The organism is Telmatobacter bradus (assembly GCF_048629425.1).
Taxonomy (GTDB): domain Bacteria; phylum Acidobacteriota; class Terriglobia; order Terriglobales; family Acidobacteriaceae; genus Telmatobacter; species Telmatobacter bradus.
Window position 1 is genome coordinate 745,006 of the sequence record NZ_CP184532.1, and the last position, 114,790, is coordinate 859,795.

99 protein-coding genes, 1 tRNA gene and 2 riboswitches (2 of these 102 running past the window's edge) are annotated in these 114,790 nt (G+C 59.1%); of the genes, 47 read left to right on the forward strand and 53 right to left on the reverse strand.

Translation table 11 applies throughout. The features are described 5' to 3' along the window. The 5 genes from mqnE to ACOBR2_RS03180 form a co-directional block, all read right to left on the reverse strand. Positions 1 to 780, reverse strand: the 5' portion of a protein-coding gene (mqnE, locus tag ACOBR2_RS03160) for an aminofutalosine synthase MqnE (protein WP_420239964.1). The gene continues 366 nt to the left of window position 1, outside the view; the window shows 780 of its 1,146 coding nt (coding positions 1–780); it begins with the start codon at positions 778 to 780; its stop codon lies beyond the left edge, outside the window. 215 nt (positions 781 to 995) lie between these two features. After that, positions 996 to 3,005, reverse strand: a complete 2,010-nt coding sequence (locus tag ACOBR2_RS03165; RefSeq protein WP_420238619.1) for a WD40/YVTN/BNR-like repeat-containing protein — start codon at positions 3,003 to 3,005, stop codon at positions 996 to 998. Positions 3,006 to 3,204: 199 nt separating this feature from the next. After that, complete coding sequence (locus ACOBR2_RS03170) at positions 3,205 to 4,905, reverse strand: hypothetical protein (protein ID WP_420238620.1); 1,701 nt, start codon at positions 4,903 to 4,905, stop codon at positions 3,205 to 3,207. 302 nt (positions 4,906 to 5,207) lie between these two features. Next, entirely contained in the window at positions 5,208 to 5,783 is a 576-nt protein-coding gene (locus ACOBR2_RS03175; protein ID WP_420238621.1) for an NADH-quinone oxidoreductase subunit B, read from the reverse strand. Positions 5,784 to 5,936: 153 nt separating this feature from the next. Continuing rightward, positions 5,937 to 6,692 (reverse strand): hypothetical protein, encoded by a 756-nt coding sequence (locus ACOBR2_RS03180; protein WP_420238622.1) that lies wholly within the window; start codon positions 6,690 to 6,692, stop codon positions 5,937 to 5,939. Between the two features lie 429 nt (positions 6,693 to 7,121). On the opposite strand from ACOBR2_RS03180, the gene ACOBR2_RS03185 reads away from it, so the two are divergent. The 3 genes from ACOBR2_RS03185 to ACOBR2_RS03195 all read left to right on the forward strand — a co-directional run bounded on the left by ACOBR2_RS03185 (position 7,122) and on the right by ACOBR2_RS03195 (position 10,632). Then, positions 7,122 to 8,567, forward strand: a complete 1,446-nt coding sequence (locus tag ACOBR2_RS03185; RefSeq protein WP_420238623.1) for an ammonium transporter — start codon at positions 7,122 to 7,124, stop codon at positions 8,565 to 8,567. A gap of 201 nt (positions 8,568 to 8,768) precedes the next feature. Continuing rightward, complete coding sequence (locus tag ACOBR2_RS03190; protein ID WP_420238624.1) at positions 8,769 to 9,107, forward strand: P-II family nitrogen regulator; 339 nt, start codon at positions 8,769 to 8,771, stop codon at positions 9,105 to 9,107. 157 nt (positions 9,108 to 9,264) lie between these two features. Next, on the forward strand, positions 9,265 to 10,632 hold the full coding sequence (locus ACOBR2_RS03195; RefSeq protein ID WP_420238625.1) for a glycoside hydrolase family 28 protein: 1,368 nt from the start codon (positions 9,265 to 9,267) through the stop codon (positions 10,630 to 10,632). Positions 10,633 to 11,054: 422 nt separating this feature from the next. On the opposite strand, the gene ACOBR2_RS03200 is transcribed toward ACOBR2_RS03195, so the two are convergent. From ACOBR2_RS03200 to ACOBR2_RS03210, 3 genes are all read right to left on the reverse strand, one after another. Next, positions 11,055 to 11,879 (reverse strand): ABC transporter ATP-binding protein, encoded by an 825-nt coding sequence (locus ACOBR2_RS03200; protein ID WP_420238626.1) that lies wholly within the window; start codon positions 11,877 to 11,879, stop codon positions 11,055 to 11,057. Next, positions 11,876 to 12,664 (reverse strand): MlaE family ABC transporter permease, encoded by a 789-nt coding sequence (locus ACOBR2_RS03205; RefSeq protein WP_420238627.1) that lies wholly within the window; start codon positions 12,662 to 12,664, stop codon positions 11,876 to 11,878. The genes ACOBR2_RS03200 and ACOBR2_RS03205 overlap by 4 nt, the downstream gene beginning before the upstream one ends. A 165-nt stretch (positions 12,665 to 12,829) precedes the next feature. Continuing rightward, positions 12,830 to 15,454: a hypothetical protein gene (locus ACOBR2_RS03210; RefSeq protein ID WP_420238628.1), complete on the reverse strand. Its 2,625-nt coding sequence runs from the start codon at positions 15,452 to 15,454 to the stop codon at positions 12,830 to 12,832. Between the two features lie 300 nt (positions 15,455 to 15,754). Here ACOBR2_RS03210 and pheS point away from each other — a divergent pair, with 300 nt between their 5' ends. The 8 genes from pheS to ACOBR2_RS03250 all read left to right on the forward strand — a co-directional run bounded on the left by pheS (position 15,755) and on the right by ACOBR2_RS03250 (position 24,939). Next, positions 15,755 to 16,861, forward strand: a complete 1,107-nt coding sequence (pheS, locus tag ACOBR2_RS03215; protein WP_420238629.1) for a phenylalanine--tRNA ligase subunit alpha — start codon at positions 15,755 to 15,757, stop codon at positions 16,859 to 16,861. 170 nt (positions 16,862 to 17,031) lie between these two features. Beyond that, the gene (pheT, locus tag ACOBR2_RS03220; RefSeq protein ID WP_420238630.1) at positions 17,032 to 19,161 is read left to right on the forward strand and encodes a phenylalanine--tRNA ligase subunit beta; all 2,130 of its coding nucleotides are present in this window, start codon (positions 17,032 to 17,034) and stop codon (positions 19,159 to 19,161) included. A 227-nt stretch (positions 19,162 to 19,388) separates the two neighbouring features. Continuing rightward, entirely contained in the window at positions 19,389 to 19,775 is a 387-nt protein-coding gene (locus ACOBR2_RS03225) for a hypothetical protein (protein ID WP_420238631.1), read from the forward strand. A gap of 8 nt (positions 19,776 to 19,783) precedes the next feature. Beyond that, entirely contained in the window at positions 19,784 to 20,125 is a 342-nt protein-coding gene (locus ACOBR2_RS03230) for a cell division protein ZapA (RefSeq protein ID WP_420238632.1), read from the forward strand. Between the two features lie 543 nt (positions 20,126 to 20,668). Next, on the forward strand, positions 20,669 to 21,493 hold the full coding sequence (locus ACOBR2_RS03235) for a prolipoprotein diacylglyceryl transferase (RefSeq protein WP_420238633.1): 825 nt from the start codon (positions 20,669 to 20,671) through the stop codon (positions 21,491 to 21,493). Continuing rightward, positions 21,486 to 22,694: an RluA family pseudouridine synthase gene (locus ACOBR2_RS03240; RefSeq protein ID WP_420238634.1), complete on the forward strand. Its 1,209-nt coding sequence runs from the start codon at positions 21,486 to 21,488 to the stop codon at positions 22,692 to 22,694. Before ACOBR2_RS03235 ends, ACOBR2_RS03240 begins: the two co-directional genes overlap by 8 nt. A 173-nt stretch (positions 22,695 to 22,867) precedes the next feature. Next, positions 22,868 to 23,872 (forward strand): VWA domain-containing protein, encoded by a 1,005-nt coding sequence (locus ACOBR2_RS03245; RefSeq protein ID WP_420238635.1) that lies wholly within the window; start codon positions 22,868 to 22,870, stop codon positions 23,870 to 23,872. A 581-nt stretch (positions 23,873 to 24,453) separates the two neighbouring features. Then, complete coding sequence (locus ACOBR2_RS03250) at positions 24,454 to 24,939, forward strand: hypothetical protein (RefSeq protein ID WP_420238636.1); 486 nt, start codon at positions 24,454 to 24,456, stop codon at positions 24,937 to 24,939. A 392-nt stretch (positions 24,940 to 25,331) separates the two neighbouring features. Here the strand turns inward: ACOBR2_RS03250 and ligA are convergent, their stop codons facing one another. Next, positions 25,332 to 27,413 (reverse strand): NAD-dependent DNA ligase LigA, encoded by a 2,082-nt coding sequence (gene ligA / locus ACOBR2_RS03255; protein ID WP_420238637.1) that lies wholly within the window; start codon positions 27,411 to 27,413, stop codon positions 25,332 to 25,334. 504 nt (positions 27,414 to 27,917) lie between these two features. On the opposite strand from ligA, the gene ACOBR2_RS03260 reads away from it, so the two are divergent. The 3 genes from ACOBR2_RS03260 (at position 27,918) to ACOBR2_RS03270 (ending at position 31,247) form a co-directional block, all read left to right on the forward strand. Continuing rightward, complete coding sequence (locus ACOBR2_RS03260) at positions 27,918 to 29,444, forward strand: family 43 glycosylhydrolase (RefSeq protein WP_420238638.1); 1,527 nt, start codon at positions 27,918 to 27,920, stop codon at positions 29,442 to 29,444. Positions 29,445 to 29,534: 90 nt separating this feature from the next. Next, the gene (gene ruvB / locus ACOBR2_RS03265; protein ID WP_420239965.1) at positions 29,535 to 30,563 is read left to right on the forward strand and encodes a Holliday junction branch migration DNA helicase RuvB; all 1,029 of its coding nucleotides are present in this window, start codon (positions 29,535 to 29,537) and stop codon (positions 30,561 to 30,563) included. Between the two features lie 126 nt (positions 30,564 to 30,689). Further along, entirely contained in the window at positions 30,690 to 31,247 is a 558-nt protein-coding gene (locus tag ACOBR2_RS03270; protein ID WP_420238639.1) for a thioredoxin family protein, read from the forward strand. Positions 31,248 to 31,320: 73 nt separating this feature from the next. On the opposite strand, the gene ACOBR2_RS03275 is transcribed toward ACOBR2_RS03270, so the two are convergent. Both ACOBR2_RS03275 and ACOBR2_RS03280 read right to left on the reverse strand, forming a co-directional pair. Then, the gene (locus ACOBR2_RS03275; protein ID WP_420238640.1) at positions 31,321 to 31,875 is read right to left on the reverse strand and encodes a DUF6580 family putative transport protein; all 555 of its coding nucleotides are present in this window, start codon (positions 31,873 to 31,875) and stop codon (positions 31,321 to 31,323) included. A 176-nt stretch (positions 31,876 to 32,051) separates the two neighbouring features. Continuing rightward, entirely contained in the window at positions 32,052 to 33,152 is a 1,101-nt protein-coding gene (locus tag ACOBR2_RS03280; protein ID WP_420238641.1) for a metal-dependent hydrolase, read from the reverse strand. Positions 33,153 to 33,401: 249 nt separating this feature from the next. On the opposite strand from ACOBR2_RS03280, the gene ACOBR2_RS03285 reads away from it, so the two are divergent. The 4 genes from ACOBR2_RS03285 (at position 33,402) to gyrA (ending at position 38,593) form a co-directional block, all read left to right on the forward strand. Further along, positions 33,402 to 34,613: a hypothetical protein gene (locus tag ACOBR2_RS03285; RefSeq protein WP_420238642.1), complete on the forward strand. Its 1,212-nt coding sequence runs from the start codon at positions 33,402 to 33,404 to the stop codon at positions 34,611 to 34,613. 197 nt (positions 34,614 to 34,810) lie between these two features. Next, positions 34,811 to 35,185 carry a type II toxin-antitoxin system RelE/ParE family toxin gene (locus ACOBR2_RS03290; RefSeq protein ID WP_420238643.1) on the forward strand — a complete coding sequence of 125 codons (375 nt, stop codon included), beginning with the start codon at positions 34,811 to 34,813 and terminating at the stop codon, positions 35,183 to 35,185. Between the two features lie 3 nt (positions 35,186 to 35,188). Beyond that, positions 35,189 to 35,575: a helix-turn-helix domain-containing protein gene (locus ACOBR2_RS03295; protein WP_420238644.1), complete on the forward strand. Its 387-nt coding sequence runs from the start codon at positions 35,189 to 35,191 to the stop codon at positions 35,573 to 35,575. A gap of 180 nt (positions 35,576 to 35,755) precedes the next feature. Next, positions 35,756 to 38,593 (forward strand): DNA gyrase subunit A, encoded by a 2,838-nt coding sequence (gyrA, locus tag ACOBR2_RS03300; RefSeq protein WP_420238645.1) that lies wholly within the window; start codon positions 35,756 to 35,758, stop codon positions 38,591 to 38,593. Between the two features lie 350 nt (positions 38,594 to 38,943). On the opposite strand, the gene ACOBR2_RS03305 is transcribed toward gyrA, so the two are convergent. Then, positions 38,944 to 40,692, reverse strand: coding sequence for a DUF885 domain-containing protein (locus ACOBR2_RS03305; RefSeq protein WP_420238646.1), 1,749 nt, complete (start codon positions 40,690 to 40,692; stop codon positions 38,944 to 38,946). 126 nt (positions 40,693 to 40,818) lie between these two features. Here ACOBR2_RS03305 and ACOBR2_RS03310 point away from each other — a divergent pair, with 126 nt between their 5' ends. Continuing rightward, positions 40,819 to 41,784: a small ribosomal subunit Rsm22 family protein gene (locus tag ACOBR2_RS03310; protein WP_420238647.1), complete on the forward strand. Its 966-nt coding sequence runs from the start codon at positions 40,819 to 40,821 to the stop codon at positions 41,782 to 41,784. 224 nt (positions 41,785 to 42,008) lie between these two features. Here ACOBR2_RS03310 and mfd read toward each other — a convergent pair whose 3' ends face one another. The 3 genes from mfd to ACOBR2_RS03325 form a co-directional block, all read right to left on the reverse strand. After that, positions 42,009 to 45,575: a transcription-repair coupling factor gene (gene mfd, locus ACOBR2_RS03315; protein ID WP_420238648.1), complete on the reverse strand. Its 3,567-nt coding sequence runs from the start codon at positions 45,573 to 45,575 to the stop codon at positions 42,009 to 42,011. Between the two features lie 168 nt (positions 45,576 to 45,743). Then, the gene (locus tag ACOBR2_RS03320; RefSeq protein WP_420238649.1) at positions 45,744 to 46,262 is read right to left on the reverse strand and encodes a hypothetical protein; all 519 of its coding nucleotides are present in this window, start codon (positions 46,260 to 46,262) and stop codon (positions 45,744 to 45,746) included. A 71-nt stretch (positions 46,263 to 46,333) separates the two neighbouring features. Further along, positions 46,334 to 46,942, reverse strand: a complete 609-nt coding sequence (locus tag ACOBR2_RS03325) for a hypothetical protein (RefSeq protein ID WP_420238650.1) — start codon at positions 46,940 to 46,942, stop codon at positions 46,334 to 46,336. Positions 46,943 to 47,182: 240 nt separating this feature from the next. Here ACOBR2_RS03325 and rpmI point away from each other — a divergent pair, with 240 nt between their 5' ends. The 5 genes from rpmI (at position 47,183) to ACOBR2_RS03350 (ending at position 51,351) form a co-directional block, all read left to right on the forward strand. Then, positions 47,183 to 47,380 carry a 50S ribosomal protein L35 gene (rpmI, locus tag ACOBR2_RS03330; RefSeq protein ID WP_420238651.1) on the forward strand — a complete coding sequence of 66 codons (198 nt, stop codon included), beginning with the start codon at positions 47,183 to 47,185 and terminating at the stop codon, positions 47,378 to 47,380. Positions 47,381 to 47,593: 213 nt separating this feature from the next. Then, complete coding sequence (gene rplT / locus ACOBR2_RS03335) at positions 47,594 to 47,953, forward strand: 50S ribosomal protein L20 (RefSeq protein WP_420238652.1); 360 nt, start codon at positions 47,594 to 47,596, stop codon at positions 47,951 to 47,953. Between the two features lie 401 nt (positions 47,954 to 48,354). Continuing rightward, positions 48,355 to 49,530 (forward strand): carbohydrate porin, encoded by a 1,176-nt coding sequence (locus ACOBR2_RS03340; protein ID WP_420238653.1) that lies wholly within the window; start codon positions 48,355 to 48,357, stop codon positions 49,528 to 49,530. A 55-nt stretch (positions 49,531 to 49,585) separates the two neighbouring features. Beyond that, on the forward strand, positions 49,586 to 50,857 hold the full coding sequence (gene larA / locus ACOBR2_RS03345) for a nickel-dependent lactate racemase (RefSeq protein WP_420238654.1): 1,272 nt from the start codon (positions 49,586 to 49,588) through the stop codon (positions 50,855 to 50,857). 179 nt (positions 50,858 to 51,036) lie between these two features. Then, a complete protein-coding gene (locus ACOBR2_RS03350; protein WP_420238655.1) occupies positions 51,037 to 51,351 on the forward strand; it encodes a hypothetical protein in 315 nt (104 codons plus the stop codon). Positions 51,352 to 51,548: 197 nt separating this feature from the next. On the opposite strand, the gene ACOBR2_RS03355 is transcribed toward ACOBR2_RS03350, so the two are convergent. From ACOBR2_RS03355 to ACOBR2_RS03370, 4 genes are all read right to left on the reverse strand, one after another. Then, on the reverse strand, positions 51,549 to 52,049 hold the full coding sequence (locus ACOBR2_RS03355) for a hypothetical protein (protein WP_420238656.1): 501 nt from the start codon (positions 52,047 to 52,049) through the stop codon (positions 51,549 to 51,551). A gap of 15 nt (positions 52,050 to 52,064) precedes the next feature. Further along, positions 52,065 to 52,760, reverse strand: coding sequence for a uracil-DNA glycosylase (locus tag ACOBR2_RS03360; RefSeq protein ID WP_420238657.1), 696 nt, complete (start codon positions 52,758 to 52,760; stop codon positions 52,065 to 52,067). A 28-nt stretch (positions 52,761 to 52,788) separates the two neighbouring features. Then, complete coding sequence (kdsB, locus tag ACOBR2_RS03365; RefSeq protein WP_420238658.1) at positions 52,789 to 53,523, reverse strand: 3-deoxy-manno-octulosonate cytidylyltransferase; 735 nt, start codon at positions 53,521 to 53,523, stop codon at positions 52,789 to 52,791. 334 nt (positions 53,524 to 53,857) lie between these two features. Then, a complete protein-coding gene (locus ACOBR2_RS03370; protein WP_420238659.1) occupies positions 53,858 to 54,475 on the reverse strand; it encodes an FMN-dependent NADH-azoreductase in 618 nt (205 codons plus the stop codon). 247 nt (positions 54,476 to 54,722) lie between these two features. Between ACOBR2_RS03370 and ACOBR2_RS03375 the strand changes: the two genes are divergently transcribed. Beyond that, positions 54,723 to 54,799, forward strand: a tRNA-Met gene (locus ACOBR2_RS03375). 117 nt (positions 54,800 to 54,916) lie between these two features. After that, the gene (locus ACOBR2_RS03380) at positions 54,917 to 56,125 is read left to right on the forward strand and encodes a S41 family peptidase (protein WP_420238660.1); all 1,209 of its coding nucleotides are present in this window, start codon (positions 54,917 to 54,919) and stop codon (positions 56,123 to 56,125) included. Between the two features lie 196 nt (positions 56,126 to 56,321). Here the strand turns inward: ACOBR2_RS03380 and ACOBR2_RS03385 are convergent, their stop codons facing one another. From ACOBR2_RS03385 to mscL, 7 genes are all read right to left on the reverse strand, one after another. Beyond that, positions 56,322 to 56,987, reverse strand: a complete 666-nt coding sequence (locus tag ACOBR2_RS03385; RefSeq protein ID WP_420238661.1) for a heme exporter protein CcmB — start codon at positions 56,985 to 56,987, stop codon at positions 56,322 to 56,324. After that, a complete protein-coding gene (gene ybaK, locus ACOBR2_RS03390; protein ID WP_420238662.1) occupies positions 56,984 to 57,535 on the reverse strand; it encodes a Cys-tRNA(Pro) deacylase in 552 nt (183 codons plus the stop codon). The genes ACOBR2_RS03385 and ybaK overlap by 4 nt, the downstream gene beginning before the upstream one ends. Beyond that, positions 57,532 to 58,209 (reverse strand): heme ABC exporter ATP-binding protein CcmA, encoded by a 678-nt coding sequence (gene ccmA / locus ACOBR2_RS03395; protein ID WP_420238663.1) that lies wholly within the window; start codon positions 58,207 to 58,209, stop codon positions 57,532 to 57,534. The genes ybaK and ccmA overlap by 4 nt, the downstream gene beginning before the upstream one ends. Positions 58,210 to 58,215: 6 nt before the next feature. Beyond that, on the reverse strand, positions 58,216 to 58,683 hold the full coding sequence (locus ACOBR2_RS03400; protein WP_420238664.1) for a cytochrome c maturation protein CcmE: 468 nt from the start codon (positions 58,681 to 58,683) through the stop codon (positions 58,216 to 58,218). A 112-nt stretch (positions 58,684 to 58,795) separates the two neighbouring features. Continuing rightward, entirely contained in the window at positions 58,796 to 58,927 is a 132-nt protein-coding gene (locus ACOBR2_RS03405) for a hypothetical protein (RefSeq protein WP_420238665.1), read from the reverse strand. A 706-nt stretch (positions 58,928 to 59,633) separates the two neighbouring features. Then, a complete protein-coding gene (locus ACOBR2_RS03410) occupies positions 59,634 to 61,787 on the reverse strand; it encodes a M28 family metallopeptidase (protein ID WP_420238666.1) in 2,154 nt (717 codons plus the stop codon). A gap of 96 nt (positions 61,788 to 61,883) precedes the next feature. After that, positions 61,884 to 62,288, reverse strand: a complete 405-nt coding sequence (mscL, locus tag ACOBR2_RS03415) for a large conductance mechanosensitive channel protein MscL (protein ID WP_420238667.1) — start codon at positions 62,286 to 62,288, stop codon at positions 61,884 to 61,886. A 441-nt stretch (positions 62,289 to 62,729) separates the two neighbouring features. Here mscL and ACOBR2_RS03420 point away from each other — a divergent pair, with 441 nt between their 5' ends. The 3 genes from ACOBR2_RS03420 to ahcY all read left to right on the forward strand — a co-directional run bounded on the left by ACOBR2_RS03420 (position 62,730) and on the right by ahcY (position 66,523). Next, entirely contained in the window at positions 62,730 to 63,113 is a 384-nt protein-coding gene (locus ACOBR2_RS03420; protein ID WP_420238668.1) for a BlaI/MecI/CopY family transcriptional regulator, read from the forward strand. Further along, on the forward strand, positions 63,110 to 64,810 hold the full coding sequence (locus ACOBR2_RS03425) for a TonB family protein (RefSeq protein WP_420238669.1): 1,701 nt from the start codon (positions 63,110 to 63,112) through the stop codon (positions 64,808 to 64,810). Before ACOBR2_RS03420 ends, ACOBR2_RS03425 begins: the two co-directional genes overlap by 4 nt. 282 nt (positions 64,811 to 65,092) lie before the next feature. Then, the gene (ahcY, locus tag ACOBR2_RS03430; RefSeq protein ID WP_420238670.1) at positions 65,093 to 66,523 is read left to right on the forward strand and encodes an adenosylhomocysteinase; all 1,431 of its coding nucleotides are present in this window, start codon (positions 65,093 to 65,095) and stop codon (positions 66,521 to 66,523) included. Positions 66,524 to 66,654: 131 nt separating this feature from the next. On the opposite strand, the gene ACOBR2_RS03435 is transcribed toward ahcY, so the two are convergent. The 5 genes from ACOBR2_RS03435 to ACOBR2_RS03455 all read right to left on the reverse strand — a co-directional run bounded on the left by ACOBR2_RS03435 (position 66,655) and on the right by ACOBR2_RS03455 (position 71,370). After that, on the reverse strand, positions 66,655 to 67,260 hold the full coding sequence (locus ACOBR2_RS03435) for a hypothetical protein (RefSeq protein ID WP_420238671.1): 606 nt from the start codon (positions 67,258 to 67,260) through the stop codon (positions 66,655 to 66,657). A gap of 78 nt (positions 67,261 to 67,338) precedes the next feature. Beyond that, positions 67,339 to 68,094: a DUF4397 domain-containing protein gene (locus ACOBR2_RS03440; protein ID WP_420238672.1), complete on the reverse strand. Its 756-nt coding sequence runs from the start codon at positions 68,092 to 68,094 to the stop codon at positions 67,339 to 67,341. 254 nt (positions 68,095 to 68,348) lie between these two features. Continuing rightward, positions 68,349 to 69,656 carry an NCS2 family permease gene (locus tag ACOBR2_RS03445; RefSeq protein ID WP_420238673.1) on the reverse strand — a complete coding sequence of 436 codons (1,308 nt, stop codon included), beginning with the start codon at positions 69,654 to 69,656 and terminating at the stop codon, positions 68,349 to 68,351. A 153-nt stretch (positions 69,657 to 69,809) separates the two neighbouring features. After that, positions 69,810 to 70,796: a porphobilinogen synthase gene (gene hemB / locus ACOBR2_RS03450; RefSeq protein ID WP_420238674.1), complete on the reverse strand. Its 987-nt coding sequence runs from the start codon at positions 70,794 to 70,796 to the stop codon at positions 69,810 to 69,812. Positions 70,797 to 70,872: 76 nt separating this feature from the next. Next, complete coding sequence (locus ACOBR2_RS03455; RefSeq protein WP_420238675.1) at positions 70,873 to 71,370, reverse strand: hypothetical protein; 498 nt, start codon at positions 71,368 to 71,370, stop codon at positions 70,873 to 70,875. Positions 71,371 to 71,563: 193 nt separating this feature from the next. Between ACOBR2_RS03455 and ACOBR2_RS03460 the strand changes: the two genes are divergently transcribed. Further along, positions 71,564 to 72,337, forward strand: a complete 774-nt coding sequence (locus tag ACOBR2_RS03460; RefSeq protein WP_420238676.1) for a hypothetical protein — start codon at positions 71,564 to 71,566, stop codon at positions 72,335 to 72,337. Between the two features lie 122 nt (positions 72,338 to 72,459). On the opposite strand, the gene ACOBR2_RS03465 is transcribed toward ACOBR2_RS03460, so the two are convergent. Continuing rightward, positions 72,460 to 73,440 carry a DUF3034 family protein gene (locus tag ACOBR2_RS03465; RefSeq protein ID WP_420238677.1) on the reverse strand — a complete coding sequence of 327 codons (981 nt, stop codon included), beginning with the start codon at positions 73,438 to 73,440 and terminating at the stop codon, positions 72,460 to 72,462. Positions 73,441 to 73,753: 313 nt separating this feature from the next. Between ACOBR2_RS03465 and tmk the strand changes: the two genes are divergently transcribed. Beyond that, positions 73,754 to 74,446 (forward strand): dTMP kinase, encoded by a 693-nt coding sequence (gene tmk, locus ACOBR2_RS03470; RefSeq protein ID WP_420238678.1) that lies wholly within the window; start codon positions 73,754 to 73,756, stop codon positions 74,444 to 74,446. On the opposite strand, the gene ACOBR2_RS03475 is transcribed toward tmk, so the two are convergent. The 7 genes from ACOBR2_RS03475 to ACOBR2_RS03505 all read right to left on the reverse strand — a co-directional run bounded on the left by ACOBR2_RS03475 (position 74,443) and on the right by ACOBR2_RS03505 (position 82,386). Further along, positions 74,443 to 76,449: a TonB-dependent receptor plug domain-containing protein gene (locus tag ACOBR2_RS03475; protein WP_420238679.1), complete on the reverse strand. Its 2,007-nt coding sequence runs from the start codon at positions 76,447 to 76,449 to the stop codon at positions 74,443 to 74,445. The genes tmk and ACOBR2_RS03475 overlap by 4 nt on opposite strands. 252 nt (positions 76,450 to 76,701) lie before the next feature. Next, the gene (locus ACOBR2_RS03480; protein ID WP_420238680.1) at positions 76,702 to 77,889 is read right to left on the reverse strand and encodes a beta-propeller fold lactonase family protein; all 1,188 of its coding nucleotides are present in this window, start codon (positions 77,887 to 77,889) and stop codon (positions 76,702 to 76,704) included. Between the two features lie 531 nt (positions 77,890 to 78,420). Next, on the reverse strand, positions 78,421 to 78,549 hold the full coding sequence (locus ACOBR2_RS03485; protein ID WP_420238681.1) for a hypothetical protein: 129 nt from the start codon (positions 78,547 to 78,549) through the stop codon (positions 78,421 to 78,423). A 59-nt stretch (positions 78,550 to 78,608) separates the two neighbouring features. Then, on the reverse strand, positions 78,609 to 79,403 hold the full coding sequence (locus ACOBR2_RS03490; protein WP_420239966.1) for a cytochrome c biogenesis protein: 795 nt from the start codon (positions 79,401 to 79,403) through the stop codon (positions 78,609 to 78,611). Positions 79,404 to 79,429: 26 nt separating this feature from the next. Beyond that, positions 79,430 to 80,551, reverse strand: a complete 1,122-nt coding sequence (locus ACOBR2_RS03495) for a bifunctional transcriptional activator/DNA repair enzyme AdaA (protein ID WP_420238682.1) — start codon at positions 80,549 to 80,551, stop codon at positions 79,430 to 79,432. A 33-nt stretch (positions 80,552 to 80,584) separates the two neighbouring features. After that, positions 80,585 to 81,730: a hypothetical protein gene (locus tag ACOBR2_RS03500; RefSeq protein WP_420238683.1), complete on the reverse strand. Its 1,146-nt coding sequence runs from the start codon at positions 81,728 to 81,730 to the stop codon at positions 80,585 to 80,587. Positions 81,731 to 81,906: 176 nt separating this feature from the next. Further along, positions 81,907 to 82,386, reverse strand: a complete 480-nt coding sequence (locus ACOBR2_RS03505) for a nucleoside deaminase (protein ID WP_420238684.1) — start codon at positions 82,384 to 82,386, stop codon at positions 81,907 to 81,909. A gap of 155 nt (positions 82,387 to 82,541) precedes the next feature. Between ACOBR2_RS03505 and ACOBR2_RS03510 the strand changes: the two genes are divergently transcribed. Next, positions 82,542 to 82,982, forward strand: coding sequence for a MerR family transcriptional regulator (locus ACOBR2_RS03510; RefSeq protein ID WP_420238685.1), 441 nt, complete (start codon positions 82,542 to 82,544; stop codon positions 82,980 to 82,982). 293 nt (positions 82,983 to 83,275) lie between these two features. On the opposite strand, the gene ACOBR2_RS03515 is transcribed toward ACOBR2_RS03510, so the two are convergent. From ACOBR2_RS03515 to ACOBR2_RS03525, 3 genes are all read right to left on the reverse strand, one after another. Then, positions 83,276 to 84,292, reverse strand: a complete 1,017-nt coding sequence (locus ACOBR2_RS03515) for a GGDEF domain-containing protein (RefSeq protein WP_420238686.1) — start codon at positions 84,290 to 84,292, stop codon at positions 83,276 to 83,278. Positions 84,293 to 84,484: 192 nt separating this feature from the next. Next, a complete protein-coding gene (locus ACOBR2_RS03520) occupies positions 84,485 to 85,366 on the reverse strand; it encodes an MqnA/MqnD/SBP family protein (RefSeq protein WP_420238687.1) in 882 nt (293 codons plus the stop codon). A 113-nt stretch (positions 85,367 to 85,479) separates the two neighbouring features. Then, positions 85,480 to 85,647: a hypothetical protein gene (locus ACOBR2_RS03525; RefSeq protein ID WP_420240054.1), complete on the reverse strand. Its 168-nt coding sequence runs from the start codon at positions 85,645 to 85,647 to the stop codon at positions 85,480 to 85,482. A gap of 216 nt (positions 85,648 to 85,863) precedes the next feature. Here ACOBR2_RS03525 and ACOBR2_RS03530 point away from each other — a divergent pair, with 216 nt between their 5' ends. The 3 genes from ACOBR2_RS03530 to ACOBR2_RS03540 all read left to right on the forward strand — a co-directional run bounded on the left by ACOBR2_RS03530 (position 85,864) and on the right by ACOBR2_RS03540 (position 90,528). Beyond that, complete coding sequence (locus tag ACOBR2_RS03530) at positions 85,864 to 87,114, forward strand: Nramp family divalent metal transporter (RefSeq protein ID WP_420239967.1); 1,251 nt, start codon at positions 85,864 to 85,866, stop codon at positions 87,112 to 87,114. A gap of 545 nt (positions 87,115 to 87,659) precedes the next feature. Next, positions 87,660 to 89,519, forward strand: a complete 1,860-nt coding sequence (locus ACOBR2_RS03535) for a VWA domain-containing protein (RefSeq protein WP_420238688.1) — start codon at positions 87,660 to 87,662, stop codon at positions 89,517 to 89,519. 184 nt (positions 89,520 to 89,703) lie between these two features. Then, the gene (locus ACOBR2_RS03540) at positions 89,704 to 90,528 is read left to right on the forward strand and encodes an alpha/beta fold hydrolase (protein ID WP_420238689.1); all 825 of its coding nucleotides are present in this window, start codon (positions 89,704 to 89,706) and stop codon (positions 90,526 to 90,528) included. 85 nt (positions 90,529 to 90,613) lie between these two features. Here ACOBR2_RS03540 and ACOBR2_RS03545 read toward each other — a convergent pair whose 3' ends face one another. Further along, positions 90,614 to 91,237 (reverse strand): YqaA family protein, encoded by a 624-nt coding sequence (locus ACOBR2_RS03545; RefSeq protein ID WP_420238690.1) that lies wholly within the window; start codon positions 91,235 to 91,237, stop codon positions 90,614 to 90,616. Between the two features lie 163 nt (positions 91,238 to 91,400). On the opposite strand from ACOBR2_RS03545, the gene ACOBR2_RS03550 reads away from it, so the two are divergent. Then, positions 91,401 to 92,462, forward strand: a complete 1,062-nt coding sequence (locus tag ACOBR2_RS03550; RefSeq protein WP_420238691.1) for an energy transducer TonB family protein — start codon at positions 91,401 to 91,403, stop codon at positions 92,460 to 92,462. Positions 92,463 to 92,484: 22 nt separating this feature from the next. Here ACOBR2_RS03550 and ACOBR2_RS03555 read toward each other — a convergent pair whose 3' ends face one another. After that, a complete protein-coding gene (locus tag ACOBR2_RS03555) occupies positions 92,485 to 92,787 on the reverse strand; it encodes a type II toxin-antitoxin system RelE/ParE family toxin (RefSeq protein WP_420238692.1) in 303 nt (100 codons plus the stop codon). Between the two features lie 2 nt (positions 92,788 to 92,789). Beyond that, on the reverse strand, positions 92,790 to 93,071 hold the full coding sequence (locus ACOBR2_RS03560) for a type II toxin-antitoxin system ParD family antitoxin (RefSeq protein WP_420238693.1): 282 nt from the start codon (positions 93,069 to 93,071) through the stop codon (positions 92,790 to 92,792). 294 nt (positions 93,072 to 93,365) lie between these two features. On the opposite strand from ACOBR2_RS03560, the gene ACOBR2_RS03565 reads away from it, so the two are divergent. From ACOBR2_RS03565 to ACOBR2_RS03585, 5 genes are all read left to right on the forward strand, one after another. Then, complete coding sequence (locus tag ACOBR2_RS03565) at positions 93,366 to 94,175, forward strand: YihY/virulence factor BrkB family protein (RefSeq protein ID WP_420238694.1); 810 nt, start codon at positions 93,366 to 93,368, stop codon at positions 94,173 to 94,175. A 278-nt stretch (positions 94,176 to 94,453) separates the two neighbouring features. Further along, positions 94,454 to 96,091 carry a pyruvate kinase gene (gene pyk / locus ACOBR2_RS03570; RefSeq protein ID WP_420238695.1) on the forward strand — a complete coding sequence of 546 codons (1,638 nt, stop codon included), beginning with the start codon at positions 94,454 to 94,456 and terminating at the stop codon, positions 96,089 to 96,091. 367 nt (positions 96,092 to 96,458) lie between these two features. Further along, positions 96,459 to 97,328 (forward strand): diguanylate cyclase domain-containing protein, encoded by an 870-nt coding sequence (locus tag ACOBR2_RS03575; RefSeq protein WP_420238696.1) that lies wholly within the window; start codon positions 96,459 to 96,461, stop codon positions 97,326 to 97,328. Between the two features lie 11 nt (positions 97,329 to 97,339). Next, positions 97,340 to 98,215 (forward strand): flagellar motor stator protein MotA, encoded by an 876-nt coding sequence (gene motA / locus ACOBR2_RS03580; protein ID WP_420238697.1) that lies wholly within the window; start codon positions 97,340 to 97,342, stop codon positions 98,213 to 98,215. Between the two features lie 154 nt (positions 98,216 to 98,369). Then, positions 98,370 to 99,359 carry a flagellar motor protein MotB gene (locus tag ACOBR2_RS03585; protein ID WP_420238698.1) on the forward strand — a complete coding sequence of 330 codons (990 nt, stop codon included), beginning with the start codon at positions 98,370 to 98,372 and terminating at the stop codon, positions 99,357 to 99,359. A gap of 43 nt (positions 99,360 to 99,402) precedes the next feature. On the opposite strand, the gene ACOBR2_RS03590 is transcribed toward ACOBR2_RS03585, so the two are convergent. Beyond that, complete coding sequence (locus ACOBR2_RS03590; RefSeq protein WP_420238699.1) at positions 99,403 to 100,137, reverse strand: nucleotidyltransferase family protein; 735 nt, start codon at positions 100,135 to 100,137, stop codon at positions 99,403 to 99,405. Next, on the reverse strand, positions 100,134 to 101,567 hold the full coding sequence (locus ACOBR2_RS03595; protein WP_420238700.1) for a RapZ C-terminal domain-containing protein: 1,434 nt from the start codon (positions 101,565 to 101,567) through the stop codon (positions 100,134 to 100,136). Before ACOBR2_RS03595 ends, ACOBR2_RS03590 begins: the two co-directional genes overlap by 4 nt. Positions 101,568 to 101,730: 163 nt before the next feature. On the opposite strand from ACOBR2_RS03595, the gene ACOBR2_RS03600 reads away from it, so the two are divergent. From ACOBR2_RS03600 to ACOBR2_RS03610, 3 genes are all read left to right on the forward strand, one after another. Further along, on the forward strand, positions 101,731 to 102,819 hold the full coding sequence (locus ACOBR2_RS03600; RefSeq protein WP_420238701.1) for a glycoside hydrolase family 88/105 protein: 1,089 nt from the start codon (positions 101,731 to 101,733) through the stop codon (positions 102,817 to 102,819). A 224-nt stretch (positions 102,820 to 103,043) separates the two neighbouring features. Then, positions 103,044 to 104,126: a LacI family DNA-binding transcriptional regulator gene (locus ACOBR2_RS03605; RefSeq protein WP_420238702.1), complete on the forward strand. Its 1,083-nt coding sequence runs from the start codon at positions 103,044 to 103,046 to the stop codon at positions 104,124 to 104,126. 221 nt (positions 104,127 to 104,347) lie between these two features. After that, a complete protein-coding gene (locus tag ACOBR2_RS03610) occupies positions 104,348 to 105,640 on the forward strand; it encodes an EamA family transporter (RefSeq protein ID WP_420238703.1) in 1,293 nt (430 codons plus the stop codon). Positions 105,641 to 105,766: 126 nt separating this feature from the next. Here ACOBR2_RS03610 and ACOBR2_RS03615 read toward each other — a convergent pair whose 3' ends face one another. Beyond that, positions 105,767 to 105,970 (reverse strand): hypothetical protein, encoded by a 204-nt coding sequence (locus ACOBR2_RS03615; protein WP_420238704.1) that lies wholly within the window; start codon positions 105,968 to 105,970, stop codon positions 105,767 to 105,769. Between ACOBR2_RS03615 and ACOBR2_RS03620 the strand changes: the two genes are divergently transcribed. Next, positions 105,963 to 107,627 (forward strand): alpha-keto acid decarboxylase family protein, encoded by a 1,665-nt coding sequence (locus tag ACOBR2_RS03620; protein WP_420238705.1) that lies wholly within the window; start codon positions 105,963 to 105,965, stop codon positions 107,625 to 107,627. The two genes, ACOBR2_RS03615 and ACOBR2_RS03620, sit on opposite strands and share 8 nt — an antisense overlap. 145 nt (positions 107,628 to 107,772) lie before the next feature. On the opposite strand, the gene thiE is transcribed toward ACOBR2_RS03620, so the two are convergent. The 4 genes from thiE to thiS all read right to left on the reverse strand — a co-directional run bounded on the left by thiE (position 107,773) and on the right by thiS (position 110,743). Further along, entirely contained in the window at positions 107,773 to 108,447 is a 675-nt protein-coding gene (thiE, locus tag ACOBR2_RS03625; protein WP_420238706.1) for a thiamine phosphate synthase, read from the reverse strand. After that, complete coding sequence (gene thiH, locus ACOBR2_RS03630; protein WP_420238707.1) at positions 108,434 to 109,591, reverse strand: 2-iminoacetate synthase ThiH; 1,158 nt, start codon at positions 109,589 to 109,591, stop codon at positions 108,434 to 108,436. The genes thiE and thiH overlap by 14 nt, the downstream gene beginning before the upstream one ends. Before the next feature lie 96 nt (positions 109,592 to 109,687). Beyond that, positions 109,688 to 110,461 (reverse strand): thiazole synthase, encoded by a 774-nt coding sequence (locus ACOBR2_RS03635; protein WP_420238708.1) that lies wholly within the window; start codon positions 110,459 to 110,461, stop codon positions 109,688 to 109,690. A gap of 84 nt (positions 110,462 to 110,545) precedes the next feature. After that, on the reverse strand, positions 110,546 to 110,743 hold the full coding sequence (gene thiS, locus ACOBR2_RS03640; protein ID WP_420238709.1) for a sulfur carrier protein ThiS: 198 nt from the start codon (positions 110,741 to 110,743) through the stop codon (positions 110,546 to 110,548). A 199-nt stretch (positions 110,744 to 110,942) separates the two neighbouring features. Then, positions 110,943 to 111,036, reverse strand: a riboswitch (TPP riboswitch). Positions 111,037 to 111,125: 89 nt separating this feature from the next. Next, positions 111,126 to 111,223, forward strand: a riboswitch (TPP riboswitch). 60 nt (positions 111,224 to 111,283) lie between these two features. On the opposite strand from thiS, the gene thiC reads away from it, so the two are divergent. Both thiC and thiD read left to right on the forward strand, forming a co-directional pair. After that, positions 111,284 to 113,068, forward strand: a complete 1,785-nt coding sequence (thiC, locus tag ACOBR2_RS03645) for a phosphomethylpyrimidine synthase ThiC (RefSeq protein ID WP_420238710.1) — start codon at positions 111,284 to 111,286, stop codon at positions 113,066 to 113,068. Continuing rightward, positions 113,065 to 113,910: a bifunctional hydroxymethylpyrimidine kinase/phosphomethylpyrimidine kinase gene (gene thiD, locus ACOBR2_RS03650; protein ID WP_420238711.1), complete on the forward strand. Its 846-nt coding sequence runs from the start codon at positions 113,065 to 113,067 to the stop codon at positions 113,908 to 113,910. Before thiC ends, thiD begins: the two co-directional genes overlap by 4 nt. Before the next feature lie 824 nt (positions 113,911 to 114,734). Here the strand turns inward: thiD and ACOBR2_RS03655 are convergent. Then, on the reverse strand, positions 114,735 to 114,790 hold the final stretch of the coding sequence (locus ACOBR2_RS03655; protein WP_420238712.1) for a class I SAM-dependent methyltransferase. It continues 556 nt past the right edge of the window; only the last 56 of its 612 coding nucleotides appear in the window; the start codon falls outside the window, past its right edge; it ends in the stop codon at positions 114,735 to 114,737.

The following is a 114,790-nucleotide window of genomic DNA, read 5'->3' on the forward strand; positions in this document are numbered from 1 at the left end:
GAAGGCCTGGAAGCCGCCGGTTTCGTCCTGCAGCGCCCGCAGCTTCAGCAGGTGGTCTATGCGGTCCTCTTCGTTCTCCACATGGCCGTAGAGCATGGTGGCGTTCGACTTAAAGCCCATCTGGTGGGCCAGCCGCGCCGTGTCCAGCCACTCTGGGCCGTCGATCTTGTGGTCGCAGATGATGGAGCGGACGCGCTCGGCAAAGATCTCGGCGCCGCCGCCCGGCATGGAGTCCACACCGGCCTCGCGCATGCGCTTGAGCGTCTCTTCAATGGTCAGCTTGGCGCGGCGGGCAAAAAAGGCGATTTCCACCATGGTGAAGGCCTTCACGTGTACCTTCGGGAAGCGCTCCTTGAGGCCGCGCACCAGGTCGAGGAAGTAGTCCAGCGTCAGGTCCGGGTGCAGGCCGCCCACAATGTGGAACTCGGTGACTGCTTCGCTGTAGCCGGAAGCCGCCGTCGCCCAGGCCTGCTCCAGCGTCATCGTGTAGCCGCGCGGATCGCCCTTCTTGCGGCCGAAGGCGCACAGCTTGCAGTTGGCCACGCAGACGTTGGTGGGGTTGATGTGGCGATTGATGTTGAAGTACGTCACATCGCCGTGCAGTTTTTCGCGCACGTAATTGGCCATCCAGCCGACGGCCAGAATGTCGTTCGTGCGGTAGAGAACTAGCCCGTCTTCGTAGCTGAGCCGTTCGCCAGCCATTACCTTGGCGGCAATGGGCTCCAGCAGGGAATCGTGGGTGCGGAAGGCAGCAGGGGAAATCGCCGTTTCAACGCTCATACCGACGATGATACCGGAATTGGGCGGCACCTGCGGGCGGCGAATGGCTTCGCGTGGCACTTGCCTTTGAATTTTGCAGTTCTGTTTTCTTTTCGATTTCGAGGCCGTTCTGGGGGGAGGATAGAGGCATTCATGCCCCTGAATAAGCTTTGCGGGGGGTGCCCCCCCGCCTTCTTCCGTAAAGAGCTTTTCTCCCTGTAAAGGGCCCGATCAAACTACTTCTGCGCATCCAACGTCGGGCCAAGAATCACACCGTCATCTGCCGTAGCGCCGATCAGGCGATTGCCGTCCACTCGTACCAGCGCCACGGGGAAGCCGGTACGCCAGTACTTCCAGGTCATCGTCTTGGGGTCGATGGAGTAGATGCCATCGCTTTGCAGTGAGCTGGCCAGAATGCGGTTGCGGACGGCGTCATAGGCCAGATCGTCCACGTCGCGGAAGGCCAGACGTTCAATCCAGAGCCAGGTTTTGCCGAGGTCGGGGGTGAAGTAAATGCCCTCGCGCGCGCCCACCCAGAGCGTTCCATCGGCCGAGAAAACCACGCGATGAATGCGGGTGAGCGCCTTGGGCATGCCCATCGGCCACCAGCTTTGGCCGGCGTCCCTGGAATAAACCACGCGGTCGCCCCGGGCGGCGGCCATGGTCTGCCCATGAACGCTGACTGAAAGGTAGTCGCCAAAGCCCATTACCGGGCCACCCTGCCAGCTGGCTCCCTGATCGCGGCTGGTCAGCAGGCCGTAGTTGCTGGCCGCCACCCAGACCGGCGTGCTCACGTCCAGATCGTTCACGCGGCTTTGCAACTCGATGGTGGGCGCGGCCACCTGCTTTTCCGTGTTCACATGCGTGCCGCGGACGTTGCTGGTGCTCACCTTGGTCAGGGTGTTGGCGATGGTGTTGCGTGGTTCCCATTTCTGCTTGCCCGCGGGCAGAAGCAGAACGCCGTGGGTGGTTCCGGCCAGCAGTGCGCCGTCGGCGCTCTGGGCCAGCGCGTAAACGTCGCGGCCTTCCAGTCCATCGGCAATCTGCTGCCAGCTTTTGCCGCCGTCGCTGGAGGTGAATGCGCCGCCGAACTCCTTGTCGTTGATGACGCCGGAAAAGAGGCGGTCAGGGTTGGTGCGGTCCACCAGCAGAGCCTGCACGTTGCGGCTGGTCACGCCCGTATTCGACGGCTTGAAGCTTTTGCCGCCGTTCTCACTCGCAAGTACGCCGCCACGATCGGTGGCCAGCAACACGCGGCCGTTGTCGCGTGGGTCCACATAAACGTCGTTGACGATGACGTTGTCGCCGGTCATGGGCTTGAAGCTTTTGCCGCCGTCGATGGTCTTGTACAGGCCCTCGGTGGTTCCGGCAAAGACGGTTTCGTGTTGCGCGGGGTCCATCATGAGCACGCGGGTGCGGCGGGCGTCGCTGGGAATGCCCTGAATCTTGTGAAAGAGCTTGCCGGAGGTTTCGCTCTTGTAAATGCCGCTGCAGGCGCTCAGGTAGACAATGTGCGGGCGGCTGGGGTCAACCAGGATCGAGAAGACGTCGGAGTCTTCAATGATGCCCTGCTTCATGTTGACCCAGTGCTGGCCGCCATCGATGGTCTTCCACGGCAGGTGCCAGGTTCCGGCATAAAGAATCGCGGGATTCCTGGGGTCCACGGCCAGGGATTCGACCTCATGAATTTCGGTGCTGCGCTTGGGGCTGATCAGCTTCCAGCTCTGGCCGCTGTCGCCTGAGCGGAAGATGCCTTCCAGTGTGCCGACGAACAGCGTCTTCGGGTCAGACGGGGCCTGCGCCATGGAGCGGATCGACTGGCCGTGGAGCTGTAGATTCTCGGCCCAGCTCTGGCCGCCATTGTGGCTGATCCAGAGGCCGCCATCGGTGTACTCGCCGCGCCATGCGGCCACGTAGAGGGTTTTTGGATCGGCTGAATCGACCAGAATATTGTCGAGGATCAGGCGGTTGGTATTGTCCAGCCTGGCCAGACGGTGCCAGTTTGCGCCCTCATCGAAGGATTCGTAGAGCCAGCTGGTGGTCGAGCCCAGATACAAGTGGCCTGGCTCACCGGGAACAGAGGCAAAAGCGCGGGCGTCGCCGCCGTTGGGGCCAGAGACTTGCCAGGGGGTCTGCGCCAAGGAGGACGGCACGTTGAGGCAAACAAGACCAACCAAAACGAGAAAAAATGCGCAAGCCGATGTGCGACGCAGGCGGATGGCGCTGCGAAAGAGGCTACGAATCAAAACGGAAGCTCCCTCCGGGGTCAGATTGCAGCAATTCCAAAACATGCTTTAAGCGGCCCGGGTTGATGGCTCGCGGAACGGATGCGGGCTCTATGGAAAGTATGTCAAAAGAGGGTACAAAAACTGAAGGGGCTGACCGGTGTGGTCAGCCCCTTCCATTCCAGGAGGAGTGTTTCTTCCTCCGTCTGCAGGACGCCGATTACTTGGCGGCCTTCTTGTGGTGCTTCTTTTCGCCGAGCGGCTTGCGAACTTCGGCCTTGGTCTTGGAAGCATCCGCCGGAGTGGTGCCCTTGACGTCGTTGTCGAAGCTGGCGCCGGCCGGAACCAGGTAGTTCTCAACCGTCTTGTCGTCGGTGGTGCCGGTGGAGGTGGAGATGCGCGAGGCATCAATGCCCTTGTCGGCTACCAGGTACTGCTTGGTGTTGACGGCACGCTGCGAAGCGAGGTCTTCAACCTTGGCCTTCTTGTGCTTGGTGGCAAAGGCGGCTTCCTTGGCGGTTTTGGCCTTTTCCTTGGCGTCGGCTTCACCAACCACTACAGCCTTGGCATCCGCCGAGCGCTGCAGGTCGAGGGCAACTTCATCCAGGCAAGCCTTGGCTTCGTTGTCCACGCGGGTCGGGCGCTTGGCGTCCTTGGTAAAGCTGATCGAGCACAGGGCCTGGGTCTTGGGCGAAGGCACGACAGGAGCAACGATGGTCACGTCGGTGTTGGCAGAGGTGCTGTGACCCTTGTCATCGGCAACGGTGCAGGTGATGCCGGCAACGCCGGTGGGTGCGCCTGCCGAGGTGTAGGTAGCCGTGGTGCCGCTGCCCGCAATGGAGCCAGCCGTGGCGGAGTAGCTGTAGGTGAGCGGGCGGTTCTGCGGGCTCACTGCAACGGCCGTAATGGTGGCCGTGTCGCCGGGCTTGATGGTGCTGGGAGCAGTCGAGCAGCTGATCGTCGGGGGCTCAAAGGGCTTGACCGTGAAGGTGGTCGTGGCCGTGGCCGACTGGCCGGGCTTCAGGCCTTCCTTGCCGGGCTTGCCTTCCTTGATCTCAGACTTGACGGTGTAGGTGCCCGGAGCCAGCGAAGCGCTGTCAACCGTGGCCGTGGCGCCGTTACCCTTGACGCCGTCACCCGACCAAACGTAAACCGAGTTCAGCTTGGGAAGGACGTTGCCGGGCGTGGCAGTCACAGTGATGGGCTCGCCTGCGTAAACCGAGGTCGGAACCGCAGCCACAGCCAGGGTTACCGGCGGCGGCGGGGTGACGGAACCGATGTGGTAGACGATACCGGTGCTCAGACGGGCAGCGTTGATGTTGGCGCGGCCACCATAGGTCTGGGTCTGCGGACCGAAGTCAGCATGCATGTATTCGTAGTCAAACTGGAAAAGGCGAACGCCAAGACGGCCGCCGAAGAGCGGGGTCTTGTAGTCAAGTCCGCCGCCAACCGTGATGGCCGGACCCCAGGTGTTGGGGTTGTAATAAGGACCACCCACATAAGCGCCGCCCACCAGGGCATGCACGAAGGGGGTGATGTCGCCAGCGGGGAAGCGGGCAATCAGGCCGGCCTGGGCGGTCAGGAAGCCGTCATCGTTGCTGTGGGTGCCGACGTTGGAGTTCGCACGCTGCGTGCCCCACTCGTGTTCACCGAACTCGACCTGTGCGCCTACATACTTATTGAAGAAGTAGGCTCCGCTGAACAGGCCGCCCACGTTGACCGCATCGTAGCTGGCGGTAACGGACGTACCGGCGGGGTTGGTGGTGGTCACTGTGCCCTTCGGTGCCAGGTAGCTGTAACCGGCAAAGATATCCCACTTCGAGGGTGAATCACTGGCCGGGGTCTTGGCCGTACTCTTGGCCTGAGCTGTCAGGGCAACGGGAACCATCGCCACCAACCCCAAGGCAAGAACACGACTCATGCTTTTCAGTTGACGAGCATGCATGCGTTTATCCTCCGCAATTTAGCTGTTGTAACAAATAGAAAAGAACTGCGTGCGAGCCGTAGCTCGTACGTTGCGGCGGGATTTTGATACAGGCTTTTCCCCGCCTCCTTCTGCAGCACTAATAAAAGTACCATAGGTACAAATTCAAACAACACATTTTTCAATGAGTTGCCTTGCTAGTCATTGACTACAGAAGTCGGTATTGGGTTCTTTTCCTACCATCAGACGCACCAGGAATTCCATGCGTCCACTTCGTTGTTTGTTCTTTGCGGCGCCCCTCACCCCAGGTTCAAGGTCTTCCGCAAACTTCCCCGCTCCTGCTGGATCTTTTCCTGCAGCAGCGTAATGGCGTAGATCAATTGTTCCGGGCGCGGCGGGCACCCAGGAACATAGACGTCCACCGGTACAATTTGGTTAACGCCCTGCACGACCGCATAGTTGTTGAAAACTCCGCCCGAAGTCGCACAGGCTCCCATCGAGATGACCCATTTGGGTTCAGGCATCTGGTCGTACAGGCGGCGCAACACGGGAGCCATCTTCTGCGACACGCGACCGGCCACGATCATCAGATCGGATTGCCGCGGCGAAGGCCGGAAGACCTCGGCACCAAAGCGGGCCAAGTCAAAGCGGGCCGCACCGGTGGACATCATCTCAATGGCGCAGCAGGCCAGGCCGAAAGTCATCGGCCAGATTGAGTTTTTGCGGACCCAGTTCACGGCGTAGTCCAGCGAAGTCAGAATTACGCCTTCAGGCTGCTCGAAACCATAGTTGACCTCTTGAAGCCGGGCGCGATTCTTCGCGCTGCTCTCCAGGGCGCCAAACATGTATCTGTCCCGTTGTGCAGTTGCCGTCATGTCTTACACTATACGCCGCATCCGTACCACTGACTCCAGACAAATCTACAGGCGGCATCCAAAAAAGCGTCGTGTTGGTTCTTGTCGTCTGAGACGGTATTTCGTGCTGAACTGTTCAGTATGAGACAGTATTTGCTCTTGTAACTCTGTGAGTTATCGCGCGCAGGCCGAAGGGGCGGTTTGAACGCCGGATGGAGCGCGCCAGTCTGCCGGGAGCCAGAGCGTAACTTCGAAGCGGATCGACTGTAGCGAACCGTGCGGCGTAGCCCCGGCGCTGCCCGCAGGCAGGCTGGTATGCGGCTGATGCCGCGCTTGCTGAGCCCAGTTCTGCGCAAATGGCGCAGGATCGGCAATGCCTTCATTCAGGCGTGCGTCCAAAATGCGCAACTGCCCGCTGGCCGAGTGCTGGGCCAGTTCCATCAGACGCAGGGAGCTGCTGGCGCTGTGGGCGTCAGGTTTGCCAGAAGCCAGGGCGGGTTCCAATAGACGGAACTGCTTTTGGCCCTCGGCAAAGGCGGCGGGATCGACGAGGAAGTGAAAGCTGCGCGGATTCCATCCGATCGCATCCTGGGCGCGCAGGCCGAAGGTGGTGCCAATCTCGCGTTCGCTGATCGAGCCCCAGGGCGGCGTAGCCAGCAGCAGCGCATCAGGAAAGCCGGTGGGCCGGTCGCGGTCCACCACCAGATCCCAGCCGGAATAGCCTTGTTTGCCGGGCACGATGGGCAGCAGGGAAAAGCTCCAGCCCTGGCCGATGGGCTGCGCCCAGCGTTGGCCGGCAGCCACTTCGCCGTTGAGCACCAGTTTGCGGCAGCTCTGCGTGGGGCTTTGCGCTCCTGCAAAAGACGGCAGCAGTAGAAGAAGGCAGGGCAGAATCTTCCGCAGTTTTCGGAGCACATTGTTTTCAGCCAAAAAATCCTCCACGGGGTGGCGCGGTACCTGCACTGAGAGCGCTGGCCGGATGATCCGCCTGCTTTTATTATCCGCGCAGTGCGAGCGGGCGGCTGCAAGCAGAAATTCAGCGGGCGAAGAAACGAACCAATCTTTATGGCGTTTCGCTGAATCCTTATTTCACCATCTATGATTGTGAACTAGAGGATGTAGTGCGAAAAGCATGAAATCTTCATGGGTTTCTTATACAGCGCATGAAATATTTCTCATCATTGAGCCTACAAACAGATATCTCTCGGCATATTCCATAGGGTGAAGCAACCGTAGGTCTGTTTTTGTGGCTGTTGTTCCATGGTCGGCAAACATGGCATTCGCCCGACCCGGGCAGGGACGCCCGCCGTCCATATTCTGCGTTCCACCCATTCTCGTTGTTTCGGAGTTGAACCTCGTATGTCTCGTGGAATCAAGCTGCTCTTTCTTGCCCTCTGTCTTTTCCCGGCCACACTTGGTCTGGCGCAGGCCGCCGCCGCAACACCGGCCGCTCCTGCCGCCGCAAGCGCTTCAACCCAGGCCCAGATCGATGCTTTGCAGCAGGCTCTGAAGGCCACCCAGGCGGCCGCAGCCAGCGCCCAGTCGTCGGGCGACAATGCCTGGATGCTGGTTTCGGCTGCCTTTGTGCTGCTGATGACCGGCCCTGGACTGGCCCTGTTTTACGGCGGTCTGGTCCGCCAGAAGAACATTCTGGGCACCATGATGCAGAGCTTCGCCATGATGGGCCTGATCACGATTCTGTGGGCCGTCGTTGGCTACTCGCTCTGCTTTGGCCACGGCAACGCCTTTATCGGCGGTTTTGAGCACATCTTCCTGAAGGGTGTGGGTCTGACCCCGAATGCCGACTACGCGGCCACCATTCCCGAGCAGACCTTCATGGTCTACCAGTTGATGTTCGCCATCATCACGCCTGCCTTGATCACCGGTGCATTTGCCGAGCGCATGAAGTTCAGCTCCATGGCGGTTTTCCTGTCGCTGTGGTCGCTGATCGTTTACAGCCCCATGGCGCACATGGTTTGGGGTGTGGGCGGATTTCTGAATATTTCAGGTGGCGTGGTTCCCTCGCTGGACTTTGCCGGCGGAACGGTGGTGCACATCACCTCGGGCGTTTCGGCGCTGGTGACGGCGCTCTACCTGGGCAAGCGGGCTGGCTATCCGCACACCAAAATGTCGCCCCACTCGCTGGTGCTCAGCTTTATTGGCGCATGCCTTCTGTGGTTTGGCTGGTTCGGCTTCAATGCCGGTTCGGCGCTGGCCGCCAACGGTCTGGCCACTTCGGCCTTCGTGAATACTCACTTTGCCGCCGCTGCCGCCGCCCTTAGCTGGACGATTGCTGAATGGATTCACAACGGCAAGCCGACGGCCCTGGGCGCGATTTCCGGCGCAGTCGCCGGTCTGGTCGCCATTACCCCGGCTTCGGGCTTTGTGCAGCCCATGTCGGCCATCATCATCGGCCTGATTGCCGGTATTTTCTGCCCCTTCATGGTCTTCAAGGTGAAGGCGATGTTTGGCTACGATGACTCTCTGGACGCCTTTGGCGTACACGGCGCGGGTGGAACGCTGGGTGCGGTGCTCACTGGCCTGTTTGCCGCCAGCGTCATCAATCCCGTCTTCAAGGACAAGGCTGGCAATGTGCTGCCTTCGGGGGCCATCGAAGGCCACTGGCACCAGGTGCTGAACCAGTTGGGCGGCATTGGCCTGGCCTGGGGCATCTCGATTGTGGGCACGCTGGTGCTGCTCTTCGTGGTGGATAAGACCATGGGTCTGCGCCTCTCGCCGGATGCCGAGGCCGAGGGTATGGACCTGAACCAGCACGGTGAAGAAGGTTACGACTTCAACGGCTGATCGCACACTCCGGGCGGCGTTTCTTACGCTGGAAGCGCCGTCTGGCTTTGCCTGAAGTAGCCTGTCATGGGCTATACTCACGAGCGCAGACAGGCTTGTTCCGTCCTAGCGCAAAGCGGTTCCCGAGGGAGAAAAACTTTCCTCCGGTTGCAGTCACGCTGGCGGCTTTCCTGTTACGCTATCGAACGAGGCTTTACGCGTATGCTGAAAATCGAAGCAATTCTTCAACCTTCCAAGCTGGATGCTGTCAAGGATGCCCTGCTCGAAGCGGGCGTCGAAGGAATGACCATCCTGGAGGCCCGCGGCCATGGCCGCCAGAAGGGCCATACGGAGTTTTACCGCGGTCGCGAGTACACGGTCGACCTTCTTCCTAAGGTCAAGATCGAACTGATTGTGACCGAGGATATGAAGGAAAAGGCCGTGCAGGCCATTATTTCCGCCGCCCGTACCGGTCGCATCGGCGATGGCAAGATCTTTGTCAGCCACATCGACGAGGCCATCCGCATCCGCAACGACGAGCGCGGTGAAACCGCTCTCTAATTTCATTCTTCGGAATCCACCCCAACCCCGGTCCGCGCATCTTTTTGCGTTGGCCGGGGTTTTTACATTTGTGTGGGTGGGTGCAGGACGGGATGTGCGGAAGCCAGTTGCCGCGCTATGCTGAAGTGCGATGTTTTTTTGCCGTATGGAGGGTTTTGTGCGGAAGCGCAGTCTTTTTGTTGGCTTTCTTTTGCTGATTGCAAGCGTGGGGCTGCGGGCCCAGGATGAACGCACTGTGACTGAACCGGTGCTGCCCGTGGCCTGTGCCTCACTGGATGCGCAGCTGACCTCGGTGGGAGCTTCGCTGGCCGCCGAAGACGAGCAAAAGCTCGACACGGAGCGTATTCAGAAGGCCATTGACCACTGCAAAAGCGGCGGTGTTTACCTCCATGCGGTCAAGGAGAAAAACGCCTTCCTCAGTGGTCCGCTGGAGCTGAAGTCGAATGTGACGCTGGTGGTTGCCAAGGGCGTGACGCTCTATGCCTCCCGCGATCCCCGCCAGTATGAAACCACGCCCGGCGTCTGCGGCGTGGTGCTTGAAAAGAATGTGCACGGCTGCCGTCCGCTGATTGCCGTAAGCCATGCTGAAAATGCCGCCGTCATGGGCGAGGGCGCGATTGATGGCCGGGGCGGCGAAAAGCTGCTGGGCACCTCCTATACCTGGTGGAATCTGGCTGAACAGGCCCGCGCTGGCGGTGCGCAGCAGGCCTTTCGTCTGGTGGTGGCGGAGCATTCCGACAACTTCACGCTCTACCAGATCACCTTCAAAAACTCACCCAACTTTCATGTCACCTTTAGCCACGGCTCGGGCTTTACCGCCTGGGGCGTAAAGATCGACACACCGCAGCGCGGAGCGCGCAACACCGACGGCATTGATCCGGGCAGTGATGCCAAAAATGTGACCATTGCCTACAGCTCGATCCGCACCGGCGACGACAACGTGGCCATCAAGGGCGGCGCACCGGGCGGCGCGCGCCAGATGACGATTGCGCATAATCATTTTTACTGGGGCCACGGCATGTCCATTGGCAGCGAGACCGACGGCGGTGTGGACAAGATTCTGGTTACGGATCTTTCGCTGGATGGACCCGACAACGGTATCCGCATCAAGTCGAATGGCTCACGCGGCGGCTTGACCGAGCATGTGCTCTACGACGAGGTGTGCGTCCGCAATTCGCCCAACCCGATTGTGCTGGACACGGCCTACTCGGCGGCGGGCACGCTGAAGGGCGATCATCAGCCCTCGATGCGGGCCATCACGCTGCACAATGTGCGTGTGGCGGGCGGCGGAAAAATCAGCTTCAACGGCTATGATTCCAAGCATCGCGTTGCCGTGGCGCTTGATGGCGTGCAGTTGGTCGATCATGAGGCGTACAAGTACGCCTTCAGCCATGCGGATGTTTCTCTCGGTCCGGGAGCGACGAATCTGCAACTGCCCCAAGGCGACGATGCCACACTCACAGGCGCACCTGCCCAGGCCAGTGCGGCAGCCTGCCAGAACAAGTTTGTGGAGTTTCCGCGCTAGTAATCAAACTCTAAAGTTCGCATCCAAACCTTGGGCTGAATAGGCAGCGGAAGAACCTGTGGCGGAGGGAGGCAGGGGTTTTAACCCCTGCGAAAAATCTGCACGGTGAGCGGGGGCTTCAGCCCCGGAAGTCTTTCCGCAGGCAGCCATCCAGAGCAGGCAGTGGACGAAAAATCCAGCGCCTAGAGCAAATTCAGAATGACCGTGCAGTCTGAAAGAGTGTGCAGGATGCCGTTTTCTTGAGGAAAACGACACTTTGGTCCATCAACTCCCTCTACAGCAATTCTGAATTTGCTATAAAGGCAGTATTCCACGCAGCTATTCTTCATGGGTCTGAAGACCCATGCTCCCTCCGCAAATACAAATTTACTTTGGTGCGAGTTTTTCTGCAGGCTGTTTGGCCTGCAGAAAACACCCCATGCTCAGGCCAAAAATTCGCGCACAAAGGGATCGCTGGAGCGCAGAAGTTCGCCGAGCGTGCCGTCAAAGATGAGGCGGCCCTCGTTGAGCATCATGTAGGTGGTCGAGGGATCGGTCTGGCCTTCAGGCAGGGGAACCATGCGCTCCAGCTCTGCATCGTAACGGTGCGTGGAGAGCGTGAAGGCGTCCTGCAGGCGATGCGTCACCAGCAGCGAGGGCGTGTGGTTGATGTCGCGCGCCTTGACGATCAGCTCGATGATCTGCGTGGAAGTCACAGGATCAAGTCCGCCGGTGGGCGAATCGTAGAGGATCAGTTCAGGCTCATGAATGAAGGCGCGGGCGATGGCCACACGACGGCGCATGCCGCCCGAGAGACTCGCCGGGTAGAGGTCGAAGGTGTCTTCCAGGCCGACAAAGCGCAAGGCCTCGCGCACGCGGGCGTTTACCTCTCTGGCGGGCACTTCTTCCTGCACCAGCTGGTAGCCAACGTTGTCGCGGATGGTGAGCGAGTCAAAGAGCGCACCTTCCTGAAAGACCATGCCGGTGCGGGCGCGCAGAGGAAAGAGCGCTTCCTCGGGCAGACGGCTGATGGCCTGGCCAAACATGCGGATGGAGCCGTGGTCAGGATGCAGAAGAGCATCGGCCAGCTTGAGCAAGACGCTTTTGCCCACGCCTGCAGGTCCCAGCAGAATGCGGGTTTCGCCGGGAGCAAGCGTGAAGCTGATGTCTTCAAGCACCGTCTGCCGGCCAAAGCTGAGCGTGACGTTGCGAAAGCTGAGCACGGGCTTGGTGCTTGCGGTTTGGGGCACTGCAGGGGCATCGCTCATAGGGCGTAGGGAAACAGCGTGAGCAGCACGCGGGTCAGCAGGAAATCGACAAAGATGATGAGCACGCTGGAGACCACTACCGCCTGAATGGTGGAGCGGCCCACACCCTGCGTTCCGCCGCTGGTGCGCAGACCATAAAAGCAGCCTACCGAGCTGAGAATGAAGCCGAAGAACATGGGCTTGACCAGGCCCTGAATGATGTCAGGGTAGCGCAAATGCTCGTAGGCCATTGAGAAGTACTGCATGCCGTTCTGATGGTTCATGTAGACCGTGACGGCAGCGCCGCCCAGCAGGCCAGAGGCGTCAGCCACAATGGTCAGAAACAGCAGCATGAAGACGCTGGAGACGATGCGCGGCGTAACCAGCTTGCGCATCGGATCCACACCGAGGGCGCGCATGGCATCGATCTGTTCGGTAACCACCATGGAGCCGAGTTCACTGGCCATCGACGAGGAGTTGCGCCCCGCCACCATCACACCGGTCAGCACCGGCCCAAGCTCGCGGATCATGGTGAGCGAGACGAACTGGCCGGTGATGGCGGTTGCGCCAAAAGCGGCCAGCGTGGAGGCCGACTGCAACGCCAGCACGCCGCCGGTGGAAATGCCCGAGAGCATTACGATCGGTAGTGAACCCACGCCAATAATGTCGGACTGCAGCAGGAATTCGCTCCAGTAGATAGGCGGGCGGTAAAGATTGCGGAGGGCGCGCAGAACAAAGATCGAGTACTCCTGAATGGACAGGATGATCTGTTTGGCAGTGCGTTCCAGATGGAAGATTTCCAGCATGTTTTCTCGTTCTTTCCTGGCGCTCGGTCGGCAAGGACAGAATAGCGCATAAGGGCCATGGATGCGGGCCTGTGCGCGACCGAAAACCAGCGAAAACAGCGTGCTGCTGGAGGGATGCGCCGAATCTCACGGCGCATCCACAAGATTTCCGAGGTTCCCGGAAGGCTATTCAAAGAGCCAGTCCAGATTGGCCGTTGCGCCGCTTGCAGCATGGGGCGTGAGGTGTGCTTCGGCCGGAACAAAGCCGAGCACAACGTAGTTTCCCTTGCCCAGGTTCAGCTCATTCGCGCCGGTCGGCAGTTGCATCGTCCATATGCTGGCCGCATGCTTCGTCTTGCCGTCGAGAGGAATAGCATCGGGGTAAAGCAAGTTCCACTCTTCGGCTTCTGATGCGAATCCGCGGCCAGCATCGCCGCCCGTAGGCAGAAGCGCTACCAGAATCTGCGCCGGGGCCGAAAGGGTGAAATGCAGTGGCTGCTTGCCGGAAGGATCGGGCCGGATTCCGTTCATTCCGTCGAACTCCGCAGGAACCTGAACGGCATTGACGGGAGCTTTGCCGGTGCGCAGAACCGCGCCCGCACCGAGTGTGAAGTCTTCTCCGCCCGATTCGAGCTTGAACGTCACAGACGCAAGTTTTTTCTCGCTGGTTTGCGCTTTGGATTCTCCGGAACGCAGCAGAGCAGCACGTTTGCGGAAGGTGGTCAGCTCTTTTTCGTAGATGGGCAGCAGGCCGCTCCAGTCCAGGGTTTTGGCGGTTGCAGTCACCGGAATACGGCGGTGTGGCGAATGCAGAGCGGCCGCATCGCGATAGCTTCCTGCGGTCAGTTGTGCCAGTTGGCGGAAGTCTTCAACGGATTGCGCCAGCGCTGCTTCCGCAGTGTCAAGATGCTTCAGGTTGTGATCGTTTTGGTAGAGCAGAATCTGCTCAGCGGCGTTGATCTTTGCCTGATAAAACGCGGTGAGAGCGTGGATCGAACGCATGTCGTTCAGGAAGCGTTCGTACTCATCGCGATTGGTTTGGATGGCAGGGCCAGCGGCTTCAGCTTCGTGCGTGGCCTTGGCGGTATCAGCCTCCAACTCACTGGCTGCGCCGATGGGCGTGTCGCCATGGTGCGGTTTACCGGCCACTTCGTTGGCCACATATTCGTCCAGACGCTCGCCGTCCATGGCATCGCCGGTCCAGAGCGAATCGATTGCGCCATAGCGGGCCGGGTCGATCAGCTCCGGCATCGTCATGCCCAGCGAGAGCGCCTGACGATTGCCTTCGGTAATGCCCACGCGTGCGAGTAAGCGCGGCGCAGCCGGAGCACTGAGTTGATAGGCGTTGAGCAGATGTGCTGCAGCCTCGCGTGAGCCATAGTGCGCGGCAATGCGATCAATCCAGTAGGCGCGCTCCGCCTGCTTGTCGCGATCCGGATTCCACGCATAGCGTGCCCAGGCCTCGAACCAGATCCAGTCGCGATCGGTCTGCTCCAGTTCCGGCGTGGTTTTGTCGGCGCTGACGGGCCACTCCCAGTAGCGCAGTGGATACAGATGCAGGCCACTGATGCCGATGCGTTCAAAGCTCTGCGAGGTCTGCTGAATGTACTCCGGGCTGCCCCAGCGGAAGGGTTCCAGGTTGGAGAGCAAATGCACGTTGGCGATGGTGACCTTGGAGATTGGGATCAGCTCTGTGAACTGCTTGAGCACCGGGCCGCGCACGTCGGAGGAGGTGAGCGATTCGCCATTCCACTTGAACATGGTGTCGATGTTCGAGTAGAGCGGGTGCGAGGCGTTCATCACTGCGTCAATGTCGGTGGAGTGGCGGCGCACGATGATGGGCGGCTCGGGCACGGCGTGGCCTGTCTGCGTTGCAAGTTCAGCCAGCCCATCCTTCACGCCGGGAAGAATGGCCTCGCTCATCCACTGCGCGCCGTACTTGGGGCTCATGGCTTCGCCGAGTGTAATCAGCAGGCCCACGCTGGGGTATTCGCGAATGAACTCAGAGAGGGCGTAGCGCGTGTAGGCTGTGGCCAGTTCGTTGGGGCTGGAAAGATGATTGGGCAGATTGTGCGCCTTCGCAAAAGTGTGCGAAAGATGAATATTGTAAAAGCCCTGAATCACCCAGATGCCGCGCCGGTCTGCTTCCGCGGTCAGCCAGCGGAACATGGCGATGTTCTGTTCCAGCTGAGCGTCGGTGAGCTCCTGCGCTTCGGGATATTTGGGTAGCCGCAAGAGCGACGTGAAGGGATGGCCATTCCACAGATAGAGCGCGTTGTAGCGCTCGGCAGCCAGCATGTCCAGATATTTGGTCCAGCGGACCTTGTCGTAGAAGAAGGGAAATTCCTTGGGCGTGTAACGGTAGTCGTACTCCGCGCCCTCGTAGGTGATTTCCGGCTTCTGCATGCCAATGACGGTGCCGCGCAGCTTCAGGTGCGGATGATCGTCCACACTGATTGCCGCAGGCAGCGCATGGGCCGCGCGAATGCGTGAAGCCAGTTCCAGAGCGCCATAGAGCACGCCGCTGGCATCGGCTCCGGCCACCAGAATCGTGTTACCCACGCGACGTAGCGCAAAGGCTTCTGGCACGCTGGCGGAGAGCGCAGTCAGTTGTGCGGCGTAGGGCTTCAGTGCCGGATCGTCGCAGCGCGCCAGAAGGATGGTTTCATTGCCAGAAAGCTGGCTGGTGGCGGCGCGCAGTTGTTCGGCGGCGTAAAGTTCGCGAGGCGCGGGATTCGATCCCGTGAGTACGCGGGGCGCGGCCAGCAGAGGCAAGGCAAAAAGAAAGTAGACAAGAAGAAGTTTTTTCACGGATTCATCACCCACAGCAAAGGCGTCGTGAGCGGCGTTGGCCGCCGTTCCTCCTCAGTGTAGGGGGTGCGTAGGTGCGCGGAGACGCAGAGTGCGCAAGAAGAAAAGGAAAATTTGAAAATGCGCGGGGTATTCCGGTGCGCGGCACGAATTGGGCGCAGGTTGGGCCGTGCGTAGCCTGAATGCGCGTGCCGAAAAGCCGCAGCAGCGGTAGGTGATCCGAAGTTCCAGAAACGGGTTTCAGAGCCGAAAATAACCGAGCAACCGCCCCTGCTTCGTGGTTTATTCTGTAGATTACGCATGAAGAACGAAGCGATTCCCAATCTGACAGCATTTGACGATGCGTCGCTGAATCAAGCTTTTGCTGCATTGACGGCTGAGGCACAAGAGGCTGCGGCATCGATCGAGGGCGAGACGGGCGTTGAGTCCTTTCGCCTGGAGTGGCTCGGGCGCAAGCAGGGCCGACTGAACGACGTCTCGGGCAAGTGGCTGAAAGCGGCTCCGCCGGAGGCCAAAAAGGCGCTCGGCCAGCGTTTTAACGAGCTGAAGAAGACGGTCGAGGCGCTGCTGGAAACGGCGGCGGGCGCGGGTCCGTCGGATGCGGCTCTGGCGGCCGAGGCCCTCGACATCACCCTGCCCGGCACCCGCCGGTTGCTGGGCGCCGAGCACCCCATTACCAAGACCATGAACGAGATTGTGGCGGTTTTTGCCTCGCTGGGTTACTCGGTGGGTGTGGGGCCGGAGGTCGAAAGCGACTTCTACAACTTCGAGTGCATGAATTTTCCGCCCGGGCATCCGGCGCGCGATACGCAGGACACGCTGGTGGTGGCCGGGCAGGAAAAGCGCAATCAGCGCGACCGCCTGCTGATGCGCACCCACACCTCGCCCGTGCAGATGCGCACCATGGAAGCTCAGGCTCCGCCGGTGCGGATCGTGATTCCCGGCAAGGTGCATCGTAACGACGCCGCCGACGCTACCCACTCGCCGATCTTCCATCAGGTGGAGGGTTTGTGCGTGGACGAGAACATTACCTTCTCTGACTTAAAGGGCACGCTCGACTACGCGATGAAGGCCTTCTTCGGCTCGTCGGTGAAGACGCGCTTCTTTCCGAGCTTCTTTCCGTTTACCGAGCCTAGCGCCGACGTGCAGATCAGCTGCATCTTCTGCGGAGGCAAGGGTTGCCGCAAGTGCAAGGACTCGGGCTGGATCGAGTTGCTTGGTTGTGGCATGGTGGATCCGGCAGTCTTCGCTTTTGCTGCTGAAAAGCAGCCCGGCTACGATTCCAAGAAGATCTCCGGCTTTGCCTTCGGCATGGGCGTGGAGCGTATTGCCATGATGAAGTACGGCATCAGCGAAATTGGCCAATTCTATGCCGGCGATATGCGGTTCTTGAGTCAGTTCGTGTAGCTGGCTTCAGATTTGAAATGGATGAACGAGGGAAGCGTCAGGGAATTGATGGAGCAGTGTGAAGAAGTTGCCAGGCTCCTCAATGGCTTGTTGGCAGCCATGCAGGACTAAGATCCTGCTGGCTTGCTGGCTTGCTGACTTGCTGACTTGCCCGCACAAGGAATGTACGCATGCAAATTCTGACGAAGTGGCTGAGAGCTTACCTGCCCGAGCTTCCCGTAGACGACCACAAGCTGGCCGAAGATCTTACCCTGCGCGGCATTGCCGTGGATGGCGTTTATCCGCTGGCAGAGGGCAACGGCGTCCTGCTGGAGATGGACGTAACCACCAACCGCGTGGACGCCATGAATCACTACGGCGTAGCGCGGGAGGCGGCGGCCATCTATGGCTTGCCTTTGCCCGAGGTGAAGTACGCGCTGCCCGCTTTCAAGCCCGCAGCCAAGCCAGTGAGTGTGCGCATTGAGGCGGAAGATGCTTGTGGCCGTTACAGTGCCCGCATCCTGCGCGACATCACTATTACCGACTCGCGCGACTGGTTTGCCGGAGCCGAGGTCTGCACCTACTTTGACCTGCTCGGGCAGAAGAAGATTTCCAACGCCGTGGACGCGTCGAATTACGCATGGCTCTCGATTGGCCAACCCACTCACGCCTTTGATTACGACAAGGTGGAAGGCGGAATCGTGGTGCGCCGCGCCAAGAAGGGCGAAAAGCTGAAGACGCTCGATGGCGTTGAACGCACGCTCGATCCAGAAGACCTGATCATCGCCGACGATGTAAAGCCGCTGGCGCTGGCTGGTGTCATGGGCGGATGGGACTCGATGATTACGCTCGCGACGAAGAACGTGTTGGTGGAGTCGGCCTGGTTTGAGCAGGTGGCCGTGCGCCGTACCGCTCGCCGTCACGGATTGCACACCGACGCCAGCCATCGCTACGAACGCGGCGCGGACTTCAATGCAGCGCTCACTGGCTCCGATCTTGTGTCGAGCATTCTGCTCGCCAGCGGCGGTTGGATCGAGGGCGATGTGGTCGATGCGCAGGTTCCCGCCATGGCCGCCAAGACTGCGGGTCGCAAGCCTGTGGAACTGCGCCTGAGCGAAGTCAAGCGCATCCTTGGCAAGACCATCGACGAAGAAGGTTTGACCGCGGCAATCGTTGAGACGGTGCTTTCGGCGCTTGGTTGCAAACTGGCGAGCCAGCAGGTCAGCGAGTTGGCTAGTCAGCCAGCTGCGGCGTGGCTGGTGACGCTGCCCAGTTGGCGGCTCGACGTGGAGCGCGAGATCGACCTGATCGAAGAGGTTGCGCGCGTTTATGGCTACAACCGCTTTCAGAACACGCTGCCTTCGTTTGGCGGCGGTGTGCGTGCCCTGCCCTGGGCTGAGAATGAAGCTGCGGTGCGGCAGACGTTGCGTGCCGCTGGCTTCCATGAGGCCATCAGCAGCACCTTCTGCTCGCAGGTCGAGGCCGATCTGACCACGCAACTACCTGGGCAGGTGGTTCCGCTCGGCAATCCACTCAGTGAAGAGGCTGGCGTGCTGCGGCCGTCGCTGGTTCCGGGCATGCTCGGGATGATTGCCGGCAATCTGAACCGCGACGTGAGCGACGTGCGTTTGTTCGAATTGGGCACGGTCTTTAGCGGCACCACGGAAAAGGTGGATGAGCGTCCCGCATTGAGTTTTGGCGCGGTGGGCAGCTTGGCCGAGCAGGGCGCGCTGCATAAGGGCCGTGCGGTAGACTTCTTCGACGTGAAGGGCGCGGTGGAGCAGGTGATTGGCCGCTTCCAGGCACGCAGCGTCTACTACGACCGCTTCCCGGCCGAGGCTGGCATCACGCCCGCGTGGCTGCATCCTTACCGCGCTGCCCGCATTGTGGTGGATGGCGCAACGGTGGGTTGGTTCGGCCAGTTGCATCCGGCTGAAGCCTCCAAGCGCAAGCTCAAGGAGCCGGTGATTGCAGGCGAAATTTATCTGGATCGCCTCTACAAACAGCCTCTCGCCAAGCCTGCTTCGCGTGATATTTCTCGCTTCCAGCCGGTGCGTCGCGACTTCTCTCTGGTTCTGGAGGAGAGTATTGCGTGGGAGGCTGTGGACAAGGCACTGGCCGGCCTTGATCTGCCTGAACTGGTGGACTGGCGCGTGCGTGAGGTCTTCCGCGACAAGCGCATGGAGGGCAAGGAGTACTCGCTGCTGTTGGGTACCACCTTCCAGGCTGCCGACCGCACCTTGCGTGAAGAAGAACTGCAGAGCTATCAGGAGCAGGTGATTGCGGCTGTCGGTAAAGTAGGCGCACGTCTGCGGGCTTGAGTAAGTAATTTCAAAGAATCAACAAGAAAAGCGGGCCGTGGCTGAAGAAAGCTGCGGCCTGCTTTTTTGCATGTGTAAGGTTTGAGTCTGGCTGGAGCAAAGCCTGCGGTTTTTCGCTATTGATTGACTACAATCAACAGTACAGCGGCGGGATATACTGACACGAACAAGCCGAAAGAACGGTTTGAAGAGATGAAGTCGCAGATCAGGGCGGAGGAAGAGTTTCAATGACGCAGACGTTTTGGGAGTCGGAGGAAGCGGCCGCAGCTGGGCAGGCCCAGCCGCAGAACGCGGGACAGGATACGGATTTTGTTCCGGAGCAGCTGCAGGCAGGAGCGCCCGCAGCGGAAACAAAGTCGGCTGTGGCACTGAGCGCCGATGAATTTTCCGCTCTCGAAGAGCGCATTCTGCGTGCCGTGGAACTGGTGAAGAGCGAGAGGCGGCAGCGTCTGGCCGTGGAGTCGCGTCTGGCCGAGCAGGAAGTGCAGTTGCGCGAGCAGAACACCTTGGTTGAGATGATCCAGAAGGATATGGAAGTATTGCGTGGAGAACGGGATCAGGTGCGGCAGCGCATTGAACGCCTGTTGGCGCAACTCGATTCGCTGGAGCTGTGAGGGAGGAAATGGCGGAAGAACAGAGCGGCGGCAAAATCGACTATGTGACGGTTGAGATTTACGATCAGTCGTACCACCTGTCGGGGCAGGATCCGGAGCACATTCGCGCCTTGGCCCATACGGTGGATGCGAAGATGCGCGCCGTGGCCGCGCAGGGGCGTACTGTGGATTCCCTGCGTGTTGCCGTTCTGACTGCGCTGAACATGGCCGATGAGTTGGCCCGCCTTACACCGCAGTCAGCGCCTTCGCAACAGACGCCGCCCGAGATCAGCCAGGCTCAGGTGCGTGCCGCAAGTTTGCGGGGTCTGCTCGATGAGGTGCTCGAAAGCGATCGCGGCATGGGCGTCTAGAGCAGAAATCTGAATCGCCAAGAGTGGGAACGGAGCGCGCCTGAAGTCTGGGTGCGCTCATTATTTTTTGGTGTGTGGCGCGGAATACACCGGGGGCAAAGCGTGCAAAAGTGGGAAAAGACGCGGAAAGAGTGCAGAAAATCCCTTCTGCGCTCCCTGTGCAAAAAAGTGAAGGTCCAAGAAAGTAGCACAGCCCGACCGCATAGAACAAGACTTGTAATTCCGCCCGAAAGCCCCTACTATCCAAGCTAGAAACCGGCCTGCAAAGCAGGTGGAAGAGAACGCTGGTTGAACCAACATTCATTGAACAGGGGTTCGACTCGAAAAATCGGTTCTGTGTGCCGTGTCCGCCAGTCCGGAATGCCTAATGAACCGCGGAGAACTCCACCGTCTTAGGACGGGTTCACCAGCCTAATCGACCACGGCCCAGCGGGTCGGCTTCTTGTTTTTCAGGGCAACTTTGTGAGTGGGTGGCTTTGCCGCTGCCGGTTTCCACTGTGCCCGTGCTCCCCTGAAGTGCCTCCCGCCTAGTATTCTCTTCTGGTGCATCCTGTTTTGTTCCATCTTGGTGCGGTGATTGTGCCCAGCTACGGGGCGGCTGCGGCGATGGGCGTTCTGCTGGCGCTATTTTTGGCTCAGGCTACCGCGCGGCGCTTTCGTCTGGAGACCAGTGCGGTGTGGAACCTGTGTGTTTACACGCTCTTTGCCGCCATTGTTGCCGAGCGTCTGCTGCTGGTTCTGCTCAACTGGAGCATGCTGCGTGTGCATCCTTCGTGGCTGCTGGCCCTGGCTATGGTGCATCATCCACTGCTTTCCGGTGCGGGGGCGCTGGCGGGCGTTGCTGTTGCGTGGCTGTACGCCCGCAAAAAAAATCTCCCGGCGCTGACGGTGGCCGATGCGTTGGCTGTTCCGGTGGCTATCGGACTGGCTTTTGAGCAGTTGGGAGCCTTGCTGGCTGGTTCCGGCTATGGGGCGGACGCGCCCGAGGCGCTGCCCTGGGCCGTAACGTATTCAAGCACCATGGCGGCACGCATGAGTGGTACGCCGCTGGGCGTTGCGCTCTATCCGGTGCAGGCCTATGCGGCTCTGGGTTGGCTCTTGCTCACGGTGTTTTTGCTGCTGTGGCAGCTCAAGGTTCGCCAGCCGGGCGATGTGGCAGGAGCCGGGCTGATGGGCTTTGGCGTGGTGGTGTTTTTAACAGAATTATGGCGTGCCGACGAAGGCCGCGGGCGCATGCTGCAAGGCGCGCTTGACGGGCCGCAACTGGCTGCGATTGCTGCAGTGCTCGCTGGTGCGTGGCTGCTGCGGGAACAACGCGTCGATTCTCCGGCGCGCAACGAAAGTGAAAGTGAGGTCCTCCATGGCTAAGCCGAAGAAGACTGCTGCAAAAAAGAAAGATGCCCAACCGGCGGCGATCCTGCTCTCGGCGGACGAACCCGTTGTGTTTCGTTTTGACCTGGAAGAGGACGAAGAAGAAGTAAACGGGGCTGCGGTAGAAGCCGTCGAGCCGACGCTTGCTCCGGAAGAGTTTGGTCCCTTGCCGAGTGAGCTGATCGCTCCTGGTGAAGTCGTTGGCCAGCGTCTGGATGCGTATTTGGCCAGCCAACTGCCCGGTGTGAGCCGCGCGCGCGTACAGATGCTCATTGACCAGAGCGATGTGCTGGTGGATGGCGAAGTCAACAAGGCTTCGTTCAAGCTGCGTGGTGGTGAGCGGATCGAGATCAAGGGTGAGCCGCGGCCTGCGCCGCTCAAGGCCATGCCGGAAGATATTCCGCTCGACGTCATCTACGAGGATGCCAGCCTGGCCGTCATCAACAAGCCGGCCGGAATGATGGTCCACGCTGGTTCGGGTCAGAATGAGGACGAGCGCTCGCGCGGCACCTTGGTGAACGCCATCCTCTTCCGCTTCAAAAAGCTCTCCGGCGTCAGCGGTGAGATGCGGCCCGGCATTGTGCACCGGCTGGACAAAGACACCAGCGGCTTGATCGTGGTGGCCAAGAATGATCGCGCCCACTCGCTGCTGGGTACCATGTTCAGCGAACGTAAGATGAAGAAGACTTATGTGGCGCTGGTGGTGGGAGCGTTTGAGCGGCCGCGTGGCACCGTGAATGCCGCCATCAGCCGCGACCCGGCCCGGCGCACGCGTATGACCACCGCACCTAACGAAAATGGCCGCTCAGCCGTCTCTCACTATGAGGTGATCCGGTCCTTTGAAGGCCGGTTTGGTCGCTTTAGTCTGGTTCGGGTACAGATCGAGACCGGCCGCACGCATCAGATTCGCGTGCACATGGCCTCGCTGGGGCATCCGGTGGTGGGCGATACGCTCTATGGCGGACCAGGGCAGGTGACCGATCAGGTGGCTGCCAACCTGTTCAGCTCGCGTACGGCCCGGCGCAATCATGAGCCGGAACGGCTGCGGCTGGAACGCAATTTTCTGCACGCGGCCGAGCTCGAATTTGAGCATCCGGTTTCGCATAAGGCTCTCAAGCTGACGGCACCGTTGGCGCCCGAGCTGGAGGAGTTTTTACTGCGGCTTGAGGCAGAGCCCGTAGCCGCCAAAAAGGCATGATTTCTGCCCCGCCCGGAGGTGCTGGCGGGCTGGAACGAATGGTTGAAGCTGAGCCAGAGTTGCTCTGTCCCGGAGGCAGTATGCTTGAGTCCATGCAACCCGCAGGGAGCATTGATGCGGCACAATTTTCCGGGCATACAGGGCCTCTGGTTTTGCACTAGAATGAGGGAGCTATGATCAGAAAGATATTTGGTTTCATGCTTGCAGCGCCGCTCGCGGCGTCCTTGCTTGCTGCCCAGCAGCCGACGGCTCCGGCCGCCACGCAGCAGTCCACGTCTGCCCCGATTGCCCAGCCGCAGGAGCAGGCTCCGTCAAGCGAGGCCACCACCGACGTGGGCGTGACCACCCTGAAGGCTCAGGTGAACGAAGTCAATCTGATCTTCACCGTGACCGACAAGCATGGGCACTACAACCCGGATCTGAAATTGAGCGATTTTGCCCTGCTCGACGACCAGAAGGCTCCGGCCCATGTGAACTCGTTCCATCAGCAGATCAATCTGCCGTTGCGGGTGGGCATTGTGGTGGACGCCAGCAGTTCCATCCACTCCCGTTTTCAGTTCGAGCAGCAGTCGGCTACCGAGTTTCTGTTGCAGATTCTCAAGGCTCGCTCTGACCGCGCCTTTGTCATGGGCTTTGATGTGACGCCCAACGTGACCGCCGACTGGAGCAACAATCTGGACGCGCTGGAAACCGGCATCAACCGCCTGAAGCCGGGCGGCGGCACGGCGCTCTACGATGCCGTCTATACAGCCTGCCATGACAAGCTGCAGGGCATTGGCCGTAACGTGGAGCCGGTGCGCAAGGCCATGATTCTGCTCTCCGATGGCGATGACAACCAGAGCCACGCCTATCTGGGCGAGGCCATCAAGGCCTGCCAGCGCTCCGAAACCATCATCTACGCCATCAGCACCAATTGGACCCCCAGCCGTGGCCCCGGCGACAAGGTTATGGAGCAGTTGGCCAGCGAGACCGGCGGTCAGGCCTTCTTCCCGCCTTCGGTCGAAGATATTTCCAAGAGTTTTACCGACATCGAAGAAGAACTGCGCAGCCAGTACGCGCTCACCTATACCCCGGCCGACTTCAAGATGGATGGATCCTTCCGGCCCATCTACCTGTACTGCAACGACCGTCGCTATACGGTGCGAACCAAAAAAGGCTACTTCGTACCAAAGCAGTAAATGCATTTTCAGAAGGTATTTACGCTCAACACAGGCTCCCGGAGAACGGGAGCCTGTGTTTTTTTGTGGCATGAACGCCTGACGAGCCATTTTTCCTTTTGGAATCATGATTTTGAAGAAGAAAAGGCGGAAATGGAGCGGGGTGAGGCAGAAAAGTGTTTCAATTCAGGACGTTTTGGCGCCTGTTGTCCAAATTTGCTCCAGAGGGGATTTCCTCAGTATTTGGACTCACTTAGTTGAGCGATTGCACGATGAAATAGGGGAAGGTGAAATCCGGGCAGGCCCCCCTGAGAAGGACGTAGGCAGGTGGGAGAGTACTGATCTGCCAAGCGTGAGCCGTACAGCCGCGATTTTGCCAGGCCGTTGCCAGAGGGCGCGGTTGGGGGGTGGGAACAGTGATCCGACAGGCGATTTCTTGCGACATTTGTGCAGCGGAAAAAAAGCAGACCAACCACTGGTTTGTGGCCTACGAAATGGGTGGGGAACTGCGCATCAGTGGATGGAACTCTCGCAACCGTTTGCGGGCCAACTCTAAACATTTGTGCGGGCAAACCTGTCTTCATAAGCTGGTGGATGACTACATGGCGCGTTCCATCGGCGGTCAGTCTAGCAAGGGTATTGATGCCATGGATGTGGCGGATGGCTCTTTTGGCCTCGATACGCATCTCGCTACGCATGTTGACGTGCGTGGTGAGGTTCATGGCACAGCGGAGCGCCACGAAATCTCTGACTCTTATCTGATTCGCGAACGGCTGAGCGAGCCGCGGCGGAGCGTTGCCCGCTTCAGCGATGCAAGCTTGACCACGACGAGCAGCTTTGAGGAAGATGAATCCTCGGCGCGTCTGATTCCTGCGGCTGCTTTACCCTCTTCCAAGCCTGCCGCGCGGGCGGCTTCCGCGCTGGTGCGCATGCCGGCCAAGGTGGAAGTGGAAGCAGTAGCGGAGCTGGAAGAGGAGAGTCCATCCGAGATGCCGCGGCACAAGTCGCGAAACTGGAGAGCCGAGGCCTGGGAACGGGAACGGGAACGCGAATTGCGTGCTGCTGCGCGGGTGCGTTCCAGTCGCTAAACGGGCTGTGCAAAACTCGGAGCGGAGGGAGGCAGGGGTTTTAACCCCTGCAAAAAACGGCAAAATGAGCGGGGGCTTCACAGGCTGCGGAAAAACGGTTGAATCCTTGCGGGGGGCAGGAGAGAAACGTCCCTCAGGGGCTAAAGCCCCGTTGATTTTATTGCGTTTATTTGGCACGGCTGAAGCCGTGCCCTTTCAAAACCGAGCCCCAAGAGAGTTTTTCCGCAGCCTGTTCAGCCCCGGAAGTCTTTCGGAAGTTTGCAGCCAAAGTAAGAAAAAGCCCGCGCCTAAAGGCGATCTTCGCGGTATCCCTGCTTCAGGGGCCTTAAGGCCCCTGCTCCCTCCGCAAATACCAATCCACTCTGGTGTGAGTTTTTCCGCAGTCAGCTTGGTTATGCCTGCTCCGGCACAGTCTCCAGCAAGGCCAGCAGGCCTGCTTCGTCAATCACCGGCACGTTGAGGGCCTGCGCCTTGTCGAGCTTCGATCCGGCCTCTTCGCCAGCCACTACGTAGTTGGTTTTTTTGCTTACCGAACCCGCTGTTTTGCCACCGGCGTCCTCGATTCTGCGTTTGGCTTCATCGCGGCTGAGAGTGGGCAGGGTTCCGGTCAGCACAAAGATCAGCCCGGCCAGCTGCGCCGTGCGTACCTTCTTTTCCGCCGTCATATCGACCCCGGCCTGCTGGAGGCCGCGCACCAGTTCCAGATTCGCCGGCTGGTGGAAGAACTCGACGATGCTCACGGCAATGCGTGGCCCCACTTCCTCCACCGCAACCAGCTCTTCCGCCGTGGCGGCTTCAAGGGCGTCGATGGAGCCGAAGTGCTCGGCCAGCAGCTCGGCGGTGCGCTCACCCACAAAGCGGATGCCCAGACCCATCAGCACGCGGGCGAGGCCTGCGCGTTTGGATTTGGCAATCTCTTCCAGCAGAGAACGAGCGGATTTTTCGCCGAAGCGTTCAAGTGCCACAAGCTGCTCAAAGGTGAGTGCGTACAGATCGACGAAGCTGTGGATCAGTTGCTTGTCGAGCAGTTGTTGCACCACGGCCTCGCCCATGCCGTCGATGTTCATCACGTTGCGAGAGACAAAGTGCAGCAGTGATTCCCGTTGCTTGGCCGGGCAGGCTGCGTTCACGCAGCGGTAGTCCACCTCGCCCTCGGCGCGGACGGCCTCGCTTTCGCACTCCGGACAGTCCGCAGGGAAAATAAAGGGGGACTTCCCGCGCGGGTGCTCGGCGTCGTCGATGACTTCCACGACCTTGGGAATCACATCGCCACCGCGCTCGACCTTCACCCAGTCGCCGATCTTCAGTCCCAGATCAGAAACAAAATCGGCGTTGTGCAGGGTCGCGCGGCTGACGGTGGTGCCTCCAATAAAGACTGGCTGCAACTCGGCCACTGGGGTGAGCTTGCCGGTGCGGCCCACCTGTACGGTAATTGCCTGCACCTGGGTGATTCCGGCCCGCGCGGTGAATTTGTAGGCGATGGCCCAACGCGGGGCGCGGGCGGTGGAACCAATGCGCTGCTGGGCGGCGTGGCTGTCCACCTTGAGCACCACGCCGTCGATCTCGTAGCCGAGCGACTCGCGGCCTGCTTCAGCGGCGTCGATGAATGCGGTCATTTCTTCCACCGTGCGCACCAGCTCGCGATGGTCGTTGACGCGGAAGCCGAGCGTGGAGAGCGCGTCGAGCGTGGTGCGTTGGCCCCAGGCCATGTATTCGCCATTGGCCAGCAGAAAATAGGCAAAAAAGACCAGGCGACGGTTGGCCACAATAGAGGGTTCCAGCGTGCGCAGGGTACCGGCGGCGGCATTGCGCGGATTCACAGCGGCTGCCAGCCCCAGCTGTTCGCGTTCCTCATTCAGCCGCTCAAAGGCAGCTTGCGGCATCACCACTTCACCGCGTACTTCAAAGCTCTGTGGAAGACCAGCCAGCTTGAGTTTTTCGGCAGAGATGCCGAGGGGAACGCTGCGGATGGTGCGGATGTTCGAGGTAACGTCTTCGCCGGTCTGGCCGTCGCCGCGAGTCAAGCCTGTGGTCAGCCGCGCACCGCCGTTGGCGCTGGGTTCGTAGCGTAGGGCCACGCTCAGGCCGTCCAGCTTGAGTTCGGCCACGTATTCCAGTTCGACTCCGGCGGCCAACTCGCGGCAGCGCGCTTCCCATGCAGCCAAGTCCTCGGCCGAGTAGGCGTTGTCGAGCGAGAGCATGGAGCGCGAGTGCGCCACCTTCTGGAAGCCGTCGGCGGGCTTGCCGCCCACGCGCTGGGTAGGCGAGTCGGCTGTGATGAGCGCGGGATGCGCGGCCTCCAGCTGCTTCAGCTCGTTCATCCGCGCGTCATATTCGGCGTCGCTGATCATCGGTGTATCCAGCACGTAGTACAGGTGTTCGTGGTGGCGCAGCTCGGCGCGCAGTGCTTCCATGCGTGCGCGGGCATGCTCGTCGGGGTGCTCGTTCAGGGTGTCAAAAAGGCTCGGGCCCATGGCTGGATTATAGGTTCCCGGCGGATGCGCGCGCCTGTGCAGATCGGGGCGGGGAGCGGCTGTCGGCTCTCAGCTCTCAGTTTTTCCGTGCAGAGTTGGTGGCCCTTGGTTCGGCTGAATAACTTCGGGAAAACTCATTCTGGAGGGAGGCGAGGGTTTTAACCCTCGCAAATGTCCAGGTACGGGAGTGCGGGCTTCAGCCTCGGGGGACAATTCAGCTCATCTTTGCATGAGCTTTGCCCATTCCATTGCCTGTTTTGTTGCGGGTATTTTGTGTATCAGGGAAATACCCGTGCCTGAAGGCACGTTCTTCGGCCGACCTCTTCCGGGGCATGAATGCCCCGCTCCCTCCCCTTGCAACAAGATTTTCTGCAGCTTCTTCAAGGATTGCTTTGGCACAAGGCGGCAGCAACAGAATTTACGGCAGGCGGAGGACAACAAGGGAAGGATTGTTTTAATAAATCAATTTACCATTCGGTCGTCGGCTCTCTATAATGCGGGATCATGATCAGCCGCCGCGATTTTGTTGCCTTGAGTTCTGCTTCTGCCCTGGGCCTTGCCTGCCGTCCCAAGAGTCTGTTTGCCGCAACCGATGCCGCAACCTTTCGCAACCCGATTCTGGGCGGCAATCATCCTGATCTGAGTCCCATCCGCGTGGGCAATGATTTTTACCTTACCCATTCCAGCTTTGACTACGCGCCCGGCCTGCTTATCTGGCACTCGCGCGACCTCATCAACTGGAAGCCGGTGGCTGCCGCGTTGCATGGCTACTACGGCATCGTCTGGGCTCCGTATCTGTGCGAGCACAAGGGACGCTTCTACATCTATTTCCCGGCCAATTACGTCATCAACGTGGTGCATGCTGATCGCCCCGAAGGTCCGTGGAGCGAGCCGGTCAGTCTGGGCATTGGCGGCATCGATCCGGCTCACATCGCCGAGAACGGTCGGCGTTTTCTCTACCTTGCCGGTGGCCAGATGGCGGAACTGAACGCCGACGGTCTGAGCGTCAAGGTCAAGCCGCGCAAAGTCTTTGATGCGTGGCCGGTGCCTGCCAACATCCGCATGGAGTGCACCTGCCTGGAAGGCCCCAAGGTGCTCGAACACAATGGCTGGTTTTATCTGAATGTGGCCGAGGGTGGAACGGCCGGTCCGGCTACTAGCCATATGGCGGTTTCCGCCCGCAGCCGTCACGCCGACGGCCCGTGGGAGTACTCGCCCTACAATCCGATTGCCCACACCGGCTCCCGTGACGACCGCTGGCTCAGCGTTGGCCATGGGCGGCTCGTTGATACCCCTGATGGCCGCTGGTTCATGACGGTGCACGCATATGAAAATGGTTACCGCTCGCTCGGCAGGCAGGCGTTGCTGCTGCCCATCGAGTGGACCCCGGATGGCTGGTTCCGTGTGCCCCCCGGCGTAAAGGCCGAAGATGCGCTGCCGCTGCCCGTGGCTGGCGCAACCCAGCAGCCCTTTGATGACCCTTCCGACAGCTTTACCACGCCGGAACTGGGCTTGCAGTGGAGCTTCTGGCATGAGTTTGACCGCCAGCGCTTTACCACCGGCAAGGGCGCGCTGGAACTGAAGGCCAAGGGCAAGAGCATCGGAGAATCCTCGCCGCTGACCACGGTGGTGGGCGGCCACAGCTACACGGTCGAGGTCGATGTGGAGGTGGGACCCGGCTGCGAGGCGGGTTTGCTGCTCTACTACAACGCCGAGCACCTGACCGGCTTCCAGATCAACAGCGAGGGGTTGGCAATCATTTCGCCGGTGTATTCCTTCAAAAGCAAGGTACGGGAAAAGGTTGCCCGGGTCACGCTGCGCATTGTGAACGACCGCGAAGAGGTGGATTTTTACTACCGCTTCCCGGGCGAGGAGTGGCGGCGCACGGAAACTTCGGTGGAGATCAGCGGCATGCAGCATAACGTGCTGGGCGGATTCCTCGATGTACGTCCGGCGCTTTACGCCAGCGGCCAGGGCCAAGCCATTTATCGCAACTTCCGTTACTGGCCAAAGGTCGAAGTGCCGGCGTAAATCAATGGAAATCATGGCGGGTAGAGGGCTTTGCACAGTCAGCCGCTTTGCCCGTTCCACCCCGAGCCGCTACACTTCTCCTCAGTGGCCATTAAAGACAATTCGCCGGAAAGGCTCGTCAGCTCCAGTTGTGCCGATGAGGAGCAGAACTACGAACTGAAGCTGCGCCCACGCTGGTTGGGTGAGTTCATCGGTCAGGCCAAGGCTAAGGAGCAGTTGGCCATCGCCCTCGAAGCCGCCAAATCGCGCGGCGAAGCGCTGGACCATGTGCTGCTCTTCGGACCTCCAGGACTGGGCAAGACGACGCTGGCCACCATCATCGCCAACGAGCTTGGCGTTGCCTTCCAGCAGACCTCGGGTCCGGCAATGCAAATCCAGGGTGACCTGACGGCCATCCTGACCAACCTGCATGACCGCCAGGTGCTTTTTCTGGATGAAATTCACCGCATGCAGCCGGTGCTGGAAGAAAAGCTCTACACGGCGCTTGAGGACTACCAACTGGACATCATCATTGGCCAGGGCCCGGCGGCCCGCACCCATGTGATGGAGATCAAGCCCTTTACTTTCATCGGAGCCACCACCCGACCCGGTCTGCTCAGTTCGCCTTTGCGGGCGCGCTTCGGCATTCTGCTGCGGCTGGAGTTCTACACCGATGAGGACTTGCGGGTGATTGTGGAGCGCTCGGCCGAGGTGCTGGGCGTACCCATTGATGCGGACGGCGCCAGCGAAATCGCCCTGCGTTCCCGTGGCACACCGCGCATTGCCAACCGCCTGCTGCGCCGCGTGCGTGACTACGCTCAGGTGCGCGGCACGGGCGTGATCGACCGCCCTACGGCCAACGCCGCCCTGACCATGCTGGAAGTGGACGCGCACGGCTTTGACGAGGTGGATCGTAAGTTGATGCGCACCATCATCGAGAAGTACGATGGCGGACCCGTGGGTCTGAGTACGCTGGCTGCCACGCTGGCCGAGGAAGAAGATGCGCTCGAAGAGGTTTATGAGCCGTTTCTCATCCAGATCGGCTTTCTGGACCGCACGCCTCGCGGTCGAGTGGCCACGCGGCTGGCTTACGAGCACTTTGGTTATCCCATGCCGGGGCTTCAGGGCGGACTATTTTAATTTGCACAGCGCCTGAGCCCTCACGCCACCTGCCCGAGCAGACGATATACAGGGATGAGCCCTTTCCCCATGGGCTCAGAGCGAGTCTTCTCTCGTTCCGGGGATCTGCGTAAGGAGACAGGAAGAATGGCTCTGACCGAATCCACCATGCTCGAGTTGGGAACCATCGCACCAGATTTTTCCCTCACCGATGTTCTGACCGGAAAAACCGTTTGCCGCGACGATTTTCTAGGTAAAAAAGCCATTCTGGTGGTCTTTCTTTGTCCCCATTGCCCCTACGTCAAGCACATGGAGCTGAATCTGGGGGAACTTTGCCGCATGTACGCGGCCAAGCCGCTGGGCATTGTGGCCATCAATTCCAATGATGTTGTTTCCTACCCGGCCGACAATTCCGTTGGCATGATGGAACAGGCTCAGGCCAACAACTTCAACTTTCCCTATCTTTTGGACGATACGCAAGAGGTTGCCAAGGCCTTTCATGCAACGTGTACGCCCGACGTTTTTATCTTCAATAAGGAATTCAAGCTGGTTTATCGCGGCGAATGGGATTCCAGCCGCCCCGGCAACGGCATTCCCGTCAGCGGCGAAGACGTTCGCTTTTCCATCGATCTGACCATTGGCGGGCACAAGGTCCCTGACGACCAGCGGGCTGGCATTGGCTGTGAGATCCGCTGGAAGCCGTAGGCGGGCGATTTAACTGTAGGCAATAAAAAGGGGAGGGCCAAAGCCCTCCCCTTTTTATTGCGTTCAATGCAGATTACTTGGCCGGGGCCGTCGCACTGGGATGCTGCGGACTCAGGCGGCGCACCAGCACCGGCAGGCCAAAGAGCAGAGCGCAAACCAGCCCGGTGGAGAGCAGGTCATTGCGGTAGAACGGCAGACCGGCCACGTAGCAGGCAATCAGCCCGCCGCCGGTTTTGGGGTACATGCCGCCTTCCGCCCATACGGCAAAGTTCGAAACCAGAAAGAAGGACGTGGGGCCCAGCAGAGCGCCCACTGCCACGCGCAGCGTGCTGAGGTGAGTCTTGAGCAGAATGCGGCCCAGCAGCATGGCTGCCGCGTACCAGATCCAGGTGGGAATATAGCTTTGCCAGAAAAAGCTGAAGTGGTAGACGCTGGTGGTCAGGTAGTAATCGAGCGCCATCAGCAACACCAGCGGAGCCAGCATCTCACGCACCGAGCGCCGTGCGCCAAAGTAGAGCAGCACACCGCCCACGGCGGTAAAGTTCATCCAGCCGACGTGGAAGGTGCCCCCGGCCAGCGGCAGCAGGCGGCTCAAAAGAGCAGCAAGCACGAGCAGATAGGCGATCATCAGGACCTCGATTCAGGGAATTGCGGACTGATTCGGCCAGCCATCCCATAGAACTAGCTTCTATTCTGGGGTTCCATGGCCCAGTGGTCAAATTCTTCTTTTTTGAAGATACGAAAAAATCTTTGATAGCGGGAAAATCTCCGCTCGCATTCTTCGCGCTCTGGATTGCTTCAAGCTTATCTCTGCACCCTGTGGCCAAGCGCCTGACCGGCCTCTTCGTGGCCATCCACCACCATCACCCAACCCGTCAGCGGCGCCTGCTCTACCGGCCCGCCCCGGCCCAGATACGAATAGCCGAAGCGCAGATCGGTGAACTCCACCGTCGTCCAGCGACGGCCGGGCATAAGCTGCGGAGTCTCCAGTCCTTCCAGCGGTTGGGGGCCCAGATCACGCACCACGGCCCAGCGGCCCCAGTCCATGTAAGCCTGCCCGAGGGGCGTCTGCTCGGCGGTGCGGATCGCATCGGTCCACTCCGGCTTGGGAATCCGGTCGGCCCGCGGATCGCTTTCCACCTGATTGCGCAGCGTATCCACCTCCGCCGTCTGCCACGCACTGTGGGTTTCCTCAAGGACGTGCCAGCGGAAGGGATTCACCGGGTAGGGCTCAACGGCCACCCGCAGGGCCGGTTCCGCTCCCAGTTGCTGGTGTTCTACCAGTGCGCGGGCCTGGTTAGCCTCGGTCCAGCGCAGTCCCCACAGCGACCCCATTCCGGCCAACGCAAAAATCGCCCATCCCTGCCCGCGCAAGGGTTTGCGGCGGGCTCCAATCTCTCCATCCACCAGCCCCAGCAGCCACGGCAGCACAAAAGCCGCGCCCAGCAGTAGCCACAGCAGCGGTTCAACAATGTACATGAAGCTGCCCGCATACCAGCGCGGATTGAAAGGGAAAAATGGCCGCACACCGTAGTTGTTCGTCCAGTCCAGCAGCAGGTGGCTGAGCGTGGCCAGCAGAGCCGTCGCATACAACCATCCCCACCGCACCGGCGCCGGGAGGACTTTAACTTTTTGGTCGGGAGCAGGGGCACGATGCGTTCGCCATCGCTCGTAGAGCCAGACGCAGCCCACCACGGCGGCCGCCAGCAGCGGCGCGGCCAGCAAGGTGTGCGTGATGCCGCGATGGTGTTTGAGGCCCTCCACCGGACCGGCCAGCGACCAGAGCTCGTCAATGTCGGCCGCCTCGGCCGCCATGGCAGCCACCAGCGTGGCGTAGGCGGTCTTGCGATTCAGCCCGGCTCGTCCCAGGCAGGCTCCGGTAAGAAAGTGTGTGATCGGCTCCATAGCGGCTGACCTCCATCCTAGAGCATCTTTCCCGGGCAATAGCACCGCAAAATACGGAAGCTCTTGAAAGACCACGGCTTTGCAGGTTGCAGAAAAGAGCTGAATCTATGCGAAGAGGGGAAGGATTTTCAGGGGCTGAAGCCTCGCTACTTTGGCTGCATTGATGGCCCGATTAAAGTCAGCTCCTGTTACAAAGCCCTCAACGTTGGACCGCTCGGTTTACACTGGGCAGGACAAGCTTCCCTTATCATGGCCCATCAGTTTGGAGTTCTTCGTCGCTTTCGTTTCAATCTGCCGCAGCGCATTGCCGCCGTGTTGCTGGCCTGTTTTCTGGCACAAGGCATGTGGCTGATCGCCCACGAGCCGCTGAGCGAAAGCGATTATCGCCAGGCCCGCTGTGGCCGCGAAACCTGGGAGCAGCCCTCGGCGCTGGCGGGTTACTACACCAGTTGCGGCAATCCGGGCGAGGGCATTCTGGCCGACCGGATGGCGGGGCTGCCGCTCACGTTGAATCTGCTGATTGAGCGCGGGTTTGACTACTTCCGCGCGCCGGAAAATCGTGTAGTGCAGACTGCCGACGCGCCGCTCTCCAGTTGGGAGTTGCGCCATCAGTTGCCGTTGATTCCCTGGCTGTTGCGGCTGCCGTTCCTGGGTGTGGGTTGCATGCTGGGCGGTTGCCTGTGGTGGGTTACGCGTCGGCTTTTCGGCAATCTGGGCGGCTATACGGCGCTGGGACTCTTCTGCTTTTGTCCGGCCATGGTGCGGGCCTGCGTTACGCCGGACGCAGGAGTGCTGGCGTTGCTGGGCATTTATGGTGGTCTTTACACCTGCATCGGTGTGGCCCACGCCATGCAGGGGCCGCGTCGCAAATGGCGGCCGCGCATCGTGCTGCTGACGGCTATCTTTGCCGTGGCGGCCGGAGCGCACCTCTTCGCGCTGGCGCTGGTGGCAGTGCTGGGCCTGGGCTTCATGCTTTGGGTGGGCGAGGGCCGTCGCGGGATGATCGTTCCGGTGGTTCTGCTGCCCGCTCTGGGCGCACTCGTAGCTCTGTTTGCCCTCTACGGCTTTTCGTGGGACGCCTTCCGTTACGCCTTCAGCCCCGATGCGTGGCCGAGCGGCTTCTCGCTGGCGCCTGCCCGAGCTCTTTTCCTCTCTTTTGCCGAGAGTGGCCTAGTTCTGGCCCTGGCCGCCGCGTTTGTGCTGTATGCCTTCACCCGGCGCTCCCGCTTTTTTGGCAATACGGTTCCGTTGCTCAGCGCTTTGGTCTGCGTGATTTTGCAGGGGAGCAACTCCGGAGCTCTTCCGTGCCTCTGGGCCGTCCCTTTCGTGCTCACCTTTGTGGCGGGCGTTTTTGCCGACGCTTACGAAAGTCACCGTCCGCGCCTGGCCATCGCCGCCGGAGCCGCGGTAGTGGCCCTGCAGGTGCTCTTTGGCCTGTTGAGTGTGGTTGGGCTGGTGTAGGAAGAATCTCCGATCTTGCTGCAGGGAAAGCCGCCCGGAGGTCACGTAAAATATGTTCTTGACTCCATATGTAATCTGAGCCATTCTTTACTGGAAAGCCCCGAACTTTTGCGGGAGAGCCAGTTCGCTGCGATTGAGGCAGACCTTGGGATTGGTCAGCGTGAACGGGCCTTTCCTGCTCCATGGGGAGATCTTCCATGAAGGCTTTGCCAGAACGTTCGTGGCAGGTTCTGCTGCAGGATGAATTTGTGGTGGAATTTTCGGCATTTCCCCTCGACGTACGCAGGCAGATTTATGCGTTGATCAAGCTGTTGGAGCACTTTGGACCCAGTTTGAACCGGCCTCATGTGGATACCTTGAAGGGCTCAAAGTACGCCAACATGAAAGAACTTCGCTTTAGCACACGCAATGGAGAATGGCGCGTTGCCTTTGCTTTTGATGTGAAGCGGCAGGCCATTCTGCTGGTGGGCGGAGACAAGGCTGGCGTTACGCAAAGCAGGTTTTATCGGAATCTGATTGGAATTGCCGAGGAACGTTTCCGGCAGCACTTGCTATCGCTTGCAGAGGAGTAGGTTATGGCAGTTCCGTATGAAGTTTTATTGGCGGGAGAATCGCAGGAGACTCGTAGCTGGGTGGAGCAGCGGGCTGCCGCACTGATTGCCGAGGAGACCAATCTGCGAGAGATGCGCCGTCTGCGCAAGCTTACCCAGGCGCGGCTTTCCAAAAAGCTCAACATTGGCCAGGACAGCGTCTCGCGCATCGAAAAGCGGGCGGACCTGTATCTTTCCACTCTGCGCAACTACGTGGAGGCGGTGGGCGGCAAACTCTCATTGATTGTTGAGTTTCCCGATCATCCTCCGGTGCTTCTGGCAGGCCTTGGGCAGGCGGAATCGAAAGCTGGGGACGATGGCAAGGCCCGGAAGCAGGCCAAGCGGAAATCGCCTGTTCGCCAAGCCGTTTAAAAATACCGCTTTGCAGACGCCGGGCAAGCAACTTAACCTGAAGCAAAATAATGACTTATTCGTTTGCTTTTGCCTTGTGGAAACCCCGCCCCGACCTGTAAAATAAGAGGAAAGCTCGCGGACCCGGCCCCGCTCATCCGGTATCGTTCGCCGCACTCCGTCCGGCTTTAGAAAAAAACCATGGCAGACGACAAGACTCCACAGCTTCCTCTTGACGGCGGTAATACGCCGGGCGGCACTAACCTCATTCCGATCAACATCGAAGAGGAGATGCGCCGTTCCTATCTCGACTACTCGATGTCGGTCATCATCGGTCGTGCCCTGCCCGATGTGCGTGACGGCCTGAAGCCAGTACATCGTCGCGTGCTCTACGCCATGAGCGAGATGGGGCTGGAGCACAACAAAAAGTACACCAAGTGCGCCAAGGTGGTGGGCCAGGCCATGGGTGTGTATCACCCCCACGGCGATTCAGCCATCTATGACACGATGGTGCGCATGGCGCAGCCCTTCAGCCTGCGTTACCCGCTGGTCGACGGCCAGGGTAACTTCGGCTCGGTGGACGGCGATCCGCCGGCTGCCATGCGTTATACCGAGTGCCGCCTGGAGCGCCTTGCCGGTGAGCTGATGGCCGACATCGACATGGAGACCGTGGACATGGTCCCCAACTACGATGAATCGACCCTGGAGCCTGCCGTGCTGCCCAGCCGCATTCCGAACCTGATCGTGAATGGTTCGAGCGGCATTGCCGTCGGTATGGCCACTAACATTCCGCCCCACAACCTCACCGAGGTAGTGAACGCGACTATTGAGCTGATCAACACGCCTGCGGCTGACAATGACCGGATGGCGGCTCTGAGCATCGTGCTCAAGTACGTACAGGGGCCCGACTTCCCGACCGGTGGATTTGTTTATGGCAAGGGCGGCATCGCTCAGGCCTACAAGACCGGCCGCGGCCGCTTCATGATGCGTGCCAAGGTGGCCACGGAAAATGTCACCAAGGAAAAGCAGGCGATCATTGTCACCGAGATTCCCTATCAGGTGAACAAGTCGCGGCTGATCGAGCGCATTGCCGAGCTGGCCAACGAAAAAATCATCGATGAGATCAGCGACGTGCGCGACGAGAGCGATCGCGACGGCATGCGCATCGTCATCGAACTCAAGCGCGGTTCGCAGCCTGAGATCGTCCTGAATCAGCTCTACAAGAACACCCAGATGCAGGAGAGCTTCTCGATGATCTTCCTGGCCGTGGTCAACGGCCAGCCGCGAGAACTCGGTCTGGATCAGGCCATCCGCTGCTTCATCGATCACCGCATTGACGTGGTGCAGCGCCGCACGGTCTACCTGCTGCGCAAGGCCCGCGAACGTGAGCACATCCTTGAGGGCTACCAGATCGCGCTCGACAACCTCGACATGGTCATCAAGATCATTCGTGGATCGGGTTCGCGCGCTCAGGCCCGCGAGAATTTGTACACATGGGGCAAGGGCAAAGAAATTGTTATCAACCTTGACCGCCAGCGGTTGCCGCACGAAGAGAGCGGTCTGACGCTGCGTCAGGTGGATGCGATTCTTGAATTGCAGCTCTATCGTCTGACCCAGCTTTCGGTCGACGAGATTCTGAAAGAGTTGGAAGAGATTCGCCGCAAGATCGCCGAGTACGAAGAGATTCTGGCCTCGGACGCCAAGCTGCGCGCCGTCATCGTCAAGGAACTTGAAGATGTGCGCGACCGCTACGGTGACGAGCGCCGTACCCATATCGTGGACGAATCTGCCGAACTGCAGTTGGAAGATCTGATTGCCGACGAGCAGGTTGCGGTGACGGTTAGCCATCAGGGCTACCTGAAGCGCACGCCCATCAGCGTCTATCGCCAGCAGCACCGTGGCGGCCAGGGCCGCATGGGCATGAAGACCCGCGAAGAAGACTTCGTGGCTCAGCTCATTGTGGATTCCACCCACGCTTACCTGCTCTGCTTTACCAACACGGGTCGCGTCTACTGGCTGAAGGTCTACGAGATTCCTGACGTGGGCGCAGCCGGCAAGGGCAAGAGCATGCAGAGCCTGCTCAATCTGCAGCCGGGCGAGAACGTCCGCACCATTCTTCCGGTGCGCGATCTGGAAGAAGAGGGCAAGTTCATCTTCTTCGCTACCCAGCATGGCACGGTCAAGAAGACGCCGCTCAAGGACTTCTCGAATGTGATGGCCCGCGGTATTATCGCCATCGCCATCGACAAGGACGATGAGCTGGTCTATGCCGGCATCACCAACGGCAAGCAGACCATCTTCCTGGCGACGCGTGAAGGTATGGCCATCCGCTTCGACGAAGTGTACGATCCGGAGCGCTCCGGCGCGGGCCTTCGTCCCATGGGACGCAATGCTGGCGGCAATCGTGGTATTTCGCTCAAGAAGAACGATTACCTGATTGGTGCGGCCATCACCAACTCCGATGCCTTGCGCGAAACCGAGCGTGATGAATGCGCTGCGGCCAAGGACATGACCGACAAGCTGGTGGCAGCCCGCGAGGTTCACACGCAGGCTGAAGAAGCGCTGGCCAAGGCTCGTCAAGACAATCGCGACAAGCTGGTGGGGGCCGAAGTTGTGGCCGCTGCTGAAAAGGCTCTTGATCAGGCTGAAAAGGCCATCAAGCAACTGGATGAGAAGCTGGGCGTAACCCAGCAACTGATCCTGACCATCACCGAAAACGGCTTTGGCAAACGCACCGACGTGGACGAGTATCGTCTGACCTCGCGTGGCGCGCAGGGCGTCATCAACCTGAAGGCTACGCCAAAGGTTGGCAAAACCTCGTCGATCCTGCTGGTGAACGAGTCGAGCGAGATGATGGCTATCAGCCAGTTTGGCAAAATCATCCGCATCGACACCAAGCAGATTCGGGCCGCTGGCCGCGCCACACAGGGCGTGCGCCTGCTCAGCCTGGAAGAAGCCGACAAGGTAGCCGCTGCAGTCATCATCCCGCCCGATGAGGTCGAGAAGGAAAACGACAGCGAGCCGACACTACCGATGTAGTTGGAGCAAAGCACAAAAAACCGCCGGGACTGGATCTTCCAGCCCCGGCGGTTTTTTGTGTGCGTCAGGAGGGAGCGGGGGCATTCATGCCCCCGAAGGACGCAGGCCAAAGAGCGTGCCTTCAGGCACGGGTATTTCCTCTTCAGACAAAATGCTTGTAGCAAAACAGACGATGGAAAAGGGCCAAATCCATGCAAAGTTAAGCTGATTTGTCCCCAGGGCTGAAGCCCTCACGTATGAGTCGGGATTATTGCGGGGGTTAAAACCCCCGCCTCCCTCCGCTATGAGTTTTTTCGCAGCCTGCTTAGTCCCTGCGGGAAAGCCCCCGCTCTGTCTTCTCTGAAAAATACTTACAGCGTGGGTGAATTGTCGCCGAGCATTGCTTCACGCACGATCTTGATTGGCGGGAAGCCCTGACGCAGGAAGTCGTCATGGAACTGCTGCAGGTTGAAGTCCTTGCCCTGCTTCTTTTCCATGTCGGCACGCAGCTTCAGGATTTCCAGCTTGCCCAGCGTGTAGTAGAGGTAAGTCGGATCGCCTGCGCCGCGCTTGGTTTCTACTACGGCCGATTCCTTCGACTGGTAGCCTTCCTTCTGGAAGAACTCTTGTGCCTGTTCGAAGCTCATCTTGCCGGTGTGCATCTCAATGCCCACGATGAAGCGTGCATTGCGCAGCAGCGCATCCTGCAACTGGCCGAGGCGGATCAGCTTGGCTTCGCGCTCATCCTTGGCACCCAGGCCCGGCTGTCCGTAGCCCGCGTCCAGCATCATCTGCTCGGTGTAGTGGGCCCAGCCTTCGGCGTTGGTGTTGCAGCCCAGCAGCTTGCGTACGCGGCTGGGAGCCTGCGGCACCCACAGGAACTGAATGTAGTGGCCGGGGAAGGTCTCGTGCACGGCGGTGGAGATGATGGTACCCACGTTGAAGCCGTGCATGTAGCCTTCCACCTCCGCTGGCGTCATCGACGGATCGGGCAGCGTCACGTTGAAGTAGGCTTCGGTGGCCTTGGTCTCAAAGGGACCGGGAGTGTCCATACTGGCCGTGGTGGTGGCGCGCATGAAGGGCGGCGTTTCTTCAAGCGTGGGTCGCACGTTGCTGGGGATGGTGACGATGTGGTGCGAGTGAATGAAGCCGATCAGAGAATCAAAGGTGGAGCGGAAGGTGGCCAGCAATTGGTCGGGTGCGGGATGGATCGCGCCCAGTTCTTCCACCACGGCGCGAGGATCCTTGCCGGGCTCGATTTCAGCGGCGATTCTGTTGAAGTGCTGCTGGTTTTCGCGCAGGTTGGCCCAACCAATTTCAAGCAATTTATCGAGTGGCAGGTCAACCATCTCGTCATAAGCGAGCTTCTTCGAAAACGCATCGGCTCCGATGCGGAAGTCACCATTCGAGCGTGTCAGCAAGTCGTTCTTGAGCCATGTCTGATAGCTCTTCAGCGCGTCGATAACAGCCTGATTGGAAGTTTTGAACTCTGCCTTCAGTGCCGGGTCCTGAGCTTCCGTAAAGGCCAGCGGCACATCGTGCTCAAAGAAGCTGACGATGTCGGGCAGCTGTTCAATGGCAATTTCGGTAAAGATGCGCGGCGGATTTTTCAGGTTCTGGCGGGCGGCTACAAAGAGCGCCGGCATCTGTTTTTCGCGGGCAACCAGCGAGCGCAGCCGCTCATCGGGCGAGGCGAATTTGCGTTCCATCAGCGTGAAGGCCGCATTGGCGCAGAGCGAAGAATAATTGTCGGCGTTCTTTTCCCAGGGGCGAATCACTTCCAGCGTCAAAAGCTCGGAACGAATGTTGCCGAGCACCAGTGCGCGGTCGCCGCGTGTGGTCTGATCGAGCGAAGCCGCGGGAATGGCCTCGACTTTCTTCTCGTACGAATGCAGCGTGGCAATCTCGGCGTCCAGCGTGGCGCGGTCCATCTTTTCCAGCTGTGTATCGTACTGGTGATAGCCGGCCAGCGTGCCGCCAGTAGGCGAGTAGGGAAAATAAACCTGATCGAAGTAATCGTCAGAAAGTTTCTGAAAGTTCTGCTTCCAGTCGGTTTCGGCGTGGGCGGCCAAGGTGGTCATACATGCTCCCAGGGCGAGGGTGGCAGTGAGTTTCTTCATGGGTTCCTCGTAGCAATCATTGTAGGACGGATCGTAGGCAGACAACCATAAGGAGCGCATTTGCAGCAGGGCTGTGGCACAATCTTTTAGGTACAGAAATAGGTAAAGGAAAACGAGGAGTAAGTCATGAATATGCCGCCGTGGATTCGCGAGGCGATGGAGGAAAGCCTGCAAGGGGTTTCGCGCAAGGAACTGGCGGTGCGCGCCGAGAGCCTTTCCGCTTCCTATCGCGCTCAGGGCGGAAGCGCCGTGATTCGCACCGCGCTCGATGCGCTGGCCTATGCGCTGGTGCGTATGCCTGCAACCTATGCGGCGGTGCGTTACGCGCTCGGAGAGGCCGCACAGCGCTGCGCCGATCTGCGGCCAGCCTCTTTGCTCGATGTAGGTGCGGGGCCGGGCACGGCCAGTTGGGCCGCTGCTGAAGTGTGGCCAACGCTTGAGCAGGTGACGCTGCTTGATCAGAACACAGCGCTGCTTGACCTGAGCCGCAGAATCGCCAAGGCCAGCGGCAGTTTGCGTGTGGAACATGCGCAGGGCATGATTCCCGGTGCGCTGGAGAAAGCTGCCGCAGCCGATGTAGTGGTGGGCAGTTATGCGCTGACCGAGATTGCCGCGCCCGCACTCAGCGGCGTGCTGGAAAAACTATGGCCGCTGGCGCAGCAGATGCTGGTGCTTGCGGAGCCGGGAACTCCCGATGGATTCCGGCGAATCATGCTCTACCGCGACTGGCTGATCCAGGCTGGAGCGCATGTGGTTGCGCCCTGTACGCAGAGTCTGGCCTGCCCCCTGCGTAACGAGGACCGCTGGTGCCACTTCAGCCAGAGGCTCAGCCGCAGCCGCGATCATCAACTGGTGAAGTCGGCCAGCGTGAATTACGAAGATGAAAAGCTGTGCTATCTGGTGGCCGTGCGGGAAGAACCTGCAGCCAGCACCAAGCGCCGCATTCTATCTACGCCGCGCATAAACAAGGGCGAGGTGCTGCTGCAGGTGTGTGCGCCCAGCGTGGTGGAGCAGTTGGCCATTCCGCGTGCTAAGAAGGAAGCCTACAAAGAGGCGCGGCATTACACCTGGGGCGATGCGGTAGAGGTGTAAAAACAGCTGCTTTTGCGCCATCCCAGCGGCCACCTGCGGTGGGGCTAATTACTTCGCGTTGCACAGCAGAAAATGCAGGCTGGTTTGCGCCGTCCCGGGACTCTATGTGTTTTTGGGGGGCATCTAAGATGCGTCGCGCCTACGGCGCTGTTTTTGTACAGCGTCGCATAAAAGTCGATGCAGCTTTGGTCTGCAAAATGAGCTGAGAGCTGACAGCTACTTTTCTACCCCTGCGGCGTAAGTTGATCGAGCAGGTCGTGTATCTCCAGTATCGACTCGTCGGGCCGGGTGGCCGTGAGCGGGAACTTGAGAATGCCCTGCGGCGTGAACTGCGCGCCCCGCTTGCTGTTACGGGCCACCATGCGCATCAGATGCTGCGGATCCACCTTGGCGTTTTCCATGAAGCGAATCTGTAACTCCTGGCGGCGACGGTCGATCTGGGCAATGCCGATGCGCTCGCTCTTCAGGCGCAGATGCGCGGCCTCCAGCAGATAGACAGTCGCGTCGGGCAGCGCTCCGTAGCGGTCTTCCAGCTCGGCGCGTACTTCGTTGATGGCCGCTTCGCTGTCGGATCCTGCGATCTTTTTGTACAGGCGCAGACGCTGGTTTTCTTCCGGCACATAGCGTTCGTCAATGCGTAGGGCAATGCCCAGATTGAGCTGTGTGGTGATGTGCTCTTCGGTCGATTCGCCCTTGAAGTTTTTCACGGCCTCTTCCAGCATCGAAGTGTAAAGCTCAAAGCCGATGGCCTCAATGTGGCCGCTCTGTTCGCCGCCCAGCATGTTGCCTGCGCCGCGCAGTTCCAGGTCAAGCGCGGCAATCTTGAAGCCCGCGCCCAGGTCGCTGAACTCCTTGAGTGCGGCCAGACGGCGGCGTGCAATCTCGGTCAGTTCCTTGTCCGGCGGAATAAGCAGATAGGCGTAGGCGCGGCGACTGGAGCGGCCCACACGGCCACGCAACTGATACAGTTCACTCAGGCCGTGACGATCCGCGCGGTTGATCACGATGGTGTTGGCCAGCGGAATGTCGATACCGTTTTCGATGATCGAAGTGGCTACCAACACATCGTACTCATGGTGCATGAAGGCCAGAATCACGCGCTCCAGCTCGGCTTCGCCCATCTGGCCATGGGCAACAATCACGCGTGCCGCAGGCACCAACTCCTGAATGCGCGCGGCCAGTTCATAGATGGACTCCACGCGATTGTGCACGAAATAAATCTGGCCACCGCGCTCCAGTTCAACTTCAATGGCCGAGCGGATGATCTTTTCGTCGTACTTGGCCACCACGGTCTGAATCGCCATGCGGTCCTTGGGCGGCGTTTCGATCACGCTCATGTCGCGCAGGCCCACCAGCGACATATGCAGGGTGCGCGGAATCGGCGTGGCGCTCATCGCCAGCACGTCCACCTGCTTGCGCAGTTGCTTCAGCCGCTCCTTGTGGCGCACGCCAAAGCGCTGCTCCTCGTCGATGACCAGCAGGCCCAGATCCTGGAAGTGAATATCTTTGGAGAGCAGGCGATGCGTGCCGATGAGAATGTCGATTTTGCCCTGCTCAACGCGCTCGACAATCTCTTTCTGCTCCTTGGCCGTGCGAAAACGCGAGAGCATCTCAACGTGCACGGGGAACTGGCCGAAGCGTTTCTTGAAGGTCTCGTAGTGCTGAAAGCTGAGCACGGTGGTAGGCGTAAGCACGGCAACCTGCTTGCCATCCTGCACGGCCTTGAATGCGGCACGCATGGCCACTTCGGTTTTGCCGTAGCCCACGTCGCCGCAGAGCAGGCGGTCCATTGGACGGGGCTGCTCCATGTCGTACTTGATGGCGCGAATGGCGGAGAGCTGATCGTCGGTTTCGTTGTAGTCGAAGGAGTCTTCAAAGGCGCGCTGGAACTCGTTGTCCTTGCCGAAGGCCGTACCCTGCGCGGCGCTGCGTTCGGCGTAGAGTTTGATCAATTCGCCGGCCATATCCTGCATGGCCTTGCGCACACGGGATTTTGTCTTAGACCACTGTTGGGAGCCGAGTTTGTTCAGTTGTGGCGCGGGGCCGGCGTCGGTCGAGCGATATTTCTGGATCAGATCAAGCCGGGTGAGCGGCACATAGAGCCGGGCCTGATCGGCAAATTCAAGGATCATGAATTCAACCGAGAGTCCATCCTGCTCGATCTCTTTCAGACCCTGATATTGCGCAATGCCGTGCTCGACGTGGACGACGTAATCGTCCACTGTAAGGTCGCGGAAGTCGGAGACGAAGGCCGCGGTCTTGCTGCGCTTGGGCGCAGGGCGGGCGTGGATGTCGGCCTCGTCGGAAAGGTCATTGGCGCCGAAGAGCACCAGATTCGCATCGGCAAAACTTGCCCCTGCGGCCAGTTGCGTGCGCACGATGGTGGGCACACTCGGATCGACGATGCTGGTGCCGGCTTCGTCCGTAATGGTTTCGCCGGGACGCGGATTGCGGCTGCCCAGGCGATAGGGAATCTGATAGTCGCGCAGAGCCGTTGCCAGGCGCTCCACGTCGCCCTGATTGGGCGCGGCCAGCACGATGCGCGAACCGGCAGTCATCAGGTTTTTCAGCTGTTCGGTGAGCGCGCCAAGTGAGCCGTGAAAGCGCAGCGTGGGCCGTGTGGCCAGCTCGATCTCGCCGAGCGTTGTGTCGTCTTCCAGCACGTCCACAGCGCCCAACTGATCGAGGTCGAGGCCGGGATGCGTACCCAGCAGCCCCAGCAGAATCTCGGGGCGAAGGTAGAGGTGCTCAGGCGTCACCAGCGTGTCAATGCCTGAGCGATCATGGCGTTGCTCAACCTTGTTCCACCAGCGTTCGATCTGGTTGCGCACCATGGCCGGTTCGTCCACCAGCAGAAGGGTGCGGGGGGCAAGCTTGAACAGGTTGGTTTCGGCGCCGGCGACGGGGGCAAAGAACTCCCAACCAGGAAAGACGCTCATGCCACCGGCGGCTTCGGCCTCCAGCGCCAGCGCCAGCGACTGCGCCGTGTCGCCTTCATCGTCGCCGTTCACCATGACGCGTTCCTTGCTGAGCCGGGCATTGATGGCGGCTAGCAGTGGTTCGCTCACGGGCGTTTCGGTAAGCGGCATCAGCAGCGCTTCATCGAGCGGAGCCAGCGAACGCTGGGTCTCGGGATCGAATTTGCGCAGGGTCTCGATCTCGTCGCCAAAGAACTCAATGCGCACCGGGCGGTCGGCTTCCGGCGAATAAACGTCCAGAATGCCGCCACGGCGGGTAAACTGCCCGGGCATTTCGACAATATCCATGCGGGTGTAGCCAATGCTGGCCAGATGGGCGGTGAGCGTCTCTGCGTCCACCTCTTCGCCACGGTGCAGCGTAACTGCCAGGCCCGAGTAAAAGTCACGGGAAAAAAGGCGCAGAGCTGCTGCTTCAACGGGCGCAATCAGCAGATCGACAGCACCGGTGGCCAGCTTCCAGAGCGCAGTGGCGCGCTGTTCCTGCACGTCGGGGTGGGGCGATAGATTCTCAAACGGCAGCACGTCGTGGGCCGGTAGGCGCACCACGCGCGCGGGGTCGATGGCTCCGGTCAGCTCACAGCCAGAGCGCACCATCGTCTCCATGGCCTCAGCTGCCTTGTTGTCGGCGGTGATCACGATGACCGGATGGCGGGCGGCGCGGACGATCAGCGGAATATAGAGGGCACGGGCGGTCTGGGTCAGTCCGGAGACACGACGACGCCCCGTGGCCAGGCTCAAATGCCTGCGCACGCGCTCAAATGCGGGAGCTTGCTCCAGTTCCGCAAATATCTCGCGGACGAAGGGGAGAATCATCGATTTTCAGTGTAGCAGCGTGGCGCAAGGGGAGGGCCAGTTTCAAAGCGCCTTGCGTTGAAAGGAGTTCCATTCGTCGCCAGTCAAAAAGTCCCGGAAACGATAAACCCCTGCGCGAATGCGAATCGCGCAGGGGCCTGTAGATGTTTTTGTTCAGGAACTCAACGCTTACTGGCCAGTATGGAAGATGGAGAGCGGATAGTCTTCGATGGTTTCTTCGCCTTCCGCCGTCTTCATCGGATCGAGCGTAATGCTGGTCCGTCCAACGCCGTGGAAGTCGCCCTCGCCGATGAAGTAGTAGGTTTCGCCTTCCTTGGCGGTGAACTCTAGCTCAGCTTGGGGTGGCTTCTGCTTGTGGATGAACAGGTCGGGGTTCTGCCAGTTGATGCAGAGCTTGTGCGGGCCGGGATTGACGTAAATGAAGAAGTAGGAGCGGCCTTCCGCTGCGCCTACCCACTGGCCATCGAGTCCGATGCGCATGGTTGGCTTGATAAAGCCTTTAACGTCATCATCTTCAATGTAGAAAATGCGTACTTGGCCCTTGGCCGTGGGGGCCGGATGCAGACCCGGATCATGGCTTGTGGTGTACTGCGTGGCCACATCGCCGCAGCCGGAGGTCGGGGTCTGGGCCCAGAGCGGGGTGGAGAGCAGAAAAGCAGCCATCAGGCTGTAAATTACTGATTTCACGTTTGAGTCCTCGTTGGGATGCGGTGCGCTCCCGTGGTGTGCACCATTATGACGGGCTGGAGTAAGGACTGTCACCGTGGGCGGCCGGGCAGCACAAAATGCTCGGCGCAGCGGGGTTCGTAGGAGTCGCCGGGCACATGGATGGGGCTGTCGTAGGCTGCTGGCTGGCCGTCAATCAGCCGCTGCGAGTAGAGCGCCCTTGCGCCGCAGTTGCAGTAGGCCATGCACTCGGTGATGGAGCCGCCAAAGGCGTTCACCTGCCAGCTCAGGTTCAGCATTTCGCCAAAGGGTTGGGCGCGGAAGTCCAGATCAAGGCCGGCTACCAGCACGTCGTGCCCGGATTCGAGCAGATGCTTGGTGAACTGGAAGAGGTCGCGGACGAACTGGCCCTCGTCGATGGCAATGCACTCGATCTTTTTGCCGATCTCCTGCTCGCGCTGGAAGAGAACTTCGAGCACTTCCCAGGGCTGGTCGGCGTCGAACTCATGGGCCCTCATCTTGCCGTGGCCCAAGGGGTTACGGCTCTCCACCAAGCCGGGGCCAGCCTTGGTGTCGGTGCTCGGCTTGAGCAGCAGAACGTGCTGGCGGGCGTACTGGCGGCGCATCTCAGCGCGGCGCAGCAGCTCCGCCGTTTTGTTGCTGCGCATGGGGCCCATCATCAGTTCCAATTTGCCGGTCATGGTGCGTCTTCCAAATCTTGTTGATTGCATTTCTTCAACGAGATTTCATGATAAACCGGGCAGGAAGGGCGTTGATTGTGGATCGCGGAGCGCAAAAAACCGCTGCGGAGCCTCTGCCCCTCGTTCTTGAACCAGCTTTGCGCTATACTGATCAAAGCCCTGAACGGGCAGGGAAACCCCTGTCTGCATGGGGTCAATCTCAGGACCATAGCCCTGCTTCGGTCCAAAACGAGAAGAAAAATGCCTAAGTTGAAGACTCATACGGGTGCGAAAAAGCGCTTCAGCAAGACTGGCACCGGCAAGATCAAGCGCCGCCAGACGAAGACGCGCCACATCCTGACGTCGAAGTCCTCCAAGACCAAGCGGAAACTCGGTAAGACTCTGATGGTTTCGGATGGCGATTACGCCAAGGTAGCACGCATGATTCCTTATGCTTGATCGCTGCGCCGCCCTCTAAGAGGCGGTGCTTCCGGGTTGTGCGAATGCGTTGCACAGCCCCCGGCAGTACGGCGGAGACTCAAAAGGCCTCCCAACCCCTGCCGAGAGATCAGGTTTGTAACTAGCGAGTGAAGAGGCCTAAAGCGCCGCCCCCGGGGCGAGACGCCTCCTGCCTCCAGCCGCGAAACACAAACGCAAAAACGGAGAAACAAGATGCCTCGCGTAAAACGCAGCACCAAGCGGAATGACCGCCGCAAGAAGATTCTTGAGCGCGCAAGTGGTTATTTCCTCACGAAATCAAAGCTCTATCAGGCAGCTCAGGAAGCCGTTGAACGCGGCCTGAAGTTTGCCTACAGCGGCCGTAAGCAGAAGAAGCGCCAGTTCCGTTCGCTCTGGATTGTGCGTATTTCGGCTGCCTGCAAGCTGAACAACACCAGCTACTCGCAGTTCATCAACGGCCTCAAGAAGGCCGGCATTGAGCTGGACCGCAAGGTCCTGGCCGACATCGCCGTCAAGGACGCCGTCGGTTTCACCGATCTGGTGAACAAGGCCAAGGCCGCCCTGGCTGTCTAAGCAGGTCAGATAAATCCATGCAAAAGCCCCGGAGCAATCCGGGGCTTTGCTGTTGGATTCAGGAATCCCTTCTCATATTTTCATCTCATGCTGTGTATCGTTACCTTTGTGCTTTTTTGCACGGCCATCGCGCGCCAATCCTCTTGGCTGTGCATTTCTTCCTGTGCTCTACTGGATCCAGACGCGTACTGAAGTTTTCCGCAATCTGCGGAAGCTGGAAGTAACGGTCGATTGCAGGAGACGCACGTGGCTTCGAAGCATTTTCGTAGTTTGTCTGGTTTGTCCGGCTGTATCCTTTCCGTTCTGATGCTGGTTTTGGCTGGCCATGCGCTTGTTGCGCAGGATTCAGCCGTAGACGCACAGCACTGCGCAGCAATTATCTGCTTGGCGATTGGGACGGTGTGCGGACCCGTCTGGTTGAACGTGGCATTGAACCTTCCGCATTCCTGATCACCGATCCGTATGCCAACGTGCATGGCGGCCAGCAGACCGGAGCAAGCGACTATAGTCTTGCGGGTGTTGACTTCCACTTCAAGACGGAAAAGTTGATCGGGTTGCGTGGCGGAGACTTTTTTGTGGGCGGCGCGGTGAACTTTGGCAATAGCCTTACCGACGCCTACGTGGGCAACAGCAACCCCATTCAGCTTGCCGACGTTGCCGGAACCCAGCCCAGATTGACCTATCTTGGTTACGAACAGCGTCTTGATGGTGACAAACTCAACCTTCGCGTGGGCCGATTGACGGTAAACTCGCTGGAGAGCGAAGAGTTCATGGGGTCGGAATACTTCAAGATCTTTGCTTCGGTGGGGTTCAATCTGATTCCACAATCGTTGTTCTTCAACGCGAATGGCGCGGCCGGCTACCCGCATACGACCTGGGGTGCGCGTGTGCGCTACCACTTTGATCATGGCGTTTATGCCGCTGCCGGTGCCTACAATGGCGACCCCCGGCAGCGGCAGGGTTACCAGCACGGCATCGACATGAGCGTGCGTGGCCCGTTGTTCACCATTGGCGAAGTGGGCTGGAGCCAGCGCGGCAACACGACCAACGTCAAGCTGGGCGGCTACTACAATGGCGGCACCTATACCAAACTGGCTGGTACAACGGAGCAGAATGCCACGGGGCTTTACGGCCTCTACACCGTGGTAGACCATCAGCTGCTTTCCTTTGGCAATGCGCAGGGTGTTCATCGCCACCTTGGCGTGGTGGGCACGTTTACTGCCGAGCCTCAGCAGCGCGTTAACACCGTTCCCTGGTTCTTTGACGGCGGTTTTGCCGCGTATGGTCCCTTTGCCGCGCGTCCCCATGACATTGCCTCGGTCGGCGTTGTTTACGGCAACTTCAAGAATGCTCCTGCCTCGCTTTCCAGCACGACTGAGAAGATTCTGCAGAGAGACAACGACGAGGTTGTGGAGGCCAGTTACACCTTTGCTCTGCACCCCGGCCTGAGCTTTCAGCCTGATCTGCAATACATGATTCATCCGCGTGGCAGTGAGAGCATTGCCAGCACTCTGCCGACGGGAAGCCACGTACCCAACGCACTGGCTCTCGGCGCCAACATCGTTCTCAACTTCTAATGGAAGGGCGTTAGGCCATCTAGCGCCTCTACCGTTTGTACCCTAGGAGAATGCAATGAAATTCGAACTTCCCTATCACACCCGCAAGATGGAGATCGAAATCGAAGACCGGTATGTTGCCGGTGTGTTGGTATCCAAGGTGGAAGAGTATAAGTCCGAGGCAACGCCGCAGCAGTTGGTTGCCGCCTCTCTGGACAATCCCACCGGATCGCCGCGCCTGGAAGAGCTGGCCCGGGGCAAGAAGAATATTGTCATCATCAGCTCGGATCACACGCGCCCGGTGCCTTCGGCGGTAATCATGCCGCAGCTTCTGGAGCGCATTCGCAGAACGGCTCCCGATGCCAAGGTCACAATTCTGGTGGCTGCCGGAACCCATCGCGCCTCGACGCACGAAGAGCTAGTGGCCAAGTACGGTGAGAAGATTGCCAGCGATGAGCACATTGTCATGCACTACTCGCTTAACGATAGCGAGATGGTGAAGATTGGCACGCTGCCTTCGGGCGGCGAGTGCATCATCAATCGCGTTGCCTATGATGCCGACCTGCTGGTGGCCGAAGGATTCATTGAGCCGCATCTGTTCGCCGGTTACTCGGGTGGACGCAAGTCCGTGCTGCCGGGCATTTCATCTTTCAAGACCATCATGGCCAATCACTGCGGCGAGTTTGTGGCTTCCCCCTTTGCACGGCCCGGCATCCTCGAAAAAAATCCGATTCACACCGACATGCTGTACGCCGCACGCACCGCCAAGCTGAAGTTCATCGTCAATGTCGTGCTCAATGGCGACCGGACGATCATCGCTTCTTTTGCCGGCGACACAGATGCTGCTCATCTGCAGGGATGCGCATTCCTCGACAAGCTGGCACGCGCTCCCAAGGTCATGTCCGATATTACTGTCACCACCAATGGCGGCTATCCGATGGATCAGAACATCTATCAAGGTGTGAAGGGAATGGTCTCTGCTGAAGCCACAACCAACGATGGCGGCGCCATCATCATGGTGGCAGGGCTCAGCGATGGAGCCGGTGGCGAAGGCTTCTTCAAGAATCTTTCCCAGGTCAAGACGGCGCAGGAACATCTGGACAAGATTGCGCATACGCCGCGTCTGGAGACGGTCCCCGACCAGTGGGAGTCGCAGGTGCTGGCGCGCATTCTCAGCAAGCATCCTGTCATCATTGTCTCTGACATGATCGACCCCAAGGTTGTGAAAGACATGCATATGGAATACGCGGGCAGCTTTGCCGAAGCGCTGCAGCGGGCACGCGCGCTGAAGGGCAAGGAGAGCAAGATCACCGTAATTCCCAATGGCCTGGCCGTGGTTGTGAGTTAGAGCGGTTCTCCAATTTCTGTATTCCCAAGCTCTTGCTGCGGAGTTATCTCTTCCTCTGAAAAAATAACTCCGCAACAGAGGCTTGAGTTATACCTGTTGGGGAATTGCGTAGATTTTCTGCAGAAAAATGAGAGGAGAGAGGCGTGGATCGTAGAAATTTTTTGGCAGGAGCATCCCTTTTGATCGGTGCAACGTGGCTGGCACGTACAGCAACTGCATCCGAGGCGCAGCCTGCACTGGCGCGCGGGAAGCGTTTTGAGGCAGGATCCCTGGCTCCGTACTCGGCTACTTATCTGGTGACGCATGACGCGATTGATGGCGCACCGCATGCCTGCAGCCACACGGTGACGATGCGTACAGGAATGCACTTTCCCGTATGCCGTGGTTGTCAGGATCGCGTTCACTACACGCTTCTGAACGCGCAGGCTGAGAATTCCCAGCCGATCATGTCCAACGAAAACTTTCACACAAGTGTTTTCCCGGCGATGGCCTAGAACTATAACCTAGAGCAAATCCAGAGTTACCGTGGGGCGCGAAGAAGGTGCCAGGTGCAGTTTTCTTGAGGAAAACTGCACGGGAAAGCATCGACTCGCACTACACCAACTCTGAATTTTCTTTAGCTGGTAACCTAGCCGACGCGTGCAGGACGACCCCACTGTCCTGTACGCGTTTTTTTGCTTTTTTCCGCGCTCTATTCTGGCGGAGGTTCTTCCAGACGCATGGCAAAGCAACTGAGCGATTGCTCGCCGGTGAGCAGCATCTGAAAGGGCGTGCCCGCAGGAATGTGCGCAACGTCGCCTGGGCGCAGTTGCTGTTCTTCTCCGCCTTCGATGCTGTCCCCCAGCATTTTTTCCTCATCCGCCTCACGCAGATTTCTGACCATTCCTCCGCTGACGAGCGTGGCCGCGCCTGTGAGCACCACGAACAGATGCGTATGATGCGGATGTAACTCTGCGTCGCCGGAGCGGGCGCGAAAGAGCAGATGGGCCGCATGGCCGGGCGACTCGCGCACGGTTTCCTGCTCGGTCCCGTTGCCAAAGCGGGCCATCTCTTTCAGATAGGCAATGCGCTCCATCAGCACGGCCCGCGACCAGTGGCGGGCGAGTGTTTTCGGTTTTGCGCGCGGCTCAATCTTCTCCAGTTCCGCATCTTGTAACAGCACCCGGTCGAGCGCCCGTTGCAGCAGATCCATGTGCCTGACTCCTCTCTAGTCGAGTTCGGCCAGCAGGCGCGCGCGGCGGAATACCGCCAGAAACATGGCGCGGGTAAGCTTGCCGGTATTGGTATTTTGCAGCGAGGGATGATAGCTGGCGATTACCTGCAGACCGCCGGGCAATGTGTATTCGGCGGCGTGGCCAAAGGTGTAGGCGGAGCGGCGCTTGAGCCGGCCCATGCGCTGCTCCCAGCTGAGCAGGCCATCAAAGGCGATCTTGCCCAGGCAGACGACCACCCGCAATGCGCTCAGCAGGCGCAGTTCCTCGTCGAGCCAGGGAGCGCAGTGGTTCAGCTCTTCGGTGGTTGGCTTGTTGCCGGGTGGTGCGCAGCGGCCCACCGAGCTGATCCACAGATCGTGCAAGCGAAGGCCGTCTTCGCGGCTGGTGGCTACAGGCTGCGAGGCAAAGCCAGCTTCATAGAGCGTGGGAAAAAGAAACTCGCCCGATCCATCGCCGGTAAAGGGCCTGCCGGTGCGGTTGGAGCCGTGTGCGCCGGGGGCAAGGCCGAGCGCCAGCACCCGGGCCCGAGGATCGCCGAAGGAAGGCACAGGCTTGCCCCAGTATTCCCGGTCAGCATAGGCCTTGCGTTTGACCCGCGCCACCTCAGCGCAATAGGAACGCAGCCGCTCACAGCGTGTGCAGTCCACGATCTGCCGGTTCAGCGCATCGAGCGTGGCAATCTCACTCATGCTCCGATTTTACGGCGCAAAAGAAGGTTTACGCGCGGTTGGCGAAGAAGGCTTCGGCGCGGGCCAGATCTTCTTCGGTGTCTACGCCGATGGTGTCGTGTGGGGCTTCGGCCACGTAGAGCGCCATGCCGTTTTCCAGCAGGCGAAGCTGCTCCAGGCGCTCCAGTTTTTCAAGCGGCGAGGGTGTAAGCGCGGCAAAGCGGTCGAGCGCGGCCTTGCGATAGGCGTAGATGCCCAGATGCTTGCGGTAGCCTGTAAAGCCGGTCTGGTCGCGGTCGTAGGGGATTGTGGAGCGGCTGAAGTAGAGGGCGCGGCCATCGATTGCGGTTACCACTTTGACGGCGTTGGGATTCTGGAACTCGATGGCCGGGCAGCGGACGCTGAGTGTGGCCACGTCCACCTCGGGCCGGTCAAAGAGTGCCAGCAGACGAGTGAAAAAATCGGCGGTTAGCGTTGGTTCGTCGCCTTGGATGTTCACGTAAATATCGGCCTCGATCTGGCGGGCCACTTCGCGCACGCGGTCGGAGCCGGATGGGCAGTCGGGTGAGGTCATCACCACCGGCAGTGAGCGCTCGCGGCAGACGGCGGCCACTTCTTCCGAATCGGTTGCAATCACCACCGGGTCCATCAGGCCGCAGGCGCTGGCGGCGCGCCACACCCACTCGACCATGGGGCGGCCGGCGAGAGTGCGCAGAACTTTGCGGGGAAGACGCGTGGAGCCAAGACGGGCCGGAATGACACCGGCAATTTTCAACGAGCTCATGCTGAAAAGTTTAAGCGGTTCTCCGAGGGCTGTACACCAAAGCCGAAGTGGCCAAGGGGGTACCTATTGGAGAACAGCACTGGTCCAGCGGCACAGAAAAGGGCGACTGCGCCCGCCATGGTGGGATCAGGGGTAGGGGAAGCCACAGCGGACGCAAGCTTGGTGTGCTCCGGGTTTCTAGAGCGGTTCTCCAATAGGTGTAGCCCTTTGTAGATCGTGCAAGGTGGCTTTTTCTTGAGGAAAAAGCCACTCAGTTGCAGAGGCTTCGGTGTACAGCAATTGGAGAACTGCTCTATGGATAAAACCCGGAGCGGCGGGAAAAGTAGCTGAAAACTTAGGCGAGCAACTCGGCAATCTTCTTTTCAGCGGCGGCCAGGCCCTCGGTGGGAGCATCGCCTGAGCGGTTCTGGTTGTCGACCGTCACCACCGTTATGTTCGAGATGCCGAAGAAGGCGAAGAGGGTGCGCAGGTAGGGGATCACCTGATCGTAGCTGGCCCAAGGCGTGCCCTCGGTGTAGGCGCCACCGCGCGAGCTGACGATCACGACCTTCTTGCCGGCGGGAAGAAGCGTCTCAACGCCGCCGCCTGCCACGTAGTTGAAGGTGCGGCCGGGACGGCTGATCAGGTCAACCCAGGCCTTGAACGAGGCCGGGAAGCCAAGATTCCACATGGGCACGGAGACGACGATGGTGTCGGCGGCCAAAAGCTCACCAATCAGCTTTTCGCTCAGGGCCAGAATCTGCTTCTGCTCGTCGCTGGCCGGTTCGATGCCGGCGAACAGCGTACCGAGGGCGGCCTCGTCTACGTAGGGCAGCTTTTCGTTGGTGGTGTTGTGGTGGTAGACGACGGCTGCGGAATCCTTCTTCTTCAGGCCGTCTACATACTGGGTGGCCAGACGGTTAGAGGTGGAATCGCTGCGGGGACTGATGGCGAGATGAAGAATCGTGGACATGTTTTCGACCTCGGAGAGAACTTGTGGAAGGGAATTGATTGTTCAAACAACCTTCCTGATCTTTGGACGGTCCTACTCCGCAAAAGGTTCCAAAAACTTTTGCCAAACCTGTAGTCCGGGTTTTGCACGGATCGCACTCGCTCCGGGTTTGACCGGAAACCGGCCTGCCCGTATGATTAGTTATGGAACGTGTGAGCGGAGACCTTCTGCTCCGTTCTGCCTTTTTCGTCCACTTCCGGACGTCCGTGGCGGGGTAGCTCAGATGGTTAGAGCGACGGATTCATAACCCGTAGGTCGGCAGTTCGATCCTGCCTCCCGCCACCAAATTCAGCCCAAAACTTCGGTTTTTGCTGTGCTTTTCTTCTTCCTCGCACCCCTTGCGCTATGATTGCGTCTATAGATCAGGGTTTCTCTGTCAGAAAACCCGTCCCGGTGGTGTGCGTGTCCCGACTTTTTCAGCGTTTTGTGTTTGTCGTCTCGGTGGTCATCTTTGCCGCGCTTGGCTTGGGCTTTGGCCTGGGTGAGCTGGGCTTTTTCGGCGTGCATGCCGGCAGCGATCAGGATGGCGCTTATAAGCAGGTGGGTGTCTATGCCGACGTCCTCAAAAAGATTCAGACCGATTACGTGACCGAGCCGAACATGGGCGATGTGACGACCGGCGCAATGCACGGCCTGCTGGAGTCGCTCGACGCCGATTCGAGCTATCTGACGCCGACTGAGTACAAGATCTACACCGAGCGTTCTGCTGCTACGGGCGTGCAGGTGGGCCTGACGGTGGCCAAGCGCTATGGCTATGCTCTGGTGGTGAATGTGCGGCCCGGTTCGCCTGCCGACAAGGAACAGATCAAGAACGGCGACGTGATCGAGGCCATCGATGGCCAGTCGAGCCACGATCTGGCTCCGGCGGTCATTCGCCTGATGTTGGCCGGAAAGCCCGGCTCGACGGTGACGCTGGCCGTGGTGCGCCAGTCGCAGTCCAAGGCGGACCCCGACAAGATTACGCTGACCCGTGCGGAGACGCCGGCTCCGGCGCTGGCCGTGCAGAACTACGAAAATCAGACGATTCTCTCGCTCAAGCCGGGTGTGCTGACGGCCGAGCGGGTGGACGAGATTGCGGCCAAGATCAAGGCCGCGCCCAAGGGAACCAAGATCCTGCTGGATCTGCGGGATACGACGGGCGAAGACCTGCAGCTGGGCCTGCGCCTGGCCAACCTCTTCCTAAAGCAGGGAACCATGGCCACGCTCAGCGGCCAGCAGTTTCCGCAGCAGAGTTTTGTGGCCGATCCGGCCAAGTGCCTGACCGATGCGCCGCTGGTGGTGCTGGTCAACCGTGGCACCTATGGCGCACCGGAGCTGACCGCCGCGGCCCTGCTGGACCTGAAGCGTGCCAACGTGGTCGGGGAACATACCTTCGGCGAAGGCTCGGTGCAGAAGACCTTCAACCTGAATGGCGGAGCTGCCCTGTTGCTGACCGTGGCCAAGTATCAGACGGCCGGCGGCAAGAAGATTCAGGACGACGCCGTAACCCCCGACATTACGGTGGGCAATCAGAACGAAGAGGACGAAGACGCGACGTCCAAGCCCGCGCCCAGCAAGACCGACGTCTTCCTGGATAAGGCACTGGAGCTGCTGAAGAGCAAGAATAGCTAAAAGCGGCTTTCAGCTTTCAGCTATTCTTGCTAACTCAAGTTGTGTTGGATTTTTTGCCGGACCGGTGCCATCTTCAGGATGGCACCGGTTTTGTATTTCTACCGGAAGACAGCTTCCAGCTTTTAGCTCCCAGCTTTCCGCTAAGAACTGGGAGTTGTTTATCGACAGCCTGAAATATCTAGCAGCTGTTAGCCCGCTACTCCGCGTGGAAGACGACGTCGAAGAGCAGCAGGCTGACGGTAGTGAAGATGATGTCGTAGCCGAGCAGCAGCTTGATCCAGAGTGTGGGGTCGCTTTCGCCGGTCAGGATCGACGTGGTGGCCTGTACCATGGCCAGCAACGCCGGCATGAAGATGGGGAACAGGATCAGCGGCAGCAGCAGCTCACGGTTGCGGCTGCGGATGGAGAGCGCGGCAAAAAAGGTTCCGTTGGCCACCAGAGCCCACGTGCCCAGAGGCAGGACCAGCAGCAACTGCCAGCCGTTGCCCAGAATCTGCAGATTGTAAAAGACCAGAAAGACCGGGGCTAGCAGCGCCTGCACGATGGAGACAAACAGAAAGTTAGCCAGCACTTTGGCCAGGAAGAGCTCCGCCCCGGCGGTAGGAGCCATGCGCTGCGCGTCCAGCACGGAGTGGCGGATCTCGCGGGCCCAGGCCTGATTGAGTGCGCTCACCGAGGCAAACAACGTGGCCACGCAGAGCACGCCGCCAGCAATCTCGCGGGAGAAGCTGCCGCGCGGATCGAAGGCCAGCGAAAACAGCACCACCACCAGCAGCGCGAAGAAGAGCATGGAGTTGATGGCCTCGCGGGAGCGCCACTCAATGCGCAGATCCTTGACGAGGTGGGTCCAGAGTGCGCTCATTTGTGTTTCCCCTTGCTCTTGCCCGACGTGCCGGCATGCTGGAATTTCTGCCAGTCGGATTCTTCTTCCGCAGCTTCCACGCTCTTGCTCAGATCTAGGGTCTGTGCCTCAGCAGCCTTCAGATAGTCGTCCGGCGCAAGAATGAGCTGAGCGCCGCGCAAAGCGGCTGAGACGCTGATTTTGTCCCAGAGAACGATGGTTTCGTCGACGAAGACCGGGTAGGGCTTTTTTGCGCCAAAGACGGTACAGCCGCCGCGAATGTAGCCGGTCAGATTCTGCAGCTCTTTAAGCGGAGCCATTTCTGTCTTGCGCAGTCCGGCAGCCTTGGCCAACTTCTTGAAGTCCAGCTCGGCGTCGCCGGGAATCACGGCAAAAACGTATTCGCCCGCTCCGTCGGTGGTGAGCAGCGTTTTAAAGACCTGCCCGGGCGGCATACCGACCTTGCCCGCCACCGCCAAAGCCGAAAGATCGTCGGGGTCTACCTCGTACTCCATCAGCTCGTACGCGAGGCCAAGAGAATCCAGAAAACGTGCCGCGTTGGTCTTCATCGTGCCAAAGTCCCTGCCTCAAAATTTGCCACGCGGCCAGCGTGCAGGGTCAGCATGTGGTCGGCGATGGGCTCGCTCAGGTCGCGCTGATGCGTGGTGAGCACAATGGTCCGGTTGGCCTGACGGAAGCCTGCCAGCAGTGCCACCATCTGGCGCGCGCTCTCCACGTCCATGTTGGAAAAAGGCTCGTCGAGCAACAGCAGCTCCGGCTGCGAAAGCAGCACGCGGGCAAGCGAGGTGCGCTGGCGCATGCCCTGCGAATACTGGCCCAGCGTGCGGGTGAGCGTAGGATCAAGCCCCACCTGCCGCAGCGCCTCGGCCGGTTCCAGGCAGGGCCGGTCCGGATAGAGCTCGGCAAAGTAGCGCAGGTTCTCCACGCCGGTCAGCTCGTCGTAGAGCATAGGCGCGTGGCTCATGTAACCAATGCGCTCACGGGCCAGCTGTGGGCTTTGGCCGCCAAAAACGGTGAGCTGGCCGTGGCTGGGCCGGATCAGACCGGCCAGAATGCGCAGCAGGGTTGATTTGCCCGCACCGTTCTCGCCCAGCAACACGTAGCAGCGGCCAGGCAGAAACTCCACCGAAACCTGACGCAGCGCCGCAAAGCTGCCAAAGAGCTTAGAAACGCTTTCACAACGGGCGGTGGGTACTAGATCGTGCGTGGCTGAATCGGACATTTGGCTTTAGCGGGCGGCTCCCGGCGTAGTGGCCGAGGCCTGCTGGCCATTCTGCGTGGCAGCGTACTTGCTGGCGCACTTGGCCTGCAGCACTGTGGCGTGCAAAACGCCGTCTCTGCCGAGGGTGCCCTCGGCCAAAGCCTGGGCATCGTCCTTAAATGTGTCCGGAGGAGGTTCCGAGCCCTTGTATTCGACTCTGAGCGTGCGGCCCTGCGCGGCTTGCGGCGCGTGGCTTTCAAATTCATTCATCACGAAGGTGACGTGGGGGCCGGAGTGCTCAATGCTGCCGGGAACCACAAAGCCGTCCACTCGCAAATTGCTGTGGTAGGCCTTGTTGCCCATCTTCACCAGTTCGGGGACGGTGACGTAATAGCTCTTTCCGGAACTGTAGCCGGAGTAGGCCAGCCAGGCAATGGTGCCCAGAATCACCACCACTGCGGCGCCGATGCGAAGGTTGTTGGCGGGGATCTTCATACTTAAGCATTGAGGATACGGGGCCGGGCCGCTCAGGTCAACGGGCAAACAACCAGTGCCGCTCCAAATAGGGCTGCGGGGCAGATTTCCAGTGCGTTCCGGGAAGGTTAAATTACTGGTTTACAGATTTTCCATGCTCTGGCTGTACATCACTGTCCTGCGCATCGGAGCGCTGCAGAGTGGCGACCACTGCCGGCACAATCAACATGGCCACAAAGGCAAGGCCAATCAAAAGATCCATCATACAAATGCTGCCTCCCATGCGCAGCGTCTGATCCTGAGCTGGAATTGCCTTCCGGCTCCAACCTAAACAAAGATTAATCTTCTTGAACTGGACGGGAATATCGCCTGACCGGGGCAGAAGAACACAACTTTTGCGTCATGCAAAGTTCCGGGCAGCCGCACCAGAGAGATTGCAGTTTGAAGAATCAACCAAGTTTTTGATACTGGCTTGCGTACAGAGGAGGCGTTTGGAAGGGGTCAGCCGGCGGTCGGTCCATACCGGCTGAACAGATAGAAAATCAGGGGTAAAGCATTTTCGGAATTACTGTAGACCGAAAGCTGGATGCTAAGTGCCTTTTTCCTCAAGAAAAAGGCACCTTGCAAGCCCCCCAAAAAGTCTATGTGTATTCCAAAAAGGCTCTAAAGATTCACTCCGGGAAGAGAATCAAAGCTGCTGATCTTCCTGGTCGGTCTTGCGACAGTGTGCAATTATGGCAGGGACAAGGATCATCAGTACAAATGCAAGACCCAGGAAAAAATCCTTCATCAAAAAACTCCCAATCTGCGAAAACGCAATTCCCACAATGTCCTGCACAGATCACTCAAAAAGAAATCCCCGCAAAACGTCCATGGGAATAAAGTCCAACCGGATTCCGGGAAGAAAATCAGGGGCTTGTGGGAACGCACTGCCCGTATTCTTCAGCCAGAAACAAGTGGTTGCAGTCTGTTCATCGGACTGCATTCAGGGTTTGGGCGGCGCGTTCCAGAGCCTGGCTGAGCGCCGTCAGTTGGGTTGCGGCCGTCGCTTTGTCCTCTGCGTCGATGGCCTCATTGACTCCGGGAAGAATCACGGCAGCATAGCCGGTCGTCCCTCCGGGAGCGAAAATCAGATGCTTGTACCAGGGACGCCCCGGCAGTCCGGCAGGACTCAGCAGATCGCTCTCCGCCTGCCGCAAAGCCTGATTCAGCTGGTGCTGGCGGGCCAGGCCCGTGGGTGGGCGCAGCGTAAGTGATTCCGTGCTGCGTGCCGCAGCCTGAAAATGGCTGCAAGCTGAGAGCGCCGGGGCAAAGTCCAAAGATTTCAGGCCGACTTCCCCGGCCCGGGTGCGGGCGTTTTCCAGAGCCTCGGCAATTTCGCTGGCGTAAGCCGCATCGTCGTAGGGCAGCACCTCAGCGCCGTCCATGCGCAAGACGGCCAGACCAAAGACGCGAGCCATCTGCTGCAGATAGGCAAAGTGCGGATCGGCGTTGCGTACGTACCAGTCGTAACTGTCGAAAGCCGAATGATAGACGCCGTAGGAGCCCTCCGAGCTGAGGTCGGCCGATGGCACACCTGCACGCTCAAAGAAGGGTGTAAAGTCCGAGCCGGAACCTAGGCCAGCGATGCGCACTTCCTCTTCTGGCTGAGCATCGCGGTGGCGTTCGTCTTTGTGGGCTAATCCGGCCTGCTGGCTGCGCCACTGCTGGAAGACGCTGCCGCCCTGCGGACTGGGCACGCTGCGAGTGACGCCGCGCAGGAATTCCTTGAGCGAAGGCGTAGCGGCGGCAGAAAAATCCGGCCCCGCCACGGCCACATCCATGTTGAAGTAGGCCACGGTGTTGCGCAGAATCTGGGGATGCTGCTCCACCCACTCGGTCGAGCCGATCAGACCCTCTTCTTCCGCGTCCCAACTGCAGATCAGCAGCGACCGCCGTGGCCGCCATCCCTGACGCAGCAAAGTGCCCAAGCCGTGCACGGTTTCCAGCATGGCCGCCGTGCCACTCGATGGATCCACCGCGCCGTAAACCCAGGCGTCGCGATGATTACCGGCCACAATCCACTCGTCGGGCTGGGCCGTGCCGCGCACCCGGCCGATCACATCCCAGATGATGCGCCGCTGATAGTTCTGGCGCGAAAGCAGATGGACGCGCACCCCGCCCGTCAGCCGGTAGCGCAGATCAAGCCCACCCTGCCACTCCCGCGGAGCCATCGCGCCCTTCAGTGAGGCCAGAATCGGTTGGGCGTCGTGGGCGCTGATGGGCAGCGCGGGAATGGCTGGCTGCACACCCTTGGGGCCGGTAAAGTGGCGCAAGCGGGCCGAATCAGGCAGCGAAGGTGTAGAGGCCACACCCGGCGTCTCCGGATCGCCCGGAGAACGGAAGATGTACTGCACCGAACCGCGCTGCACGCCCGTCGAGGGACGCCATGGCCCCTTCGGCCAGACCTCGCCACGGTTTGCGCCATCGTCGGCCGGATCGCTGTAGATGAGCACGGCCGCCGCGCCCCGCTGCTCGGCCAGAAAAACCTTCACACCGCGAAAGTTCATGCCGTAGCGGCAGAGCACAATCTTGCCGTGCAGGTCGATGTGCTCGGCCTCCAACTGGCGAAAGTCTTCGGGGCGTCCGTAGTTGGCGTAGACCACCTCACCGAGCACGTCGCCCGAGGCTGAAGCTCCGCTGAAGGGCATCACCACGCGGGGATCGTCCTGCCCGTGGTCGCCTTCCACATGCTCACGGGTGGGGCCAGTCATCAACAGCCGACCGCTGGCGTCCCAGGCCTCCAGCCGCTCGGCAATGGGCTGATTCAGCAGAACGCGGTAGGGCACAATCTCGGTGTCGAGCCCGGCCGTCCGAAATTTGCGCGCTACGTACTCGGCCGTGCGCCGGTCTTCGGGCGTGGCGGCCATGTGCGGCGCTGCGGTGAGCGTCTTCAGGTGTTCGCCGGCAAGTTTGGCATCGGGTACAGACAGAAATTTCTCTTCGAGCCGCGACTCAGCCGCGAAGTCGACGTAGCCAAAGCTGGCGGCAGGCGGCACGCTGGGCGCAGAAGGGGATTGCGGATTCGGATGCGCGACGGCCAGCGTCAAGGGCAACAGCAGCACAATTGCAGCGCGGGCAAACATCGGCAGTCCTCCGGGGAAGTTATGGGAAAGAAGCGATCTGAAAAGTGTCTCTTTCTAGGACAATTTTCAGGTCTAGGAGGAGAATCCGGCAGTGATCTAGACCACAGGCTGGGCGCAATGAGCGCAGCGCCGGGCGGCCAGCGGAATCTCGCTCAGGCACTCGGGACAGCTCTTCATGGTTGGATCCTTGGAGACGTCAGGCTTTTTCAACCGCGCCAGAAGCGTATTCAGCGGCAACACAATGCCGAAGTAAACCACACTGGCCACAATCAAAAACGAGATGGCCGCGTTCATAAAATTGCCAACATAGATTGGCGTGCCATTGATTTTGACGACCACGCCACTGAAGTCCGGCTTGCCGACCACGGCTGCAATCAGCTGCGTCAGAACATCCTTGACCAGCGAGTTGACGATGGCGTTGAAGGCCGCGCCAATGATCACGGCTACGGCCAGATCGACCACGTTGCCACGCAGAATAAAGTCGCGAAATCCTTTGAGCATGACTCCCCCCGCAGCCAGACGGACTGCATGACCATGGTACTAGAACAGAGAACAGAGAACAGAGAACAGAGAACAGAGAACAGAGAACAAGCGACAAGCGTGCAGGAGGCGGAGATAAGAGCGCAAGGAAATATGCAAAGAAGCGGATAAGAAAACAAGAGGCCAAGATTGCAACGTTCCTGCAAAAGTCCAGCACCGTAGGCGCAGCGCAGCTTAGCCCCACGTTTCAACGTGAGGAAAGCAGCACCACAAAACTCATGGAGTCCCGTTAGGGACGGCGCAAAACCCTAACCCAAAATCCAGGCGACACCACGCGAAGCGATCAGCCCCACCGCAGGTGGCGCGCGAAGCAGTTGGCCGCACCGCAGGTGTCTCCTAAAAATTTAGTTGACAAGGGCCCGGATCGGGGGTAATCTCCTAACAAATTAGGAGGAAGAGGCCATGGCCGTAGCCAAACAGAATGCCTTGACCAAGCTGGAACTGCAGATCATGCAGGTGATCTGGCGGCAGGGGGGCAGCAACGTGAGCAGCGTGCAAGCGGGGCTTGAGCAGCCGCTGGCCTATACCACCGTGCAGACCATGCTGAACATCCTGGTGCGCAAGGGCCAGCTGAAGCGCAAGCTGTGCGGCCGGGCCTTCGAGTACAGCGCCGTCGTCAGTGAGGAGCGGGCCAGCAGCCACGCCCTGCGCGACCTGGTGGACCGCATGTTTGGCGGCTCACCGGAAGAGCTGGTGATGAGCCTGGTCAAGAGCCGTCAGCTGGACGCGAAGAAGATTGCCGAGCTGAGCCGACGGCTGGAAGACGAAGATGGCGGTGGACAATGAACGCCTTGGCAGCCTGGGCTGCGGCATGCTTTTTGAATGCCTTGTGGCAGACGGCGCTGGTCTTCTGCGCGGCATTTTTGGCAGCGCGTCTGGTGCGTCCGGCGGGTGCGCAGGCAGAGCATCGTGTGTGGGTAGCCGCGCTGTTGCTGGAAGTTGCGCTGCCCTTTTGCCGGTTGCACCCCCAACTCTGGTGGCAGCGGTTGCTGACCTTGTTCGCCACCGCAAACACGGGCGGAGTAACGGTGCGCATGGAAGCGGCCACAGTCGCGGAAGCCTCGCACTCCTGGCTGCCGGGCTGGATGCAGCTAACGCTGGCGGCTTTGCTGCTGCTGGCACTGCTGGGTGCGGCTCTGCGCCTGGGCTTAAGTCTGAGCCGGACGCGCGCGCTGCTGCGGCGGGCTGAGCCGGTTGTGCCCACGGAGGAGCTGGAACAACTGCTTGCCTCCAGTGCGGCAGCGCTCGGGGTAGATCGGACGCAGGTGCGCGTGGCCCGGCTTGCAAATCTGTCTGACCAGACCAACTTGCCCAATCTGCATGGCCCGGCCACGCTGGGCGTGCGACGCCACACGCTGTTGCTGCCCGCCGACCTGCTGGAGAGCCGCAGCCAGGACGAGCAGGAGGAACTGGCTACCGCGCTGGCCCACGAGATGGTCCACATCCGGCGCAGGGACTTTGCCTGGAATCTGCTGTATGAGGTGCTTTCGCTGCCCATTGCCTGGCATCCGCTGCTGGCGCTCACCCGTGGGCAGCTAAACGAGTCGCGGGAGCTGGCGGTGGACGCGGAAGCCGCCACTCTGCTGGCTGGAAACCGAAGCTATGCGCGTTCGCTGGTGCGGCTGGCCGCACGGATGGCGGCGCATCCTGCCCCCCGGCCGATTCAGGCCATGGGCATTTATGACAGCAATATTTTCGAGAGGAGAATCATGAACCTGATGCGGAAGACGGAAGAAGTTTCCTGGGGCAGGCGTTCGGGGGCGATGGCCGGATGCGTGGTGTTGGCGCTGGCAACAAGTTATACGGCCATGGCGCTGCAAACGAATGTGAACCCTCCGGAGGAGACGAAGAGCGGCCCGGAAATCTCGAAGTTCGGTGTGGCCTCACTGGGTGCGGCGGAGGCGGCCAGGAATCTTGTCTCGAAGTTCGCGCCGGTCTATCCGGCCGAGGCTAAGAAGGCAGGCATTCAAGGAACAGTAACGCTGCATGCGGTGATCGACAAGGATGGGCACGTAAAGGATCTGCAGGCGGTAAGCGGGCCAGCGGAACTGCAGCAGCCTGCGCTCGACGCGGTGCGGCAGTGGGTCTACAGACCGTATCTGCTCGATGGCAAACCGGTCGAGGTGCAGACGCGGATCAACGTGATCTATTCGCTGGGCGGGAAGGCGGCAGAAAAGAGCGAACCGCAGGCCAACAGCGAAAAACCGACCGGCGATGCTCTGCTGACGCCACCCAAGTTGATCAAGTCGGTTGAGGCAATTTTTCCACCCGAGGCCAAAGCGACGCATCAGGAAGGAGTCGTGGAGGTGAAAGTGAAGATTGACGCCACGGGGCATCCTACGGTGCTGGGCGTCGAAGGCCCGGCGCTCTTTTGGAATGCAGCTAAAACGGCGGTAGAGCAATACCGCTTCCAGCCAGCGACAAAGGACGGCCAGCCGGTGGAAACAACGCTGAATATCGAAGTGAACTTCAGGTTCTACTAAATCCAGCCACAAACAAACCTTCGGGTGGAGGAATGAATTGGCCTTCTTCCAGCCCGGAAGCGAACCGCGGCAGCGCATTCCCAAAGTGTGCTGCCGCGGTTGCTGTTTGCACGCCAAAGCAGGAAGCCCGCAAAGACCGGATGTTATTCTTACGCTGGTAGAAAATGATCCCGTATGAACCCGTGGTTTGGGGCGGTTCTCCAATTGCTGTACACCGAAACGGATGTGGCAAGGGTAATCTATTGGAGAACCGCTCGAGCGGCGGGCAGGAGGCGAATCGCAATGGCAACGGACGTCGTGGAAGCAACCGGACTGGCCTACAAAGTGGCCGATATCAGCCTGGCCGAATGGGGCCGCAAGGAACTCGACATTGCTGAGCAGGAAATGCCCGGCCTGATGTCGATCCGCAAGAAGTATGCCGCCGAAAAGCCCTTGGCTGGCGTGCGCATCACTGGCTCCTTGCACATGACGATTCAGACCGCCGTGCTGATTGAGACGCTGGTGAGCCTGGGCGCTGAAGTGCGTTGGGCCAGCTGCAACATCTTCTCCACCCAGGACCACGCCGCGGCGGCCATTGCCGTCACCGGCGTACCGGTCTTTGCCTGGAAGGGCGAGTCGCTGGAAGATTACTGGTGGTGTACCTATCAGGCGCTTGCGCACAAGGGCGGCAAGGGCCCGCAGCTAATCGTGGACGATGGCGGCGACGCCACCTTGCTCATCCACAAGGGCTATGAGCTGGAGAACGGCAACAACTGGGTGAACACGCCTAGCGAGAGCCACGAAGAAGAGATCATCAAGGGTCTGCTCAAGAAGGTTCACGCCGAAGATGCGCAGCACTGGCACAATGTGGTGAAGGAATGGCGTGGCGTCAGCGAAGAAACCACCACTGGCGTGCATCGTCTGTACAAGATGATGGAGCAGGGGTCGCTACTGGTTCCGGCCATCAACGTGAATGACTCGGTAACCAAGAGCAAGTTCGATAATCTGTACGGCTGCCGCGAATCGCTGGCCGACGGCATCAAGCGCGCCACCGACGTGATGGTGGCTGGCAAGGTTGCGGTGATCTGCGGCTATGGCGATGTGGGCAAGGGCTGCGCGCACTCGCTGCGTGGCATGGGCGCGCGTTGCGTGGTCACGGAAGTCGATCCGATCAACGCTCTGCAGGCCGCCATGGAAGGCTATGAAGTGACGACGATCGAAGACACGCTCGGCCGTGGTGACATCTACGTCACCACCACTGGCAACGTAGACATCATCACCCTTGAGCACATGAAGGGCATGAAGGATCAGGCCATCGTCTGCAACATTGGCCACTTCGACAACGAGATCCAGATGGACCGCCTGAACAGCGAAGCCGGCGTGGAAAAGCTGAACATCAAGCCGCAGGTGGACAAGTACATCTTCCCCGACGGCCATCAGATCTTTGTGCTGGCCGAAGGCCGTCTGGTCAACCTCGGCTGCGCCACTGGCCATCCCAGCTTTGTGATGAGCAACAGCTTTGCCAATCAGACGCTGGCCCAGATCGATCTGTGGAAGAACAAGGACGTCTACAAGGTGGGCGTGTACGTTCTGCCCAAGAAGCTGGATGAGGAAGTGGCCCGTCTTCACCTCGAAAAGATCGGCGTCAAGCTCACCAAGCTCTCGCAGAAGCAGGCTGACTACATCGGCGTGCCGGTCGAGGGCCCTTACAAGGCCGACCACTACCGCTACTAAAACAACAGAAGTGCAAAAAGCAAAGGCCCCGGTTCAGACCGGGGCTTTTTCTTTTTATCGTTCTTTCCAGGAGCCGTTTATATACTCTTCAGCGCATAAAGTGTCTGTGAAGGAGGACTGGAGTTTTTGCTCTAGCGGCCCACATTCCTGACGGACCGTGGGGACCTTCTGCGGTGCATCAAACGATGGAAGAAGACCCAGATGGAGTTATGAATCAGCTCGGTCTGCAAGGCCTTGAGCTCCTTGTAGGAGCGCTCCACGTAGCCATCGAACTCGGGTGGCCAGCCGATGGTGGAGCGGCGCTCGTTGTAGTCGCCCTCGGCCCATTTGCTGAGCACCGCCTTGTAGCCCACCACGTGCGTTACAAAGTCCAGCAGGCAGCGCGGCATCTCTTCCTCAATGATCAGGTGCGCCTTCTCGATGATGATCTTTTCACGAATGTCATTCAGCGGCATGAAGATGGTGGTCGTCCACAGCACCCACTCCTTCAGCTCGCTGTCCAGCACCGGAAAACTCTTTGTCTTGCCCTGCTTTTCCAGCAGCGAGCGATAGGCAATGTTACCCGCCTGACTGGCCACATAAAGCGGTCCGTAGAACTCATTCAGGCGGGCATTCACCAGCTTGAGCCGGTCGGCGCGGCGGGCCATCATCAGCGTGCTTAAAAACGTGACCAGATAGCCGAAAAAGGCTAGAACGATGGTCAGTACTGCGGCGTTCTGCAGGGAGTTTGGCAACATCGATGAAAAACTGGAGAAGTCCATAGAGAACCTTGTCGGAAGTATACGTACCCGTAAAACGTGGTGGAAATTTCTGCCCTAATCCACGTCGTCGGCGGTGTAAGCTGCAATCGCCGGAGTCGTTGTCAGCTGGGTATTGACCAGCAGAACGGTGCGCACCTCGCCTCCGGTCAAAGACAGGGAGCTGGAGGTGTATTTGGCGGTCGTTGCTCCGGTCGCTGTCACCACCATGGTTACGGTCTGCGATGCGAAGCTGGTGTAATCGGTCACAGCGCCAGCCGCAATGTCGCTCACCAACGGCTTACTCTCGGAGATCGTCGAGCTGGAGGGAATCATGTACACATCCACGGCTCCCGTGCTGGAGGCCATGTTGATAAAGCGGAAGGCCGAGTGACCGCTGGCGGCCGCCGTCTGCTGGTCTTCAAGAATGGTGACGATGTAGCCGGTGGAAGAAGAACCGTTGTCGCTGAGCAGCACGGAATGATGCTTGCCGGCCAGGATGGTTCCGGTGGTTGAGAGCAGTGCCGTAGTGGAATCGGAGGCTTCGGTCACCTTGATCATGGCGGCGGAACTGGCCGTCAACGTACCGTAGTTGGAGATGCTGCCCTGGCCAACGTTGGCCGCCAGCGTCACGCCTTCCACAATCACGTTCACTGCCGGAGCGTTATAGCTGGCATCAATGACCCGCACCAGGCTCGGTTCGGTGTAGCTGGCCACGTTCTCGCAGGCCGAAAGCAGGCACGCCAGAGCCAGCGCGGCCACGGAAGCCACCGCCAGATGCACGCCTCCGCGCAGATGCAGTTTCTGTTTCCAATCCGAAATCAACGCCGCCAACCTCGCCGGGGACAGAGTGCATTTTCGGAAGGAATGTAGACCGAAGGCATGCTCTCAAGCACCTTTTTCCTCAAGAAAAAGCTACCCTGAAAAGCACTCAAAAAGTCCATGTGTATTCCGAAAAGGCTCTAGACCTTGCAACCATAGTACAGGCAAGGAATGCAGCCGGATCAGACTTTTTCGGCTCGCAGGCGTGGGGGGCATTCGTTCCGTTACGCCCTCCTAAGCTTAGTTTTTTCTGATTATTTGGACAGCTAACTTGCACCCAGATAGAGAAACCGCGCCAGAAAGAGCAGGGCCAGCACGTAGAGCAGCCAGTCCTTGCGGTTGGCCTTTCCGGTAGCCACATGCAGCACCGCCCAGGCAATAATGCCAAAGCCCAGACCGTTGGCAATCGAGCTGGTGAACGGGATTAGCACCATAGTCAGGAACGAGGGCACGGCCACCAGTGGTTCTCGCCAGCGGATTTCGCCAATGCCGCCAAGCATCATCGATCCCACCAGAATCAACGCCGGAGCCGTGGCCGCAGCGGGAATCATGGTGGCAAAAGGAGCAGCGGCAATCGAGCAGAAGAAGAGCAGGCCGGTGACGATGGCCGTAACGCCAGTGCGTCCGCCGGCAGCCACGCCCGCCGTTGACTCCACGTAGCTGGTCACGGTCGAAGTGCCGGTAAGCGAGCCGAAAATGGTTGCCGTGGCGTCGGCAAACAGGATGCGATTCAGGCGCGGAATCTCGTGATCGCCCTCCATCAGCCCGGCGCGCTTGGTGACAGCCACCAACGTTCCCAGGTTGTCGAAGAGGTCCACAAAGAAGAAGACGAAGACGATTTCCAGCAGTCCCGTATGCAGCGCCGCCGGAATGTCCAGATGCAACGCCGTCTGGCTGAGCGCGTGAAAGCCGCCCTCGGTAGCTGCCGGATGCACCAACCCCAACGGCCAGGCCAGCAGCGTAACCACCGCCATGCCCACCAGAATCGAGGCGCGCTTTTTGCGGATTTCCAGCGTCACCATCACGCCCAGGCCCAGAAGCGCCAGCGCCGTGGTGGGGTTGCGGATGCTTCCCATGCCCACCAGCGTCTGCGCGTCGCCTACCACCAGACCGGCGTTATGAAAGCCGATCAGCGCAATGAACAATCCAATGCCAGCAGCCACTGCGGCGTACAGCTCATGGGGCAGCGCACGCAGAATCATCTGCCGGATGCCGCAAGCCGTCAGCAGCAGGAAGAGCACACCCGACAGAAAGACCGCGCCCAGCGCCGTCTGCCACGGCACATGCATGCGCAGGCAGACCGCATAGGCAAAGTAGGCGTTCAAGCCCATGCCAGGAGCCAGCGCAATCGGATAGCGGGCCACAACGCCCATCAGCACCGAAGCAAAGGCCGCTGAAAGACAGGTTGCCGCCGTCACCGCAGACAAAGGCATGCCGGTCACCGACAGGATAGCCGGGTTCACCAGTACGATGTAGGCCATGGTCAGGAAGGTGGTAACACCGGCCAGAATCTCGGTGCGCCAGCTCGTCTGATAGCGGGCAAATTCGAAGTAGCTTTCGATGCGTTGCAGCATGGGGGTCCAGAGAACAGCTGTCAGCTAACAGTCGTCAGCTATCAGCTTTCAGCTCGTTTTTGCGGGAATGGAAAGCCTTGATTGAGCAAACGTCCCATCCCCGGCACGATGATCTGAAAGCTGACAGCTAAGAGCTGAAAGCTAGAAGCTGTCTTACAACAGCTTCGCGGCGGCTTTGGCAAAGTAGGTGACGATGAAGTCAGCTCCGGCGCGGCGCATGCCCAGCAGGGATTCGAGGGTAGCGCGGTCGCGATCCAGCCAGCCGCGTTCAAAGGCGGCCTGCAGCATCGAGTACTCGCCTGAAACCTGATACGCACCCAGCGGAACCTCGAAGTTATCGCGGGCAGCGCGCACCACATCCAGATACGGCATGGCGGGCTTCATCAGGATCATGTCCGCGCCTTCCTCCAGGTCGAGGTCGATCTCGCGCAGGGCCTCACGCAGATTTGCGCCGTCCATCTGGTAGCTGCGGCGGTCGCCAAACTGCGGAGCCGAGTCAGCCGCTTCACGGAAGGGTCCGTAGAAGGCCGAAGCGAACTTGCTCGCGTAGCTGAGGATGGGCGTCATGCTGAAATCTTCTTCGTCGAGCGCATCGCGGATGGCGGCCACGCGGCCATCCATCATGTCGCTGGGCGCAACAATGTCGGCTCCGGCGCGGGCGTGGCTGACGGCGGTTTTGGCCAGCAGGTCCAGGGAGGGATCGTTGTCGATCTCCCAACCGTCGCGGCCTTCGGCAATCAGGCCGCAATGGCCGTTGGCCGTGTACTCGCAGAGGCAAACATCGCTGACCAGCACCAGCTTCTTGGCGGAAGAAGACTGCTTGAGCGCGCGCAGACCACGCTGCACAATGCCATCGTCGGCGTAAGCGCCGGTAGCCAGCTCGTCCTTGCTCTCCGGCAAGCCAAAGAGCAGCAGACCGCCCACGCCCAGCGCGGCAACCTCTTCAGCTTCGCGCACGGCTTCGTCTACAGAAAGTTGAAAGACGCCGGGCATGGAGCCGATTTCTTTGCGGATGCCTTCGCCCGGACAAAGGAACAAGGGGTAGATCAGGTCGCCGGGGTCCAGCGTGGTTTCACGCACTAAGGCGCGCAGCGATTCATTGCGCCGCAGACGACGCATGCGGTTTACTGGGAAGCTCATGGGGAGATTCTATCGCTGTGAGCTGGGAGCAGAACAGGGGAAAACAGCTGAGAGCTGTCTGCCCTCAGCTGTCAGCTCAGGACTGCTCGTAGAGCGTCGTGTTCCGGTAGCCGAGCAAGAGCACCAGCGTCCAGATGCCCATGGCAGTGCCGAAGGGGAACTTCAGAATGCTGGCAACAGCGGCGATGATGGCCACCACACGGCCCCACGCAGTGCGCTCCCACAGCCCCCAGCCGGCCGCAATCGCCAGAGCCGCGCGCAGCAATAGCATCACCCAGACGAGGTGCATGAAGGCTGGTCCAAAAAGGCCATGCGGCATGGGAGTATGCAACCACGGGCCAAAAGCTCCGCCGAAGAAGGCCTGTGCGAAGGCCAGTCCTGCCCATCCCACCACCAGCGAAACCCCGGCATAGACAAACCAGAAGACGGCCAGTGCGCGCACCTTGCCCGCGTAGGCCTCTACCTGAAACTCCATCCCCGGAACCGGCTGCACCATAGGAGCAACGGCCTGTCCGCACTGTCCGCACACGGGTTGCTCCGCTACCAACGCCTGACCACAGTGACTGCAAAACATTGTCTGCCCTCCAGAAACTGAACGAAGGAACGAAATCTGTCTCTGGCAGCTTACTACGCACGGCAGAGGCGCGGAGTTCCAGAAAAAAATCGAGCGCTCGGTCCTGCTCTGCGTCTTATGAAGTGAAGCGGTTACGCCAGGGGAAGTGAGCCGCTTTCATCCCCCCAAAAAATAACTCGAGCGGAGGAAGACCATGAAGTTATCTAGCCATGGAGCCCCGGGAAAGCTATACCCCGCCGGCCTGATGGTCACCTTTTTGCTCGCCCTTACGGCATGCGCCGGCATGCTGGCTCACGCCCAGGACGAAGCCACCAAGCCCTGTGAAAACAAGCAGAGCATCAAGCGCCCACCCACCAGCTACCACATCTTCTATCTGCAATATCCGGCTGAACAGAATGATCTGAATGATATTCAGACCGCGCTGCGCAACATGCTGCCCATGAGCAAGATCTACGGCGTCGCCAATCAAAACGCCATTGCTGTGCAGGCCAGCGACGAGGATTTTGCCACCGTGCAAAAGATCGTGGCCGACCTCGACAAGCCGCGCAAAAGCTATCGCGTGACCTTCACCCTTGGCGATGTGGATGGCGGTAAGCGGCTGAACGAGCGGCGCTACACGCTGGTGCTCTGGAACAGTGATCGCAACACGCTGAAGCAAGGCATGCGTATGCCCATCGTGACCGGCCTGCCCGACAAGGATGCTTCACCTGCCACGCAGGTGCAATATGTAGACATAGGTCTGAATCTGGAAGCTGCCATCAACGGTCCGATGATGCACTTCAAGATCGAGGAATCGGCTTTATCGACGGAAAAATCCGCCGCAAACCTGCCCGATCCCCTCGTCGAACAGACGCTGCTGAGCGGCAATGTGCCCTACACGCCGGGTAAAGCTACATTGATCGGTTCACTGGCCATTCTCGGCTCAACTCACCGCGAAGAGGTGGAAGTCACGGTCGAGCCACAGTAGAGCCGTTCTACGGTTGCTATAGAGAAAAGCGCGGCACAAAACACAAGCGCCAGCCGGGTCTGGCAAATTGCCAGTTCCGGCCGGCGCTACGGCGCGGCGGGGAAGCCACAAGTCAGAGAATTTTAGTAGCGGTAGCTGAATCCCATGCCCAGCATCTTGCGGGCCTGCAGATTCACGGGCATGCTCACCGTGGCCGGGTAGGGCGAAGGCAGTCCGGTAGACACCACGGCGGTGCCGATGTTGCCCGCCACCTGACCGATGCCAATGTCGTAGCTGAAGTGCGGATGCTCGGCCTGGGTGATGCGCACAGCATAGTCCATCGTGGTGGGAATGTGTACGCCGCCGGGCATGATGTACTTCATGTTCACGGCCGTCTTGGGTTCCTGCGTAAAGCCCACCGAGGGCACGATGGCGGTCTTCTTCGGACCGGGCAGCGGGAAGCCGAGACCACCAAAGAAGCGGCCGCCGAAGCGGGTGCTCTGACCACCCAGACCGAAGAGTACGGCATTGGTAGCCTTCCAGCCGATGTTCACCATCAGCGGCACGGGCGGCTTCAGCCAGGTCTTGGTTACGGCCACGTAGACGTCTTCGTTGGTGTAGCCGGTGTCACTGCCCAGACCAAGCTCGCTGTTCAGGTGGCCGCTCACAAAATGGTCGCTGGTGCGCACCAGTCCGCCGATGGCCACGCCTGGAGCATATTGGCATTTTTCGCCGTCCTTCAGCAGAACCACCTTGCCGCTGAAGATGTTCATGCCGTCGTAGTTCCATAGCTGGCTAAATGCGCCATTCGAAGTAGCCGTGTCCTGCCCGAGCAAGTGCACGCTGCGGGTGTAGCCCACCTCGGCGCGGTTGGCAAAGCCCTCGGTCACCGAAAAGGTCTGCACATTGCCAATTACCTTGGAAGCGCCAATGAAGTGGTAGCCTACCGCAGGATGCGAGAAGAGCTGGCCTTTTTCGGTGTAGACGACGTAAGCTGTCGGGGTCAGAAAGCCGCCGGTCTGGCCTTCGAGCGTCAGATGCTGGGCAACCAGCGGGGCAGCGGTAGTGGTCACAACGGCTAAAAGCACGCCAGCAAAGCGGGCGGCAAAAAACTTCAATTTCACGGGTAGTTGCTCCGGTAGAGGCTCCCTCGGAGCCTCGGATTCGACTTGGAATGTCTTCCTCTTTTAACACGTTCAAGGGGGCAAAGTCAGCGTTTTTCTGCAAGGATTCATTTCTTGTATCTGATTGAAAATATGACTGATATATCATTCTTATCTTGACGCGGCATTCATTTCTTCCCGTTTGCAGTATCTGTCTTTTTGCACAAACTTCCTCCACAATCGCAATCGCCGCGCGCTGTAAATGCTGCGGCACAGCCAGTACTGCGCGTTTTTCAACACCCTCCTGAGTACCGATGCTTTAGACTGAGGGGCGATGCGCCAAGGCTTGTTTCTTACTCTCGAAGGATTGGATGGATCCGGCAAAACAACCCAGATCCGGCTGCTGGATGCGTGGTTGCGCAAGCGCGGCCTGAATACGCTGCTCACCCGCCAGCCCGGCGGCACGGCAACCGGCGACCGCATTCGCGCTCTGCTGCTGGACTCCGCCTCGCAGGGGCTCGCTCCCATGGCCGAAATGGCGCTGATGTTTGCCGACCGTGCCCAGGCGATTGCTGAGGTGATTGCTCCGGCTTTGGCCGAGGGCCGCGTCGTGCTCTGCGACCGCTTTACCGACTCCACTGAGGCCTACCAGGGCGGAGGACGGGAATTGGGCAGTGAGGTCGTGCTCAAGCTGCATGAGACGATCTGCTCTGGCCTGAAGCCTGACCTGACCATCCTGTTGCTGCCCTCGCTGGAGGCCTCGCTCAGCCGCGCCCGTCGCCGCAACCAGCGCACCGAAGCCGAAACCGGCACCAACGAAGACCGCTTCGAGCAGGAGGCCGACAGCTTTCACCGTCGCGTTTGGGATAAGTACAAGGAAATTGCCGCCCGCGAACCGGAGCGTGTGGTCCGTATCGAAGGCGACCTCACGATCAACGAGATTCACGAGCAGATCGCCGAAGCCGTCGCCGAATTGCTGGTGCTGGCCGATAGCGCAAAAGGCATCGAAAGCGACCAGCCGCTCTAAAAGCTCCAAGCCAGTTTGACGAAGTAGGCGCGGGGAGGATCGCTGGGGGCGGCGTAGTGGTTCTGCGGATCGAACTCCAAATGGCGCGGCGACTGGGCGTTGCGTATGCCTGCCCGCAGTACTACGTCATTACCCACCGAGTAGGAGATGCTGCTGTCCAGGCGCGCATAGCCAGGAGCATTCACCTGCTGGAAGGGGGAAACGCTGTTCTTGGCCTGTGAGTTGAAGAAGAGCATCGTGTCCAGCACCCAGCCGCGATGAAACTTCCAGTTGGAGAGAGCAAAAAATGTATTGCGCGGCGTATTCCAGTCCAGATCGGCTTCGATGGGTAACGCAGGGTTGAGATTGGGGCGCAGGCGCGCCTGCATCCAACTGTAGGAGAGGCGCAGGCGCAGCGAGGAGGCGGGCTCGAACATCAGCGCGCTCTCTATACCTTGCGAATGGGCGCGGTAGTCGTTGTCAAAAGTTACTGGGATCGTTTTCATCGTTCCAGTGCTGTTCATGGTCGGCGGCAGTTCGTTGTCGGACTCCAGATGCTTGTAATCGTTGAGGAAGCCTGCCACGTCGGTGCTGATGCGATCGTTAAACTTCCAGCGATAGCCGGCTTCATACGAAAGCACGTCCTCGGACTGAATGTTGGGATTGCCCCGCAAATCCAGTTGCGTCTGAACTTGCCCCTGGCTTAAATACGGCTCGAAGAGGTTCAGGTCTTGGTCCCGCACCGAGGGTGGGCGCACGGCACGCGACAAGGCCGTCCAATAGGCGTGATGCGTATCCGGCGTCCAGAGGAGCCGGGCGCTCGGCTGCCAGTCAAAGTGAGCCGAACTGAGCCAGAGCAGCTTGGTGCCGAGCGTGAGCGTCAGTACGTCGGGCTGCAGTGAGATTGCGTCCTGCGCAAAAGAACTGTAAAGCTGGTCGTGGTGCAGGGCATGCATCACGGGGATGTTTTCCCCGTGGTAATGGTCGTCGATAAAACGCTCTTCCAGCCCCCAGGTCAGTTCGTGCACATTGTTGATCCGGTCGTGCTGCTGATAGTCCACATCGTAGGTGCCCACGCGATTGTGGTCCATCGTTTCGTCGCGATTTTCGTCGTCGTAGCAGATCTGCAATTCATCGTCGAAGCGTACGCCGGTGTGCCGCCAGCGGCCACGTATGTAGCCGCCGCTGGTGTGTATCTTGTCCTGAAAGAGCGCGCTCAATGCCCCGTACTCAATCTGATCAATGCGGCTGCGGAAGATGTTGCTCTGCAGCGTCAGTTCGTCGCGGCTGGTCAGCTTCCAGTCCAGCCGTTCACCGCCGCGCAGGCTGTGGCCGCCATCGGCTGCCGAGGCTCCGTTGGCCATCTGCAGCGGCAGTTGTAACTGTTCCTTCAGTAGGACGCGATAGAAGACCTTGTCCCCGAAGTGGCCGTCATAAGTTATGCTCATGTCGCGGCTGGTCGTACTCTCCCACGCCGAAACATTCGTGCCCTGGGTCCTGGCCGCGCTTTTGCTAATGATGTTGATCACACCATTGACGGCATTGGCTCCCCACATGACGCCGCCTGGCCCGCGCACCACCTCAAGGCGCTCGATGTCGTCCAGCGCGATGTCGTTCATGTCCCAGTACACGCCGGAAAAATCTTCGTTATAAACGGTGCGGCCGTCGATTAGCATCAGCATCTTGTCGGCAAAGATGCCGTTGAAGCCACGCGCGCTGATGGCCCAGCGGTTGGCCTGGATCTGCTGCACTTCAAGGCCCGGGATGCGGCGCAGCAGCTCGGGAATGCTCTCGGCGCTGGAACGGTGAATCTGCTCGCTCGTAATTACGTAGACTGCGGCAGGTGACTTGAACAGCTCTTCGGCCTGGCGCGAAACCGTGCTGACTTCGGTGCGGGTCAGTTTTTCGAGGGCGATCAGGCTTTGCTCGTCGCTGTCGGCCTGCTGGGCAGACGCACCCATACCTACGCACACCGCGTAGAGCGCCAGCACGACCTGCCGCCGAATTTTTGACGCTAAAACCATCAAGCTTTCATAAACCTGCACGCCGATCAGGAGATAAACAGCGACGTAACCACAGCGCTTTGCTTGGCAGCGCTGGCCGTTCTACACAGTTCGCGGTAGTGCCTGTAGATCCCATCGGCAGTCTGCGGCAAAGCTCTATCCAGAGGTGACCAGAAAACAACCTGTTGCTTACGAAATGTTTTAAAACACGAAAGCCGCTGTGCACATTCCCGTTTTGTGTGGAATATGGACAGCGGCCTGGAGGGTGGAAGCTTACTGTACGTTGAACGCCTTGAGGGCAATGGCATTCGGATCGCGGCCTGCCGGAAGCAGCGTGAAGAGCGAACGCGTGGCGGTGCGGATCAGGGCTACGTCGCCCGAACGCTGATCGACGGCCAGCAGCAGGTTGCCGGACTGGGAAAAGGCCAGCGCTACCGGCCCGTCGCCCACCTGCACCGCGCCTCGGCGCTTGCCGTCATCAATCGAGTAGATCGTCACGTACTGCGAGCGGCCGTTGGCTACGTACAACAGCGAGTTGTCGGGCGAGACAATGCTCTGCACCGGTCCGTCGCCAATCGTGTAGGTGTCGCCCACTTCGTCCGAGGAGTCGTAGATCTCGCTGACCGTATCGGCCGCCTGATTGGAGGCAAAGATTTCGCCGCCATCGGGCTTCAGGGCCAGGTGTACCGGCTGACGGCCTACGTCCAGCAGCGCTTCCAGGTGATCGAGCCGGGTGGTGACGGCTTCTTCCTTGGCCGTGGCCGCATGTGCCGTACGGGCCAGCTGCAGCACCATCACCTGATGGCCGCCCGCGCAGGCTACAAAGGCCTTCGAGGAGTCCTGCAGAATGGTGGCTTCCGCCGCGCCCGGGCAGCCCGTGAAAGTGGCGCGCACCGTGCGTGTGGCAGGATCAATCAAACTCACCGAATTCGAGCCGCGGTTGACTACCACCAGCGTTTTGCCATCGGGCGCAAGCCGCGCCATCGCCGGCTGTTCGCCTACAGCGATGCGCGCTACCGTGGCACGCGCTTTCAAGTCCACCATCGAAACCTGATTCGATCCGGCGTTGGTCACGTAGGCAAACTTGCCCTCGGCGTCCAGCGTGATGGAAACCGGCTGCTTTTCGAGCGGAATCGTGGCGATTACGGCGTTTTTGGTGGAGTCGATCACAGCGAGTGAGCCGGAGCCGGTGGCCGTACCGCTGCTGACCACGTAAACCTCATTGTTTTTGGGGTTTGCCGCCACGGCTACCGGATTCTGCCCCACCGCCAGTTCGCGGTCCAGACGCAGATTCACCACGTCGAAGACGCTAACCGTCGCCGAGCCGCCATTGGTCACATAGGCGTACTCGCGATAGTTGGCCGGGTACTGGGGAAAGTCGTGCGGGCGGCAGCCCGAGAGAGTGATTGCGAGAATAGCGCCTGCACTGAGCAGCGCGGCGCACCTGAGCCTGGAATTCATGTCGTTCTTTCCCCTTGGACGATGATAAACGTCCCGGGGCCGGTTCATCCGCTGGATGCGCAAACATCCGCATCCGGCAGGTGCTCTTCCAGAAAAAATCGCACTGAAATTCGCCCGGAGCACGTGAAAAAGCCACTCTGCAGGCTCTCGAAAGGGCTACACCGATTGGAAACCGCTCTAGATGTTTTCTTCGTCCGACTCGATGTCGGTACTGGAGGCCACAATGGCAGGAGCGACGATCAGGCCGATGAAGGCCAAAGCAATCAGGAGTTCATGCATGGAACAACTCTCCTCTTCGAGTGGAACGGGGTTTTTCTCAAGGAAAAACAGCCATCCACATCCGGATCTTCGGCAGAGTTGGAAAAAACTAAAATTTCATTAATAAAGTGTCTCGTTCCAGAACAATCTCACGTTCTTTCTCGGGGCAACTGCAGGAATATGTCCTGAAAACAGACAAAACCGCCCGTCGGAAGTCCGGCAGGCGGTTGTTTTTCTTGCAGACTCCTAATTTCTGGAGCGTGCTCTCTGCATTTACTTGGCAGCGCGCTTCTGGGCGCGCCAGCGCAGTCCGAGCCACGCCACATAGCTGAGCTGGATAATCCAGGTAATGGCGTAAGCTGCAACCGTGTACTGGTGATCGATCACTTGAACCGGATCCATTTTTTCCTCTTTTTTCTGGTTTTGGTTGAGGATCGTGGGAAACCTTTCCCACCAAAACGTTAGGCTTCCAGCGCTGCTTCGGCCTCGGCTTCGGCGATCTTCTGCTGCCGACGTTCCACAATGTAGCGCAGCGTCAGAATCAGAAGGCCCCATGCCAGCCATGCCAGCACATTCCAGCCAAAGGCCTGCATCATGCGCGGATCGAGGCCGGAATCCTGTCCGCCGCCAAAAACCGGGGCCGGGTGCTGGGTGCGCCACCAGCGGTTCGACATGTAGACGATAGGCACGTCGAGCGCGCCAAAGATGCCCAGCACGGCGGCCAGCGTCTGCACCTGCGGACCGGCGGCAAAGCGCCGCAGCAGCAGGTAGCTCACATAGATCAGCCAGAGCACCAGGGTGGTGGTCAGGCGGGCGTCCCACGTCCACCAGATGCCCCAGGCGCGGCGGCCCCACATCGGGCCGGTAATCAGCACCACGGTGCAGAAGACCACGCCCACTTCGGCTCCGGCCAGCGCCCAGGCGTCGGCAATCTGCGCCCACTGCTGCCTCGTATTGCGGAAGCTGAGAAAACCGATGGAGCCGGCCAGCGAAATGGCAAAAAACAGGAACGCCACCATGGCCGAAGGCACATGGTAGTAAAAGATGCGCTGGATTTCGTGCATGGTCTGCTCGTCGGGAGCAACGTAGATGGCTTGGTAGTAGCCCCAGACCATCAGCAACAGCGTTACGCTTGCGTAGAAAGCAAGAAAAATTTTCTTCATTGGGGAATATCCTGACCGCGTGAAGTGCAGGGTAACAGCGATCCATCCCAGTGTACGACGGAGCAGGGAAAAATGGACAAAGGCACGAGGAATGGCCGGGCGAAAAACAGGGGCAGCGCTTACTCCGGATCGTGGAAGAGGCTGGCACCTTCGGCCTCCAGCAGCTTACGCTTGCGTTCCACACCCCAGCGATAGCCGGTCAGCGAGCCCGATGCGCCTACCACGCGGTGGCAGGGCACCAGCAGCGAAACGCGATTGAGCGCACAGGCCCGGGCCACGGCGCGGGTGGACTTGGGGCAGCCCATGGCTTCCGCCAGTCCGCTGTAGCTGCGCGTTTGCCCGCGTGGAATCTGCCGCAGTGCCTGCCAGACCCGTAGCTGAAACTCCGTACCCCGCAGATCCAACTCCATCAACTCCATTTGGAGAAGGTTTTGGTTGAGAGGAGTGCTGCAGCGAATGCTCTCCACCGCCTGCTCTACCCAGTGGCCGAGGGATGCCTCCGGCTGCAGTGTGGCCAGCGGAAACTCCGCGCGGAGGCTGGCTTCGGCCTCGCTTTTTGTGGCCGCCAGCGAGAGCCAGCAGAGCCCGCGCTGGGTTGCGCCCACGATGATCCATCCGAAGGCAGTGTGTGCGGCAGTGTAACCAAGGATTTCTCCCTTGCCGCCTTGCGCAAAGCGTCCCGGGCTCATGCCCAGAGCGGCTTCGCTGTAGGCCCGGCTCGATGAGCCGTAGCCCGCTTCATAGACTGCGTTGGTCACGTTGCCTCCTTGCAGGCTGCCTTCCTGTTTGAGCGCCGCGCGCAGCCGGGTCAGACGCAGTCCGCGCTGGTAGCTGAGCGGGCTCACGCCCATGGCTGTCGTAAAGATCCGCCGCGCCGCATGCGGATTCACTCCGACAAGCGTGCCCAACTCTTCCAGCGAAATCTTCCGCTCCACGTTGCGCTCGATGTGTTCGCGCAGACGATTTGCTGCGGCACTTTTCTTGTCCAAGGCGTTGCCACTCGCAGTGGGCAGGCAGCGCAGGCAGGCGCGGAAGCCTGCGGCAGTTGCTTCCTCCGCAGTCGCAAAGAAGAGAACATTTTCGCGCCGGGGCAGGCGGCTGGAGCAGCCCGGATGACAGAAGACGCCGGTGGTTTTAACTGCGTAGACAAAGTCCGCGCCGCGTTCGCGCTCCACCACTGCCCGCCATTTTTCTTCTTCTTGTTTTTCTCGTATTGGACGAGAGCCTTCTGTGCTGCGCATGGAGAAATACTCGCCGATCTGGCAGGGAGCGCGCTATCCGTTTTTTGCGGGCAATTCGGAGATCTGGTGCGTCTGCCCCAGCGCCGCCGGATTCAGCCGCGCAATGCGTCCATTGGCCCCGACGGCAAAGGGCAGCGAGAGTGCGTTCCAGTTGCCGTCGTCGAGCTTCTGCCAGGTGCGGCCATCGTCGCGGCTCACGTCGGAGCCGTTCGTGCCTGCCGTGATCCAGAGCTTGTTCTGAGCATCCCACTGCACGGTGCTGCGGTAGCCGTGGGGCGGGATGCTTGCCGCCGTCCAGTGCTGACCACTGTCGAGCGAGTAGGCTGCCGTTCTGGTGGAATCGCTCGGCTTGGTGTAGTCGCCGCCTACGGCCAAAATCGTCCATTTTTGTGAACTGCCGCGGCTGGCAGAAGTGTGTTCCAGAAATCCTAGAGAAAAAATCCCGGAAGATTCCGCGGCATGGCCCACGGGAACCGTTCTGGCCTTGAACGTGTCAAAGCCAAATCCATCGTCCTCGTACCTTTTTCGTTCGCGAATACGGACTCCGCTGGAACCACCACTGGCAATCCAGAAGTTGGAAAAATCATCCTCGCCAAAGAGGGAGGAATTGGAGGCAGCGAAGGCCGACTCCCCCTTGTGCGCACGAGGAGCATGGTGGCTTCGCTGCATCAGGAATGTGGAACCGTGGCGATGGATTTCCCAAAGCGCGAAATGATGCGCTACCGGGTCCCCCAGCAAAATGCCAGTGCGGCCACGGCGATCCATCTGGAATGCATCCCAGAAGCCATCTTTATCGGGGTTCTTGAGGATGAGTTGCCATGTTTTGCAACCGTCGCTGGTGTTATAGAGGCGGCTTTTATCGCCGGGACCTGAGGCCATCACGATAGCCGTCTCGGCGTCCCATGCCTGCACGCCGCGAAAGTCGAGGGTAGCGCCGTCATTGTCTGTGTTGGGTCCAGTGCCAGGGATGGCACAGTGTTGCCAGCTGTGGCCGCCGTTGGTGGTCTTCAGCACCGTGCCGCCCGTGCCGCTGGCCCAGGCAATCGTTCCGTCCACGCTCTCAATGCCGCGCAGACTGGCGTTGGTGCCGGAATCCTGCATCTGCCATGCAGGCAGAGTTTGTGCGGTCAGTAGGGCAGGCAGGAGCAGCAGGGCAGAGGCAAGCGCGCGGGCAATCATGGTTTGCAGTATACGGCGGGGCGAGGATGGGCACCCAAAGTGGGTTGGGATTTCTTTGCCGAATCAATAGCCCGGCGGCCCTGGTGCAGTCCACCAGAAATTACGTTGGTTCTGTTTTGTAACAAGGCATCTCCAGAAAAGAGTTTTTCCGCAGCCTGTGTTCAGCCTCGCAGGTCCTAGTATTCGATCTTGCTGGTATTGCTCAGCCATGCGGCAAAACTTTGCCAGGCCTCGTCGCCCAGCAATTGGGTATTGGGCAGTTGGCGCTGGCTGTTGGGCAGGCGGATCTGATCATAAAAATAGGCGTCGTCAAAGCCGGCGCGGGCAGCGTCTGCAGCCGAAGCGCCATAGAAGATGGCGTCCACCCGGGCCCAATAGGAGGCGGCCAGGCACATGGGGCAGGGTTCGCAACTGGTGTACAACTGGCAGCCGCGCAGCGAGAAGCGGCCCAGCGCTTTGCCTGCAGCGCGGATGGCGTTGACCTCGCCATGAGCAGTCGGGTCATGGGTGGCAGCTACCGTGTTCACGCCCTCGCCCACAATTTTTCCTTCATGCACAATAATCGCGGCAAAAGGACCTCCAGCTCCGCTTGCGGCATTCTGGGTGGCAAGGCGGATGGCGTGACGGAGAAAGTCTGGATTGGGCGTAATTAGCATGAAATGAAGCTCCTGCGGGCGGCCCATAGGGGGTGGCAGCTTTTTTAGTATGGCATAGGGGAATTAGCGAAGTGGTTAGTTCCAACCGAAATACTTTACTCTGCGAACTTTAGTAGTCTTGACTTCGAGCGCGGGCAAAGTTGTAGCGTGAAATTGTGAAAGAAGCTGGTTTCACAATCCGCAACATGGCACAGCGGTGTGGCATGACCACGCACACACTGCGGTACTACGAGCGTGTCGGGCTGATTCAGCCGGTGGGAAGAGCAGCCAGTGGCCACCGCCGCTATTCATGCGCCGATGAAGCGTGGATCGAATTCCTGCATTGCCTGAGGGCTGCTAATATGCCCATCCGGGCTATGCAGCGCTATGCCGAACTGCGTGCGTTGGGCGATGCAACTTCGCTTGAACGTCGCAAGATCCTGGAAGATCATCTGGCCGAGATCGGTCGGCAGATTGAGCAGTACAAGCAGGCCTACAAACTGCTGGAACGCAAAATCACCGACTATAAAAAGGTTGAGGATAAGACGCGCATCGGAGGCCCGGTGATCCATACCGAAGCCCATGCAATGGAATGCGCCGCCGAGACCAGCCTATAACCGTCTGTCTTCCTGTCCTAGTGGAAGACAGATGCACTAAATGCACTAAAAAGACGAGTCCATCATGGACTCGCCTCTCCCAAATACTCTTTCTCTTTCATTCCGGTTGCGAAGTATAGAAATACTATTTTCTGGGCAGGGCTAAGACAATATTCATTCTGCCTTCGCATCCCCGGAGGACTGTTTTAGAGTTTTTTCGAAAATGTTATACACCAGGAAAAACGGCAGGCCGAGGAGTCTCGACCTGCCGTTTGCTTCGGGAAAGATGCCGGGGTTGCAGAGGAGGCGTGCGCCTACCAAGCCAGCAGTTCATCGCCCGAAGATGGGGAGATATAAGTGACGGGCGCACGGAGCGGACGATCACTGTCGCCAAAGAACTGAATCGATTCGGGACCTTCGTCCTTGGCCCATTGCAGGGCCTGTTCAGCCTCGCGCAGCACCACCACCGGTGAACGGCCCATGCTGGTGGCCACGCCAAAGCAGGCCGAAAGCCGGATGGACTCGCCCGAAACGCGGAAGGGCTCGCTGAAGACGTCCAGCCGCTGGCGTTCGGCCAGCATCAGGGCGTTGGCCGTGGCGCAGCCGGGCAGCATGATCAGGAACTCATCCTTGCCGGGGCGGCCCAGCACGTCATAGCTGCGCAGAATCTTCTGCGTGCGCTCTACCACCATGCAGAGCAGCTGATCGCACAGCTCGGCCCCCAGACGCTCGTTCCAATGGCCAAAGTCATCAATGTCAAACAGAATCAGACAGAGCGGACTCTTCATCCGTTGGGCGCGGTCGGTTTCGCGGAAGAGAATGCTGAGGATGGCCTCGCGGTTGTAGACGCCGGTCAGCCGGTCCTGCTGCGCGTACAGGCTGGAGGCTTCACGCAGGGCGTCCAGCTCGCGGCTCATGCGCTGGGTGCGGCGCACCAAGTCGATGCGCAACTGCCAGTAATCCTGGCGGGCGCTACGCAGAATCACATCGTCCAGAACGCCTTCTGCCAGACGGTCGTACCACTCCTGAGTCACATCATCGGTCACCAGTACGATGGGATAGCCGCGGCCGGTAGTTTTGGCGCGGGCGGCTGCCAGAAGCTGGCCGATAGGCATTCCGGGCAGGTTTTCATCAATGACAGCCAGAGCCGGCGCCTGCTCACCATTGAGCACTTCGAGCGCGGCCTGGGCATTCATGAAGACGCGTACATCCGCGTCTGTGGCTAATAGCACCGGCTCGACCGTTGCAAGAATGGCCGGGTCGTTTGAGGCAAGTACGAAGAGAGCGGGCTTGGTGACGTACATGCTGGTGCACTCCAATAGGCACTGCATCGGCTTAGATTAGAAAATGTTGAGAAATAAGAATGCACTATTTGGTATTTCTGATGACTTTTTGCATCTAGTGGATGGTCCCTAAAGTACCGAAAAACAAGCGGTTGCGTCTATACCTGCTCTTCAGACCCCTGCAAACAACAAAAAGCGTGGCCTAAGCCACGCTTTTTGTTGTGGAAAACAGGGTCGTAATTAGTCGACGAAGTCCACTTCCGGCTTGATGGAGTAGATGCCCTTTTCGTAACCCATCTCCAGCAGTTTGCGGATGGCTTCGCGGCCGTCGGCGCCGTAGTCGAGGGTCCGCTCGTTCACATACATGCTGACGAAGCGGCTGGCCAGGCTGACGTCCAGGTCGCGGGCAAACTGCATGGCGTATTCCAGGGCCTGCTCGCGGTGGTCGAGGGCGTGCTGAATGGAGTCACGCAGAGCTTTCGAGATGATCTTGTGCTTTTCAGCGCCGAGGGAGCGGCGGATGGCATTGCCGCCCAGAGGCAGCATCATGCCGGTCTGTTCCTGCCACCAGATGGCCAGGTCAATCACCTTGTACAGGCCCGAGGAGGCATAGGTCAGCTGACCTTCGTGGATGATGAGGCCGGCCTCGTACTTGCCCGCCTGGATGGCCGGGATGATCTGGTCAAAGGGGACCACTTCGGTCTTCAGGTTCGGATTGAAGATCTTCAGCGCCAGGTAGGCGGTGGTCATGGTTCCGGGTACGGCGATGGTGATGCGGTCCAGATCGGCCGGGGTGTACTTGTTCTTGGCCACGATCATGGGACCGTAGCCCTCGCCCACGCTGCCGCCGCAACCCATCAGCGTGTAGTCCTTCTGCACGTAGGGGTAGGCGTGGAAGCTGATGGCGCTGACGTCGTAGAAGGCTTCGTTCTGGGCCCTCTTGTTCAGCGTTTCAATGTCGCACAGCTGGTGGGTGAAGCGATAGCCCGGGACGCGCACTTTGTTGGTGGCCAGGCCATAAAACATGAATGCGTCATCGGAATCGGGACTATGTGCAATGGCAATCTCGATCGGAGCATCAACGACTGGGGAGGTGGAGTTTGGAAGGCTCACGGTACTCAAACGTCCTTTCAACGAGCAAACAAAAAGTATTCAGTTTGGCAGAGGGGCCGCTACGCGGGCAGAACTGCGGACTGGCAATGCAGCGTGCCATGGGCTGCCTACAGCCTGTCAGGTCAGGGGTATGATTCTGTTTCTGCATGGATTTCAGTTGCCGATTCCGGTTCGGCCACTGCTTCCTGCCGCAGCATCCTGCGCTGGAGCAAAACATGGCGCACCATCCCTCCGACCGCAATCAGCAGTCCGACCAGCGAGACGAATAAAGCAATCATTAACCAGCGCATACCAACGAACCTCCCAAGTTTATCAGACGGGCTGGCTGGCCGAGGGGATGGATTTGAACCCTTGGCAGTCTTTTTCTAGCAGGCTCTAGCTTTCGGGCCGGGAGGGCCTGAAAGCGTAGAAAAGCTTCCGCCGGGCTTCGCTCTTCTGCCTCAATCCTGATATGGTCAGGGAGGAAACTTTTGAGAGAAGATGAATCCTCCATAGGAAAGCCCGGCATGTGGAAGCGTTGGCGAATTCGTATCTTGTTGTTCCTGGCTGTTTTAGGACCGGGATTCATTACAGCCAACGTCGATAATGATTCGGGCGGCATCTTCACTTACTCGCAGGCCGGTGCGCAATACGGTTACAGCTTACTGTGGACCATGTTGCCTATCACTCTTGCCCTGATCGTGGTGCAGGAGATGTGCGCTCGCATGGGCGTGGTTACCGGCAAGGGCCTCAGTGACCTGATCCGCGAGGAGTTTGGCCTGCGGCTGACCTTCATCCTGATGGTGCTGCTGGTCCTGGTCAACTATACCAATGTAGTTACCGAGTTCATCGGCATTGCCGGATCGTTGCATCTCTTCCACATCTCCAAATTCATTTCCGTGCCCATTTGCGCGGCGCTGGTCTGGGCTCTGGTCATCCGGGGCGACTACAAGAGCACGGAAAAGATCTTTCTGGTGGCCTCGCTGGTCTATATTGCTTACATCTTTGCCGGTGTGCTCTCGCAGCCCAGCTGGCACGATGCGTTGCTGGCCACCGTCAAGATGCCGGCCAGAACGGTCTGGCACGACAAGTCCTACATCTATATGGCGATTGGCATCGTGGGCACTACCATTGCCCCCTGGATGCAGTTCTATCTGCAGTCGTCGATCGTGGAGAAGGGGATTCGCGTCAAGGATTACGCGGCCTCGCGGCTGGACGTGATCGTGGGCAGCTTCTTTACCGATATTGTGGCGTGGTTCATTGTGGTGGCCTGCGCCGCCACGCTCTTCACCCACGGCATGGGGGCCATTCAGGTGGCCAGCGACGCGGCTGAAGCCATGCGTCCGCTGGCTGGCGACTACGCTTTTCTCCTCTTCGCTTTCGGCCTCTTCAATGCCTCGCTCTTTGCCGCCTCGATTCTGCCGCTCTCAACTGCCTACACGGTTTGCGAGGGCCTGGGGCTGGAGTCGGGCGTGGACAAGAGCTTCAAGGAAGCGCCTTTCTTCTACTGGCTTTATACGTTGCTGATTGCCGGTGGCGCGCTGGCCGTACTGCTGCTGCCCGACTCGCAACTAGTCAATATGGCGATTCTCTCGCAGGTGCTCAACGGCGTCCTACTGCCGGTGGTCATCATTCTGATGCTGCTGCTGATTAATCGCAGCGACCTGATGGGCACGTACAAGAATTCCCGCTTCTGGAACCTGATTGCCTGGGCTACCAGCATCATCGTCATCGGCATGACCGGGGTAATGCTCTGGGGCCTGATGCCGGGGCACTAAGATTCAGGGTCTAGGTTCTGGGTGCTGGAAGCTAGGTTAGCGAACAGGCTACTGAGAACTGCAAGCCCTCCTCTGCCCCAGCGGGGCAGAATGAGAATAGCCCAGGATGGAGCGCAGCGGAATCCTGGGGAAAGCTCACCCACCATGCTTCGAGCCCCGGTCGGGGCGGCACCAAATTTCCCTGCGGACCTCCGCCATGCAATCCCTATTCCACGCAGTAATCCAGGGGTTCCCCCCACTCTTGAATGACTCCTGTGGCACGGCTGAAGCCGGGTCCTTGCAGAGCGACGGATATACCCGGTTCAAATTTCAAATGCGCTTGCCCTGATGCCCTCTGTTTTCGTCTTCCCAGGCTTCCATCCTCTTGTAGTAGAGTGTTTGCGACCTTATTTTTCCATTGCGTGCCACGGTGAATCGCATAGAGCTGCTCTTGAGAGCATGCCTTCGGTCTACACCTATTCCGAAAATGCTATAGACGGTTGCAATGGCGTGGCAGCTTCATTGTGTACGAATCGAAGCAGCTTTCGCGCCAGGAGGATGCAGGAATGTTGGGTGTGCGTAGATTCTGTTTGTTGGGTGTGGCGTTGGCTGCCGCGCCAGGTCTTTGGGTGCAGGGGCTCTGGGCGCAGGCGGATCAGCCGGTGGCCAGCCTGCGCGCCAACTCCAACCTGGTGATTGTGGATGTGACGGTGACCGACGAGCACCATCAGCCGGTGCATGGCCTGAAGGCTGAGGAATTCAGCGTACTCGAAAACGGCCACGCGCAGCAGGTCAAAACATTTGAAGAGCACGCCATGAGCGCAACGGCACCGGCTCCGGTACCGTTGCCCGCAGAACCCCCAGGCGTCTTCAGCAATCGCACGGCGGTCCCTGAAGATGGGGTGCTGAACATTCTGCTGCTCGACAAGCTGAATACACCGCTCAAGGATCAGAGCTTCATGATCGCGCAGCTGCGGGATTATCTGAAGACGATGCGACCCGGTACGCGCATTGCTATTTTCGGCCTGACCACCCGCCTGCGCATGTTGCAGGGCTTTACCTCAGACCCGGCGCTGCTGCGTGCCATTGTGGAAGGCAAGAAGGGGTTGCCCGGTGCCTCGGCCATGCTGAACGACAGCATGAATGGCGACACCGGCGCATCGAATACGCCCTTTGCTGACCAGATACAGACGATGCTGGGCGATTCTCCGGACGCTGCTACAACGGTGGCCAATCTGGCGCAGTTCGAGGCCGAGCAGGACTCCTTCATGCAGATGATGCGCGTCCGCTACACGCTGGATGGATTCAACGTACTGGCCCGCTACCTGGAGAATCTGCCCGGGCGCAAGAATTTGCTCTGGTTTTCGGCTTCCTTCCCCATCAGCATTCTGCCCGATGGCGATCTGCAGAATCCCTTTGCAGTGGTGGCCGATGCGGAAGATGAGTTCCGCCAGACGACCGACATGCTGGCCCGCAGCCGCGTAGCCGTTTACCCGGTGGATGCGCGTGGCCTGATGGTCAGTCCCATGTACGACGTCTCCAAGTCAGGGCCCACCACCGGCAGGGCTGCCATGAAAGCTCAGGCCAGCTTTTTTAATCAGACATCGTCCGAGCATGGCACCATGATGGAGTTAGCCGAGGCCACTGGAGGCCGTGCCTTTGTGAATACCAACGGCCTGAAGGAAGCTGCGGAAGCGGCCATCAATGAAGGCTCCAGCTATTACACGCTTACCTATGCGCCCAACAGTGCCAAGTGGCAGGGCGAGTACCGCAAAATTCAGGTCAAGTTGGCTCGGCAGGGCTTGACGTTGAACTTCCGTCGTGGCTACTATGCCGATGATCCAAACGACATGAAGGCCATCATGCCGCAGGCGCAGATTGTCGATGGCAAGCCCGTTCCCGGCCTCGTTCCCAGTTATGATGCGCTGCATGCGGCCATGCTGCATGGCGGACCCGGTGCCAGCCAGATTCACTTTGAAGCAGCCGTGCGGCCGAACGATGCTGGAACCCAACCCGGCGCGGTCCAATCCAACTCCATCAACCCCAAATCCAAGGGGCCTTTCCGGGTGTATACCGTGCACTTCATGGTGACGCCGCGGGATGTGAACTGCGATCTGGCCGGCGACCACCAGCATCACTGCCGTATTCAGTTCATCAGTCAGGTCTTCGACCCCGATGGAGTGCCGCAGGCCATCCAGGCCAACGATCTGGAGGCTGTTCTGAACGACGCCAAATACAACGTGCTCCAGAATGGCCGCCTGGCCTATAACCAGCAGATCAGCGTTCCTGCCAAGGGCGATTTCTATCTGCGGGTAGGCGTGGGAGACATGGCGACGGGCAAGGTGGGAACGCTTGAAGTGCCTGTTCTTGCAGTGGCCAAGTTGCCGCCGCTGAACAGCATGGAAAAAGCAACGGTCAGCCATTAAAGCAACGGTCAGCTATTAGTTCTCAGCTCGCCTAGCGAACCGAAGCAGCATTGACTTTTGTGTGTCGCAGCGAAAAAACGCGCCGTAGGCGCAGCGCAGGTTAGCCCCACGTTTCAACGTGGGTTAGCCCCCATGAGTTCTGTTCTGCCTCGTCTTCCGCCGTGCGCGTTACCATGGAAGAGACGTGGTTACTCAAACGCAAGAACATCCTCATTTAGTCATTCACGAAGAAAGCATTCATTCAGCGGACGGAACGCGGATCGGCTATCGCCGTCTGGGTCGTGGTCCGGGCATTGTTTTTGTGCACGGCAGTGTGGCCACCCACACCGACTGGATGCCGGCTGCCAAGCTGTTGGCCGGGCACTTTACCTGCTACACGATGGATCGCCGTGGCCGCCGTGGAAGCGGCGTTGGCCACGCGTCTTACTCGATTGAACGCGAGTGCGAAGATATTGAAGCCCTGCTCGATGCTGCCGGGCCCGACGCCATACTGGCCGCGCACTCCTATGGTGCGGTCTGCGCCTTGTCGACGGCCATGCGCCGTTCGCTGCCCAAACTGGTGCTCTATGAGCCGCCGTTGCCGCTGGAAGGTCCGGTGGCCGGTCCTCCGCTGGAGGAGTACGCGCAAGCCATGGCCGCAGGTGACGCGGAGCGCGCCATGGAGATCGGGCTGGTTGGTTTCATTCGTTTGTCGCCGGAGATGGTGGCCAACATCCGCCAGACGCCGGGGTGGAACAAGTTGATCGGTCTGGCTCCCAGCTGGACCCGCGAGCTGCGGGTAATGGATGCGATGCCCAAGACGGTGGAGCACTTCCGTACCATGCTCACGCCTACGCTGCTGCTGATGGGCAGTGAATCGCGCGAGCATCCGATGAAGAACACGACCCGTGCCCTGGCCGGTGTGCTGCCCAACGTACGGGTGGAAGTGCTGGAAGGACAGGCCCATCTGGGCCTGCGGGCCGCGCCGGAGATGATTGCCAGCGCCATGCTTAAATTTTTGAGCGTGTAGAACTAGCGAGTCAGCGAGTCGGCGAGTCGGCTGACCTGCTGACGTGCTTTTCTGGCTCCAAACAAAATGCCTTCCCGCAGCCTGTTTAGTCATTTTGCGTCGTGGAGCCTTTGCGTTTGCGGGCAATCCACCACCAGGCAAAGCCGAGCACTGCCAGCAGCAGAACCGCCAGCATCGCCTTGGCGCCATGGTGCGCCACCACATCCACCGCGCCGGGCCCCAGCTTGAGCACCAGCAGCGAAAGAGCCATCCAGCGGATCATGCGGCCCAGAAAAACTGCGGCCATAAAGTCCAGGATGCGCATCTCAAAGACGCCGGCGGCAAAGACGAAGGCCTTCCAGGGCGTGGGCGGAGGCAGCATGGAGGGCACCAGCATAGCCAGGAACTCCTGCCGCTCGAAGCGGTTGCGAATTTTTTCAAAGCGCTCGCGGTTGATCCGCTTGAGCACAAACAACTCACCACCGGCGCGACCCAGTCCGTAAGGCAGCAGGCCGCCGATCGCTGACCCGGCCGAGGCCATCAGGCAGTACGCCCAGAAGTGGGAGCGGTCATTCCAGACCCAGAGGGCTAGAACCGCGTCCATGGGGACGGGAATGGTGGAGGAGTCGAGCAGTGCGACTGCGGCAGCGCCCCAAAAGCCCATTTTGACCAGTGCGGGCACAATCACCAGATGCCACTTGGCCAGGAGTGCGGCAAAAAAACGCTTCAAAAAGATGTTCCCTTTCCGTCCCGAAATGCGTCTGACTCAAAAGATCCATTGTACGTGCCGGGCCTGCCGGAGTGCTGTGGGGTCGATCCGCGACAGGCGGCGATTCTCTTCTGCAAGATGATCGCGCCAGAACCTGATGGCAGATGCGAAAATAAGAAGAAAGTTGAACGAGGCCGCCACCGGACTCTACTCCGGTCGTGCTTCCGAGGAACGAATGTCCACCAGCGACGCACCCGATCAGCAGCCAGAGACCAGTGAGCAGGAGCAGACGGAACGCCAGCCCGGCAGTTCCTCGCGCTGGATCAACTACGATACGCACGAGTTGCTTGACATGATCAGCGAGCTCGAAGATGAGCGGCGCTGGGCCCGTTTGCGCGAGGGCGCGCTCTGGGCGGTTCTGGCGCACCTTATCCTGATCTCGGCCGTTACCTGGATTCCGCGTTACGTCTTCAAGGTTCCTCTGGTTGTGGAAAACAAGGACAAAAGCCACCACGACGACTTTACCTACCTGGATTCGCCGATGATGAAGGCGGCTCCCAAGGTGAAACCGATGATCAAGCCGCCGACCATCGACAAGCAGACGCTGGACGACATCCGCAAGCAGGCTCCGCCCGTGCCCGCGCAGCAGCAGCCCCAGCAGCAGACGCAATCCCAGCCGCAACAGCAGGCTCCGGTGCCGCCGCCGCCGCAACAGCAGCAATCGCAGATGGAGGCTCCACGCCCGGCAGCCGTGCCGGCGCGGCCCAACTTTGCGGCTCTGGGCGCGCAGCAAAGCCAGTTGCAAGCCATGCACGATGCCGCCCACGGCATGTCTCAATACCATGGCAGCAGCAGCGGGGGCAGCCTGGGTGGCAGCCATATGCACATGCACCCCGGCGCGGGAGAAGGCGGCGTCGAGGTCCTTTCCGACACCCAGGGCGTGGACTTCAGCGCTTGGTTGCACGCCTGGCATTTCGAGACGGAAAAGACCTGGGATCCGCTGATCCCCGACGAGGTCAATCCGCCCATCTACAAGTCGGGTCAGGTGATGATCCGCTTCAAGGTATTGCCGAACGGCCGCCTGATGGATGGCAGCCTGATTCTGGAAGGCCGCTCGGGCGATGTGGCGCTGGACCGCGCTGCCTGGGGTGCGTTGACCGGCTCCAACTACCCCGGCTTGCCCCACGACTTCCACGGACCCTACCTGGAGCTGCGGGCGCTGTTTCTTTACAACGAGAAACAGTAGAAGAGCAGGGAAGCGGAAGCAATTAACCTTCGAGGGCGCGGCGCAAGCTGCGCCCTTTGTACAGAATGCGCAGAATCGCCACCTCGTCCGGATTGCCCCGGAAAGCAATGGAAACGCGGTACTTAAATCCCATTACGCGCAGGCCTGGGCGCAGATCTTCTCTCAACCTGCCCCGTTCGGCAAAAGTGCTCAGACTCACGCAGGCTTCTTCAATTTGCTGCAAAAAACCGATTGCACGGGCAGGGCTGCCGTGGGTGGCAATGCAGTCGTAAAGTTCCTGTAGGTCGTCGCGTGCTTCTGGCGTGAAAACGACCGTTCTTTTCACGGTCAATGCTCCACACGTTCACGATGTCGGGCAGCAACTGCGGCAAAAACCTCATTGGCCGGAATCGCTCGGTCGGGATCGGCCTCCAGCGCGTCATAGGCTTCCACAACTTCCGTCCGCAGCCAGCGTTCCACGGCTGCATTCCGCTCTTCGAGGGCGCGAAGACCGGCGCGAACCACTTCGCTTGCCGAGTTATAAGCACCAGATTCAACTAATTGATCAATGTATTCGCCTTGTTCAGCCGAAAGACTGATGGTGCGCTTGTCGCAGGGGGAAGTTGCCATCTTTTCGACTCCTGTTCGCCAGTATAGCTCCGGTATGAATTAGTCATACCAGATTTTTTGTAATAGTTTTTTTGCGCAGAGGAAAAAATCCCGTTCAGCCCAGCAAGCAGAAAACGCGCAACTTTTGAATGCAATCTTGGTTTGAACTCTTAGGACGTACCATCAAGCATGGAAAAGATTTTGGTTTTTGCTGTGAGCAACCCGCCCGGGAATACTCGCGTAAAACGTAGAAATACAATAGTCTTTCCATTAGCAGCCATGGTGCGATTTCTCTCTCAAATTCGTTCTGCGCTCATGCAGTCCATCGAGCACGATCTGGTGAACAGCGCCAAGGCCGTCGCCTATTCGGCCATGTTGATGCTCTTTCCCATGCTGCTGGTGCTTACCACCCTGCTGGCGCAGGTGGATGAGGGGCCGACCGCGGTGGGCGAGGTGCGCTCGCTCAGCGAGCAGTTTTTGCCGGCCGACACTATGGACATACTGCAGTCCTATCTTCTTTTGCGTCATCACTATACGCAACAGGTGGTTTATTCCGCTACCGGTCTGAGCCTGTTTGCTGGCCTGGGCGTGATGCTGTCGCTGATGGAGGGCTTTCGTCGCGCCTACCACCTGCCGCTAAACGGCTGGGGCTTCTGGGGACGGCGGGCGCGGGCGTTGTTGCTGGTTCCCATCGCCCTGATTCCACTCTCGGTGGCCACCATCGTGGTGGTCTTCGGCCATCAAATTGAATTGTGGATGATCGACAAGAGCGGCCATGACCTGCGTGAGATTGTGCTCTTTTTCTGGCGCATGGTGCGCTGGTCGATTGCGCTGCTGACCAGCACCGCTGTTTTGATGGCCGTCTATCACTTTGGCACGCACCGCAAGGAGCACTGGGGCTGGGTTGCGCCGGGGGCTATTGCGGGTACGCTCATCTGGTTTCCCGCCACCCTGGCTTTTGGCTGGTATGTCACGCGTATTGCCAACTACTCCTTACTGTACGGTTCCTTTGGTGCCGGCATCGCCACCCTGGTCTGGATGTACATTACGGCCTTCAGCGTTTTGCTGGGTGCGGAGCTGAACGGTGTTCTGTACCGTGAGCGCCAAGGGGAAGTCCACTACTAATCCTTTCTTTATCAGCTATTAGCAGCGATTATGCAGTCTGCGCCTAGGCGGTTCGCAAATGGGCACGGACGGCCCGAAGCTGGCAGTTCAGTAATTTGCGCCAAAAATCGGCCTCAGTGATGGCACTCACCGACCTTACTCTGGTGCTAACCCCATCATGAGTAGGGGGTATATGCCAAAACTACGGCATGTACAATGAATTGGGCCGTTCCTCGCAGGAAACAGCTGCCTGACTGCTCCCTTCTTTACCCAACTTTGAGTCTTTTGGAGTCACTTCGATGTCGTTTGCTGAAATGAGTCTGTACGGGTCCCCGTCTCAACGCCGTGCGAAGATCGTTGCCACTCTCGGCCCGGCTTCCAACACCGAGCCTGTCTTCCGCAACCTTGTCCGCGCCGGCCTTGATGTGGTTCGTCTGAACTTCTCCCACGGCGCGCATGAAGAGAAGGCGGCTCTGGTGCAGATGATCCGCAAGGTTAGCCGTGAAGAGCACAAGCCGCTCTGTATTCTGGCCGACCTGCAGGGACCGAAGATCCGCACCTCTGTACTGAAGGACCACCAGCCTGTGCTGCTTGAGGCCGGCAAGCGCCTGACCATCACCCCGCGCGAGGTTCCTGGCACCGCTGAACTCGTGGGCACTACCTTCAAGACCCTGGCCGAGAACGTCGAGCAGGGCTCCCGCATTTTGCTTTCCGACGGTTTGATTGAGCTGCGCGTGCATGAAGTTGTGGGCGACGACGTCGTCTGCGAAATCATCAACGGCGGTATGCTCGGCGAAAAGAAGGGCATCAACCTGCCCGGTATTCCCGTCCGCGTTCCCTCGCTCACTGATAAGGACGCCATCGATCTGGAGTTCGCGCTCAAGACCGGTGTGGACGCCATCGCCGTCAGCTTTGTGCGTACGGCTGAAGACGTGCAGCTGGTGCGTAACCGCGTGACCGCCTATGGCAGCGAAACCTGGATCATCGCCAAGCTCGAAAAGCCTCAGGCCATCGAGCATCTGGACGCCATCCTGCAGGTTGCCGACGGCATTATGGTTGCCCGTGGCGATCTGGGCGTGGAAGTTCCGCCGGAGAAGGTGCCTGCTATCCAGAAGCACATCATCCGTCGCGCGGCTGAGTACTCCAAGCCGGTGATCACTGCTACGCAGATGCTGGAGTCGATGATCGAGAATCCGCGCCCCACCCGCGCCGAAGTCTCCGACGTTGCCAACGCCATCTATGACGGCACCGATGCCGTGATGCTCTCGGGCGAGTCGGCCATGGGCAAGTATCCGGTTGAAGCGGTTTCGATGATGTCGCGCATTGTCAGCGAATCCGAGCGCCACATCAAGGAAGATAAGGTTGCCTCGGCGCACATCCGCACGGCCCATCTTTCGATTGCCGAAACGATCTGCGAAGCCACGGCGCACGCTGCCGATGATCTGGATCTGGCCGGTATCGCGCTCTTCACCGAGTCCGGTGCCACTGCGCGTCAGCTGTCGAAGTATCATCCTTCGGCGCCGATCTTCGCGCTCAGCCCGATCGACATCACCATCAACCGCCTGTGCCTGCTCTGGGGCACGACGCCGATCCACTGCCCCAAGGTCAACACGACCGAGGCTCTGGTGGATTGCGCCGAGACCCTGTTGGAGCAGAACGGCTTTGTGCGTCAGCGCGAAGTGATCGGCATTGTGGCGGGTACCCGCTCCAAGTCGGGTTCCACCAACTTCCTGCGTCTGCATGTGATGGGTGAGAACGCGGTCGAGGGCGGTGCCCGTTTCTTCGCTCCGCACGAGGCTGAGCCTGAGCCGGTGAAGATCGAAAAGGTCGCTGCTCCGGTTCGCAAGGTGAGCACCAAGGCAGTTGCCAAGCCTGCTAAGCCTGCCAAGGTGGCCGGCAAGCCTGGTCGCAAGCCCGGCAAGCGCATCGCCAAGTAACTCAATTCCAACCAGAGGAACGCCATCCGCAAGGGTGGCGTTTTTCTGCGTCAAAAAACTTTCCAGTTCCGAAAATCTTCTGCAGCTCTGCTTCTCTGTGGTTTTTTAAGGGTGTTTAAAGCAGAAAAAATCTAACAAGAGAATAGGAAGATTAAAAAAACGCGAAAAAATTGAGCAGATCCGTCCTATTTTATGAAACGAAAGCTATTTAGAAAACGCTAATTTCCTAATAGCGGGACAAGGACATGAAGTTGATCCGTCTGGTGCCGATGTAGACAGTGACGGGCCAGAATCGGCGCGGGTGCTCTGGTATGCGCACAGGGAAGAGAATTGTGTGCGGGGCAAGGATTATGCGTGGGAGAGATTCATGTTAGATCGGGCTGAGTTGCTGGAATCCGTGCTGGAAAATCTGCCGGACGGATTGGCAGTGATGGACAATGACGGTCTGGTGATCTATTGGAATCAGGCCGCGCAGGCAATTACCGGCTATATGTCCGCGGAGTTGCTGAAGCGGTCTGCGCCCGATGGGCTGGGGTCGTTGCTCTATCCCTGTACGGATTGTTCTCCGCAGGGTCCGACGGATCATCCTTCGGGCAAGTGGGGCCTGATGAATGCGCGGCACAAACTAGGCCATCAGTTGCAGGCCATCGGTCTTTGCCGTGTACTACGCGATGAAATGGGCCAGCGTCTTGGTTCGGTGGTGTTATTTCATCCTGCCGCCGGGCTTGACGCACTGCCGCACGGAGAAACGGGCGGTATTCACGCGGTGGCTACCAGCCAGCAGGAGCTGGAAGAGCGCTTGCAGAAGGCGATGGAGGATTTCGAGCATGGCGAGATTCCGTTTGGCGTGATCTGGGTAAGCATTGATCAGGCGCATGACTTGCGCAAAACGCACGGTGCCAGCGGTTGCGAGGCGATGCTGGGCAAGGTGCAGTACGTGATTGAGCACGGTATGCGGCCCGCCGACGAACTAGGCCGCTGGGGCAAGGAGGAGTTTCTGGTGATTGCACATGAACGCACGCCGGAGATGTTGGAAGCCTATGCACGTACCTTGTGTGGACTGACGCGAACCGCCGACTTTCGTTGGTGGGGGGATCGCGTGACGCTGACCGCAAGTATTGGCGTGGCGCAGGCTGGAAAAGTCAAGGGTGAAACCTTGGCACAACTACTTCAACGGGCGCAAAAAGCTATGGAAGCCAGCACGGATGCGGGCGGCAATCAAGTGACGGCGGCGTAAGGAGGAATTGCATGTTTGCCATAATCGGCATAGTTGTAGTGATCGGCTCTGTCATTGGTGGTTTTTTGATGGAGCATGGCAAGATAGCCGTCCTGATTCAGCCGGCCGAGCTCCTCATTCTGTGCGGCGCGGCCGCTGGTACGCTTCTGGTTGCTAATCCGATGAACATCATCAAGGACATCATCGCCGGCGTGCTGGGCGTACTCAAGGGTTCGCCTTTTACCAAGGCTCGCTATTTAAGCACGCTCAAAATGATGTACCAGTTTTTGAACAAGGTGCGCAAAGAGGGTCTGCTGAGCGTGGAAATGGACGTGGAAAAGCCCAAGGAAAGCGCGCTGTTTAAAAACTATCCTGATTTTCTGCACGATCATCACTCGCTCGACTTTGTCTGCGACACGCTGCGCACGGCCATTACCGGCGGTGTTGAGCCCTTTGATATGGACCAGATGATGGAACTCGACATGGAAGTGCATCACCATGAGTCCACGGCTCCGGTGAGCGCGCTGACGACGGTTGCCGATGCGTTGCCTGGCCTGGGCATTGTGGCTGCCGTGCTGGGCGTGGTGATTACCATGGGCGCGCTTGGTGGCCCTCCGGAAGAGATCGGCGAGCACGTGGCGGCGGCTCTGGTGGGAACCTTTCTGGGCATTCTGATGTGTTACGGAATGGTGGGACCGCTGACCGCCAACATGGCCAAGACGGCCGATGCCCACAACGAATACCTGCACGTCTTGCGCGTGATTATTCTGGCCTTTCTGAAGGGCTGTGCCCCGATGATCGCCATCGAAATGGGCCGCCGCGCTATTCCGGCGCATGTGCGTCCTGACTTCAACGAAATGGAGAAGAACTGCAAGGGCGGTGGTGGCGGCGCAGCAGCGGCAGCCTAGAGCAAAATCCGGAAAGGTTGCCCTAGAGAATTCGTTCCAGGTTGCCGCTCCCTGTTGGTCACGTAACTGTGCTTTTGTGGTTTCAGGGGACAGCATCCAGGATTTTGCTAGAGCGCAAACCTGAAACCAAAGCAGGGGAAGAGAGCAGAGCAAGATGGCAGACTCCAATACACGACCCATCATCGTCATCAAAAAGAAAGGCGGGCACGGTGGCCACCACGGTGGTGCATGGAAGGTTGCCTATGCTGACTTTGTGACGGCCATGATGTCGTTGTTCATTGTGCTCTGGCTGATGGGGTCGAGCGTAAAGGTCAAGAAGGCGGTGGCCGGCTATTTCAATGATCCCAAGGGTACAGGGCAGCTGTTGGGCACCACGATGGCCGGTACGGGGCAGGGCACAATCGAGGTCAAGGATGACCAGAAAGCCCTTGAGGAGCTGAAAGAAAAACTCGAAAAACAGATCAAGGACAAGAAGGAACTCGACAAGCTGATGAAGCAGATCGAGATGACCATTACCAGCGAGGGCCTGCGCATTGAGTTGATCGAAGACAAGAATGGAACCTTCTATCAGAGCGGTAGTCCCAAGCTGAGTTCCAATGGCCAGGAACTATTGACGCTGTTGGCCGCGGGATTAAAGACGATTCCCAACAACCTGCTGATCGAGGGGCATACCGACGCAGCCCCGTACTCGAACGATAACAACTACTCGAACTGGGAGCTTTCCGCCGATCGTGCCAATGCGGCGCGGCGCATCTTGCAGCAGTCCGGCGTGCGTCAGGATCAGGTAACGCAGGTGCGTGGTTATGCCGACCAGATGTTGCGCGTCAAGAATAATCCTTACGATCCATCGAACCGCCGCATTTCAATTCTGGTGAAAAATGCAGATCCGGATCTTGCCCAGAAGCTGAAAAATACGCGCGTTGCCAATGAACCTCCTCCTCCTCCGGCTGCAAAGCCGGAGGTAGGCAAGGATGCTGGCAAGACTGCCGCAGCCGCCAACCCCGCGGCCAACGCGGCTAAACCAGCCGCGCCAGCTGCTCCACAACAGGCGGCCAAACCCGCTACGCCACCGGCTGCACAACCGGCAGCCAAACCAGGGTTGATGGGCAAGCTGACTAGTATGCTGCCCGGCAAGAAAAAGTAAACACCGTGTGGAATTCCGGTGTTGCAAAGTTGTTCTTGCGTTTTTAGTTGTACTTGCCTGAAGCAATGTCGGCCTCTGCGGCCAGTATGCTTTCAGGTTTCCCCAGATCACGCCAGTAGTCATGATCCGCACGATAGGCCTGAATCGCTTCGCCAGCCGCGGCCAGCCGCAGGTAGGCAGGAATAATCGAAAACGGCCCCTGTTCGCTGAGTTCCTCCAGCAGTCGTGGTTCGATCAGATGCACACCGCAGAATGCGAGTGGCGTAGCTTCACCCTGCTTGCGCGCCCAGGTAGTGCTTCCATCCGCATGCTGCCTTCCGCACAGCAAGCCCTGCACATTAAAGAGCAGCTGCCGCTTGCTGGTGCGTGGCTTGACGGCTAGCGTAGCCAGGGCGTTGCCTGCCTTGTGCCAAGCCAGCATGGCGTTGAAGTTGATGCTGCTGAGCACATCCACGTTGTGGATGAGGATCGGCTCGCTGTTGCCCGCGAGCAGCATGGGCGCGGCCTTCTTCAATCCGCCGCCGGTGTCCAGCAGTTCGTTTTCCAGAGAGACTTCAATCGACAGGCCGAAGAAATCATTTTCGGCCAGATAGTCCACAATCATTTCGGAGTGATGATGGGCGTTCACCACCACTTCACGAATGCCGAAGGAGCGCAGTCGTTCGAGCGTGATTTCCAGCATGGTGCGCCCGCTTACTTCCACAAGCGCCTTGGGCCGATCGTTCGTCAGAGGACGCAGCCGGGTGCCCATTCCGGCTGCCAGTACCATGGCTTTCATCGTCCCAACTTTTCTTGTTCAATGTGTTTGAGCGTAACCTGTACGCCGCATACACGCAGGTGTTTGGCCATCTGCTCAGCAAAATAGACCGAGCGATGCTGTCCGCCGGTGCAGCCAAAGCCCACCAGAAGATCCGAGAATCCGCGCCGCAGATAATTGCTTACGGCCATATCCACCAGCGAACGCACGCTGGCAAAGTACTGGTGTACGCTCTCCTGCTGCTCCAGATATTCGATGACCGGAGCGTCTTTGCCGGTGAGCTGTTTGAAGCGTTCTTCGCGGCCGGGATTGGGCAGGCAGCGCACGTCAAAGAGGAATCCGCCGCCATTGCCGGAGTCGTCCACCGGCAGCTCCTTTTTGTAACTGAAGCTGTAGATTTTTACGGTGAGCGCAGGCGGTTCTGGTGCGGCCAGAGCCAGCAGCTTTTCTGAGCGCGTCATGCGCCGCAGTGCGTCCATCAGCGCAGGCAGAGCAATCGGCAGCTTCACGTTCTCATCCAGCCAGCGCAGATTTTCAAGCGCGAAGGGAACGCTCTGCAGGAAGTGGGTTTTGCGCTCGTAAAATCCACGGAAGCCGTACGCGCCCATGGCCTGCAGAATGCGCACGTACACATAGGCGTAGTAGTGCTCCATGAAGACCGTGCGGTCCACGGGAATGAACTTTTCCAGGCAGTCCATGTAGTGGTGCAGCAGCTCAATGCGTAGTTCCGGCGGCAGATTGGCCTTGCCGTCGTAGAGCAGCGAAGCAATGTCGTACTGCAAAGCTCCCTTGCGCCCGCCCTGATAGTCGAGGAAGTAGGGCTGCCCGTCCACGAGCATGACGTTGCGGGATTGGAAGTCGCGATAGAGGAAGTAATCGTGCGGGGCAGAAAGCAGAAACTTGGTCAGGTGGCTGAAGTCATCTTCCAGCAACTGCTCGTTGAAGGCAATGCCGGCCAGACGCAGAAAGTAGTACTTGAAGTAGTTCAGATCCCAGCTGATGGACTGACGGTCAAAGCTGGCACGCGGGTAGCAGACCTTGTAGTTCAGGTCGCGGCCCGCCTCTACCTGAAAGCGCGGCAGCATGGCTACGGTGCGGCGATAAGCATCGACGACTTCGGGCGCAACCGAGCCCGCAGCTGAAGAACGATGCGTGCCCAGAAAGTCGAAGAGGGTTTCATCGCCCAAGTCCTGCTCAATGTAAGCGCCGTGTTCCAGATCTGCGGCGTAGACCTCGGGCACCGGCAAGCCCAGTTTGTGGAAGTGGCGGGAGAATTCGAGGAAGGCGGTGTTTTCTTCGCGTACCGCATAGAGAATGCCGATGGCGCTTTGACCGCCGCCTACCAGCCGGACGATGGTGCGTCCTGAGCCGCCCAACTGGCCCTGCAAAGGCAGAACCGATTCGACCGGAGTATGAAAATGCTCTTCGAAAAGTCGTTTAAGTGCGTCCATCTGGACCCTTCTGCACGCGTGGGTGCTTAGGAAAAGATACCGACCCCGGCAAGTGCTATGCAAGGCAAAGAGAATTTCTGTTTACGAAAATACAAAACGGAGGCTGGACTACCCCAGTTAGACTGGGGAGGTCTGCATGCAACCTGAAAGGACAACGGAAATCATGTTGGGACGTAAATTGCTTTTCAACCTTGCCATTTTTGCTTTGTTTTTTGCCGGGTTCTCGCTTGCCCATGCGCAGCAGGATTTTTTCAGTAACTGGCCGGCAGGCCGTTCGCCGCAAGAGGTGGGCAAGCGCCTGAGCGAGCACTTCATCCCCAGCGGTCATCAGTACAAGGAGACGTTGCACTACTCCGAGGTCTGCACCTGGTACGGCGCGTTGACCTATGCGCAGTTGACGCACGACGACGCGCTGCGTGCCAAGTTGATCAAGAAGTTTGAGCCCATGCTGCCGGGCAATGCCGATCAGGCTCGCATTCCGGTGCTCCATCATGTGGACGATTCGATCTTTGGTGTGATTCCGCTGGAGATCGGCCTGCAGACCGGGGATAAGAAATATCTGGACTACGGCAAGTCCTGGGCTGACCGGCAGTGGGAGAATCCGCGCCCCGATGGCCTTTCCGCTGAAACCCGCTTTTGGATCGACGACATGTACATGCTGACGATCCTGCAACTGGAGGCTTATCGCGCCACCGGCGACCGCAAGTATCTGGACCGCGACGCGGCGGAGATGGTGGCGTATCTGGACAAGCTGCAGCAGTCCAACGGCCTGTTCTACCACGCGGAAGATGTGCCCTACTTCTGGGGGCGTGGCGATGGCTGGGTGGCTGCAGGCATGGCTGAGATGCTGCGCACGCTGCCCGCCGATCATCCGCAGCGCGCCCGCATTCTGAAGAGCTACAAACTCATGATGGAGGCGCTCCTGAAGTATCAGGGCAAGGACGGCATGTGGCGTCAGTTGATCGACAAGGAAGATGCGTGGCCCGAGACCAGCTCCACCGCCATGTTCGCCTTTGCCATGATTACCGGTGTGAAGAATGGCTGGCTGGATGCGCCTACCTATGGCCCTGCCGCGCGCAAGGCATGGATCGCCGTGACCGGCTACATCGATCAGAATGGCGATCTGACCAGCGTCTGCGAGGGGACCGGCAAGCGCGACAATCAGGAGTACTACTACATGCGTGGCCGCCGCACGGGAGACTTTCACGGGCAGGCTCCGCTGCTTTGGGCGGCAACGGCCTTATTGCGCTAACGGCGCGTTGTGCACAGTGGGCGTGCAGCCGGCAAGGGCTATTTTCTGCACGCCCGCAGCGTGTTTTCAATCAGTGAAGAAAAAGGCTCGAAGCCGCAGCAATCCTTATTATTATCAGTAGCTTGCGCACCGCATGAAGGATGGTTTCCCACTCCTGCCATTGACTTCCGCGCTTCGATCAGACAGACTGAGGCCGTAGCATCTTTTGAGGAAGCGAGCGGGGCATGGGTAACAAAAACGATACGGGAAACAACGCCATTCCGACTCCAACCCTTCCTCACCAGCCGCAGCGCCAGCTCTCCATCAAGGATATTGCGCGGATTGCACATGTCTCGCATCCGACGGTTTCGCGTGCGCTGCAGAATAGTCCGCTGGTCAGCACTAAGACTGCGGAGAAGATCCGCCAGATTGCCCGCGAGGCAGGCTATAGGCCATCGGCTTTGGCCCGCGGTCTGGTTACGCGCCGCACCCGCACCATCGGGCTGGCGGTAACGGCCATCTCTGACCCGTTTACCTGCGAAGTGGCCACGGGTATTGAGCAGGCTGCGAGCGACCATGGCTATCGCGTTTTTCTGGCCGACACCAATGCCGATCCCGAGCGCGAAAAGAAGGTTGTGCAGGCCTTTGCTGAGCAGCGAGTGGACGGCATTCTCGTCACCTCATCGCGTGTGGGCGTTTTGCATATGCCTTTGCTGGCGGAGATGCGGGTGCCCATCGTGCTGGTCAACGATCAGCATGACGAGCAGCCCGGTGTGACCGTGCATTCGGTGCTCATCCGGAACGAAGAGGGCACGCGTTCGCTCACCCAGCATCTGATCGAACTTGGCCATCGTCACATTGCCTACATCGGCGACCAGTATGGTTACCAGTCCGATGTGGAGCGTTACACCGGCTACAGCGGTGCGCTGGAAGAGGCAGGCATTGCGGTGCGTGAGGAGTTGGTGGTGCGTGGCAATGGCAAGCCGGAGGCTGCCGTGCTGGCCATGAACAGCCTGCTTGCGCTCCGTGAGCCGCCCACCGCCGTGGTCTGCTATAACGACATGACGGCGCTTGGCGTCATGCGCTCCATTCGCATGCGGGGCCTCAGCATTCCCGGGGATGTTTCCGTGGTCGGCTTTGACGATCTCTTTCTTTCCGCCTATACCGAGCCGCCGCTCACTACAATTCGTCAGCCCATGCGCCAGATGGGCCAGCAGGCCATGGAAAGTCTGCTCAAGCTGATGAATGGCGGGCAGTCGGCGCCGCAGATTCACATCGCGGGTGAAATGATCGTGCGCAACTCCACGGCCCCGGTAAAGAAAAACTAAGACTTGTTCGATTCAGCATTTCATCCGCCAAAGCCCTGCCCCTGCGCAGGGCTTTTCGGTTGCTTTGTGGAGCAAGGATGAGCGCCAGCAGGTACCATAAGAAAAGGTAGACATATGAAAAAGTCCACAGTAGCTGTTGTCATCAGCGATGTGCATTTGTGGGTTCCGGTGTGCGTTCTGGTCATTGGAGTCTGCTTGTTGATCGCTCTGAGGTGAGAAGCGTGAGTGTAGTCCAGAAGTCTGAGGCGGAGAAGAGTCTGATTTCTCTCCATGGGATTGGAGTGCTCTGCGGGCTGGCTGCGGGAGCATGGCTGGGAACGGCCGAAGCGCCCGTCAAGATGGTGGCCAGCGGCGTGCCGCCGTTCATCGTTACGCTGGGCATGGTGCTGGGTGTCTTCATCGCCCGCTGGAGCATTCCCATGCTGCTCAAGGGCTCAGGTTTTGTGCTCGGCGATCTGCGCCGCAATGCCCACCTGATTGTGTGGGGACTGCTGGCAGGCATGCTTTGGGTGATTGCCAATACGCTCACCGTATACGCCATCAAAAACGTCGGCCTCTCCATCGCCTTTCCGCTCTGGAATATGAACTGCCTGGTCGGGCTCTTCTGGGGTTGGCTCTTCTTCAATGAACTGCGCGGCGCGGGCTGGAAGGGCTGGAGCCGGGTCTTTGGCGGATCGTTGCTGCTGGTGGTTGGCGCGGCGGTTCTGGCCTGGGCAACGGCGGATCGCTCGGCAGCGGGGGGCAATGTGTGGCTGGGTATTGTGGCTGCGCTGGGCGCGGGCTTGCTGTGGGGCACGCAGTACATCAGCTATCGCAAGGCCTACATCAGCGGCATCAATCCGCTTTCCTTCGTCACCGTCATTGCCTTCAGTGAGCTGATCTCCACGCTGATTCTGGGCACGGTCTTTGCTGGCGGCATTCCCCAGCTGGGCCATCAGTTGATGGCGGCCAAGCCCTACATGTTCTGGCTCTTCTGCGGTGGTATTTGCTGGGTCTTCGGCGATCTCTTCCAGCAGTACGCGGCCAAGTACATCGGCATTGGTCGCGGCATTCCGCTTTCCAACACCAATCAGCTTTGGGGACTGGCCTGGGGCGCTCTGGTCTTTGGCGAACTGGGCGTCATCACGCCGCATGCGCGCCTGCTGGTGCTTGTCGGTTCGCTCATCATGATTGTGGGTGCGGCTTTCATTGGCGCGGCCTCGGCCTCGGCGAGCGAAGTCAGCTCCTGGAATAACGCCATGAACCGCGAAATCAACCGCTACCATCTGGACCGTGTACGCGTGGAAGCCGTGCTCAAGGGCGAAGACCCGCTGGCCAACCAGAAGCCCGAGCGCCACGGATGGGAGTACGCTCTTCCGGTGGTGGGCTTGGCTCTGCTGCTCTGGTTAGGCGCATCTGTACGCATGCCGGCCATTGCGCTGCGCACGTCGTGGATGATGGTTCTGCTGGTAGCCTCGCTCGGCCTGCTTATGGTCAGTGGCTTCATGCTCTGGAAGCGCACGCGATTCTCTTAGAGCATCTCTCCAGAAGGTATAAGCGAGTCGATGCAGCATTGTTGACGCGACCCCCAGAGAGCGGCAACCTGGCAAGACTTTTGCCACTTCACAGCATCAGGAGAGATGCTCTAGAGCGTAGGGGAATCAAACAGCAAAAACGCCGGCCTGAGTGTCGGCGTTTTTCTTGTGCTTGCAAAATCGAAAATAGTACTTCCATTCGCGGCACTGCCTTGTGGCGAGGACGAGATAGGTGCAACGCTGTTCGTTCATCCCGATACAATCAAAGAGAAGTGTTTTGCGTCGGATCTTCCCCGCGCCTGAGGAGTTGTAGCCCATGAAAATGAGCATTGGAAATTTCCTTTTTTTACGCCTGCGCCAGATGGGCATCGCCCATGTTTTCGGTGTGCCGGGCGACTTCAATCTGCAGCTTCTTGAGCAGTTGCAGCCCGCCGAGGGCATTGAATTCGTGGGTGCATGCAACGAGCTGAACGCAGCCTACGCCGCCGATGGCTACGCGCGGCTGAACGGCGTGGGCGCGCTGCTGACCACCTATGGCGTGGGCGATCTGAGCGCCGTCTGCGGCATTGCCGGATCCTGCGCCGAGCATGTGCCGGTGGTCTTCATCTCGGGCACGCCGCCGCTCTACGCCATGGAGAGCCGCCTGCGCCTGCATCATTCGCTGGCCGAGGGAAACTTCGACAACGTGCGCAACTGTGTGGAAGAGTTCACCGCTGCGTACGCACGCATCACGCCCTCCAACGCCGTGGAAGAGATTGATCGCGTGCTGAAGACCTGCTGGCGTGAAAAGCTTCCGGTCTTCCTGCAGGTGCCATCCAACATCTCGTACCTTGAGGTGGACGTACCCGAGACAGCGCTGCGTCTGACGCTGCCGGAGAGCGATCCTGAGCGGCTGGAGAGCGCTGTGGCCCGCATTGCCGCATTGCTGGCCAAGGCCGAGCGCCCCGCGTTGCTGGTGGACATGGATGCCGACCGCTCAGCGCTGGCTCTGCCGCTGGCCACGCTCGTGCGCAAGCGCCAGATCCCCTATGCCGCCTATCGTTCCGGCAAGGCGATCCTGAGCGAGAGCGATCCGCTTTACGTGGGTGTGTACAACGGCAAGGCCTCGGCCAAGGATGTGACGGAGGTGATTGGTAACTCCGACTGCCTGATCGCCACGGCACCCTGCTACACCGAGGGAAGCCCGATGATTGCCGGAATCCCCGTGGCCTCGCATGTGTACATTCGCGGCTTCAGCGTAGCCATTGAGGATGAGGTGTACGAAGGTGTAACGGCCAGCCAGTTGGTTGAGCGCTTGCTCGAAGTGGTGGAAGTCCGTCCGGTGCTTTCGCTCGCCGCCAAAGCTCAGGCCGCGCTGCCTGCCGCGCAATCTGGAGCAGCCCTGACGCACGCGCGTTTGTGGCCGTGCATGGAAGCCTTCTTCCGCGCTGGCGATGTGGTGATTGCAGAAAACGGCACCAGCGCCCTGGCCATGAGCGACGTGCGTTTGCCCGAGGGGTGCACTTACATTGCCCAACCCATCTGGGGTTCCATCGGCTTTACGCTGCCGGCGCTGCTTGGCTCACTGACGGCTGCCAGTCATCGTCGCCAGATCCTGTTCATCGGCGACGGTTCACTGCAACTCACCGTGCAGGAGCTTTCCACCATCCTGCATCGCGGCCTCAAGCCCATCATCTTCGTGCTCAACAATCGCGGCTACACCATTGAGCGCTACATCCTGGGCAGGAACGCGGCCTACAACGATATTGCAGGATGGAGTTATCTCAACCTGCCCCGCGTCTTTGCCCCTGAGGTTAAGGTGAACACCGTGAGCGTGCGCACGGAGGACGAACTGGAAGCCGCTCTGCAGAACGCCGAGCAGGCCGATTGCCTCAGCTTCATCGAGCTATCTCTGGACCCGCACGATGCGCCGCAACTGCTCAAGGTCTTTGGCCCGGTGGTGGCGGAGATGGACTACGGCCCACGCGGTCCGCAGCGGAAGAACTAATTCAATTCTCTACAAAAATATTTATAACTCCACCCCTGCGACAGGCGCATTCTCGTCGGGGTGGAGTTTTTTGTGCTGGGAAATGAGTCATGGAGGGAGGCAGGGGTTTTAACCCCTGCAAAAAACAGCAAAACAGATGCGGGCTTCAGCCCCTGAGGGAAGGCTCTGCAATCCCATTGAAACTTGATGAGAGCAGGAAGGCCGCTTGAATTTCGCGCATGGTGGTCAATGGGTCTGGCGCCTCGGATACAGCGCGAATGACGGCCACATTGTGGGCATACGGTCCCAGCTTCTGGATGCGTTCGAGATTCAATCCGCCAATAGCGACGATGGGGTGCGTGCTGCTCTGGTAAGCGGCTTCCAGCATCTCAGGACCAATCACTGGATCGGGGCACGCTTTGGAGTTGGTCAGATACAACGGACCAAAGCCAATGTAATCCACCGGCGCATCGTTGGCTGCTTTTATCTGCTCCAGATTGTGCGTAGAAAGGCCAAGCAATTTCTCCGGACCGATGATCTTGCGCGCTTCCACGGCAGAAATATCCTGCTGTCCGATGTGCAGGCCATCTGCATCGGACTCCATGGCAATCTCCGGGCTGTCATTCACGATGAACAGCGTGGAACTGCCCCTGGTCAGCTCTCGCAAGCGCCGTGCCAGCAAAAGAGGATCTTGTGCGTCATGATTTTTGATGCGTAACTGCACGGCGGAAATTCCTGCCTCAACCGCGCACGCGCAAAGACATTCGTACCCATCGCGCGGCCTGGTCATCACCAGATACAGACCGCGCCGCAAGCGTGGATTGAGCTTAAACGTAGACATAATCATTCATCACCGGCTGCAGGCCGTGCTCCTTCAAGGCAGAGTAAACTTCATCGACCGACCGTGTATCGGCAATTCCAAACTGTCCGTCTCCAACCTCTTCCTGACAGGCTTGATGGCCGCCGATGCCAGTGCTGACGCCTGCAGATACCTTGGTTGCCGCAATGGTAGAAACATGATCGCGAAAATGAGCGCGTTCACGGGTGGAAATTGTAATTGCGGCAAAAGGCATCAGCAAACGATAGGCAAGAATCACCTGCAGTAGATCGGCTTCGCTCAGGGTATGATTCTCCGCCGGAGGATTGCCTGCAATCGGGCGAAGTCGGGGGCAGGAAAACGCGACCTCGGCCTGAGGGTATTTTCTTTGCAATAGCCATGCGTGCAGCCCAGTGGCAAAGGCATCTTTTCTGAAATCATCCAGACCCAGAAGGGCTCCAAAACCAACACCCCGCATGCCGCCCCGCAGCACTCTTTCCTGTGTGTTCAGGCGATAGGGGAAAACCCGCTTGCGGCCATCGGGATGCAAACGCTCATACGCGTTGGAGTTATATGTCTCCTGAAAAACAATGACGGAATCTGCGCCACAGGAACGCAGGTAAGTGTAATCCTCGGTATTCATCGGATACACTTCCAGCCCCACCATTTTGAAGTAGCGGCGGGCGATCTTGCAGGCTTCGCCAATGTAATGCAGGCCAGATTTGCTGCGGCTTTCCCCGGTCAAAAGCAGAATCTCTTCCAGGCCAGTCTGCGCGATGGCCTGCATCTCCTTTTCAATCTCGTTCGCGCTCAGACGGGCGCGGCGGATTTTTTGATTGCGGCTGAATCCGCAGTAAGTGCAACTGTTTTCGCAGTAGTTGGCCATATACAACGGCGTAAACAGGACGATGGAATTGCCGAAATGCTTTCTGGTTTCTTCCTTGGCGATTTGGGCAATTTCTTCAAGCAGCGGCAATGCGGCAGGCGAGAGCAGCGCGGCAAAATCTTCCGGTGTGCGGTTGTCTCGGGCGAGCGCAATGCGAACATCGTTGATCGTATAGCGGTGATAATCGTAGTTGTTTCGATAAGTAAGAACGTCTTCCTGAATGGTGGAGTCCTGTAGAACTTCCATGTCTGGAAGGTATGCCATGTGATCGGTTCGGTTCACGCTCTCCTCCATAGAAAACATGCGTTGCTGTAGCCGGGAGTTTATATACCCGAATCTGCGAGGTCAATAAAATGCGGGCAGATGTGGCAGGCTAAGTTAGTTGCTCAGGAATCCGGTCAGTGGAGACGAAGCGCATGCGCCCTGTTCCAGAACGCGTCCGGTTCCGGCAAGATATGCGGTTCTACCCGCTTCAATGGCTGCTTTAAAGGCGCTTGCCATGGCGGGAACATCGCGTGCCGTGGCAATGGCGGTGTTGGCCATGATGGCCGCCACGCCCATTTCCATCGCCTCGCAGGCTTGCGATGGTTTGCCGATGCCGGCATCAACGATGATTGGAAGTTCGATTTCATCCAGCAAAATTTGAATGAAGTCCTTGGTGCGCAGACCCTTGTTGGAACCAATCGGCGCGCCCAGTGGCATGATGGCTGCGGCTCCAGCCTGCGCCAGATCGCGCGCGGTATTCAGGTCCGGGTACATGTAGGGCAGCACGACAAAGCCTTCGCGGGCCAGAATCTCCGTTGCCTTGACCGTCTCGGAGTTATCCGGCAAAAGATACTTTGTGTCGCGGATAACTTCGACTTTGACAAAGTCTCCGCAGCCCAGTTCTCTGGCCAAACGTGCGATCCGCACGGCTTCTTCGGCCTTTCTTGCGCCCGACGTGTTGGGCAGCAATGTAATGCCTTCGGGAATATGCGCCAGAATGTTTTCCCTGTCGTTGGTGTTGGCGCGTCGTACGGCCAGTGTGACCATCTGCGCTCCAGCATGTTCCACGGCTGCGCGCACTAAATCAAGGCTGTATTTTCCCGAGCCCAGAATAAAGCGGGAGGTAAATGCGCGCCCTCCCAGAATCAAGCGCTCTTCCGATTGCATAAACAAATCTGTCTCCTGTTCCTGTGTGGATCAGCGTAGGAATGCATGATGAAGTTATTCGCAAGTCATGCTGAAAATCTGAAGCTACCCTCCAGATACCATCCAAACCACATCCACCACATCGCCATCCGCGAGTTGTTTGCCACTGTATTCTGTGCGCGGCACAATCTCTCCATTGCATGCAACGGCAATGCGATTAAGTGGAAAGTGTTCGCGCACGACAAGTTCCGCCAGACTCAGATGATCCGCATCATCCATGCTGTTTCCGTTCAGGGTAATCAAGCTTCTTATCCTCTACTGCTAGGAAGCTGCGCAGCGCTTCCAGCTTGCAAAAACAGCAGTGTGCACATGCGTGCTTTTACAAAGCAAACGAAAACGTGACGGGTTGGAGGGAAGTCCTGCTGGTGTATCTGGTTGCAGAGCACTTGCACACACTTCTCCTGTAAGCAGACAGAAACAGGAGGCTCATGCAATGAATCACGCAGAAGGATTGAAAGCTTCCAACGCCGGCATTATCCGGATCTGGTCGAGGGTATAATCTCAGCCCCACGCATGGAGCACCCCTGTTTCTTGTTGCTTATTTAAGCAGCCCTTGCTCGCGCTGTCAAAGTTTTTCTGCATTTGCAAAAAGATTGTGCGCAGCGCTGAGCTGTGTTTTAATAGCCCTGAGAAACAGGGGTGCTCATCGCAAGTGAGCTGAGAAAATACCCTTTGAACCCGATCCGGATCATGCCGGCGTGGGGAGATTTCAAAGAGCGTTCCTTTCAAGTTATAGCGATTCTGCCCTCTTGTTCTTCAATTCCTTTCAGGACAAGAGGCTCTATGCAATCAAAAACGGCTGAACTGGACGCGCTTCTTCTTCCCACGCTCTATCCCGCTTCGCAAAAACGCTATCTGACGGGAAGCCGTGCAGACTTGCGTGTTCCTTATCGCGAGATAGAGCAAGCTCCAACGCAAACCCGGCATGGATTGGAACGGAATCCTCCCTTGCCTGTCTACGATTGCTCTGGGCCATACACTGACCCCAACAGCCAAGTAGATATTCGCCAGGGTTTGCCACCGTTGCGGCAGGCATGGATTGAAGAACGTGGCGATACAAAGATAGAAACCCGCAGTCAATCTTCTTTTTCGCAGCACATTGTGCGGCGTGCGCGCAGTGGCGGCAACGTGACGCAAATGCACTATGCGCGGCAGGGAAAAATAACTACGGAAATGGAGTTTGTGGCGTTGCGCGAATCCATGCGCCTGCAGGAACTACGCGAGGATCCCGCCTATGCATCGCTGTTGCGTTCGCATCCCGGACAAAGTTTTTCAGCGCGTTTTCCCCAAGAAATTACTCCCGAGTTTGTGCGCGAAGAGATTGCTGCGGGACGCGCCATTCTTCCCGCCAACATCAATCATCCCGAGCTTGAGCCGGCGATTATCGGGCGTAACTTCCGGGTGAAAATTAACGGCAATCTGGGTAACTCTGCCGTCTCGTCCTCGCTGGCGGAAGAAGTGGACAAAATGGTGTGGGCCATCTATTGGGGAGCCGACACCATCATGGACCTTTCCACCGGAAACAATATCCATGAGACGCGGGAAAACATCTTGCGCAATGCTCCTGTTCCCATTGGCACCGTGCCGCTCTATCAGGCGCTGGAAAAGGCAGGAGGCATTGCCGAGGATCTAAGCTGGGAGTTACTGCGGGATACATTGATCGAGCAGGCCGAGCAGGGCGTGGATTACTTCACGCTGCATGCCGGGCTGCGTCTGGCGATGATTCCACTTACGGCTCAAAGACTTACGGGAATTGTCTCGCGCGGTGGATCTATCATGGCTAAGTGGTGCCTTGCTCATCATCAGGAAAACTTTATCTATACGAACTTTGACGAGATCTGCGAAATCATGAAGGCCTACGACGTCAGTTTTAGCCTTGGCGATGGCCTGCGTCCCGGCTCTGTCTACGACGCCAACGACGAAGCACAATTTGCTGAGTTACGTACGCTGGGTGAGTTGACCGCGACCGCCTGGAAGCACGACGTGCAGGTGATGATCGAAGGACCAGGCCATGTGCCGATGCACAGGATCCAGGAAAACATGGACGAGGAGTTACAGCACTGCTTTGAAGCTCCCTTTTATACGTTGGGGCCGCTGGTCACCGACATTGCTCCGGGATACGATCACATTACCAGCGCCATTGGTGCGGCGCAGATCGGATGGTATGGGACCTCGATGCTTTGCTATGTAACTCCCAAGGAGCATCTGGGACTGCCAGATAAGGAAGATGTGCGCAATGGCATTGTGAGTTATCGCATCGCCGCGCATGCTGCGGACTTGGCCAAGGGATGGCCGGGCGCGCAGATGCGCGACAATGCACTTTCCAAGGCGCGTTTCGAGTTTCGCTGGAATGATCAGTTCAATCTGAGTCTTGATCCTGACCGCGCTCGCACTTATCACGATGCAACGCTACCGCAGGAAGCGGCCAAGACCACGCACTTTTGCTCCATGTGCGGCCCGAAGTTCTGCTCCATGAAAATCTCACAGGAGATTATGGAAAGTCAGGAGGATGCGCTGGTTGAGAAGGCGCAGGAATTTCGTGAACAGGGTGCGGAGATCTATCGATGACGCAGGATTTTTCCAACCTATGCGCGACTCTGCAAACACTGCCGCGCATACTCGCCATCGGTGGTTCGGACTCCAGCGGCGGGGCGGGCATTCAGGCCGACATCAAGACCGGATTAGCGCTGGGCGTGGAGGTTTCCACGGCGATTACGGCGATCACGGCGCAGAACAGCCGGGGCGTGCAAAAAGTCGCTCCGGTTCCTGTTGACCTGTTGGCTGCACAGATCGAGAGCGTTTGCACGGATCTTCCCCCTGCTGTAGTGAAGTTGGGAATGCTGTGGAATGCTGCCCGCATTCGTTTGATCAGCCAGACCATACGCAGATACTCGCTGCCTATGGTTGTTTGCGATCCGGTGCTGGCTTCCACAAGTGGACGCACACTGCTCGATGAGTCAGGCCGAAGGGCGCTTCTCAAGTTACTGCCTCAAGTGACGCTACTAACTCCCAATGCACCGGAGGCTGCACTTTTAAGTGGCCGCCGGACGCAGACAAAAGATGATTTTTGGGATGCCGGACGTATGCTACTGGACTGCGGCGCACTGGCGGTTTTGCTCAAAGGAGGCCATCTGGGCGGCAGTGAATCGGCGGACGCATTGTTCCTGCAGAATCAAGCTTCACCTCTATGGTTTTCAGCGCCGCGGATTGAAACGCGCAATGATCATGGCACTGGCTGTGTTCTGGCCTCGGCAATTGCGGCGCATCTGGCGCAGGGGCTGCCGCTGGTGGAAGCGGTGGGCAGTGCGCGTAACTTTGTGCAACAGGCGCTGTTGCGTTCCGTTGCACTGCAGAATGGTGAGGGAAGAGGCGGCATGATTCTGCACGCCAGAGGTTGCGAAGCTAGCTGAAATGTAAAAAATGCAGCGTAGCATATGTGCACAAACACTGCTTTTCTGCGCTGCTCACGGAATTGAGCCGGGCTGGATTGTCAAAAGTCTTCCATCGGCTTGGTGTCGACATTGTGGCGTCGAAGTACTTCAAAGCTACCCGAGCAGTATTTTCCATGAGGATCGACCGGCAAAATAAAGTTCAAGGCAAGGATCGTTATCGTCTTTGTTCTTTCCAGACGACAACGGCCCAGGTATTGCGCCCAGGCCGCTGCGGTGGATTATTGTGATCAACTCAGGCCATCGCTAAGTCGCGAGTGCCCATGCATCTTCACTCCTGCTCTCATGCCACAATTGCTCAAGGGCGCTACCCGTTAACGGGCTTCTTGGGCGACGTAGTAGTCGCTCCATTTGAAGAATCGCCACTCTGCACATCGGGTCCAAGAAAGCATAACTACGTGTAAGAATGTGGTATTGCACCAGCAATTGAATCCTTTCCACCGGCGCAACCATGGGGTCCTGGACGCGAAGCCTAGGCTTCAATAACCTCTCGTAAGGTACTGCCTGAAAAGTATCGCTGCATCTTTAGGTGTGCCCTCCTCCCACGTTGAGATCAATTTAGTCCATGATTTATGTGCCGTCAATAAAGAATTTATTTTTCCGTAAACAAAAGATCATATTTCCCATTTCAGAGCATCTGTCCATGCACGTCTTTGTTCTCTTCGTTGCATCGTTTGATAGGTTCGCCTGCTGTGCAACGGAAACGCCCATGTAGCCAGAAGCGATTCTGAAATGATGCCTACTCCCCGAGTAGGGGGATGAAGCAACGCGTAGATCAGATCGCCTTACTGAATGCGCTTTCTGAGCACCCAAGTCGTCATGCAGCGAAGATCCTGTACGA

Bases quoted from the DNA above. Each gene is read 5' to 3' on its own strand.
- ACOBR2_RS03305 (WP_420238646.1), bottom strand. From the start codon at position 40,692: ATGAAGAAACTCACTGCCACCCTCGCCCTGGGAGCATGTATGACCACC.
- ACOBR2_RS03445 (WP_420238673.1), bottom strand. From the start codon at position 69,656: ATGCTGCAACGCATCGAAAGCTACTTCGAATTTGCCCGCTATCAGACG.
- ACOBR2_RS03270 (WP_420238639.1), top strand. From the start codon at position 30,690: ATGGCTCTGACCGAATCCACCATGCTCGAGTTGGGAACCATCGCACCA.
- mscL (WP_420238667.1), bottom strand. From the start codon at position 62,288: ATGCTCAAAGGATTTCGCGACTTTATTCTGCGTGGCAACGTGGTCGAT.
- ACOBR2_RS03480 (WP_420238680.1), bottom strand. From the start codon at position 77,889: ATGAATTCCAGGCTCAGGTGCGCCGCGCTGCTCAGTGCAGGCGCTATT.
- ACOBR2_RS03230 (WP_420238632.1), top strand. From the start codon at position 19,784: ATGGCGGAAGAACAGAGCGGCGGCAAAATCGACTATGTGACGGTTGAG.
- ACOBR2_RS03405 (WP_420238665.1), bottom strand. From the start codon at position 58,927: ATGATGGATCTTTTGATTGGCCTTGCCTTTGTGGCCATGTTGATTGTG.
- ACOBR2_RS03525 (WP_420240054.1), bottom strand. From the start codon at position 85,647: ATGCGCTGGTTAATGATTGCTTTATTCGTCTCGCTGGTCGGACTGCTG.
- ACOBR2_RS03635 (WP_420238708.1), bottom strand. From the start codon at position 110,461: ATGCAATCGGAAGAGCGCTTGATTCTGGGAGGGCGCGCATTTACCTCC.
- tmk (WP_420238678.1), top strand. From the start codon at position 73,754: ATGCGCCAAGGCTTGTTTCTTACTCTCGAAGGATTGGATGGATCCGGC.
- ACOBR2_RS03595 (WP_420238700.1), bottom strand. From the start codon at position 101,567: ATGGACGCACTTAAACGACTTTTCGAAGAGCATTTTCATACTCCGGTC.
- ACOBR2_RS03615 (WP_420238704.1), bottom strand. From the start codon at position 105,970: ATGCTCATTTTCATGGGCTACAACTCCTCAGGCGCGGGGAAGATCCGA.
- pyk (WP_420238695.1), top strand. From the start codon at position 94,454: ATGTCGTTTGCTGAAATGAGTCTGTACGGGTCCCCGTCTCAACGCCGT.
- larA (WP_420238654.1), top strand. From the start codon at position 49,586: ATGAAATTCGAACTTCCCTATCACACCCGCAAGATGGAGATCGAAATC.
- kdsB (WP_420238658.1), bottom strand. From the start codon at position 53,523: ATGAGCTCGTTGAAAATTGCCGGTGTCATTCCGGCCCGTCTTGGCTCC.
- ahcY (WP_420238670.1), top strand. From the start codon at position 65,093: ATGGCAACGGACGTCGTGGAAGCAACCGGACTGGCCTACAAAGTGGCC.
- thiC (WP_420238710.1), top strand. From the start codon at position 111,284: ATGCAATCAAAAACGGCTGAACTGGACGCGCTTCTTCTTCCCACGCTC.
- ACOBR2_RS03185 (WP_420238623.1), top strand. From the start codon at position 7,122: ATGTCTCGTGGAATCAAGCTGCTCTTTCTTGCCCTCTGTCTTTTCCCG.
- ACOBR2_RS03575 (WP_420238696.1), top strand. From the start codon at position 96,459: ATGTTAGATCGGGCTGAGTTGCTGGAATCCGTGCTGGAAAATCTGCCG.
- ACOBR2_RS03205 (WP_420238627.1), bottom strand. From the start codon at position 12,664: ATGCTGGAAATCTTCCATCTGGAACGCACTGCCAAACAGATCATCCTG.
- ACOBR2_RS03310 (WP_420238647.1), top strand. From the start codon at position 40,819: ATGAATATGCCGCCGTGGATTCGCGAGGCGATGGAGGAAAGCCTGCAA.
- ACOBR2_RS03495 (WP_420238682.1), bottom strand. From the start codon at position 80,551: ATGCGCAGCACAGAAGGCTCTCGTCCAATACGAGAAAAACAAGAAGAA.
- pheT (WP_420238630.1), top strand. From the start codon at position 17,032: ATGCAAATTCTGACGAAGTGGCTGAGAGCTTACCTGCCCGAGCTTCCC.
- ACOBR2_RS03535 (WP_420238688.1), top strand. From the start codon at position 87,660: ATGTTGGGTGTGCGTAGATTCTGTTTGTTGGGTGTGGCGTTGGCTGCC.
- ACOBR2_RS03485 (WP_420238681.1), bottom strand. From the start codon at position 78,549: ATGGATCCGGTTCAAGTGATCGATCACCAGTACACGGTTGCAGCTTAC.
- ACOBR2_RS03505 (WP_420238684.1), bottom strand. From the start codon at position 82,386: ATGCTAATTACGCCCAATCCAGACTTTCTCCGTCACGCCATCCGCCTT.
- ACOBR2_RS03200 (WP_420238626.1), bottom strand. From the start codon at position 11,879: ATGAGCGATGCCCCTGCAGTGCCCCAAACCGCAAGCACCAAGCCCGTG.
- ACOBR2_RS03260 (WP_420238638.1), top strand. From the start codon at position 27,918: ATGATCAGCCGCCGCGATTTTGTTGCCTTGAGTTCTGCTTCTGCCCTG.
- ACOBR2_RS03295 (WP_420238644.1), top strand. From the start codon at position 35,189: ATGGCAGTTCCGTATGAAGTTTTATTGGCGGGAGAATCGCAGGAGACT.
- ACOBR2_RS03425 (WP_420238669.1), top strand. From the start codon at position 63,110: ATGAACGCCTTGGCAGCCTGGGCTGCGGCATGCTTTTTGAATGCCTTG.
- ACOBR2_RS03475 (WP_420238679.1), bottom strand. From the start codon at position 76,449: ATGGTTTTAGCGTCAAAAATTCGGCGGCAGGTCGTGCTGGCGCTCTAC.
- pheS (WP_420238629.1), top strand. From the start codon at position 15,755: ATGAAGAACGAAGCGATTCCCAATCTGACAGCATTTGACGATGCGTCG.
- ACOBR2_RS03275 (WP_420238640.1), bottom strand. From the start codon at position 31,875: ATGATCGCCTATCTGCTCGTGCTTGCTGCTCTTTTGAGCCGCCTGCTG.
- ACOBR2_RS03460 (WP_420238676.1), top strand. From the start codon at position 71,564: ATGAAGTTATCTAGCCATGGAGCCCCGGGAAAGCTATACCCCGCCGGC.
- ACOBR2_RS03170 (WP_420238620.1), bottom strand. From the start codon at position 4,905: ATGAGTCGTGTTCTTGCCTTGGGGTTGGTGGCGATGGTTCCCGTTGCC.
- ACOBR2_RS03325 (WP_420238650.1), bottom strand. From the start codon at position 46,942: ATGACCGGCAAATTGGAACTGATGATGGGCCCCATGCGCAGCAACAAA.
- rpmI (WP_420238651.1), top strand. From the start codon at position 47,183: ATGCCTAAGTTGAAGACTCATACGGGTGCGAAAAAGCGCTTCAGCAAG.
- ACOBR2_RS03245 (WP_420238635.1), top strand. From the start codon at position 22,868: ATGATCAGAAAGATATTTGGTTTCATGCTTGCAGCGCCGCTCGCGGCG.
- ACOBR2_RS03620 (WP_420238705.1), top strand. From the start codon at position 105,963: ATGAGCATTGGAAATTTCCTTTTTTTACGCCTGCGCCAGATGGGCATC.
- thiE (WP_420238706.1), bottom strand. From the start codon at position 108,447: ATGTCTACGTTTAAGCTCAATCCACGCTTGCGGCGCGGTCTGTATCTG.
- ACOBR2_RS03515 (WP_420238686.1), bottom strand. From the start codon at position 84,292: ATGCAGTGCCTATTGGAGTGCACCAGCATGTACGTCACCAAGCCCGCT.
- ACOBR2_RS03420 (WP_420238668.1), top strand. From the start codon at position 62,730: ATGGCCGTAGCCAAACAGAATGCCTTGACCAAGCTGGAACTGCAGATC.
- ACOBR2_RS03385 (WP_420238661.1), bottom strand. From the start codon at position 56,987: ATGAGCGCACTCTGGACCCACCTCGTCAAGGATCTGCGCATTGAGTGG.
- ccmA (WP_420238663.1), bottom strand. From the start codon at position 58,209: ATGTCCGATTCAGCCACGCACGATCTAGTACCCACCGCCCGTTGTGAA.
- ACOBR2_RS03585 (WP_420238698.1), top strand. From the start codon at position 98,370: ATGGCAGACTCCAATACACGACCCATCATCGTCATCAAAAAGAAAGGC.
- ACOBR2_RS03225 (WP_420238631.1), top strand. From the start codon at position 19,389: ATGACGCAGACGTTTTGGGAGTCGGAGGAAGCGGCCGCAGCTGGGCAG.
- ACOBR2_RS03455 (WP_420238675.1), bottom strand. From the start codon at position 71,370: ATGTTTTGCAGTCACTGTGGTCAGGCGTTGGTAGCGGAGCAACCCGTG.
- ACOBR2_RS03240 (WP_420238634.1), top strand. From the start codon at position 21,486: ATGGCTAAGCCGAAGAAGACTGCTGCAAAAAAGAAAGATGCCCAACCG.
- ACOBR2_RS03500 (WP_420238683.1), bottom strand. From the start codon at position 81,730: ATGATTGCCCGCGCGCTTGCCTCTGCCCTGCTGCTCCTGCCTGCCCTA.
- ACOBR2_RS03280 (WP_420238641.1), bottom strand. From the start codon at position 33,152: ATGGAGCCGATCACACACTTTCTTACCGGAGCCTGCCTGGGACGAGCC.
- ligA (WP_420238637.1), bottom strand. From the start codon at position 27,413: ATGGGCCCGAGCCTTTTTGACACCCTGAACGAGCACCCCGACGAGCAT.
- ACOBR2_RS03605 (WP_420238702.1), top strand. From the start codon at position 103,044: ATGGGTAACAAAAACGATACGGGAAACAACGCCATTCCGACTCCAACC.
- ACOBR2_RS03190 (WP_420238624.1), top strand. From the start codon at position 8,769: ATGCTGAAAATCGAAGCAATTCTTCAACCTTCCAAGCTGGATGCTGTC.
- hemB (WP_420238674.1), bottom strand. From the start codon at position 70,796: ATGAGCTTCCCAGTAAACCGCATGCGTCGTCTGCGGCGCAATGAATCG.
- ACOBR2_RS03400 (WP_420238664.1), bottom strand. From the start codon at position 58,683: ATGAAGATCCCCGCCAACAACCTTCGCATCGGCGCCGCAGTGGTGGTG.
- ACOBR2_RS03410 (WP_420238666.1), bottom strand. From the start codon at position 61,787: ATGTTTGCCCGCGCTGCAATTGTGCTGCTGTTGCCCTTGACGCTGGCC.
- ACOBR2_RS03565 (WP_420238694.1), top strand. From the start codon at position 93,366: ATGCAGTCCATCGAGCACGATCTGGTGAACAGCGCCAAGGCCGTCGCC.
- ACOBR2_RS03590 (WP_420238699.1), bottom strand. From the start codon at position 100,137: ATGAAAGCCATGGTACTGGCAGCCGGAATGGGCACCCGGCTGCGTCCT.
- ybaK (WP_420238662.1), bottom strand. From the start codon at position 57,535: ATGAAGACCAACGCGGCACGTTTTCTGGATTCTCTTGGCCTCGCGTAC.
- ACOBR2_RS03175 (WP_420238621.1), bottom strand. From the start codon at position 5,783: ATGACGGCAACTGCACAACGGGACAGATACATGTTTGGCGCCCTGGAG.
- ACOBR2_RS03600 (WP_420238701.1), top strand. From the start codon at position 101,731: ATGTTGGGACGTAAATTGCTTTTCAACCTTGCCATTTTTGCTTTGTTT.
- ACOBR2_RS03530 (WP_420239967.1), top strand. From the start codon at position 85,864: ATGTGGAAGCGTTGGCGAATTCGTATCTTGTTGTTCCTGGCTGTTTTA.
- ACOBR2_RS03360 (WP_420238657.1), bottom strand. From the start codon at position 52,760: ATGAGTGAGATTGCCACGCTCGATGCGCTGAACCGGCAGATCGTGGAC.
- ACOBR2_RS03290 (WP_420238643.1), top strand. From the start codon at position 34,811: ATGAAGGCTTTGCCAGAACGTTCGTGGCAGGTTCTGCTGCAGGATGAA.
- ACOBR2_RS03250 (WP_420238636.1), top strand. From the start codon at position 24,454: ATGGCGCGTTCCATCGGCGGTCAGTCTAGCAAGGGTATTGATGCCATG.
- ACOBR2_RS03370 (WP_420238659.1), bottom strand. From the start codon at position 54,475: ATGTCCACGATTCTTCATCTCGCCATCAGTCCCCGCAGCGATTCCACC.
- ACOBR2_RS03435 (WP_420238671.1), bottom strand. From the start codon at position 67,260: ATGTTGCCAAACTCCCTGCAGAACGCCGCAGTACTGACCATCGTTCTA.
- rplT (WP_420238652.1), top strand. From the start codon at position 47,594: ATGCCTCGCGTAAAACGCAGCACCAAGCGGAATGACCGCCGCAAGAAG.
- mfd (WP_420238648.1), bottom strand. From the start codon at position 45,575: ATGATTCTCCCCTTCGTCCGCGAGATATTTGCGGAACTGGAGCAAGCT.
- gyrA (WP_420238645.1), top strand. From the start codon at position 35,756: ATGGCAGACGACAAGACTCCACAGCTTCCTCTTGACGGCGGTAATACG.
- ACOBR2_RS03285 (WP_420238642.1), top strand. From the start codon at position 33,402: ATGGCCCATCAGTTTGGAGTTCTTCGTCGCTTTCGTTTCAATCTGCCG.
- thiD (WP_420238711.1), top strand. From the start codon at position 113,065: ATGACGCAGGATTTTTCCAACCTATGCGCGACTCTGCAAACACTGCCG.
- ACOBR2_RS03355 (WP_420238656.1), bottom strand. From the start codon at position 52,049: ATGGATCTGCTGCAACGGGCGCTCGACCGGGTGCTGTTACAAGATGCG.
- ACOBR2_RS03560 (WP_420238693.1), bottom strand. From the start codon at position 93,071: ATGGCAACTTCCCCCTGCGACAAGCGCACCATCAGTCTTTCGGCTGAA.
- motA (WP_420238697.1), top strand. From the start codon at position 97,340: ATGTTTGCCATAATCGGCATAGTTGTAGTGATCGGCTCTGTCATTGGT.